The organism is Tropicibacter sp. Alg240-R139 (assembly GCF_900537075.1).
Classification (GTDB): domain Bacteria; phylum Pseudomonadota; class Alphaproteobacteria; order Rhodobacterales; family Rhodobacteraceae; genus Falsiruegeria.
Map to the genome: position 1 here is coordinate 1,422,299 of NZ_UNRA01000001.1, position 115,343 is coordinate 1,537,641.

The following is a 115,343-nucleotide window of genomic DNA, read 5'->3' on the forward strand; positions in this document are numbered from 1 at the left end:
AGAAGAGCGAATAGAAATAGACAAAGAGGCTCAGGAAGAACGTCGCCGCGCCTACCGTGACCTGTCCAACCGAGGCGACAAAGAACCGCGCAACCGCTTGCAGGATTGTACCCATCCGCTCGGTGATCTTTTGGCGGAGATCTTCGAGGTCAACCTCGAATGGCACCCAACTGGGCAAGGTGAAGGTCGTCGAATTGGCCGACAGGTCATTGGCAAAGAGGCTGACATTGTTGACCAAGGCACTGGCCTGGCTGATGGCCAAAACGATCAGCGCAAACAAAGGCGCGATCACCAGAAACATCAACGAAAGCAAAGTGATCAGGCTGCCGGTATTGCGACGTCCACCCAGAAAAGCCACGATCTTGCGGTTCATCGGCTGGGCCATGGCCCCTGTGATCGCGGCCAGCGCCAGTGGCACCATGAAGCCCAATGTCATCTGAAAAAAGGCGGACGTGATCAGCAAAGTGATCAGGATCAGAGCCAACCATCGCCAGTTTTCAGCAAGGTTCGGTTTTGACTGGATCATTTTCTGTCCTTCCCGCACCTTGAGCCAAGCTCGATAACGCACGGGAATAGTTGCATTTTATTCGCTCGCGATGCAACATCATAACAGAAGTCCAATACCTTTTTTCAAAACCGATTCCATATGGAGCACGTGATGTCCGAATTTGAAGACTGGGTGGCCGAGCTAAAACAGAAGCGTGACGAACTGAAGGTCAGACTTCACCTCGCAGGCAAAGATGCCGAAGACGAATGGGATAACCTGGTGTCCGACTGGGACAAATTCGTGCGTGAAACGCAGCTGGACAAATCCGCGGAAGAGGTGGGTGAGGCCGCCAAAGAGCTGGGCCTGCGCATGAAAATGGCCTTTGACCGCATGAAAGATGCCAAGGACTGATACCCGGCCATGACGCGCCCTTCAAAACCCTCTGTGGGATCAATCCGTCCACGCCTGTCCACATGTCGCGATATTGCGATCATCATGGGGCTTGTGGTGTGGGGGCTTTACATGGGATCGGGGTTCCTGATCCCGCTGACTCTGGCGCTGTTGGTCTATGTCCTGATCATCGCAGTTGCGGATCGAGTGGCCGGAGCGTTCGTGCCGGTGTGGTTGGCCAATCTGATTGGCATCGCCGTGGTGCTGACTGGCTTGTTTGCGGTGATGTTCGTTCTGGGCAATCAAGCCACGCAATTCGCCCGCGCCGTGCCAACTTATGAAAGCCAGTTCGACACGGCAGTGAACCGCATTGTCCTGCTTGTCGGCAACGACGTGACCAAGTTCATTCGTGACAATCTGATTGATATCGACATGTCGATCGTCGCGCGCAGCGCTTTTGGCGGTGCAACGTCCTTTCTCAACACCTTCTTGCTGATCTCGCTTTACGTTTCGTTCATGATGGCGGAACGGGTGATCTTTCGCGACAAGCTGCGTCTTGCTGCAAATGACGTGGAACTGGGGCGTGAACTGTCGTCGATGATGACGGCAATCTCGCACAGCCTGCAAGCCTATGTAGGGGTAAAAACCTTTGTCAGCGTGCTGACTTCGATGATCAGCTATGTGGTTTTTCGCTGGCTTGATCTGGAGTATGCCGAGACCTGGGCCGTGCTGACATTTGCGCTGAACTTTATCCCTTCGATCGGCTCGATCGTGGCGGTGGTTTTTCCTGCGTTGGTGTCACTGGTTCAGTTCGACACGATCACACCGTTTTTGATCATCGTACTCTTCTGCGGGTCCGTCCAATTCTTGATTGGCAACTTTCTGGATCCGGCCCTGCTTGGCCGCTCGCTAAATATGTCGACCTTCATGGTGATCATTGCGCTCACCTTCTGGAGCGCGGTTTGGGGGGTGATCGGTGCGTTCCTGAGTGTTCCGCTGACAGTCTGCATCCTGATCGTGTTCAGCCACATCCCTGCCCTCAGACCGGTCGCAATTCTCATGTCCAAGGACGGGGAATTACTGACCGCTTCGCCCAAACCATCGGAGTGACCCAATGGCCACCAAAGCCCAACTCGAGGCCGAACTGGCCACGCTCAAGTCCCAATTGGCAGCGTCAAAACCAGAACCAGTGCCCGAACCGGAGCCTGACGATACCGAAGAGCATTCCACCTTCTCCGCCCTGCTCAAAGAGCACGGCGTGGACACTCGCGATATTGACGCCCTGTGGGCACAGTTTTCAACCGAGTTGAGCGACCTGCCCGAAAAGAAACCGCTTTTGACGGCCGTCGCGGCCTTTGGTCTTGGGTTTGCCCTGGGCCGGATGTCCAAGTCATGAGGAGACCGAGACCATGAACCGGATCAGCCGCAACCTGACGATCCTTTTTCGCACCGAACGACTGATCGCACGGCGACAAATGGCCGTTTTGCGCACGCAAACCGGGCTGATCGCCTTTGCGGGGTTAGTGATGGGCATCGCCATCATCATGCTGAACGTCTCGATCTTTTATGCTCTCAGCGCCGCTATGGCTGCGCACTACGCCGCCCTGATCGTGGCCCTGGGCAATGCTTTGGTGGCACTTGCTCTGGTGGCCATCGCCAATCGGATGAGCGCCGATAAAGAGTTGGAGCCCGCCACCGAAGTGCGCGACATGGCCCTGGCCGAGATCGAGTCCGACCTGAACGAGGTGGCTGATGAGGCCCGCGAGTTGACCCGCAATGTCAGCCGAATGGCGCGCGATCCCCTGGGCACCGCCCTGCCCGCCTTAATCGGCCCGCTCCTGTCGTTGTTGCTGAAATCCAAGGACAAATAACTTTACCCCATTTTACCGGATCGGACATGTCATGAGTGCACGAGATCAGATTTTGGACCTGAAAACCCGCATGGGTCAGTCGATCATAGGCCAAGAGGACGTCATCGACCGCCTTTTGATCGGTTTACTGGCCAACGGAAACTTGCTGGTCGAGGGGTTGCCGGGCCTCGCCAAGACGCGCGCGATCAAAGCAATGGCCAAGAACCTGGACGCCCATTTCAGCCGCATCCAGTTCACGCCCGATCTTCTGCCCTCGGATGTGACCGGGACCGAGGTTTACACCCAAACCGATCAGGGCGGCACCTTCCGCTTTGATCCCGGCCCGATCTTTGCCAACATCGTTCTGGCGGATGAAATCAACCGCGCGCCGGCCAAGGTACAAGCCGCCCTCCTTGAGGCGATGGAAGAACGTCAGGTCACAGTGTCCGGCAAGACCCATAAGATGGAACCCCTGTTCACGGTGATGGCCACCCAAAACCCCATCGAACAAGAAGGCACCTATCCCCTGCCCGAGGCGCAGATGGACCGGTTCCTGATGCATGTGAACATCACCTATCCACCGGTCGAGGATGAGGTCGAAGTGATCCGCCTTGTCCGAAGCGAAGAGATTGCAGCCGCTGGTGGCAGCGACGGGGGCAAACCAAAACCCGCAGCCATTCCGCAAGATGCCGTGTTTCAGGCCCGTTCCGAAATCGGTCAGATCCACGTCTCGGACGCGATGGAACGGTACATGGCCGATCTGGTCTATGCCACGCGCACTCCTGCCGCGATCAGCCCCGATCTGGCCCACTGGATAGAGGTCGGTGCCAGCCCGCGCGCCTCGCTGGCGTTGGACAAATGCAGCCGTACCCATGCCTGGCTGAACGGGCGTGACTATGTAGACCCGCTCGATGTGCGCGCTATCGCCCATGACGTGTTCCGCCACCGCATTACCTTGAGTTTCGAGGCGCAGGGGGACGGCAAAACGCCAGATGACATCACCGACGAGATGTTGAAAACCGTCGCTCTGCCCTGAGAGTCGGACCATGGAGGCACATGAGACACCGGACCTGAGGGTTCACACCACCACCGATCAGCTGCGCAAGCTGGGGCCATTATCGCGCGGCATCTCCCTGCTGCCGCGCCAACCGGCACGGTCGATCCTGAACGGGCGTCACGCCTCGCGCCTGCGCGGGCGTGGTTTGAATTTCGAAGAACTACGCGATTATCTGCCTGGCGACGACATTCGCACCATCGATTGGAAGGTCACCGCCCGCACCGGCAGCCCCCATGTGCGCGTCTACACCGAAGAACGTGACCGACCCGCTCTGGTCATCGTGGATCAACGCATGACCATGTTCTTTGGTTCGGTCAAATACATGAAATCCGTGGTCGCGGCCGAGGCAGCCGCCATAGTGGCGCATCGCATCCTAGCCCAAGGTGACCGATTGGGCGGGCTGGTGCTGGCCCCGGGACGGATCGCAGAGCATCGTCCCGAGCGCCGCGCACGTTCGCTGAACCGAGTGCTGAATTCGGTCGCTTCGGCCAATCAGATGCTGAGCGCAGATCTGGACGACAGCGCCGAGCCCAGCCTGAACGCGGTATTGAAACAGGCCACGCGGGTGGCAAAGACCAACTTTTTGGTTACCGTATTTTCCGATTTTGCAGGCCTTGATGACAGCTCGGAACCGCTGTTGCGACGGCTGGCGCAAAACAATGACCTGATCCTGTTCAACGTGTCGGACCGTTCAGCCCAGGCGCTGCCATATGGATTGCGGCTTTCGATCTCGGATGGCACGTCGCAGGCAGAATTGGACACCAGCGACCCAAACATCCACGCACGGGTTCAAACTGCATTGCTAAATCGGCTTGAGACCCTGCGCCATTGGTCACGCCGCTATGGCATCCCGATGGTGGAACTTGGCACCGACCGCTCGGCTCTGTCGCAGATGCAAGCGCTCTTTGGTCTGCGGGGGGCAAGTCGATGAGCGAAACGCCTGAAACAACGTCGCTAATCGGGTTGCTGGATCAACTAGAGCCGGTCCCGGTTCCGACCGCTGTTCCGATGTATCCGCAAACCGTGGGTTGGCTGGTGCTGGCCGCTGTTGTGGTGGTCTTGCTAATCCTGCTGATCTGGCGCTGGCGTCTTCATCGACAAGCGACCGCGCATCGTCGGGCGGCCTTGGCCGAACTGTCACAAGCCGGGGATGACCGCGCCGCAATCGCCGAAATCCTGCGTCGCACTGCGTTGATCTCGTTTCCCCGCGCGCAAGTCGCCGGGTTGACCGGAGCCGATTGGGCCGCGTTCCTGGATCAGAACTATGGCGGCAGCGGCTTTGCCTCGGCGACCGGGCAAGCCTTGTTGCGCGCGCCCTACACCGGTTCGGCCCCAGACGCGCACGCCACGGATCTGGCGCGCGACTGGATAAAACACCACAAAGCGCAAGGGGGCCAATCATGACCCTGTCCCTTTCAGCCCCACTGTTGCTGCTCCTCTTGCCCCTGCCCCTGCTGGTCTGGTTCTTTGCCCCGCCGCACCGCCATCGCGTCCGCGCGACCCGCGTTCCGTTCTTTCGTGACCTGACCCAGGCCGCCGGGGTAAAAGCACATCAAGGCGCCCTGATCCTACGCCGAAGCACCTTGCAGATGATCGCGGCCTGTCTGGTTTGGGCTTTGCTTGTTCTGTCGTTGTCTGGTCCCGAAAAGCTGGGCGAGCCGATTGTGACGGACAACGCCGCCCGTGATACGGTGCTGGCGCTCGACATTTCGGGCTCGATGGATGAACGCGATTTCGTCGCCGAGGATGGCACCCGAAAACAGCGGCTTGAGGCGGTCACGGACGTCCTGCGCCCCTTCATCGCCGAACGCGACGGCGACCGCATGGCCCTGATCGTGTTCGGCACCCGCGCCTTTGTGCAGGCACCTTTCACGGACGACCTGCAAAGCCTCAACGGGTTTCTCGATCAGACTCAGGTCGGCATGGCCGGGCCAAACACTGCCCTAGGTGATGCCATCGGGCTGGCGATCCGCACCTTTCAGGGCAGCGAGATTGAAGAACGGTTGATGATCCTGCTCAGCGATGGCGGCGACACCTCGAGCACGATGACCCCAGTCAACGCCGCCACCATTGCCGCAGACGAAGGCGTAACGATCTACACCATCGGTGTAGGCGACCCCGAGGCAACGGGTGAGGCGCGGGTCGATCTGGGCATTCTCGAAGACATTGCCAAACGCACGGGCGGTGAGTTCTTCTATGCCGACGATCAAGAGGCCTTGAATTCGATCTACCAACGCATTGACGAACTGAATCCGCGCGCAGTTGAAACCACCAGTTATCGGCCCAAGACCAGCCTGGCCTTTGTCCCGCTGGCGCTGGCCTTGGTTATCGTGCTGCTGACAACAACTTTGCTGCATCTTGGCTCTCGCAGACGGGGCGCGCGCCATGTTTGACACGCTGTCGCTGTTTCATTTCCTGCGCCCGCTGTGGCTGGTCGCCGTGCCGCTGATCCTGCTTTTGTGGTACCTGGTGCGACGCCGACTGGATGGCCCGACCACCGAAACTGCGGGCCTTGCGCCCCATCTGGCCGAGGCGCTGAGCGTGGGCACGCGTGATCACCGCCGCCTGCATCCCATCGACGGCTTTGCCTGTGTTGGAGTCCTCTTGGCACTGGCCAGTGCGGGGCCGACGTGGAGCAAGCTGCCCAACCCGCTGATCGCAGACACTGCGCCGTTAGTGGTTGCGCTCAAAGTGACACCCAGCATGGAACAGACGGACCTAGCTCCCAGCCGGTTAGAACGCGCCCGGTTCAAGATCACCGATCTGATCACGTCGCGTGCAGGCGCGCGCACCGCCCTGGTCGCCTATGCCGGATCGGCCCACCGAGTCGCGCCGCTGACCGAAGACGCCAACATCTTACGCCCTTTGCTTGAAGGTCTGACACCCCAGGCCATGCCGGTTGACGGTGACAGCGCATCAAGCGCGTTGACCCTGGCACAAGGCGTTTTGACCGACGCCGAAACCCAAGGTGCGATCCTGTTCGTGCTGGATGACTTGGATCCTGCCGAGGCCAAGCTGTTTGAAACCGCCGAGCCCGACGGGACGCAATTGATCTTTCTGACCGCCCTACCGCCCGGCCAATCCCTGGCGCAACTGGACCGCATCCCCAATGCCACTGTGGTCCAGATGACAGCGGATGACGGCGATCTGGTGCAGCTCGACCGGGCGATCAGGTCGGCTTATGTCGCGGCCCTGGGACAGGATGACCGCCTGCAATGGCGTGATCGCGGGCGGCTGTTGACGATTCCGGCCGCCCTTTTGGTACTGCTCTGGTTCAGGCGCGGGTGGACCACGAGGTGGGCCATAGCTGTACTGCTCCTCCCCTTGATAAGCGCGCCGCATCAGGCACAAGCAGAAGGATGGCGGGATTGGTTTCTGACACCTGATCAACAGGGCCAGATCGCGATGAACCGCAAAGAGTATTCATCTGCCGGGAACCTGTTTCAAGACCGCTACCTTGCAGGGTACGCCAAATACAAGGCCGGGCAATACGCAGACGCGGCAAAGATCTTTGCCGCGCTGTCCACGCCCGAAGCCGCCTTTGCCGAGGGGATGGCCCGCATCCGCAATCGCGAGTACCGCCCTGCCATCGCCACCTTTGAACGCGCGTTGGAACTGCGCCCGGGCTGGCCCGAGGCCGAGCATAACCTGGCCCTGAGCAAAGAAATCCTGGAGTACATAGAAACCACCCGCGAGCAATCGGATACCGGCGAGGACAGCGGAATTGGCGCCGACGATGTGGTCTTTGACAACGACGTACAGCGCGGCGCGGACACAACCACGGAATTCGCGGACAAGAACGCCACGCCGCAGACGGCGGATCAGTGGATTTCAAGCATCGACACGGACATGACCAAATTTCTGCGCAGCCGGTTTTTGATTGAAAATCAGGAGGCTGGGAAATGAAACTCACGCTCCTGACCACCGCATGTCTTGGCCTTTTGTGCACTGCTGCCTATCCGCAGGGGGCGCTGTATCCCACACCCCGGAACGAGCAGAACCCGCCCGAGGCACAAGCGCAAACCACGCCCGAAGACCCCGCACCCGAACAATCCGCCGGCATCGGCCCCATCGTCGAGGTCGAACTGTCGGCACCCGACGTTATCGTCGGCCAGCCCATCCGATTGCAGATCAAGGTCCTGGTGCCCACGTACATGCCGCAACCGCCGATCTACCCGACAATCGAACTGCCTGATCTGATGGTTCGGCTTCCCGCTCGCGCCACAACGCCCACCAGCGAACGCCGGGACGGGGTCTCGCTCTCTGGCACGATCCGGACCTATCGGTTGTATCCACTGGCAGCAGGACCGTTCGAGATCCCGGAACAGGTGCTCAACCTGACTTATGCCAATCCCGAAACCAACGCGCCCACGACGACCGAGATCGCAATGCCTGCGCAGAGTTTCACCGCAACTGTGCCAGCTGCCGCGCAGGACCTGGACCCGCCGGTGATCGCCGCCGGGTTCACCTTGGAGCAGGAGGTCCAGGGCGAAACCAGCTTGGGCGTTGGCGACGCCATCACCCGGGTCGTGACCGCGCGCATTGAAGGAACGACGCCGGTACTGATCCCGCCGCTCGTGGCTGCCATCGTCGCCCCGGCCTTGCGCGCCTATCCCAAGGAACCGCGGGTCACATCCACCGAAGAGCGCGGCGTGTTGTCGGGCTCGCGAAATGAAACGGTAACCTATTTGGTGCAATCAGACGGCACCGCTGAATTGCCCGAGATCACAATCGAATGGTACGACACCACAACACAAGCTGTGCAAACCGCCACCGTCGAGGCGGTAAAACTGACCCTTGCACCGGCTCCGCTTCCACCGCCGGATTACCGCAAGCTTGCGTTGCGGGCTGCAACCGCCCTGATTGCGCTTTGGGCTTTCTGGCGGCTCATACGACGCCTATCCCCCAGAATACTCACCGCATGGGAGGCCGCCCGAGCCATTATCCGGGCGACCGAATACGCGGCCGCGCGACACGTGATCCGCTCTATTGCCGCCAAGGACTTGAACGCAACCTATACCACCGTCACAACGTGGTCGGCCCACGCTACAGCTTTGAACGCCTCTGATTGGTCAAACCTGGACAACGCCCTACTTTCCATCGGATCGAGCACATACAGCGAGCGCTCGAGAGGGGCACAAACAGATTGGCGGTTTCTCGCGCAAAGCTTCAACAAACTTAGAAAAACCAATCGGAACAAATATTTGACATTGAAAAATCAGAGAATCCTGCCAAACCTAAACACAGATCGCAATATTCCGATTTTTAGAAGTTCCCCGACGGTCGAACCGGTCGAACGATGATTATTCAAGATCAGCACGGCTCCGCGTCATCTGGTATTTTGTTCATTTGAGGAGACACACATGAACTTTTTTCGAAGTAGTTTATCCTACCTGTCTGCGGCATCAGCCGCGCTGGTGCTGACCGTCGGGTCGGCGCTGGCACAGGACGCCGAGAAACCCAACATCTTGGTGATCTGGGGCGATGATATCGGTCAATCGAACATTTCGGCCTACACCATGGGCGTAATGGGTTATCGCACCCCCAACATCGACCGCATCGCCCAAGAAGGCATGATCTTTACCGACTATTACGGTGAACAATCCTGTACTGCGGGCCGCTCGTCGTTCATTACTGGTCAGTCGGTGTTCCGAACTGGTTTGTCCAAGGTCGGTATGCCCGGCGCGCCCGAAGGCATGCAGGTCGAAGATCCAACCATCGCGGGCCTTCTCAAGGAGCAAGGCTATGCCACAGGCCAATTCGGTAAGAACCACCTGGGAGACCGGGATGAGATGCTGCCGACAAACCACGGATTTGATGAATTTTTCGGCAACCTTTACCACCTGAACGCCGAGGAAGAGCCGGAAAACGAGGACTATCCGCAGAACGCCGAGTTCCGTGAGCGTTTTGGTCCGCGCGGCGTCATCAGTTCCAAATCTGACGGCACCATCGAAGACACCGGCCCACTGACCAAGAAGCGGATGGAAACCGTGGATGATGAAACGTTGGCCGCTGCCATCGACTTTATCAAACGCAAAGAGGAACAAGGCGTTCCGTGGTTCGTCTGGTGGAACGGCACACGCATGCACTTCCGCACCCACGTCAAAGACGAAATGCGCGCACAGGCCAATGACATCGTCGGCGGCGTGGCAGATGAATACACTGCTGGCATGCTGGAACACGATATGCATGTGGGTCAGCTGCTGGACCTGCTCGACGAGCTTGGCATCGCAGACAAGACCTTTGTTCAGTATTCCACCGACAACGGTCCGCACATGAACACCTGGCCCGATGCGGCAATGACCCCTTTCCGTGGTGAAAAGAACACCAACTGGGAAGGTGGCTTTCGTGTGCCGGCAATGGTGCGGTGGCCCGGCAAGATCGATGCAGGCACTGTATCGAACGAGATCATGCACCACATGGACTGGCTGCCAACGTTTGTGGCGATGGCAGGAGTTTCCGACATCAAGGAACAGCTGAAAGCTGGCGGTGTCCAGGCCATCGGACGTGAATACAAGGTGCATCTGGATGGCTACAACACCCTGCCCTACCTGCTGGGTGAAGAAGAAAGCGCGCCTCGCGAAGAGATCTTTTATTTCTCGGATGACGGTGACCTGACCGCGTTGCGTTACAACGACTGGAAAGCGATCTTCCTGGAGCATCGTTACCCGCAGACCCTGCGCGCTTGGGCCGAGCCTTGGACTGAACTGCGTATCCCGTTGCTGTTCAACCTGCGCCGGGACCCCTATGAGCGTTCGAACATCACTTCGAACACTTATTGGGACTGGTACATTGATCGTGCCTACCTGCTGCTTCCGGCCGCGGACTACGTTGGCAACTTCCTGGCCACGTTCGAGGAGTTCCCGCCGCGTCAGAAACCCGGCAGCTTCACCATCGGCGATGCGTCCGAGATGATCCTGAAAAGTGTCGGTTCCAAGTAAGCGACACGATAAATACAAGGCCCCGGATTATTCCGGGGCCTTGTTTCGTTTTTTTTGATATTTGGGGATGTTCCTGTGTTCCGCTCTTTGACCTCTGCTCTCGCTCTTTTTGCCGCCACCACCGCATTGGCTGACCCGCTACCGTCCTGGTCTGCAACGGACACCAAATCCCAGATCCTCGCCTTTGTGGAAACCGTGACCAATCCGGCATCGGACGACTACGTGACACCAAGCGACCGGATTGCTGTCTTTGACAACGATGGCACGCTTTGGGGGGAACAGCCGGTCTATTTCCAATTCATCTTTGCCATCGACCGTTTGAAAACCATGTCCGAAGCCGACCCGAGCATTTTGAGCACCGATGTCCTGAAAGCCGCTGCTGCGGGCGACATGGAGACGGTTCTGGCCGGTGGGCACGACGCCCTGTTCGAAATCTTGGATGCCACCCACAGCGGCATGAACGTGGACGTCTTTCAACAAGAGGTGGCTGAATGGCTGGATGCCAAGCAGCATCCCGACACTGGTCTGCACTATGACCAGATGACTTATCAGCCCATGGTCGAGCTGTTGCGCTATTTGCGTGACGAAGGCTTCAAGACCTACATCGTCTCAGGCGGTGGCATCCATTTCATGCGCGTCTTTGCCGAAGAGGCGTATGGCATTCCGCCCGAACAGGTCCTGGGCACCTACACGAACACCGAATACGCCATTGTCGATGGTGAACCTGTGATCTCCAAAGCCCCTGGCATCGCCTTTGTTGACGATAAGGAAGGTAAACCCATCAACATCGAGCGTACGATCGGGCGGCGCCCGATCTTTGCTGGCGGCAACTCGGACGGCGATTTTGCCATGTTGGAATGGACCACAGCCGGGAAAGGCGCGCGCTTTGGCCTTCTCGTGCATCACACCGATGGCGACCGTGAATACGCCTATGACCGCGAAAGCCCCATAGGGCGGCTGGTCGACGGGCTGGACAAGGGGCCCGGCATGGGGTGGACTATCGTTGACATGAAACAGGATTGGCAGCGTATCTATACCGACCAGAACTGAGGCCGAAACAAGGGAGTAGACAAACATGTGGTCATTCATCGTGGCACTGAGTGTTCTGCTTCTTTTCATTGCCGCCGTATTGTGTGCCGTTCGGGCCGCCCAAACCGCCCGCACGCCTCAAGGGGCAGTGGGATGGGTGGTCTTCCTGCTGTCAGTTCCGTGGGCGGGGGTACCGCTTTATCTGTTTCTGGGTCACCACCGGTTCACGGGCTATCGCGTTGCGCGCCGTGAAAGTGAACGTGTGGTGCAAGGGATCAAAGCCTATTCAGAACATATTCGCCCTGCCCCCGAAACCCTGACGATGAACGTCAAACCGTTCGAGGCCATCGCCCATCTGCCGGTACTCAAGGGCAACGAGGCAGACTTGCTAGTCGACGGCGAGGCCACATTCAACGCCATTTTTAGTGCTATCGAGGCGGCGCAAGACTATGTCTTGATCCAATTCTACATCGTGCGGAACGATGATTTGGGGATGCGGCTGCAAGCCAAGTTGATCAAAGCCGCCAAGCGCGGGGTCAAAGTGCGCTTCATGACGGATGCGGTCGGCAGCTATCACCTACCCAATTCGTACTCCGTGGACATGCGTGCTGCAGGTATCGACGTGGTTGACCCCTCTGATCAACGGGGCCCCAAGTACCGGTTTCAGCTGAATTATCGTAACCATCGCAAAACAGTCGTCATCGACGGTATCGTCGGGTTCATCGGTGGGCACAACGTAGGCGACGAATACCTTGGGCTTGATGCCAAATTCGGTCGTTGGCGGGATACACACATTCGCATCTGCGGACCGATCGTTTCGCAGCTCCAACTGATCTTTGTCGAGGACTGGCATTGGGCAAGAGACGAGGATTTGCTGGATGATTTGAACTGGGCTGCGCCGGATGTCGAGGACAACGCCAACGCCCTCATTGTGGCCACGGGCCCTGGGGACACCACCGAAACAGGTTCGATGATGTTCTTTTCCGCGATAGCTGCCGCTCAAGAGCGGATCTGGCTTGCCTCGCCGTATTTCGTGCCCGACATCGACGTCATGACCGCCCTTACCAACGCTGCCATGCGCGGCGTCGACGTGCGCCTGTTGGTACCGGATGTGATCGACCACAAGATGCCCTGGCTCGCCGCCTTTGCCTATTTCGACGAGATCATGGCAGCAGGCGTCAAGGTCTACCGCTACACGGATGGTTTCATGCATCAAAAGGTCTTTGTCGTAGATCACGCGTTAGCCGCCGTAGGGACGACAAACCTCGACAACCGGTCTTTTCGCCTGAATTTCGAAGCGATGGCGCTGTTTTTCGACAAGGATATCGCCGCCGACGTGGATGAGATGTTGCAGGCGGATTTTGAAAACTCTTACGAGCTGGTAAAACCGATGGCGCTGCAACCGGCCTTTGTCCGCTATGGCGCACCACTGGCTCGGTTGGTGTCGCCGATCCTTTAAATCATGCCGTCGCGTTCGAACATGCGGGTCATCATTGCCACCAGATAAGCGGTGGACAATCCAAAGGCCAACAGGCCCGTCACCGATGCAAAGGCGGCAAAAATACGCAGATCAGGGCCCAACACGATGTCGCCATAGCCAAGCGTCGTGTAGGTCACGAGCGAGAAATAGATTGCCGAGTTCCAATCCGGCATCACATTCCCAAAGACCCAGGCCCCGGCCCAAATCCAGACCTGAATGGTATGCGCCAAGACAATAACACCAAGGGACACAGCAATCAGCGTCCCGGCACGGATCACAACCGAGTTTCGGGTCAACTTGATCGACAGTTTCTCTAGCCAAAGGTTGCACACAACAAGCAGCGCAATTTCCACGGCAAAACACACCCCCAAGGTTACACTGCCCCAAAAGATCTGCTCGGTTAACGTCACTGCGCCGCTCCTGTTGTCTGCACCTCTAGGTGTCGGAAATTTCACATCGGGTCAATCCGTTGCCCAGTGGGTGCGGCGGAAGGTTGCTATCTGTGCCTCATCGCTGGACTCTGCTTCGATCCGCGCCACAGTATAGGTAGGAAAGACACCAAGTTCGGGATCATCGACATGCTGCTGTCCATTGAAAACGTTGACAAAGCCTACCCCGGCGGGCGTCCTGTTCTGTCCGGTGTTACCCTTCAGCTGGATCGCAGCGAAACGTTGGCGCTGACCGGTGACAGTGGCAGCGGTAAAAGCACACTTTTGAACCTTGCGGCCGCGCTTGATCATTTTGATGCTGGTGAAATCACGCTGGATGGAACCCGGTATTCGGGCCTGAAGGATGCGGGCCGCGCGACGCTGAGACGAAGCCAGGTGGCGCTGGTATTTCAGGCCTTCAACCTGATCCCATCACTGAGTGTGGCCCAGAACCTGAGCTTTCACGCACGGCTGTCCGGGACGCTTGATGCAGCCTGGCAGGAGGTTTTGGCCGAACGGTTGGGCCTGACTGAACTGCTGGACCGGATGCCCGAGCAGTTGTCCGGCGGGCAACAACAACGTGTCGCCATCGGACGGGCCATGGCCCTGAAACCGCCGCTTCTTTTGGCGGATGAGCCGACGGGCAACCTGGACGAGATCGCAAGCATCGCAGTCATGAATCTGATGCTGGAGCTGGTCCGTGATGCCGGTTCAGCCCTGCTTCTGGTAACACATTCCCCCAGCATCGCTGCCCGCGCAGATCGTCAGGTGCATCTCAGCCAGGGGCAGATTGCATGACGCGCGCCATTGTGCAGGCCATCTGGTCCCACTGGCGCTGTCATCCTCTGCAACTTGCTACGCTTCTAAGCGGCATTGCGCTGGCCACTGCCCTCTGGTCTGCGGTGCAGGCGATCAACACCGAGGCGCGCGCAAACTATGCCAACGCGGCGCAGCAATTAGCCGCTGGATCGCTGGACCGGATCGTCGATCCGTTGGGGCCAATGAGTTTGGCCCAATACCGCACATTGCGCCGCGCCGGATGGCAGGTGGCCGCCGTTCGAGAAGGTCGCCTGACCGTGGCAGGTGGTCGCGTCGACCTCTTGGGAGTCGATTTGCTGAGCTACCCTTCGCTGCCTGCCATTACAGAGGTCTCGGACGTTCAAGGCATTGCGCCCATCGATGCATTGACTGCGCCGGGACGGCTGTTTGCCCGTGAAGTTTTGGCCAAGAGATTGCGGGCGACCCCCGACCTGCCCCCGGTGATCGAAAGCACTCAAGTGCCCGTTGGCACGGTTCTGACTGACATCGGCACAGCCGGTGCATTGCTGGGAGAACCTGAACAGATCAGCCATGTGGTCGTCTTGCCGAACCAACCCAAAGGCGCACCAGCACTGGATCAGGTCACGCCAGGCCTGCGGCGCATCTCGGCGCAAGGTGACGGCGCAATTGCCAGCCTGACCGACAGCTTTCACCTGAACCTGACCGCTTTTGGCCTGCTGTCGTTCGCCGTGGGATTGTTCATTGTGCATGGCACAGTGGGTCTGGCATTTGAACAGCGCCGCCCGATGATCCGCACCCTGCGTGCGCTTGGCGTGCCCATCCGGCAATTGCGTCGCCTGTTGCTTGTCGAATTGATGGTGCTTGCCTTGATCGGCGGCACCTTAGGTCTGATCTTGGGCCTTTATGTCGCCGGAGCCCTGTTGCCAGATGTCGCCGCCACACTTCGGGGGCTGTACGGGGCGCCGGTAGATGGGGTTTTGACGATCCGACCCGTTTGGGTTGCCTCTGGCCTAGGCATGGCGTTGATCGGAACGGCAGCCGCCAGCGGTCAGGCGTTCTGGAAACTCTCGCGGATGCCGCTCTTGTCGACGCCTGGTGCACGGGCCTGGTTCGAACAGACCCAAGGATCAGTGTCGCAGATGGCGATGTCAGGTCTGGGATTGATCGCGTTGGGCATGGTGACGGTATTGCTGGCTGACGGGCTGATCGCCGGGTTTGCCCTGCTGGCCGGTCTGTTGATGGGCGCGGCCCTGTGCCTGCCGCTCCTCTTGTCCCGCCTGCTGAACATTGGGGGGCGAACGGCAGGGTCGGCCCTGTCGGAATGGGTCTGGGCCGACATGAAAGCACAATTGCCGGGGTTGTCGCTGGCACTGATGGCGCTTCTGTTGGCGATGGCCGCCAACATCGGCGTCGGCACCATGGTATCCAGCTTTCGCCTGACTTTTACCGGGTGGCTGGACCAGCGCCTGACCTCTGAATTGTATGTTACCGCGCGCGACGACACCCAAGGCGGCGAGATCGAACTCTGGCTGAGCCAGCACAGCGACCGGGTGCTGCCGATCCGCGCGCTGGAGATGGAGCACAACGGCGCGCCGATCTTTGTCTATGGCGTCGTGGACGATCGGACCTATCGCACACACTGGCCGCTTCTGACCCCGGCCCAAGGCGTCTGGGGCCGCGTCATGCGGGGAGAGGCGATCCTGATTAACGAGCAGATGGCCCGGCGAAACAACCTCTGGCCCGGTGATTCCGTAACGCTGCCCCCGGACCTGACCTATCCAATTGCGGGCGTTTATTCCGACTATGGCAATCCCACGGCCCAGGCCATCCTGGCGATGGACGAGCTGCCCCGCTTTGGCCTGCCCGTACCCAACACGCGTTTTGGCATTCGCCTGCCGCCTGACCGCGTTGGCCCCGTGGCGCAAGAGCTGCGCGGCGCCTTTGACCTGCCGCCCGGTGCGCTGATTGATCAGGCCAACCTCAAGGCCCGCTCGATTGAGATCTTCGACAAGACCTTTGTCGTGACCGGCGCGCTCAACATCCTGACGCTTGGCGTGGCCGGGTTTGCCATCTTCACCAGCCTGCTGACGCTGTGGACCCAACGCCTTCCGCAACTGGCCCCGGTCTGGGCCATGGGTGTCACGCGCAGGCAATTGGCCGGGTTGGAGCTGTTGCGCAGTGTGATTTTAGCAGCGCTTACAACGCTGCTGGCTCTGCCTTTGGGACTCGCGTTGGCCTGGGTTTTGCTGGCCGTGATCAATGTCGAGGCCTTTGGCTGGCGCCTGCCCATGTTTGTCTTCCCGTTGGAATGGGCCAAACTGGGCGCACTGGCCCTGCTCACCGCATTGGTGGCCGGGCTGCTGCCGGCCCGGCGCCTGTTGCAGCTGCCACCCTCGGATCTGCTTAAGGTGTTTGCCCATGAACGTTAGGATGATCCTGCTTGTTCTACTGATGGTTCTGCCCGGAGTGACCAATGCACAGGGGTTTGCTGGTCTTGGCACTGATGCCGAGGGGTTTGCCGTGCCCAAGCAGGGCGCCCAATTGCAGTTCCCCCAGGACCACGGGCCCCACCCCGCGTTCCGGGTCGAGTGGTGGTATGTCACTGCCAATCTGACGGGCGCGGACGGGCGCGATTACGGCATCCAATGGACCCTGTTTCGCAGCGCCCTGCGCCCCTTTGACAGCAAAGGCTGGCAAAGTCCGCAGCTTTGGATGGGACACGCTGCGGTCACGACGCCCAAGGCGCATTTCTTCGACGAACGCTTTGCGCGCGGCGGCATTGGTCAGGCTGGCGTCACGGCGCAACCCTTTGAGGCCTGGATCGACGATTGGCAGATGGTCGGCCCCGATTTCGACACCCTCAACCTGCGCGCCAGTGGAGCCGAATTCACCTACGACCTGGACCTCATGGCAACCGGTCCGCTGGTGGCGCATGGCGACCGGGGCTATTCGGTCAAATCCGCTGCCGGTCAAGCCAGCTACTACTACTCGCAACCTGCCTATCAGGTCCGCGGCACATTGGACCTGCCAGAAGGTCCAATGCCGGTAACAGGCTGGGCTTGGCTGGATCGCGAATGGTCATCTCAACCCTTGTCCGAGGATCAATCCGGCTGGGACTGGTTTTCGCTCACCTTTGACAGCGGCGACCGTCTGATGGCGTTTCGACTGCGGGGTGAGAGCGATCTGTTCACGTCCGGTACTTGGATCACGCCCGACGGTCAGGCCACGCCCCTTGGCAATGGGCGCGTGACGGCCACGCCGACCGAATGGAATGAGGCACATGGGCGACGCGTGCCAATCAGTTGGCAGTTGCAGCTGCCCGACAAGGACCTGGATGTCCAGATTTCGGCCTTGAACCCGGCCGCCTGGATGGGAAGAACTTTTGCGTATTGGGAAGGCCCGGTACGCGTGACAGGATCACATCAGGGTAAAGGTTACCTGGAGATGACAGGCTATGACTAAGCCGACTTTGAACACCGCCTGGGCCCAGGCCTGGGCGATCTTGCAACAAGCCATCTCTGATGATCGCTCGCCATTGCGGTACATGACATTGGCCACTGTCGACAAAGGCAATGCCCCGCAGTTGAGAACCGTGGTTCTACGAGAAATGGATGCCGACAAAGCGACCCTTTGCATTTTCACCGATACACGCTCGCACAAGGTGGCGGAACTTGGCGAAAACGACGCGGTATCCTTGCACCTTTGGGCGCCTGATCATCTGTTTCAGCTGCGTCTGTCCGGCCATGCGCAAATCACCAGCGGCGAGCCAATAAAAAAGCTGTGGAGAACCGTGCCTGAACACATGCGCGAGGCTTATGGCCATGTCCCGTCCCCCGGAACCAAAATCACGGCATCTGACGCTTGGGATGTGTACCCGGACGTCAAAAACTTTGCCAAAATCACTGTATCCTTGTCTCATGTCGATATTGTTTGCCTGTCGCGCGGCGGTCACTGGCGCGCGGGATTCATCAAGGAAAACAACTGGAAAGGCGATTGGCTGACGCCTTGAGGCCAAAAAACCCATCAATTGACGCAAGGGGAGGTTGCAGACAACCGTTGCAACCCGCTCAAGGATTTGGATGATACACCCCATGAGGACCGGAAAGGTCCAATCGCCTGTGGCATCAGAATCGCAGGCTCAATAAATTGGGAGAGAATGATGAAACTCAAACATCTTCTGGTCGCCGCAAGTGCGACCGCTTTGATGGCGTCTGCCGTATCGGCAGAGACAATTCGATGGGCCCGCGCGGGTGACGCGCTGACATTGGACCCTCACGCACAGAACGAAGGTCCGACATCGGCCCTAGCGCATCAGATCATGGAACCGCTGGTCATGCGCGACATGACTGGCGCGATGGTGCCGGCTCTGGCCACCGAATGGGGCCCGTCCGAGGCCAACCCGAACGTCTGGGTGTTCAAGCTGCGCGAAGGAGTGACATTCCACGACGGTTCAGAATTCGACAGCGAAGACGTCGTCTTTTCGCTGAACCGCGCGATGACACCGGATTCCGATTACAAGGAACTGCTTGCTTCGGTCAAAGAGGTGCGCGCCACCGACAAATACACTGTTGAGATCGAGACCAACGGTCCGAATCCGATCATGCCCAACAACCTGACCAACATGTTCATGATGGACAAGACTTGGGCCGAGGCCAACGGCGCGGTCAAGGTGCAAGACTATGAAGGTGGCGAAGACACATTTGCAGCCAAGAACGCCATGGGCACCGGCCCCTACATGCTGGTCAGCCGCGAACCTGACGTGAAAACCGTCATGAAGATCAACGAGAACTATTGGGGCAAAGATGAGTTCCCGATGGCCGTGACCGAAATCGTCTATACCCCGATCCAGAACGCCGCGACCCGTGTCGCAGCGCTTTTGTCGGGTGAAGTTGATTTCATCCAGGACGTCCCGGTTCAGGATCTTGAACGTGTGGCTGGATCCGATGGTCTGGACGTGCGCACCGCACCGCAGAACCGCGTTATCTTCTTTGGCATGAACCAGGGCGATGCGGATCTGAAGAACGACAACGTCGACGGCAAGAACCCGCTGGCTGATGTCCGTGTCCGTCAGGCGATGTCCAAGGCGATCAACCGCGATGCGATCAAACAGGTTGTTATGCGTGGCCAGTCAGCGCCTGCCGGCATGATCTCGCCGCCGTTTGTGAACGGCTGGAACGCAGAAATGGACGGCTCGTCCTCGACCGACATCGAAGGCGCCAAGGCACTGATGGCCGAAGCAGGCTATGGCGACGGTTTCAGCATCCAGCTGGATTGCCCGAACGACCGCTACATCAACGACGAGGCGATCTGTCAGGCGGCTGTTGGCATGTTGGCGCAAATCGGTGTGACCGTGAACCTTGATGCCAAGCCCAAGGCTCAGCACTTCCCGTTGATCAACAACCTGGAAACCGACTTCTACATGCTGGGTTGGGGTGTTCCGACATACGATTCCGAATACATCTTCAACTTCCTGGCCCACACCAAGGGTGAGAAGTACGGTTCGTGGAACGGCACCCGCTTCGGCAACGCCGATCTGGACGCCAAGATCGTAGCCCTGGCATCGGAAACCAACCTGCCCAAGCGCAACGAGATGATCAACGAGATCTGGCAAGTCGTTCAGGATGAACAGCTGTACATCCCGATCCACCATCAGGTGCTGAACTGGGGCATGAATTCCAAGGTCGGCACCATCGTGGCTCCAGATGACACAGCCAAGTTCAAGTATTTCACCCTGAACTGATAAGTGATCTGAAAAACAAATGGCGGTACATCCTGTTCCGCCATTTGTTACATGAACATAAATCAAGGGCCCGCTGTATCATCGGCGGGCCCTTGTATTTTGGCTTCATTTTCAAAGCTTCTCCAGATCGCCCAACAACCAACCGCTTTTTAGCCAACCGTCCTCAGGTCCGTAGAGACGGAAGAGCAGGAAGTAACTTTCGGTGGTCGGTATCCAATTGCTTTCCAAGCCTTCAGGAGCCTCTGGGCCGAAATAAACGTCATACGAACCATCTTCGTTCACCTGCATTGTGTCCGCATTGCGCGAAGACAGCCCCACACGTTCTACGTTGCGAATGAAGCTCTTGGTCTCCATCGAGTAGACAATGACAGACCAAAAATCCTTGGCCGGCGTGTCAGCTGGCACGTTCAACTTGTAGGTCGCGCTGTGGTCGTACATATCGCCGTTGCTGTCGCGCAAACCCGTCAGGTAAAACGTGCCACCGCCCAGAAATTTGGGCAGATATGTTATCCAAAAATAACTGCCCCCTGCCCGGTCATCCACAAGAACTTCGGTCTCTGTTTCGTACGGAAATCCAGCTTTGGGCTGACCTTCGGCAAAATCCCACACCAGCCATTGGTTCTTTAGTTGCCCATCTTCACCGATCCAAAGAGGCACTGTCGCCAACCCAGGTTCAACAAAATACCGTTGCATTGCTGCATAGGCCAAAACCAACCCCTCGTTCATGGCTTTGATTTGGCGTTCGGTGGGTTCAAACGGCTTACCTTTTTCGATACCCAAGTCCTTGAGGAAATTCACCATGACCTTGTCTTGGGAACGGATCGGATTGCCCTGAACGTAGTCGTTCAAGTCCTGAAAATACGTGTGATTGTAGTAGGGCAGCGAGTCATAGGGCACCTCAGAGGCCTCGTGATAGGTATTGGGCGGAGGATTATCTGCCTCAGACAAATAGTAGATCCTGATCGTCTGCGCATATTCTGCGGCATCTGCATCGGTTGCGCCGTTGTACAGACGCGGCCGGAACGAAAACCCATATTCATAAGTGTCTGTTTCAAATGGAAGATAACCAGCAGTCACCAGATCGCCCAAAGACGTTTCGCCATCATAGCCGGGTGGAAGCATCACGTATTTTCCGCCCTCGCCCTTGTCATGCCCTTCCGGTCCAACATCGACAATCGGCACGTCCCAGGCATTCACGATGGTCCCGAAATAACTGACCTTGTCCGTGGCGGCCGGAACTTCGATCACAAGCGGGCCAGGTTGAGACGTCATCGACGCCCAAGCATAGGCGGTCACGTCATTTGCGGTCAGGAACCCGTGTTTTGAATCAAACGGTTTGTTCAGATAGACGATATCGTTGTAGTCCCCATCCAGATCTCGCCGGATGCCTTTTAGAAAGTCGATCATCCCGGCCGCTGGCATGCCCCATATCGCAGCCTGCGTCGCGCGCTGAACCATGATCGTGTATTCGATATCCTCGACTTGCGCAGATCGGGCTAAAATGTCTCCGGTGTCATTGAAACTTTGGGCCGTGGCCGCAGGGCTCGTTGCCGACAGGGCAGACATCGAAGCAAATAGAAGAAGTAGGGCTTTCATTGTCACTCACCTTTCAAGGTTGTCAAATCGACGCTCATGCAAATCCCGTTTTTGAAACCGGGGTGTGAAGCAAGAACAGGTCTGCGCAAATCCAATGTATGCTGGGCCTCTTGGGTGCGCCCAAGCTTCATCAGCGCGTTCACGTAGGTCAGTTCGATCAAGTCGCGTTGAGCGCGACTACCGCCAAACCGTTCAGTCTGAGCAAGTGCCGGGATCAGATGGTCGACAGCGCCCTGCCAATCCTGCCGCGCAATAGCACCCCAAGCCTGCGCCACTGGGCGCACAAGGTCACCGGCAAACCCGTTGGCTGTGTCCACAATATACGCCAGACGATCACCATTGCCCGCCATGGCATGCGCAAGAGCGGCATGCATATCTGCAAAGCTTTGCCCGGTTTCAGGAAAATATTGAGCGGCATAGTCGCTCATCTCGACCCATCGTTCAGGGGGAACTGCAACACCTACCAGTTCAGCCCTGTGCAGGATCGCGGCCGTATCCGTCAATGTATTAAGAGGCAGCCCTTGCGAACCACCAGGCCCTACCCCGGTGTCTACAAGTGCCCACATGTCGTCGATATCCCCGACAAGCAATGAATGCAAAGCAATGTGCCAGCTCAAATGTCCATGTAGCAGGCCGCGATTGTCATACCCTTTGATCCAGTCCTTGAGGTAGGCCAACCCTGCTTCTGCCTCTCCCATCTCGTACAATGTATGACCCTTGAAATGTGCGGCATTCGCGTTGCGGCTGTTTAGCGCCAACGACCGTTCCATCAACGCTTGCGCATCATCCAAACGTCCGGTTTCGCACAGCGAAACGGCATGAATGCCCATCATCCACCAATCCTCGCCATAATACGGCACGAGGGCTGTGGTGAAGGCCAACAGATCAGCCTCGCGCCCCACTTCACCAGAAAAACCGATCAGGCCGAATACGCTGGTGCATAGCTGCGCCACCATGGCATCGCGGGGATGGTCCAACACATGTGCTTTCACGGCAGCGCGACACCCTGCAGGATTGCCCTGAAACAACAGGTCAAATGTGTTCAGATGCGCGCGTTCCCGAGCCGTCGCCCCGTCTATATGAGATTTGGCTGCCGCAATGGACGTCTTGGCCGATGCCATATCACCTGCCATCATTTGCGCCCGTGCCAGCCCCACATGGCCAAGGGCAAATCCCGGGTCAGCTTCGATCGAGTTCGCAAAATGCCTGGAGGCGTCATAAGTTGCGGCCAGAAAACTGGCGACGCCTTGGTCATAATGGTCTCGGGCCTTGTCCGATCCGGTTGTTAAGTCGTTTTCGTAATGATCTTTGAACATGAATTTGCTCCAACCCATTGGGATCTTGCTATTCAGGCAGTCTGCGTGGCTTGCGAGTACAAAGCAACATTGTGCGGCTGTCGTTGCTTTTCTCGTCAAACGGGTCAAACTGTCTCAAGATGACACGAAAAGAATACTCAGGGAGATTGTCATGTTCCGCGCATTTGCCGTGGGGGCCATTACATTGGCCGCTGCCACCACATTACACGCCGAAGAATTTAAATGGGCCTCGACTACAGATCCCCAGACGCTTGATCCGCATGCGGTGAACTCGGCCCCGGTGCTGGGGTTTCTCAACAACGTCTACGAGGGTCTGGTCAGACGCGGCAAGGACATGCGCGTAGAACCGGCGCTGGCCAAAGCGTGGGAGCCGATTGGCGACGGCGAAGGCTGGCGGTTCACTCTGCGCGAGGGGGTGACGTTTCAGGACGGCAGCGCTTTTGACGCACAAGACGTGCTGTTTTCCTATCAGCGCGCCTCCAGCGAGGCGGCGGACACCCGCAGCTGGTTTGCGCCCATCTCGGATGTGAAAGTGGTTGATGATTACACCATCGATTTCCTGACCAACGCGGCCAACCCGTTGTTTCCATCCTCGATCGCCAACTGGATGATCATGGACAGTGACTGGGCCGAAGCAAACGAGGCCGCCCTGCCCGACAAAGACAACGGCAACTATGCGACGCTCAACGCCAATGGCACCGGCGCGTTCCAGGTGACTGCGCGCGAGCCAGGTCTGCGCACTGTTTTGGAACCGTTTGACGGCTGGTGGGGCGACGCCGAACACAACATCACCCGGGCTGAGTTTACGCCGATCCAGAATCCAGCTACCGCTGTTGCGGCCTTGCTGTCGGGTGACGTCGACATGATCAATCCGGTGCCAATCCAAGACGCTGAACGCCTGTCCACCTCTCCCGATGTGACGGTCATCAAGGGGATCGAGGCGCGCGTGATTATGCTGGGCTTTCCGCATGAGGCCGATGTGCTGAAATATGGCACCGATCAGGGCAAGCCAAACCCGTTCAAAGACACCCGCGTGCGCAAGGCCGTTGCACATGCCATCAGCGTTCCCGCCATCCTGCGCACCATCATGCGCGGCAACGCCGAAGCGGCCTCGCAATTGGTGAGCCCGGCAATGAACGGATATTCCCGTGTCTTATCCGAGCGTCCACCCTTTGACGTGACCAAAGCCAAAGACCTTTTGACAGAGGCCGGTTATCCAAACGGCTTTTCCTTTGGCCTGAAATGCCCCAACGACCGCTATTTGAACGACGAAGCCGTGTGTCAGGCCGTTGTCAGCATGTTGGCGCAGATCGGACTGACAGCGGAACTCGACGCCATGCCGGTACGCACCTACTGGCCCGAGCTGCGCGAAGACAACTATGACATGTATCTGCTCGGTTGGTCACCCGGCACCTTTGACGCCGAACATCCGATCCGCTTTCTGGCCACCACGCCGAACCCGGACAAAAAACTCGGCAGCTGGAACTTTGGCGGTTTTTCGAACCCGCGCGTGGACGAGTTGTTGCCGCAAATCCAGTCCGAGATCGACCCTGCGACTCGACAGGCCAAGTTGGATGAGGTGGTCAAGATCCTGCAGGATGAACAGGCCTATGTGACCTTGTATGTTCAACCCCTTGTCTGGGGCACTGGCAAGAACATCGAGCTGACACAGCGGCCCGACAACTTTTTCATCCTGCGGTGGGTCACCGTGAACTGAACCGCCTGATCAATTCACAGACCGGCCCTACACGGGCCGGTTTTTTACGCGGTGTCGAAAATACTCCATCGCGCGTGAATTTCCGTTGCTAAAAGTTCAACATGTGTGGATTGTGACCATTCAGAATTGATCTGGTTGAACTTGACGGCGGGGTATAACTTCTTGCGAATTATAAAAAATATAGGGCTTGCACTGGTGGCAATCCTCTTGCTCGCAGGCATCGGAGGGGCATTGATCGGGTATCTGATAAGCGCGCCCATTTCGCACAATGAAGAGACGCGCGCTGAACGAGCCGCACCATTTCAAGAAGGTAGATTTGTCAATTTTGAACCGCAAGCCGGCACGGAAATTACGCTTGCGGCGATTATCGAAGCCTTGTCCGATCATGAACGGACAAGCCCAACGGGTGAAATTCCCGTCGTCTCGATTGATCCAAGCCTGTTGGATGGACCGCCGGAAGATGGGTTGCGCATGGCTTGGCTGGGACACGCAGGTGTTCTTATCGAGATCGACGGAAAGCGCGTGCTGACCGATCCGGTTTTGTCAGACCGGGCGTCGCCGACATCGTATGTTGGCCCCAAACGCTTTCATCCTTCGCCCATCGACTTGCAAAAACTCAGAAACGTTGACGCAGTTGTCATATCGCACAATCACTATGATCATCTTGACCAAGCAACGATCCGCCATCTGTCCAAACAGGAAACACAGTTTTTTGTGCCGCTTGGCAATAAGGCGCAATTGCTGGCCTGGGATATTCCAGATGCGCAGATTACAGAATTGGACTGGTGGGAGGAGGCAACAGTTAATGGACTGAGAATTGTTTCAACCCCGTCGCGTCACTATTCCAACCGGGGAACGTTCGACTATAAAAAGACGCTTTGGTCTTCGTGGTCGATTGTTGGCCCGACCAACCGTGTTTTTGTAAGCGGTGACACGGGGTACGCCAAAGTCTTTTCAGAGATTGGAACACGTCTAGGCCCATTCGATGCGACTGTTATCAAAGTTGGCGCATACGGCCCTGGCGACGCCTGGCACGACATTCACATGACACCCGAACAGGCGGTTCAAGTTCATTTGGACGTGAAGGGAGGACATATGTTGCCTGTCCATTGGGGAACCTTCAACTTGGCTTACCACCCATGGGATGAACCAATCATCCGCACTCAGACCTCTGCCGCGCAGAAAAACATTGTCCTGGCGACGCCGAAAGTAGGAGAGTTCTTCGACGTTCATTTGGACAATGAGTTTCCGAACTGGTGGGAAGAGGTCGAGCAAGGCGTCAACACCGACGATTAGATGAGCATTTGCCAGCAGTTTTACTATTGGGGCGGGATTTATAGTTTCAAACTCCCTATCCCTTACGGACATAAAACATCCAACAGACAAAGGCCGGCGATGATCTGCCTTCTCTGACCCTGCGACAACTTGACCATCCTCTCACATCCTGCAAAGAGGGAACATCAAAGCGTTTCAACCTGTGAACCATTAGGCGTGATCCTGTCACGCATTATTCAAATGCCGCAACAGACGGCAGAGATCAGGTTCGAAACGCGCAAGGGGAAACATTATGCTCGCATACATCATCCGGCGGGTGTTCCAATCCGTCATCGTTTTGTTGGTGGTGGGGTTGGTCGCCTTTTCCATGTTCCGCTTTGTCGGTGATCCCATCGACAACATGCTGGGACAGGAACGCACCCAAGCCGACATCGACCGTCTGCGCACGGACCTGGGGCTCGATAAGCCCTTTCCTGTGCAGTATTTCAAATTCCTGCAAGGCGCCGTTCAGGGTAACTTTGGCGTGTCCTATCGTCAGGGCCGCCCAGTTTCGACCATCATTGCCGAGCGCGCGCCCGCGACTCTGGAATTGGCGATGGTGTCAGGTTTCCTGGCCATCTCCATTGGCATTGCCCTGGGCGTCTTCACCGCGATCCGCAGGAACGGGATAGCCGCCAATACGATCATGACGCTCAGTTTGATCGGGGTGTCACTGCCAACCTTCCTCATAGGAATCTTACTTATCTACGTGTTCTCGGTTGAACTGGACCTTTTACCCAGTTTCGGCAGGGGCGAAACGGTGCAGATCGGGGGGTGGTCTACCGGCTTTTTAACCGCATCTGGACTAAAGGCGTTGATCTTGCCGTCGATCACCCTGGGCCTTTACCAAATGACGCTGATCATGCGTCTGGTGCGCTCAGAAATGCTTGAGGTGCTGCGCGCCGATTATGTCCGTTTTGCCCGCGCGCGTGGATTGGGCGAACGCGCCATCAACTTCCGTCACGCGCTGAAGAACACGCTGGTGCCGGTGATCACGGTCACGGGCCTACAGCTCGGGTCGATCATCGCATTCGCGATCATCACCGAAACCGTGTTTCAATGGCCCGGAGTTGGCCTTCTCTTCATCAACGCGATCCAGTTTGTCGACATCCCTGTGATGGCCGCCTACCTGATGCTGATCTCCGTGATGTTCGTGGGCATCAACCTGATCGTTGACCTTCTTTACTTTGCCATCGACCCGCGCCTGCGCGTGGATGGGAGGACCGCATGAGCGATACAACCAAAGACCCCGCACCTGCGCGCCCGTCCCGGCTCGCTACATTCTGGGACAGCGATTTTGTCTGGTCCTTCCGTCATTCGCCGGTCGCGATGATTGCCTTGCTGGTGGTGGCGATTCTGCTGCTGGCGGCGCTGTTTGCTCCGTTGATTGCGCCGCATGATCCGTTCAATCCGGCAACGCTGAACTTGATGAACGGGTTCACCCCGCCGGGCGAACCCAACGCGTTCACGCAGGATACATTCTTGCTTGGCACCGATGATCAGGGCCGCGACGTGTTTTCGACCATCCTTTATGGTCTGCGTATTTCTCTGTTCGTCGGGATCTCTGCCGTCATGCTGGCGATGATCATCGGCGTGATCCTTGGGCTTGTGGCTGCCTATGTCGGCGGCTGGACCGAGACGCTGATCATGCGCGTTGCGGACGTGCAGCTGACCTTTCCGGCCATTCTGGTCGCCATGCTGATCTTTGGCGTCGCCAAGGGGATCACCCCGCCTGAGTATCGCAATGAAATGGCGATCTGGGTGCTGATCGTGGCAATTGCGCTGTCGGATTGGGTTCAGTTCGCGCGCGTCGTGCGTGGTGCCGCGCTGGTGGAGAAGAACAAGGAATACGTACAGGCCGCGCGCTTGATTGGCCGTGGCCCCATTCCGATCATGTTCCGCCACATGCTGCCGAACGTGCTGTCGCCGGTTCTGGTCATCTCGACCATCTCGCTGGCGTTGGCGATCATCGCCGAGGCCACGCTCAGCTTTCTGGGTGTGGGCGCGCCGCCGACGCAGCCGTCACTGGGCACGCTGATCCGCATCGGTCAGGGGTACCTGTTCTCGGGTGAATGGTGGATTCTGCTGTTCCCATCCATCACCCTGTTGGCCCTCGCCCTATCCATCAACCTGCTCGGAGACTGGCTCCGGGACGCATTGAATCCGAAGCTACGATGACCCTGCTTGATATCAACAAATTGACGGTCGAGTTTCCGACCCGTCGCAAGGTGTTCCGCGCTGTCGATGCAGCGTCGCTCACCGTCGAACCCGGACAGATCCATGGTTTGGTCGGGGAATCCGGGGCCGGCAAGTCCACCATCGGCGCTGCCGTTCTGGGCCTGCTGGAACGTCCCGGCCACATCACCGGGGGTGAGATCGTCTATAAGGGCGATACCATCAGCGGTCTGAACTCCGATGCGATGCGCAAGCTGCGCGGCAAGAAGATCTCGATGATTTTCCAGGATCCGCTGACCTCTCTCAACCCACTGTTCACGGTAAAGGAGCAACTGGTCGAGACCATTCAGGCGCATCATGACGTGTCAGATGCGCAGGCCGTGCAGCGCGCCCGCGATCTGATCGACCGCGTTGGAATTCCCGACCCTGACACGCGTTTGAACCAATACCCACACCAATTCTCGGGCGGTATGCGCCAGCGTGTGGTGATCGCGCTTGCGCTTTGTTCCGAGCCGGATGTGATCATCGCGGATGAACCCACGACCGCGTTGGACGTGTCGGTTCAAGCGCAGATCCTTGAGCTGATCAAGGAACTGGCGCGCGAACGTCAGGTGGGTGTCATTCTGGTTACGCATGACATGGGCGTGATTGCTGAAACCACGGATGTGGTGACGGTGATGTACGCCGGCGAAGTGGTCGAAAACGGACCCACTGAACAAGTCATGGGCCGCCCCGAGCATCCCTATACAAAATCGCTAATTGCCGCCGTGCCGCGTCCGACTCTCAAGCTGCACCGTTTTCCGCAGATCAGCTATGGCGGGCGCGAAACCCGCTTTGCGATCGAGGATCTGGCGCGCAACTGGCCCAAGGTGGAAAACGATCCGTCAAAGCCCCTGTATGAAATCAAGGGCATCACCAAGCGGTTCCTGCAAAAGCGCGGATTGCTGCCGTGGAGCCGTGAGTATTTCACGGCCGTGGATCAGGTCAGCTTTGACATCAAGCCTGGTGAAGTCTTTGGCGTTGTGGGCGAGTCCGGATCGGGTAAATCCACTGTCGCGCGGATGATCGCGGGGCTTTATCAGGTTGATGAAGGTGAGGTCATCTTTGATGGCAAAACCGTCAGCAACCTGAGCGACAAGGCTGTTCAAACGGCCTATCGCCAGGACATCCAGATGATCTTTCAGGACCCGTTTTCTTCACTCAACCCGCGCATGCGGGTCGATGAAATCGTGGCCGAGCCGATCCGGCATCACAAGTTGATCGAGGGCAACGCCATCCAGAAACGTGTGACCGATCTGCTTGATCAGGTGGGTCTGGGCGCGTCAGCAGCCTTGAAGTATCCGCACGAATTCTCGGGCGGTCAGCGTCAGCGCATTTCGATTGCTCGGGCCTTGGCGACGCAGCCGCGGTTCCTGATCTGTGACGAGCCGACCAGTGCGCTCGACGTGTCGATTCAGGCGCAGATCCTGAACATCCTCAAGGATTTGCAAGAGCACCTTGGTCTAACGATGCTGTTCATCAGCCACGACCTGCCGGTGGTGCGCCAGATGTGTGACCGTGTGGCCGTGATGAAGGCGGGCAAGATTGCCGAAATTCAGGACACTGAATCGCTCTTTGCCAATCCGCGAACGGAATATACGCGCGAGTTGCTAGATTTGATGCCAAAGCTGGACGACCTGTCGACGGAAAACCTCGAATAGTTCTGGTCGTTAGACAAAAAGAAAGCCCCACCCGACATCACATCGGGCGGGGCTTTTTCATGTCTTGGGGTCAGCGCACAACGTAGACCGAAACCTGCGAATGGCGCACGACGCGCGCGGCGTTTGGCCCAAGCAGATAATCCTTGAAATCCGGCTTGTGGGCACCGATCACGATCAAATCGCTGCCTGCCCCTTCGGCGGTCTTCAGGATTTCCTGATAGGCAGTGCCGGTGGCAACGACGTGGCGAATTTCTTCGTTCCGGTCCTCGCCCAGGGTGTCGATGCAGAGGCGTTGCAATTGCTCCCCCGCTTCATGAACGGCCTTCTCGTGGTGATCAGCCTCAAAGAACCCCGACACCCAGCTTTCGCCGAAATCAGGCAGAACCGTCACCACATCCAGTTTCGCCCCATCCATGTCCGCCAGTTTGGCGGCACGGGCCAGAACAGGCCCGTCGTGTTCACCGTTGCTGATGTCAATTGCACAAAGAATGGACTTGCTCATGCGGGTTCTCCTTCTTTGGCGGCCCGGCCGCGTTGAAGCATTGCAATCAACCCCAGCAGGAGCAGCGCCGGGATATAGATCAGCTCTTTGAACGGCTGATCCGTAGGCGCCTGGATCGAGGCGATCTGGACTGGATCATCGGCGTAGAAGTCAAAGGACTCCAGGTTTGACGCTACAGGTGAACCAAACGCAGGTTCGTCCAGTTTCATCACACCGTCCTCTTCCAGCAACAGTAGGCCAAATGCATCGACGCGGGCTGCGCCGTCCGCCTCCGGGCCAACCTTCAGCACCAAAGTTGTCTCCTTGGTATTGCCGGTGTCAAAATCCGGCCCGCTGACGACCATACGGATCTCTTTGCCTTCTTCGGAATCCCCAACCGCTTGCACAAACGCTGCCGGCTCGATGTTTTCGAACGCGGGCGAGATGCGGTTCATGAAGAAATCCGGTCGGAACAGCGCAAAGGCCACAAGGATCAGAGCGATGCTTTCATAGATGCGGCTCTTGGTCAGGAAGTAGCCCATCGTACCAGCGGTAAAGACCAGGATGGCGATGGTTGCGGCTATGGCCACAATTATCCCTTGAGTCCACGTCACATCAATCAACAACAAATCGGTGTTGAAGATGAAGACAAACGGCAGGGCCACGGTGCGAAGCGAGTAGAAAAAGGCGATGAAACCAGTCTTGATCGCGTCACCACCGGATACAGCGGCTGCCGCAAAACTCGCCAAGCCCACAGGGGGCGTCACATCCGCCATGATCCCAAAGTAGAACACAAACAGGTGCACGGCGATAAGTGGCACGATCAGCCCCGACTGCGCGCCTAGTTCCACAACCACACCAGCCATCAGCGAACTGACAACGATGTAGTTCGCCGTCGTTGGCAGGCCCATGCCCAGAACTAAGCTGAGCAGACCCACCATCACCAGCATCAAGATCAGGTTGCCACCTGACAGGAATTCGACCAGATCGGCCATCACCTGTCCTACACCAGTCAAAGTCACGGTGCCCACAATCACGCCCGCAGTGGCGGTGGCCAAGGCGATACCGATCATGTTGCGTGCGCCGTCGATCAGGCCCTGCCACAGGTCACCGACACCTTCCATAAAGGTCGCGCCCATGTTGGTCTGGCCGCGGAACATCGCTTTGAGCGGTTTCTGGGTCAGCAGGATCACAAACAGCAACGCGGTCGCCCAAAAGGCCGAAAGTCCCGGAGATTTCTGTTCGATCATCAGGAAGTAAACCAGAACGATGATCGGCAGCAGATAGTGCAGACCGGCCTTGTAGATCTCGGACACCACAGGCAGTTCAACCTCTTTGGCATTCGGATCATCCGGCACCAAATCATCAACACCCGACGCCAGCCAGAGCAGCGCCATGTAGGCCAGCACGATCAACGCAGACAGCACCAGCCCTGAGGCACCCGGCATCATCGAAATGACAAATTGCACAGGATACTGAACGCCATAACAAAGCCCGGCGAACCCAGCAAAGAACAGCGCCATGCCACCGATGGTACGTCCCATCGAAACAACCCGGTTGCCGAGCGTTGGCATGTTCCGTTTCACCGCTTCCAGGTGCACGATGTAGACCAGCGCGATGTAGGAAATCGCCGCAGGCAGGAAGGCGTGGGTGATCACCTCGACATAGGAAATGCCGACGTATTCCACCATCAGAAAGGCCGCCGCGCCCATGACAGGCGGCATGATCTGACCGTTGACTGACGACGCTACCTCGACCGAGCCAGCCTGTTCGCTAGAAAAACCCACCCGCTTCATCAGCGGAATGGTGAAGGTGCCGGTGGTGACAACGTTGGCAATCGACGAACCCGAGATCAGGCCGGTCGCAGCCGAACCCACAACGGCGGCTTTGGCCGGGCCACCTCGCAGGTGACCAAGTGCACCGAACGCCATCTTGATAAAGTAGTTCCCTGCCCCGGCCTTATCGAGCAATGCGCCAAACAGAACGAAGAGGAAGACGAATTTGGTCGAGACACCCAAGGCGATGCCAAACACACCCTCGGAAGTGATCCACATATGGCTCATCGCCTTTTTCAGGCTGGCGCCTTTCCATTGGATGACTTCTGGCACCCAACCGGATGAACCAAAGAACACATAGGCCAGGAAAATTGTCGCGATGATCGCCATTGCGGGGCCAAGCGCGCGGCGCGCCGCCTCAAACAACAGGATCAGGCCAAGCAGCGCAAACCACTTGTCCGTATTGTCGGCAAGCCCGCCGGAATCCACAATTTTTTGGTAGAAGATATAACCATACAGCGCGATCCCCGCCCCAACGATCCCCATGATCCAATCCTGGATCGGGATGTAGTTGCGCGGGCTGGATTTGAGCGCCGGATAGGCCGCAAACGCCAGAAACATGGCAAAGGCCAGATGGATCTGGCGTGAATTATTAACAACGCTACCGGGCAGGAGAAGGTTCGACACTGGCGAGGCCAGCACGACCTGGAACACGGACCAGATCACGGCCACAATGGCCAGGAACAGTCCCACATTGCCAGCCGGATCACGGGCGCCCGCATCAGATGATGCGACCAGATCCTGCAGTTCTTCTTCGGTAAGCGGACGATTGCTCTGAGTGTCAGAGGCCATAGATCATCTCCCTGTCCAACCACCTCGTGTCAGAACGACCTGACCGGGCAGTTTCTTTTTTGACCCGGTTGCCCCGGGTATGAAACGAGGCGCTCAATGGCGCCTCGCTCCTTAGACTTGGTGGATTATTCCATCCAGCCTTTTTCTTTGTAGTACTTCGCAGCACCGGGGTGCAGCGGAGCGGACAGGCCGTCCTTGATCATCTCTTCAGGCTTCAGGTTGCCGAACGCCGGGTGCAGCTTTTTGAAGGCATCAAAGTTCTCAAACACGCCAGATACCAGCGCATAAACCGCGTCGTCCGACACGTTGGCCGAGGTCACGAGCGTCGCGCCCACACCAAAGGTATGGGTGTCATCGGGGTTGCCGCGATAGGTGCCGCCCACGATGGTGGCCTTGCGATAGAACGAGTTTTCGTCAACCAGACGGTCGACGCCCGCACCATCAACGTTCACCAGAACTGAATCACAAGCAGTGGTCGCTTCCTGGATCGAACCAGACGGGTGACCAACTGTGTAAACCATCGCGTCGATCTGGTTGTCACATAGAGCTGCGGACTGCTCTGCCGCTTTCAGCTCGGTGGCCAGAGCGAAATCTTTCATGGTCCACTCTTTGGCGCCCATCACCACTTCCATGGTGCCGCGTTGGCCGGAACCGGGGTTGCCGATGTTCACGCGCTTGCCTTTGAGGTCGTCAAAGTTGGCGATGCCAGAATCTGCACGAGCAACAACGGTGAAGGGCTCAGGGTGGACCGAGAAGACGGCGCGCAGGTCTTCGAACTTGCCCGCGTCCTGGAATTTCGAGCTGCCGTTATAGGCGTGGAACTGCCAATCGGACTGTGCCACACCAAATTCCAGCTCGCCTTCGCGGATGGTGTTGATGTTGTAGACCGAACCACCGGTGGATTCGACCGAGCAGCGCACGCCGTGCTCTTTTCGGCCCTTGTTCACCAGACGGCAGATCGCGCCGCCAGTCGGATAGTACACGCCGGTCACGCCGCCGGTGCCGATGGTGATGAACTCTTCGGCGAAGGCTGCCGGAGCCATCATTGCACTCGCCGCAAGAGCAGTCAGGCTCAGCTTGCTGTAACGTTTCATTTAAGAACTCCCAAGTTTCTTTTTGTGGTCGGGAGGGTCCCTTAAAGACTTCCGATCCGATTGCATAAGCCCACAATTTCGTGTGAGCGCACTGCAACAGGTCAAAATATAAGAACTTTTTTCTCTCCCGATACAAACAGGGTTTCACCCGCGCCCGCGGCTTGTCAAGGCTCATTGAGAGACCGCGGGGATGGTCAGGTGCGGAATCCTCAAAATTGAAGACAAAACCTGAAATTTCCCCGCAGTCCCTGTGTGTCTGTCAAACTGTTTAATCCGACGCCTTTGCCCGGGCTTCCATTTCACGGATCAGCGTGCGCGCCTCGTCGCCTTCGGGAATCGGACGGCCACTGTCACGCCATTCCACGGCGGCCTTGAACCCCTCGGCCTGGGCGTAGCGGCGGAACCACAGACCTTCGGGATTGTGGCGCGCGATACCGTCAAACACGGTTGCCATCATCTGCGTTTGTTCCAACCCCATGGTGAGCATGACCTGGTTCACGACCATCTTGTGCATCGCCAAATGACCAGTCGGGACACCAGCGATCCGGCGGGCAAGTTTCATGGTCTCAGTCTCTAGCTGATCGACAGGCACCGAATAGTTAGCCAGCCCCCATTCGGCCGCTTGTTTGCCATTGATCAGGTTGCCAGTGAACATCATCTCTTTCGCCCGCGCCGAGCCCAGGCGGTAGGTCCACATCGCCGTCGTTGGACAGCCCCAAACGCGCGTGGGCATGTAGCCGATACGCGCATCATCGGCCATCAACAGCATGTCACAGCACAAGGCGATATCGCTGCCACCTGCCGCTGCCGCACCATGCACCTTGGCAATGGTGGGTTTGCGGCATTTCCACAGCGTCATGAAGTCTTCGGTGTTTTTCTTCATCACCGCATAATCGGCGATCGGATCCCAGGGATAGCTTTCCTGCTGACACGGGTGGTCGATGTCCTGTTCGGCATAAGCGGCCAGATCGTAGCCTCCGCAGAACCCCTTACCTGCGCCCTCGATCACAATGACATGCACCTGGTCACTGGCCTCGGCCCATTCCACGGCGGCGCGTATTTCGGCTGGCGTTTCATCACAAATCGCGTTCAATCGCTCGGGGCGGTTCAACAGCAGGCGTGCGATGCGTGGCTCATCCGGATCATGGTCAATTCGCAGGGTGGAAAATTCGGGCATCTCGTGTCTCCTCCGGGTGAATGCCCAGTCATGGTTTGACGCGCTGGACGGCACGTCAATGGGGATCATGGCGAAACGAACCGTACGACCCCACGTCACGCGCAAAGGCGGTTGTGCCACTCATGGGCGCCCTTGACCAAATTCGGTTCAGGACAGACTGTGCGTGCAGGATGAAATCGAGAGCACCAATGAGCGCCCCCCAAAGTGGAACAAGCCACTGCCTGTCTTGTTGGGTTTGACCTGCGCGCTAGCTTTGGGGCTTTTCTTTTGGGTGTCACTTGCGACTTCTGAAGGCATCGCCGAGCCCGACATACATTGCCCCACTGATGTTCTGTGCCAAACGGTGGGCAGCGACGCATGCTGCAAGAGACACGTCTGTGGCGGGGATGTTTCGGCTGTGCACTCGCACCAAACCGGCATCTCACCACCTCAAGTGATTGTGTGGGCAATCTCTCGCGCTGTGTTGAACGACATCCCGCCAGAATGTGATCCGCCGCCTCCTCGCCTGTTCTCGTGACCGAGCTATCCGCGCCTCTTGGCGTGCAAACGCAAATGTAAACGAGAAAACCCGATGCAACCTGCTAGATTAACAAAGGGCGCACCTTTTGCGCCCGCAAACGCCTTGTCTTTTGCCACCCACAGCAAGGGGGCTGGAACATGACAGAACATACCCCAAACGGCTTCACACGACGTGGTTTTTTGACGTCGAGTGCTATGGCGGCGCTGCTACCTGTAGGTGCGAACGCCTCAGTCCCCACTTTGACCGCTCGGTTAGGGCAAATCCGGTTGCTGCCAGATGAGTATCCCGAAACCCCCATCTGGGGGTTTGACGGTCAGGTACCCGGCCCCCTCATCCGACTGCCCCAAGGGCAGCGGATGACCCGCAAATTGCTCAACCAATTGCCCACCCCCACATCCGTACATTGGCACGGGGTGCGGGTGCCAAATGTCATGGATGGTGTCCCCGGCATGACACAGGATGCAGTCCAAACCGGGGGCGATTTCACCTACACTTTCACCCCACCTGATGCGGGAACATTTTGGTATCACTCGCATCATCAATCGAGCGAACAAGTGGCTCGCGGGCTCTATGGTGTCTTGATTGTGGACGAAACCGAGCCGCCGGACGTAGATCATGACCTGACTGTGGTTCTGGATGACTGGCGATTGACGCAAGAGGGCGCGATTTCTGACGACTTCGACCGGCCGCATGACTGGACCCACGCAGGACGTTTGGGAAACTTCATTCACGCCGTGACCTCACCGCAAGTAACCAGTGTTGCGAGAAACGCCCGCCTACGGTTGCGCCTGATCAACGTCGCCACCGATCGGATCATGGAGATCAGCCTGATCGGACTTGAGGGCAAGATCGTCGCCTTTGACGGGATGCCTCTTCTGAAACCCCAAAAGCCCGAGCGCCTGTTCCTGGGACCGGCACAGCGGGTCGATCTGATTGTCGATGTCACCGCGGATGAGGGCGAAGACGCCCTGATCGCCAGCCATGAGCGCGACGGCGTTTTTGCGATTGCGGAATTTTCTGTGTCCGGTTCAAACACGCGGCGCGGAATCATCCCCGCCCTGCCTGACAATCCGCACCACCGGTTGGCCTCGGTCACGGATGCCCGCAAGGTTCCGCTCAGGATGGAGGGAGGCGCCATGGGTGGCCTACGCGACGCCACTTTCAAGGGGCAACACCTGAGCATTCAGGAGATGGTGCAACTGGGTCAGGCTTGGGCCTTCAACGGCGTGGTCGGCATGCCGGACGACCCGCTGCTTTCGGCAAGCACGGGTGAAACATTGATGATTGAGATGGTCAACGACACCGCCTTTGCCCACGCCATGCACCTGCACGGGCAGCATTTCCAAGAGGTTCTGGACGACGGCAGCTTTGGCCCTTTGCGCGACACGCTGTTGATGGCGCGCGCTGAAACGCGCACCATCGCGTTCCGGGCCGACACGCCGGGCAAGTGGTTGTTGCATTGCCATATGCTGTCGCACGCCGCCGCGGGCATGAGAACCTGGTTACACGTGACCTGATACGGACGCGCAGGGCGATCTGCCCTGCGCGCTAAATCCCCAGTCGTTTTGAATAGAGGCGATCATAGTGCGGCTTCATCCGCCGATGCACCCGCCGCACCCGCTCGGGTGTATTCTCCAGATCCACATATTTGCGTTTCTGCGGTGTAAGCCCTGTCGACTTTGCCAAGTTTGCATGGAACGAGCCGCCATCCCACCAGCTGTGCGCTGACGGATCACCTCCGGGCTCCCAGCTCAACGCATCGGGCAGGAACGGAATATCCACCGCCTCGCAAAACATCCGCGTCAAGCGGTGAGGATCTTCGAGCAGGTCGTCGCTGTCGATCACCGGCGGCGCTGTACCGTTCAGGGCGGAGATCAGGTCAAAGAGCGCGCGTTGTTCGGGAAATCCGACCTCCAGCTCATCAAAATCTGGCCATTTGTTGAACATCGAGGTGATGGTTTTGGCCGGATCGCGGATCAAGAACGCATGTGTGAAATGCGACAGGAACTCGACGTCCCACATGTGGTTGATGTAATGAGGGAAATCCTTGATGAACACCGGGCTTTGGCCCGCCCGCGCCTGGATGTCGTCCCACACGGTTTCGAGCGTCAGACCAGGCGTGGTCTTTTCCCCCTCTTTGTAGCGCGGCCAAAGCGGGTCTTCACCCTGATACCAAGCCTCGCCAAAGGGTTCGTGCAGGCAATCCAGATCCCCGCGCTGGCGCATCATCCATTCAAATGCGGTCGAGGTGGACCGGGGCACCGCCCACAGGGCAACAATCTTGTGCATGATCACCCTTTCAGCGACGACAACAGGCGGCCTTGTTGTGTTTCGGGGGCTAGTCCCAGCGTTTTGAACACCCGCCAGTAGAGTGCAATGTCGTTGCCGACGATCGGCTTGCCCAACCGTTCTTCGAGGGCGGCGTCATAGTGCACCGGGCGTTGCGCAATCCCGTCTGAGGCGCGGCGATAATTGCTCATGCCATTGATCAGATAGGCATCCACCTCGGGCGCCTGTTCGGCGGTGTAATCGAACGATTTCCAGATCAGATCCTCGTCAAAACACCAAATACAGTCATCAACCTCTGCCTGCGAGGCGAACCAGCCCTGATCATAGAAATTCCCGGCCCAGACCACGTCAAAGCCCGCTTCGCGCAGGAACCCCACGGTGCCCTGATACCAGCTGGAGGGATGATAGCAGGCGTTCAACGCCACCTTTTCCACGTTCAGCTCGCGCAGCGCCTCGACCATGGCATAACCGGCCATATGGAACGGCGTCTCGTATTTATCCGACAACATCTCGCAATGCTGGCGGATGCCTTCGACCCCCAACCCGCTGGCATGCACCCAGTTCGAGCCCACCTGCCCGCAGACGTCCGCACCATTGTTGGCCATGCATTCCATGAACTCCTCAAGCAGACCAAAGTTCTTCCTTCGCTGATCCAACCGATGTTCATAGTCCGGCACATGCAGCATCCGCCCATGCACCCCAACGCTGCGCGGCGCCATGCGCAGGAAATCGGATGGCGCTGCGTCGAAATCATGGGGCGGGCAAGTAAACCCAACCTGTTGGGGGAACAGTTTGACCTTGGTGTCGCGCCACTTGGACGGTTTTTGATATTGGTTCATGAGGGGCTGCTTTGGGCTGTTGCATTCAGTTGCCTCGATGCTGTCGCAAAGCACTCGGCAAATCCATTGCTTTCACCGAACACCATCAATATCAATTTTGATATGACCAACCGGCGATACTCCCTCCCTTCGACCCCTGCTCTGATCGCGTTCGAAGCCGTGGCCCGACGCAGGGGGTTTGCGCGCGCGGCCGAAGAACTCAACACGTCGCAACCCGCGATCAGCCGACATATCAGGAACCTTGAAATCCGCTTTGGCATCCGGTTGTTCCATCGTGACGGGAACGACATCCGTCTGACCCCGGCAGGCGAGGGCTTCTATACATCGACCTTGCAGGCGCTGGATGGGTTGCAACAGGCAGTAGACACAGTGTCCAGGACAGCACCAGAAGTGACCTTGGCCAGCTCGCACGCGGTGTCGCATCTGTTATTGATGCCGCGCTACCGCGATCTGCGGCGCGCCTTGGGACAAGGGGTCGAACTGCGGTTTTTGACGGCAGAATATCACCTGATCGGCGCGGCCATCGAAACCGGTGCCGATATCGTCTTTGAATACGCCCGCACCCCACCCCACCGCGACCACGTGTTGATCTGTCGCGAAGAGGTTAAACCCGTCGGCACGCCCGAGGTAATCGCTCAGGCGGTCGCGGCCTTGGATGGGCAAGCCGAACCGCCGGGCGTGTTGGAGTTGCAGCAAAAGAACCTTGGCTGGACCACCTGGGCCAAGTGGAGAACGGCGCACCCGCAGGCCATGAACTGGACCGAATGTGATGCCCACGACAACTATGTCTACGTGCTGGAAATGGCCGCCTCGGGCGCGGGGCTGGCTTTGGGTTGGCGCGGATTTGTCGGCGGCTATCTGGAACGCGGAACGTTGGTCGGGCTGCCCGTTGACTGGTTTTCAACCGACGTCGGGATCTATGCCCGCCTGACCCGCAATGGAGAACGAAACGACAAAGCGCGGGCCTGCCTTGATGCGCTGAACACCCTGTCAGACACTTAAAAGCCGCAAGGGCATGCGCCCCTGCGGCTTTTACGTTGTCAGGGCCGCCCTAGCTGAGCGGCCCCGTTCATTTTATTCTGCGGCTTCTGCCACGCCCGCTTTTTCACGATGGCTGTCACGGTAAAGCGCTTTGGCCAAAGCCACGCACATCAGCCCCATGACCATGGTGAATGGCAACGCGCCAATGATCATGGCATTGCGCAACGCATCCATCGGATTGTTTTCGCCTGCCGCCAAGATCAACGCGCCGATCACAGCGGTCAAGATCAGCCCCCATACAATCTTGTGCTTGTTGCCAACCTCTTGGTCGCCACCCGACATGATCGTGTTCATCACCAGGATGCCCGAGTCTGCCGAAGTAACCAGGAAGGTCATGATAAGAACCACACACATGATGGTCAGACCGGACAGCAGCCCGCCGTCGATCATCTGGCTAAGTGTCACAAACAGCTTGGCGGTGTTGGACGCGCCGACAATTGCGCCATCTGCGCCACCGGTCAGTTCCAGATCAATGGCCGTGCCGCCCAGGATGGTCATCCAGGCAAAACAAACCATCGCCGGTGCGAACACGCAACCGATGATGAACTCACGCACAGTGCGACCCTTGGAGATACGTGCCAGGAACAGACCAACAAAGGGCGAGAACGCAATCCACCAGGCCCAGTAGAAGGTTGTCCAACCTGCCTGCCAGCCAAACTGACGTGCGGGTTCACCAGCAGCGTAGGCTGCGTTCAGGACATTTTCGGGCAGCGCAGCAGCGTCGCCTTCCAGACCGGATTTGAACCCTGCAAACGATCCCCAAGCATTGGTTGCGCCACCACGCAAGGCGTCGGCAAACGGGGCTGCTTCATTTGGCAAACCAGCCGCAAATTCAGCCGCCGACTGCGGACCAAAGGCACCAAAGCTAAGCGAGATGAAATGTAGCACATAGTCCACAAATGCGGTCGCATAAGTGGTCATCGCAAACGCGAACGATCCGAATACAACAAAGGTGAACAGCAGGATCAGCGACAGAACCAGGTTCAGGTTCGACAGGTATTTCACCCCACGGCCAACACCCGATACAGCCGATATGATCGATAGTCCCATGATGACCACAAGACCTGCCAGCAGGCCAACAGTGCCCGGTGCAGGCGCATCACCTGTCATATCCATCATCCAATCCATTCCGGTGATCGCATAGACCCCGTCAATGAACTGCGAGACGCCAAAACCGATGGTTACCGACACACCAAGAATGGTGGCCACAACGCCCAGGACGTCAACCACATGCCCCAGAAAGCCGTTCATCATCTTGCCGAACAACGGCGTCAAAGCGGTGCGGATGGTTAGCGGCATGTTGCGGGTATAGGCGTAGTACGCCAGCGACAGACCTGTCACCACGTAGATTGACCAAGCGTGGAAACCATAATGCAAGAATGTGTAACGATAGCCCGACTGCAACGAGCCTTCGGAATTAGGCGCAACCTCTTGCGCGATGACGACCGGGTTTGACCCCCAGAGGCCCAGAGGCTCGGCTGTGGCGAAAACCATCAGACCCACACCCAGACCGGCTCCAAACATCATCGAAAACCATGAAAAGTTCGAGAACTCGGGCGCTTCACCCGGTGTGCCCATGATTTTCTTACCGGTTCCTGGCAACAACGCTACCACAAACAGGAAAAAGGCAAACAGGCCCACAATCACGATGTAGAACCCGTTAAAAGTTTCCAAAAGGCGACCGTTCAGACTGCCAAGTACACCATTGGCGTTGGCAGGCCAGACAAGGGCCCAGATCACAAGTGCGACCATGATGGATTTACTGAGCAAAGCGATTTCAACGCTATGCCCCTCGTAGAACCCACCCGAAGATCGCTTGATCTCCAGATCGGTGAAGGGTTGCTTGATTGACATGTGTTTCCTCCCTGTTCGCACGTGTCCCTGGTTCGGATTGAGAGATTTATTTTGACTGCGACGCTCCGAACCGGACGTCGCGGTCTTGGACTTAGGTCAAGATGGCTTCGATTTTCTCCAAGGTCGCCACACTGACCGCTACACCGTTTGACTGCGCGGCCAGCCGCTTGGACCGGCGGCCATCACCGGGCAAATGTGCGCCGGACTGGTCCCTGATCACTTGAACGAGACCGGCAATACCGGTCGCAAAAGCGTCACCCGCGGTGGCCTGAGGGTCGATTGCAATAAACATCTGGCCCGTTTTCGGCGGTCCGCCCGCCGTTCCCGAGAATGGCGAAGCATTCACACCAAGGGTCGCGCCGGTCAGTGCGGCGGCTAAAACCTCGGTCAAAATCGCGACACCAACGCCCTTGTATCCCCCCGACGGCGCCATTGAACCCTTGAGGCCAACGTTGGGATCGGTTGTTGGGTTGCCTTCTGCATCCAGCGCCCAACCTACGGGGATCGCTTTGCCTTCACGCGCGTGTTTCATGACCTCGCTTTTGGCGATGGTGCTGGCGCTTTGGTCGATAAGAAGCGCGGGCTGGCCGTCAGTTCCGGGAACCGCTATCGAAAACGGATTGGTGCCAACAACCGGCTTTGATCCGCCTGATGGCGCGATGGATGCAGGCGCGTTGGTGAACCCAAGCCCTACAAGCCCTTCCTGTGCCAGACGCCAGGTGTGATAGCCCAGAACCCCGCAGTTATAGCTGTTGCGGATGGCAAGCGCGGCGATGCCCTGTTCACGCGCGGCAGGGATCAATGCGTCGAAACCTGCGTCGATTGCAGCATGGGCAAAACCAGTGGCCGCATCAACATTCACCACGCCCGGTTTTGGATTGTAGATAACTGGGGTCGCTGCGCCGTCCACTTTGCCGCACTGAACATGCTCGCAATAGATCGGGATATAGGCCAACCCATGGCTTGCCACCCCGTCAGCCTCAGTTGCCGCAGTGGCCACAGCCAAAGGGCGTGCGTTGGCCTCGGACGTGCCCGCAGCCACAAGGGCACGGAACGACAGGTCTTCAATTTCGGCGAGGGTAAGCGTACGTGTCTCGATCATGATACGGCCTTTTGTCAGTCGTTGTCGGAAAGTCCGGCACCGGCACCCAGAAGTCGGGATTCTTCGGTGGCGGGCGCATAGGTCTTGTGTGCAAAGCGGTTGAGCGTATCCCAATCAACCGCGTTTGGTCTCGCGCGGGTTTGGCGGGGCGATGAAGCAGGTAAAGTTCCGCTGATCTGGATCGTTACAGTTTCTGCAATCTCGGACCATTGCGATGGCATGGAGAGGATTTGACCGTCGGTCACAGCAACATCTCCGTCACACTCCACCGTAACTACAACCTCCAGCCGTCGTGCGGCCAGTGCAGCAAAGGGCACCAAGACAACCGGTGCAGCGACTTGGACCATTTCAATGGGCTGCTCATTCAGCAGATGCGCGCAGTCCGAAAGCAGACAGCCCGTGCGAAACGGGCACAGAACCCCCTTGGCGGCCCAAACGCCGTTGATTGCCGCAAGGGCCAATCGCGTCTCGCTCTCACTGGACAACAGCCGTGCAAGCTGTCCTACGCCATCAATGTCATGGGCACACAGCCAACGCGTGGCTTTTGCCGCATCTTCTGCCAAACCCCATGCATATCCTGCTCCGCGTGTTGCGCGTTTGGCGGTCGCTTCGACCTCATTCAGGGAATAGCTCATGCCGTGCCCTCCTGCGGATAGACCCAAAGATCTGCGGTCTCGGTCGTCAGATCCTCGGGGTATGGCGCGCCTGCGTACATGCAAATCCGCACCCAACGGTCCGAGCGCGGGTCAAAATGCGTGGCCCCAAAGAACGACAGCTTGGCCCGAAGCATATCTATCGGCAGGACCTGAGCGCTGATTGTGTTGTCGCGGATTTCCCCATACGGCGCCACGCGGCTCATCTGAGCGCGCCGGACCGTGTGGCGGTGTTCGGGATGGTCAAGCAGGAATTCGACCACTGTGCCTTGTCGCCCATTCAGTGCCCGATGGGTCAATGCTGCATCCCGCGCCGGAGCAAGGGGTTGCTCGTATTCGGCAATGGGTTCGTCAAAACGTTCCCCCATGCGCGGTTCCAGCTTTTCCTCGGACACATACCAGGCGCGCGCGCAGTTCTCGGGCGCGTCCCAGTCCAGATCCAATGCCCACCCAAAGCTTTCTTCGAGCAGCCCCCGCAAGTCTGCTAAATCCATCGACCCGTCGATGGCAAAAGCCGAACCGTTGCTGTCAGACATACAGGACGTCAACCCGTCGACAAGATTGGCATAAGGCTCCAGGATCAGTGAGGCGACCAACTCCTGTCCCTCTTCGCTTAACGCACCAGCAGCCCAGTTCATCAAACGATCCCAAGGGTAATCGTTGATCAGATCATCCGCCCCGACATGAGCGGTAAGCGTCGACAGATCGTCCTTTAAAGCCGCCAGATTCTTGACCTGGATCGGATGTTCCGACCGCCAACGATCAACCGAAACCTCGCTTCGGCGCAGCAACTTACGAAATCGTTGCACATCATCTTCGGTCGCCTCGGCCACGGACCGCACGCGCGCAATGGCCTCTTCACGCACCATGATCCAATTATTGAACAAAACAGGATGGTTGACGATGAAAGGGGCCATGCCCAGTCCGGTCGAATTACCAATCCCCAATCGTCTTGCAAGGCTGGGGTCCAACGGCACGGCATGATCGCCGCCCTTGGCACGGGCCATGTGTTGAACCAGATCGCGGACAAAAGTGCGGGTCAGGAACACCGACAGCATTTCAGCTTGAAAAGGGGCCTGAACTTCGGGTCGATCAGCGATCTTTTCGCGATCCGCCGCGCCAAACTTACCCGATCCGTAAACAGCTGTGGTCCGCATAAGATAGCCGACCATGTCGATCTGCTCGAAATCCGGCTGCAGTCCAGCCGCCAGACGATCCACCACATGCGCCCACAACCGCACCGAGCGGTTGGCGCGGGACAACGACAATTCGCTCTCGCTCACCCGGCCCGCTTCTTGAAGGGGAACGTTCTGCGACAGTCGTTCGATATCGTCTTCGCTCGGAATCCCATCAAACAGCGCAAAAGTCGCGTCCCAGGCTTCGGCAATTACCCGGTCCGAGCGCATCTCGGGCGGCAGGTCATGGGCAAAAGCCACAAGCGAATAGGTCCGCTCTGGTCCCTTTGCAGAATAAACCGCGCATCCCACCCCATTGTCATCGACCCGAAAAACCGGGCGCGCAAAGCTCCAGTTTTCTTGTGCCATACGGCGGGTCAGTTGCCGCATGAAGCTCAGGCGGCATTGATGCAGCGACCCCAGCCGCGACAGGCGCATCACTGTCGCTGGGTCCCGCCGGGGGATGGTCGTCTGCGCGGTTGTGTCCATCAGCGTTATCCTTGTGGTGTAAAGTTCTCGGCAAAAAACCGGTACCAGTTCCCGCCCATGATCCCGTCGATTTCATCCGCGCTCAGGCCGGTCGCGCGCAGCCCCTGCCGGATGTTGCCAAAGTGGCGGTTGTCTTCGAACCAGCCTGGCATTGGGGGAAACCCTGGATTGCTGGCCGATCCTTCGCCATAGTCGATTTCCTTGGTCCACCGACCAACCCGCATCCATTCCACGATACTGTCGGGTTGATCCTGACACAGATCAGTGCCGATCCCCAAATGTTCGGCCCCGTACTTTTCAGCCGTCCGCGCGATCATTTCGCAAAAGCTTTCGAGCGTGCAGTCCGATTTGTCCCTCAGGTGATGAGGGTATACCGAAAACCCAAACATCCCGCCGTTTTCCGTCACAGCGCGAATGACACTTTCGCGCTTATTGCGAAGCGCGGGCTGCCATTCATGCGGATTGGCGTGGGTGATGGCGATAGGACGTTCGGAAATCTCCGCCGCTTGAATCGTCGAGCGATCCGCCGAATGGCTCATGTCCACGACCAGACCCACACGGTTCATTTCCTTGATGACCTGCTTGCCCATCCGGGTGATGCCGGGGTCTTCATCCTCATAACAGCCCGTCGCGAGCAGCGATTGGTTGTTGTACGTCAGCTGCATGAAGCGCGCGCCGAGCGTATGCAGGATTTCCACCAGGCCGATGTCATCCTCGATTGGGCTTGGATTCTGGAAGCCGAAGAAGACAGCCGTGCGTCCGGTTTCGCGGGCTTTGTCGATGTCGCTGGCCCATTGGCCTTTCATGATCAGATCGGGGTATTGCTCGAACCAGCGGTTCCACTTTTCGAAATTCAGAACCGTTTCGCGAAAGTTCTCGTGGTACGAGATGGTGACGTGGATGGCGTCCACGCCACCTTCGCGCAATTGGCGAAAGATCTTTTCCGACCAGTTCACATATTGCAGGCCGTCGATCAGGTAGGCAGTCATTTCAGTCTTCCTTGCAGATCAAAACAGTCAGGTCGTGCCGGGCGGCACGGCGATCGGCACGCCCGGAAAATCATCCATCACACAGGACCAGCGCTTATGTAGGCGGTCTTGACGGTGGTATAGAACTCGGCTGCGGCCCTGCCCTGCTCGCGCGGGCCGTAAGAGCTGTCACCGCGCCCACCAAACGGCACGTGATAGTCGGTGCCCGCTGTCGGCAGGTTCACGGTCACAACACCAGTGCGCGCATTGCGGCGGAAGTGCGTGGCGCGGGCCAGCGATTTGGTCACGATGCCCGATGTCAGGCCAAAGTTGGTGTCATTAACGACGCTCAGCGCCTCGTCATAGCTGCCCACTTTGATGACGGACGTCAGCGGCGCAAACATCTCTTCGCGGTTGATGCGCATGTCATTGCTGGAATTCAGGAACACGCCCGGGGACATGTAGAACCCCTGATGCGGCATATCCAAACGCGTACCGCCACAAGCCAGCTCGGCGCCTTCGGACTTGCCCAAGTCAACGTAAGCCAAGTTTTCCTGCAACTGCTGTTCGCTGACGACCGGGCCCATCTGCACGCCCTCTTCCAGCGCATGACCCACTTTCATCGCCTGCGTGCCTGCGACCAGCTTTTCGACAAAAGCGTCGTGAATGCCCGCATGAACCACCAGGCGTGAAGAGGCCGTACATTTTTGACCTGTTCCGCCAAAGGCACCCCCCAAAGCCAGCGTCACCGCCAGATCAAGATCGGCGTCATCCATCACCGCCAGTGCGTTCTTGGATCCCATCTCCATCTGTACCTTGGTCAGATTCCGGATGGCGGCGGCGGCAATACCCTTGCCCACCGGAACTGATCCCGTAAACGAAATCGCGTTGACCTTGGGGCTTTCCACCAAGCGCTGACCGATGGAACGACCCGAGCCCATCACCAAGCTGAACAGACCCTTGGGAATATCCTGACGTTCGATGATCTCGGTCAGAGCCACAGCCGAGGCAGGCGTGATGTTGGCCGGTTTCCACACAACCGCGTTGCCATAACACAGCGCAGGCGCAATTTTCCAAGATGCCGTGGCCGTCGGGAAGTTCCACGGGCTGATGATCGCCACAACGCCAACGGCCTCTCGTCGAACGTCAACTTCGACACCCGGGCGGACACTGTCAGCGTTCTCACCCAGTTGGCGCAGGCATTCGGCAGCGTAGTAGGTAAAGAACTGCCCGGCGCGATACACTTCACCCTTGCCCTCGGCCAGAGGTTTGCCTTCTTCACGGCACAGCAATGTGCCCAGCTCTTCGGCCCGTTCCATCAGCTCGTTGCCGATGTTCATCAGCACCGCCTGTTTGCGCTCCATCCCGTAGGCGGCCCATTCAGCCTGCGCCACACGGGCCTGATCCAGCGTCGCGTCCAGTTGATCTGAACTGGCCTGCGTAAACATGCCCACAAGATCGGTCAGGTCCGAAGGGTTACGGTTTTCGATTTCGCTTTCGCCAGCCAGCCATTCGCCAGCAATCAGGTTCAGTTTGGTCACAATACGCCCCAGACAACAGATTTCGGTTTGGAACAGGATGGACTTTGGTGGCGACATCAGTCAAATTCAATTAACTCAAACCTATTTCAGATTCCTTGAACAAATGTCGATCAAACTCGAAACCTTGCGCACCTTTTGCACGGTGGCCCAAACTGGCAACCTGGCCGAGGCTGCCAACCGCCTGGGTCGGACACAATCTGCGGTCTCGATGACCCTAAAACAGTTCGAAGAGCATTTGGGGCGCAAGCTGTTTCAGGGCGAGCGCAAGGCGCAGTTGTCAACACTTGGAGAGCAAGTTTTCGAGCAGGCGCACAAACAGGTGCGCGCCTATGACGAAACCATCCAAGGCATCGAAGGCGCTGCTCAGTCGCGCCACGGGCAGATCCGCATCGCGTCGGTCCCCTCGGTGGCGGCGGTCGTATTTCCGGCTGTGACGGATCACATGACAAAACGCTTCCCCGGCGTGAAAATCGAGATGCGCGACACGCATACATCACAGGTTCTGGATGCATTGCTGAGCGGGCGCGCGGACATCGGCATTGCCTCTGGCCACCATCCGCTGAATGGGATCGAAGCCGTTCCACTCTTTCGCGACGCTTTTGGTCTCGTGGCATCCACAGACCACCCACTGGCCCAGGCCACGCAACCGCCGACGCTTGCCGATGTTGTCACCCCGATGTTCGTCAAAAACACGCTATGCGATCTGATCCAGACGCCCGCGTTTCTGGAAACCATCGAAAAGTCGGACGTCACCATTCAAAATACGCTCTCTTTGATTGCGATGGTTCAGACTGGCGACTGGGTGACCATACTGCCGCAAACCGTCACTCGGTTTTTACCAGATGACACAGTCTTTCGCCCCATCGCGGACCTATCAGATCAACGCGAGGTTTACCTGTATGTCCGCACGCGCACTGCCCATGCATCAATCACTCAGGGTTGCGCAGACTTCATCCGGTCACGGGATTGGAGCTGAAAGGCTGATGTCAGAGAATGACTCGTAGAGGCAGCTTCGAAAGTCGCGCCGCGGGACTCAAACCGCTTTCAACCGAATACATCGCGCTCAAAATCATAATATTTCACCCGACTGTGTTTGCATCACGGGTCAGCACGAACACCAAACGATACTACCCTTCTCGCAAATCCAGTTCATCTACCAAGTCTTCGTAGAAACGCGAGATTAAGTCTTGGGCTTCCTGATCGACGTTTTCTTCGCAGGCGTGTTCGCTCAACCAATCCAACAATGCCATGTAAGCCGTTCTGACTGGGGCAAAAACTTCCTTGAGCTCACTTTAGGAAAGGGTTGCTGCAAACACCAATGCAAACGATTGCTCCAGGTTGCTTGCTGCCGTCGCCAATTTGCGTCGATCCTCTGATTTCATCTCGCTTCCTCCGCCTCTCTCCTGCATCAGATGTCTCTCCGTCGCAGAGCTAGGCGACTCGCAATATCAAAAAGCTCACACAGTGCTGTGGAATAGTGATTGAAGCGTGGAAGATGGCGCACCCATCAGGATTCGAACCTGAGACCTCTGCCTTCGGAGGGCAGCGCTCTATCCAGCTGAGCTATGGGTGCCTAGGAACGGGCTATAAAAGATCACTTGCCCCTTCGCAATCGGAAAAGCCGAAAACAACCCGGCTTTTCCGTGGTCTTATGTCTACGCGAAAAGCTCGTGTGCAAGTTCCAGCGCGTCTGCCAGCGTGTCGACCTCATCCGTCGTGTTATAGAGGCCAAAGCTGGCGCGACATGTGGCCGTCACGCCCAGATGATCCATCAGCGGCCCGGCGCAATGGTGGCCTGCGCGCACCGCAACACCTTTTTTGTCCAGGATGGTAGAGACGTCGTGCGGGTGACCTGCACCGTCCAAGGTGAAGCTGAAGATTGCGGCCTTGTCGGGCGTGGTCCCCTGAACCTGCAGCCAGTTCAACCCTTGCAGCTTGGAGACTGCATAATCGCGCAAGCCAGCCTCATGGGCGGCAATGTTCTCCATCCCCAGCTCCATCATGTACTCAAGCGCCACGCCCAGACCGATGGTCTGCACGATGCCGGGGGTTCCGGCCTCAAACTTCATCGGTGGGACGTTGTAAGTGACCGCCTCTTTCGACACTTCGCGGATCATGTCGCCACCTCCGATGAAGGGACGCATTTCGGCCATGCGTTCGGCCTTGCAATAGATCGCGCCCGAGCCGGACGGACCATAGAGCTTGTGCCCGGTGATAGCGTAGAAATCACAGCCGATGTCTTGCACATCAACCGGCATGTGCACCGCGCCCTGGCTGCCGTCGACCAGCACCGGAACGCCTTTGGCATGCGCACCTTGGGTGATCGCTTTGACGTCCACAACCGTGCCCAGAACGTTGGAGCACTGGGTGACGGCGACCAGCTTGGTTCTGGGGCCAATGGCGTCGATCACCGCTTGCGAGTCCAACGCGCCTGTGCTGTCCACATCGACCCATTTCAGCACCACACCCTGACGTTCGCGCAGGAAATGCCATGGCACGATGTTGGCGTGATGCTCCATCACACTCAGCACGATCTCGTCACCGGGCTCCATCCGGGGCATCGCCCAGCCATAGGCGACCATGTTGATCCCTTCGGTCGTGCCCGAGTTCAGAACGATCTCGTCCTCAGACCCGGCATTCAGAAAGCGCGCAATGATGCCGCGCACGGCCTCGTATTTGTCTGTGGCGAGGTTCGACAGGTAATGCAGCCCGCGATGCACGTTGGCGTATTCCATCGAATAGGCCTGTGTGATCGCATCAATCACCACCTGTGGCTTTTGGGCAGAGGCCCCGTTGTCGAGATATGTCAACGGCTTACCGTTCACCTCGCGCGACAGGATCGGAAAATCGGCACGAATTTTTGTGACGTCATACATGAGGAATGGATCCCAGCTAGGCCCCACCGATGAGGGAGAGAAGAATGAAAAGCACCACCGCAATGGCAAAGACAGAGCCGACCAGCACGCCAGCCGCCTTCATCAGCGACCCAAGGCGGTGCGCCTGATCAATGAAGTGCAAGAAGATGAAGAGACCAACAAGCGACGCCCCCAACACCAACAGAAACGACAGAATCGGAATGGTCAGCATCAACACCAATGCAACGGCCTGCACGGTTACGCGCAAAAACTGCATCCAAACCATCAGAACCATGACATCGTTAAACGACCCCTGCCCGCCCAGCATCGCCCCCACACGGTGGATCGAGATGATGGTGGCCAGAACGCCGCCGCCGACAAAGCCAGCGTAAACCATAGGCGACTGGATGATTACTGGCATGCCCTCGGGGCCCGGCAGCAACATGTTGGACAACGAAAACAGCAGCGTGTTGAGAACAACGGCCAAAGCCAAGCCCAGCCACAGCACGTCACGGCGCAGGTTCTGCGCCAACAGGATCTGCGCTGCCTGAGATGGATTGGTGACAGACATCACTGCCAGATCCTTGAGGTTCAGAGCATTCATGCTCTTGCCCTTTCTGCTTGAAACAGCCCTGCGATCCAGAACCACGCAAAGACTGCAAACCACACAGCACCTACCAGTTGCAAGGACGGACCCGGGCCGATGAACCCCGCAACCAACCCGTGCAAAAGAACCAGCGGGCTGGCCGCCAGTAGCGCCCAGAACAGCGCCAGCCGCGCCCCGAACCAATCGCCCTTGCCACCAACCACCTTGGCCACGACATGAGAGGCCGCCGCGATGACATACATCAAAAGCGGCGCAATCAGGATCAACGCCATCAGGCTGCCCGCCATCATCTCGTTCAGGTCGCGCCCTTCCAGGTGCGCCTCACGCGATAAGCGTGGCAGTTGCGCGATGAACAGCACAACGCAGCTGGCCATGAGAATGGCCAGCGCGCGGTCTTCGCGCTGTCCCATATCCAGCAGGCGCCGTACAACGCGCCCAGGGCCACGATAGGTGGCCACGATGTCCGTTGTGACCGACATCAGCGGCGGCGCGACAGCCAGGATTCCAGACGGCTGACGATGTCCGCCGACAGATCCTCGTCTTCGATCTCTTCGACCGCTTCAGCAAGGAACGCCAGCGTCAGCAGATCTGTCGCCACCTCTTGCGGCACTCCGCGCGAGCGCAAATAGAACAGCGCCGTGTCGTCGATCGCACCAGAGGTCGAACCGTGCGAACAGGCCACATCATCGGCATAAATCTCAAGTTCCGGCTTAGCGAGGAACTGGCTGTCATCATCCAACAGCAGGGATTGGCTGATTTGATAGCCATCGGTTTTCTGCGCGCCCGCTTTGACCAGGATTTTGCCTTGAAACACACCAGTTGCACCGTTGCGCAGCACCTTTTTGAACACCTGACGGCTTTCGCAGTTCACCGCGTCATGAGTGATGAACACCGTGTCGTCGTGATGAAAATCGCCATCACCAACACAGGCCCCGGCCACATGGGCCACAGCGTCGTCACCCAAAATCTCGATCACCTGTTCGTTCCGGGTCAAAACACCGTTCACAGTCAGGGTGAAGGATTTGTAAACCGACTCGGACCCCAAACGGGTGAACATATGGGTCACTGCGCGGCGTTCATGATCGCGGCCTTGCGAGCGTACATGGTGCAACGTGCCGCCATCGGCAATGTCGATCTCCATACACTTGTTAAAGCGCGCGGCAGCGGGGCCGTTTTCCAGAATGGTTGCCTCGGCACCGCTTTCAACCCGCACGATATGATGCAGGAACGCGTCCGACGCCTCATCCTTGTGCACGTAGATCAAACTGATCGGCTTTGAAGGCTTGCCCGTCACATGAATCGCCACACCGTCAGCGGCAAAAGCAGTGTTCAGAGCCGCCAAAGGGCGCGGCACCGGGTCGTGGCCACGGGTTTCCAGAACGCCATACAGATCCTTGGCCCAATGAATATCCGTGCAGCAGATATCTTCGAGCCGTTCAATCTTCACCCCTTCAAGCGACAGATCGTCCGAGGCTTCGGCATCAAAGATACCATCAACAAAGACAATCTTAAGGCGGTCGATCTGGTCGAACATCAACGGTTCGTCGTTGTCGAACAGCGCCGCTTTGGTGCCTTCGGCCTGAACGAGGGTGTCGGGGCGCGTGTATTTCCAATACTCGTCCCGGCGATCCGGCAGACCCATCTCGCGAACGCGGGCAATCGCTGCCTCGCGTGCGGGTTTGGTGCAGCCCGCTGTTGGCAGCTCAAGCGTGGCAAGCCGCGCCTCGGTTGCGGTTTGTTTGATTTCGGGCAATGCCATTACTGCACCTCGGCCAAGATGTCGGCGTAACCGTTGTTTTCGACTTCCAGCGCCAGCTCGGGGCCACCGGTTTTGACAATGCGACCATCGGCCATGATGTGAACGACGTCAGGTTTGATGTGGTCCAGCAGACGCTGATAGTGCGTGATCACCAGGAAACCACGGCCCTCGTCACGCAGGGCGTTCACGCCCTCGGCCACAAGTTTCATAGCATCCACATCCAGGCCCGAATCCGTTTCGTCCAGGATGCACATCTTGGGTTCCAGCATCGCCATCTGCAGGATTTCGTTGCGCTTTTTCTCACCACCCGAGAAGCCCACATTCACCGGACGCTTGAGCATGTCGGCGTTGATCTTCAGCGACTTGGCGCGCTCGCGCACGATTTTCAGGAAGTCGGCCGCGCTCAGCTCCTCTTCACCGCGCGCCTTGCGCTGTGCGTTCACGGCCGTGCGCAGAAAGGTCATGTTGCCAACGCCGGGAATTTCAACCGGATATTGGAACGCCAGGAACAGACCGGCAGCCGCGCGCTCTTCGGGTTCCATGTCCAGCAGGTCATTGCCGTCAAGCGAGGCAGCACCATCAGTCACTTCGTATCCGTCACGGCCCGATAGAACGTAGGACAGCGTCGATTTGCCCGAGCCATTGGGGCCCATGATCGCATGCACCTTGCCAGAATCGACTTTCAGGTCGACGCCTTTCAGGATCTGCTTCTCTTCTTCTTCAAGTTTAACGTGCAAGTTTTTGATTTCGAGCATTTTTGCCTCGCTTTTCATCTCTGGCCCGCAGCGGTTGCGCGGGAGCTGTCAGGGGTGGCACGAAGATGTGCCGGAAAGGTTTCGATCAGATCGGCCCGGGCACGTTCGATGCCCTCGTCGTAGGTCAGACGGGTTCTATCCTTGAGCGCGGACAGAACGGCCGGAACCTCTTGTGGTTCGATCGGTGAAGTAAGCGGGCGCCCCACGGACGCCGCGTAATCGTGGTATTTCAGGTGCGACTGCTCGCCGGGACTGAGCCAGGTGCTAGGCACACCAAAGGCGTCTGCCACGATCAAACCATGCAGGCTGCTGGCGATCACATGGCGGCTGGACGCGATCCGGCGGCAGACCTCAAGCGCGTCATCTTTCGGATCAATCAGGTCCAGTGCGGGCTCGGACGCAGCCAGCGCCTTGATCGCAGGATCGTCGACCTGGCTGTGATGAGGTACCAGTGCAATGCGGTCCTGCGCAGCTGGTACGCGATCAAACAAGTCGGATACAAGCAAGCCCGGGTCCCCGAACTTGCGCGTATTCAGACCCAGCAAAGCGGCCGTCACTGGTCCGCGAACCAAAGCAATTTCGACATTGGGCAGAAAATCTTTGGGTACGGAATGCAAAAGCCCCGCGCCCCACACCACTGGTTTGGCGCTTCGTTCGACAGCCTGCGAGAAATTGCGTCTCATGATCTGCAACAAAGACCCTACCGCGACCAAATCACACCCCTTTGGTCCAGCATGTGTCACCGCACGTGCAGAGACCTTGGCGACCACCAGGGACGATAGAACATCACCAAAGTTTGGGACGGCCTTCCACCAAAACAGCTTGATCGGAGCCGAATGTTTCGCAGTGCTGTTCACGCTATTGATCCCTTAACCAGAACGCCCGACGGCAACAGCCCGGACCCAAGGCAAAGCCAGGTCCATGTGCCCCGTTCGGGTGTTGGTGATCAGGCATCCGTGCATCGTGAATCCCGGATTACGACTTGGCCGCGCCGACGAAATAGTTCTTGTTGGTGCGATAACGCTGCATCATATCCAGAACCTCGTAATTGACGTCTTTGACCCAGGCCAAAAAGGCCTCTTCATTCTCGTTGTCGACTTCGACCATCAACACCGGTCCGCTGCGGGCAACGGTCTTTCGCAGGCCATTGAGAACCTGGATTTCCATACCTTCAACATCAATCTTGATCAGGTCAGGTTCGACATCGGCAAGCACGTCGTCGCCAACGACAACTTCGATATCTCCTTCTCCGGCCATCATACGCGCCGCGCCCAGGTTTTTCTCCTGTTTGCGCATCGCATACCCGCCCTCGGACACATCAGACAGTCCGTAACCAATGTTGCTAAGGTCAAAGGCGGACGCCAGATTGTTGAACGCAACATTTGCCAGAAGCAGTCGATAGGCCAGCGGGTTCGGCTCGAACGGGACCACTTTGGCGGGGTTCAGGAAAAGCGACACAAACAGGCTGTGGTTGCCGACATTGGCACCAATGTCGACAAACACGCCGTCGTTGTCGGGAAAAATGGAACGGATCTTGTCCAATTCTTCCTGTTCGTAAAAGGTGCCGGCGCGGTGGTGGCGCTGAATGGGGTCGCGCAGTTTGTCGGTGGCAAACACAACATGTTTACCGTCGATCTGGCACGGAATAGTGTCCGTGCCCCAAAACACATAAGGATCACTGTTTTCGATAGCCGCCCGCGCCTCTTCCAAGTCGAAGTGGCGCTCGCGCTTTTGCGCCCGGATCGGCAGTTCTCCTGTGTCTGGTGTCATCCAACAGACCCCTCTAGCGAGATTGCCACAAGCTGCTGCGCTTCCATGGCGAATTCCATCGGCAATGCCTGAAGCACGTCCTTGCAAAAGCCGTTCACAACCAGCGCGACAGCCTCTTCTTCGTCCATGCCACGCGAACGACAATAGAACAGCTGATCGTCGTCCACTTTGGATGTCGTCGCCTCATGTTCAACGCGGGCCGAGTTGTTCTTGACCTCGATATACGGAACGGTATGCGCCCCGCATTTGTCGCCAATAAGCAGCGAGTCACACTGGGTGTAATTGCGCCCGTTCTTGGCCTTGGGGTGCATGCTGACCAGACCACGATACGTGTTCTGCGCTTTACCTGCGCTGATGCCTTTGGACACGATGCGCGACTTGGTGTCTTTGCCCAGATGGATCATTTTGGTTCCAGTGTCGGCCTGCTGCATGTTGTTGGCGATCGCGATGGAATAGAATTCGCCCTGGCTTTCGTTGCCACGCAGGATGCAGGACGGGTATTTCCAGGTCACGGCCGATCCGGTTTCGACCTGCGTCCACATCACCTTGGAGCGATCGCCCCGGCAATCGGCGCGCTTGGTCACGAAGTTATAGATGCCGCCCTTGCCGTTTTCATCACCGGGATACCAGTTCTGAACAGTGGAGTATTTCACCTCGGCGTCTTCTTCGATGATGATCTCGACGACAGCGGCGTGCAGCTGCGCGATGTCGCGTGCCGGAGCAGTACAGCCTTCCAAGTAGCTGACGTAGCTGCCTTTATCGGCGATGATCAGGGTGCGTTCGAACTGACCGGTGTTTTCCGCGTTGATACGGAAATAGGTCGACAGTTCCATCGGGCAGCGCACACCCGGCGGCACATAAACGAACGAGCCATCCGAGAAGACGGCCGAGTTCAGCGTCGCATAGAAGTTGTCCGAAACCGGTACGACCGAGCCCAAGTATTTCTTGACCAGTTCGGGGTGTTCCCTGATCGCCTCGGAGATCGAGCAGAAGATCACACCGGCTTTCTTCAGCTCCGCCTGGAAGGTTGTGCCGACAGAAACCGAGTCGAACACCGCATCCACCGCGACCTTGCGGCCCTCGGCGGGCATATTCTCGGCACCTTCGACGCCAGCCAAAATCATCTGCTCTTTCAGCGGGATGCCAAGTTTTTCGTATGTGGCCAGCAGCTTGGGGTCGACCTCGTCCAATGACTTGGGCTTGACCTCCATCGACTTGGGGCGGGCGTAATAATACTGATCCTGAAAGTCGATTTCCGGATAGTCGACCATCGCCCAGTCGGGCTCTTTTTTGGTCAGCCAGCGGTCATACGCCTCAAGCCGCCAGTTCAGCATCCACTCGGGTTCTTCGTTCTTTTCCGAGATCAGACGGACAATATCAGTGGTCAGCCCTTTGGGGGCATATTCCATCTCGATATCGGTTTCCCAACCGTATTTATAAGCGCCGCCGACCTCGCGAACCGCATCCACGGTTTCCTGATCAACGCCGTCTTTTACCTGTGTCTGGTCCAATGCGGCCATGACAAACCCTCCGTCAGATCACGCAGCACGCGCGTGATGCTTCTTTTCCTTTAGCAGCCACGCATCAGCAAAGCGCAGCACATCTTCTTCATTCGTCTCGGGCCCCAGCGACACGCGGATCGCGCTGCTTGCCGTGGCCTCGTCGTATCCCATCGCACTCAGCACTGTGCTGGCCTTGACCTTACCGCTCGAACAGGCAGAGCCTGCGCTGATGGCAAATCCGGCCAGGTCCATCTGCATCACCTGCGTTTCGCCCTTCCAGCCAGGTGTGGCGAAACACAACGTGTTGGGCAGGCGTTTCTGTCCATTCCCGACAAAAATAGTCTTGCTTGCCCCAGCCTCAAGAGCCTTTTCTAGAATATTTCTAAGTTCTGCAACCCGTTCCCATACGCCATTCGCCAAATCGCGGGCAGCTGCTTGGGCTGCGGCACCAAAACCGACCATTCCCAGCACGTTTTCGGTGCCCGAACGGCGTCCCATCTCTTGGCCACCGCCCTTGATCTGCGCGTGCAGGTCGGTTCCGCGCGGCATGACCACTGCACCGGTTCCCTTGGGGCCACCCAGTTTATGGGCAGACACCAAAGCCATCTGCGCACCCAGCCAGTTGAATGCGATCGGCAACTTGCCAAAGGCCTGCGTAGCATCCGTGACGGCCAGCCCCTGCGGTAGATCCTGCACAATCCCTGTCTCGGAATTGGCGAGTTGAAGAGTTGACGAAGTTGGATCAGCTATTTCAACGCATCCTGACTCGAAAACCTTCAAATCTTCATTAATCCAGGCCCTTACGGCGTCATGCTCAATAGACGATCCGCTCAAATTGCGCCCCATCAACGCCAGCGCGGCACCTTCAGTCGACCCAGAAGTGAACACGACATCCGCCCCGTCCGCACCAAAGGCCGTGGCAACTTGCGCGCGCGCTTTTTCGATCAAAGATTTGGCTGCACGCCCTTCGGCATGGACAGACGACGGGTTCCCGCAGACATCCATTGCCGCGATCATCGCCTCGCGCGCCTCAAACCGCAGCGGAGTCGTTGCGTTGTGATCCAGGTAAACGCGCGTCATGGATGCATCTTTTCTGGCATGGTTAAACCGCGCGTCCTCATTCTGCGTCGACAACGGAAAACAGGTTCGGGACCGCCGGACAGGGCGCAAGGTCGTTCTTGATCACGTCCGAAAGCCGGGTTTGATGCAGAAAGACATAGACGTGCGCACTTAACCCCTCCCACAAACGATTGGTGAGAGACTGCGCGCGGCTGCCCGATGAGCCACCCGAGGCACCTGCGCCTTTGTGCATGGCGTCCACGGTTTCATCAACAGCTGCGAGAATCTCAACCACGCGAATCTCGGATGGGGATCGTGCAAGGCGATAACCGCCCCCCGGCCCACGAACGGACGCCACCAGATCGGCCCGGCGAAGTTTGACAAAGAGCTGCTCGAGATACGGTAACGAAATATCCTGACGCTCAGAAATTTCGCCCAGTGTCACAAGCGTGTCGGCGGGTTGCAGCGCAATGTCAGCTAGCGCCACCATCGCGTACCGGCCCTTGGTCGATAGCTTCATTGTTCCACCCTTGTTTTCGGTCCATTGCGCGAAATCATTGACCTTATCGCCGCCAGTGCGTATCTCCGACTGACGACGCTGACCAAATGGCGCGTTTTCGTAGTTAGAACCATTCTAAGGTGCCCGAGCAAATCCGTCAAGATTGCTTCACGCACCGCCCGCAACAACAGGACCAACGCACACATGCCCGAGGTGATTTTTCCCGGACCCGAAGGCCGCCTGGAAGGCCGCTACCACCCGCAAAAGGAAAAAGACGCACCGATCGCCATCGTGTTGCATCCGCACCCACAGTTCGGCGGGACCATGAACAACAAGGTGGTGTATAACCTCCACTATGCGTTCTACAACATGGGCTTTACCGTGTTACGCTTTAATTTCCGCGGCGTGGGCCGCAGCCAGGGCGAATATGATCAGGGCATCGGCGAGCTAAGCGATGCAGCATCGGCGCTGGATTACCTGCAATCGATGAACAACAACTCCAAGCACTGCTGGGTTGCTGGATTCTCGTTCGGGGCCTGGATCGGTATGCAACTGCTGATGCGCCGCCCAGAAATCACAGGCTTTATCAGTGTATCGCCGCCTGCCAACATGTATGACTTCTCGTTCCTGGCACCCTGCCCCAGCTCGGGCCTGATCATCAACGGCTCGGCCGACCGTGTGGCCCCGCCCGCTGATACGGTGTCGCTGGTCAACAAGCTGCACGAGCAAAAAGGCATCACCATCACCCATGAAGAAGTCGAAGGCGCCGACCACTTCTTCCAGGATCCGCATATGGACACGCTGATGACGTCGACCACCGACTATGTGAAACGTCGCCTGACCGAGAACACCCGCTGATGGCCGGAACCATCGAAACCTTGGCCTCCAAACTGGCCGAGGACACGGTGAAGGTCATGGACCAAACTGGTGAAGACCGGCTTTATGTCGAGGTCGGCAATGCACTGGCCGCGGCATCGCAATCACTGGAAGAAGCCTATTTGACCGAAGTCCGCGTTCGACTTGCAGAACGCGTGGGACGCAAGTTCCTGATCAAAAAGGCGACTGAATTCAAGGCCGCCAAAGAGACAAAGCAATCGCAATGACGGACCGACTTTCAGCCCAGATCGCCTTTCTGAAAGAGGCCGATCGGCTGAAGCGGGTGGATCGATCAAACGTGTTGCTGGATCTGTCGCGCCCGGAAAACTCGGCCGAACACAGCTGGCATCTGGCGCTTTATGCACTGATCTTTGCCCCGATGGCTGGCAAAGGTGTTTGCGTGGATCGCGTTATCTGCATGCTCCTGCTACATGACTTGGTTGAAATCGACGTGGGCGATCACCCCATTCACAAAGCGGTTGATTGGGACGCGGTGGCCGAACGCGAACAACAGGCCGCGCGCAGGATTTTCGGGCTTTTGCCCGATGATCAGGCGGCAGAGTATCTGGCGCTTTGGACCGAGTTCGAAGGCGATAGCACGCCAGATGCGCAGTTCGCCAAGATGCTGGACCGGTCACAGCCGCTGTTCCAAGTGCTCTATGCGCCAGAGCCATTGCCCGATCACCTGCAGATCGTGCGCAACAATCTTTCTGCGGGTCGGGCTGCATATCTGCAACAGGCTTTCCCGGAAATCTACTTTCATGCCAAACTCTTGTTGGGCGAAGTTAATGACGTTGATACGGGCCTGATCCCTCAATGGGCAACCTTTCTCGCCGAAGCGGATCAACTCAAATCCATCTACCGCGCTTCGCGCTTGATCGACAAATCACGCTTTGAAAACTCGGCCGAACATTCTTGGCACATCATGCTCTATGCCATGGTGTTGGCTGATCAAGCCGGTGATGGCGTGCAGATCGACCGCGTTCTGCGGATGTTGCTGATCCACGATATTGTCGAAATCGACGCCGGCGATGCGCCCATTCATGGGCATTTCGATCACGCCGCCATGGCCGCCAAGGAACAGGCCGCATCCGAGCGGCTGTTTGGGCTGTTGCCACAAGACCAATACCAAGACCTGCACACGCTGTGGCATGAGTTTGAGGCCGCTCAATCCCCAGATGCGAAGTTCGCCAAATCGGTGGACCGGGTGCAGACACCAATTGCGAACCTGGAAAACGGCGGCGGCAGCTGGGTCGAATACAAGGTCACGCTGGAGCAGATCAACCAACGTGTCGGTGTGCCCGTCGAACGCGGCGCACCCGGCTTGTGGGCTTGGCTCCGCCCGCAACTCGTCGCGCATTTCGACAAGATGCAGACCGCCTAATCAGGGGGCCCTCACCCGCTTTCTGGCACATCGGGAATTAGAGCTGGTGCAACGCTGGTTGCCTCAAGAAAGTAGCTGACCGGAGCAAGATGGGTCTCGCCCGGTCGCACGCGTAACACGCCAGTGACCCAGACCGGATCAAGGTTAATATCCAGCCCCTCCGGGAAATCCACCGAAATGATCTGATCCGGCAAGGGTGGCGGCGGGTGCCGACAATCCTGCGGCGCGCGCGGGATCAAAAGGAATTCCTTTACGCCACTGAACGCCAATTCGAACGGATGGGCATAGCCCGCAATGGTGATGGTCTTGCCGTCCAACGAACTGTCACCCGACGTACACATAGCAATCCGATTTGCAGCCAATGTTGCCATCATGGTTTGTTGGGCACAATCGGGATGGGCCAGATATTGTTCCAGAAAAGCCTGACATTCGGCAGGTCTTTCCTTGCGCAGGTCTTTCCACGTCGATTGCAGTGGCTCGGCGTGCGGCGCGCCGTGCAGGACAAACAGGACCAGCACGGCTGTTGACAGCGCCTTAATTGTCGTTCTGACCATGGCTAACCGTAAGCGGGCTTTTATAGTCAGGCTCTGTCAGGCCATTCTTGCGCATCGAGATTCCTGTCAGACATTCCCGAATGACCCGGTTTGCGTTGAGCGCCGAGACGTAACTCGGGTCCATGAATGGGGCAAGTTCGACCACTTCGAACCCGACAACATTGGATTCCGCGCACAGGCGACGGACAATCGGGAAAACTTCGCGAGGGGTCAAACCGCCGGGTTCAGGCGTACCGGTACCAGGAACAAATGCTGGGTCAAATGTGTCCATGTCGAACGACACAAACATATACTCTGGTCCGTCATTGGCTTCGGCAATCACATCCTGCATCACCGCATCAAAGCCGCGCTGCTCGATTTCGGCCATCGTGTGATAACGGAACCCGTTTTCTCGCATCCATTCGAACGAGGATTCATCGGGATAGTATCCGCGCAAAGCAACCTGAATGAAGTTCTTGCCCTCAACCAGCCCCTCTTCGATCAGGCGATAGATTGGCATCCCGTGGTTGATCAGATGGCCCATACCATATTTTCCGGCGTCATAATGCGCGTCGAAATGCACCACTCCTACGTTGCCCTTGCCATAGACATCCGTCAACGCAGCCACATCCGGATACATAAGAGAGTGATCGCCGCCAACGATGAACGGGATCACGTTCCGCCCATCTTCGTGTTTCACTTCGGCCACCTGCTTCACAAACGAGCGAACAGCGTGAATGGTACGTTCCGTGCTCATGGCGTCGTTGGGCGCATTGCCATAGTCGACGACGACCATTTCTTCCAATGGATCGACCATGACATGCATATGCGGTTGCCGCGTCCCATAACCGAGATAGATCGAAGAGTTTCGCACCGCATTGGGGCCACGCGACGCGCCTCGACTGCCACCGCCCATATCGGTAAAGGCCCCCATGATCGCGACATCAACGTTCCCAGCCGCAAGATCCTCTGGCGTGAAGGCCAGCGGTTGATGCAGGAAAGTCGGTAATTGCATGAATCCTTGACCGAAAAAACGCGCAGGATTAACCAGCCCGGGTGTGCGCCCTTCGCGCTCCCCCTCGAAACTTGGTAGCGGAGTTCGCCAAGCATTGAGCGTCGGATCACCGGTGTCCAACGGGATCGTGGGTTGCTCACCCTCGCGCAAAGGTGCTGGGTTTCCTTCGTACTCGTGTCCGAAATACTGGGCGGCGCCTTGCGTTGCAGAGCCAACTGCAAACAGCAGAGCCAGAATAGGCAGTCTCATTTCGGTCTCCCTTCCGAAAGTGATCAATTCCCTTCATTGTGGGCCAAGTAGCCGATTTTTCATACAAAAACAGGGGCCATTTGGGCCCCTGTTTTCAGCATTCTATGATGGAAACGCCGAAGCTTTACACATTCAATAGTTCAGAGGTGTTTAGATCAAGCCGACGCGGCGCTCACGACCCAACCGACAGCAGCCAGAAGAGACGAGGCAAGAATAATCTTCTTTGCAAATGGAGTCATAACGCGAACCTTTCAAAACAAACACATAACGTTAACGAATATAGGCATTATACCTATTATTTCAAATCCGGGTACCCACCACCCGTAGATTTCAGCGTGTTTGTTCTTGAAATCGCACAAAAACCATGCGCTGCAAGTCCAGTTGCTCAAGAAATGGGATTCGTGATTAACACCCCCTTAAGCAGCCACTTTGCCTTCCCTCTCCCAAGCCAACCTTGGATGTGTCCAATGCCTCAGGCCTATATTTTCCTGCTGATCGCTGTAGTTGCCGAAACCATCGGAACCACTGCCCTGCAAGCCAGTCATCAATTCACCCGGCTCTGGCCATCCGTGATCGTGGTCATTGGGTACGGGCTGGCGTTTTACTTCATGTCGATCACCTTGCGGTTCATGCCGGTGGGTATCGTCTATGCGATGTGGTCCGGGCTAGGCATCGTGTTGATCGCCGTGATCGGTTATTTGGTCTTTGGCCAGCATCTGGATTGGCCTGCGGTTCTGGGGTTGGGCCTGATCATTTCTGGCATCCTGATCATCCATCTGTTTTCGAATTCCGCCAGCCATTAGGGCTTGCGTCTTTTTGCTGGTATATTGCGCTGCAGCACTGTATGCGCGCGGCAACTCTCCGTTCAAAGGCCTATTTCTCATGGACATGCGAAACATCGCAATCATTGCTCACGTTGACCACGGCAAAACGACCCTGGTTGACGAGCTGCTAAAACAATCCGGCGCATTCCGGGAAAATCAGGCCGTGGCCGAGCGTGCCATGGACAGCAACGACCTGGAGCGCGAGCGTGGCATCACCATCTTTGCCAAGCCTACCAGCGTTGAATGGAAAGGCGCGCGAATCAACATCGTCGACACCCCCGGCCACGCCGATTTCGGCGGCGAGGTCGAACGGATCCTGTCGATGGTGGACGGTGTTGTCCTGCTGGTCGACGCGGCCGAAGGCCCGATGCCCCAGACCAAATTCGTGACCTCCAAGGCGCTGGCTCTGGGTCTGCGCCCGATCGTGGTGCTGAACAAGGTCGACAAACCCGACGCCGAGCCCGACCGCGCGTTGGACGAGTGTTTTGACCTTTTCGCCTCACTGGATGCGGACGAAGATCAGCTGGACTTCCCGCATATGTATGCCTCTGGTCGTAATGGCTGGGCCGATGCCGAGCTGGACGGACCGCGTCAGGACCTGCACGCGTTGTTTAACCTGATCGTCAACCACGTGCCCGAGCCCAAGCAGATCAAACGCCAAGGCGAAGATTTCCGTATGCTGGCCACCACTCTGGGCAGCGACCCTTTTGTGGGCCGCATCCTGACCGGCCGCGTTGAATCCGGCACGCTCAAGGTTGGTGCCACCGTGCAGGCTCTGACCCGCATCGGTCAAAAGATCGAGCAATTCCGCGTCACCAAGATCCAAGCCTTCCGTGGTCTGGCTCAGCAGGACATCGAAGAGGCGCAAGCCGGTGATATCGTATCCATCGCGGGCATGTCCAAAGCCACTGTGGCCGACACCATCTGTGCCCTGGCCGTGGACGATCCGCTGGACGCACAGCCCATCGATCCGCCCACCATCACTGTGACTTTCGGCATCAACGACTCGCCCCTGGCGGGTCGCGACGGCAAAAAGGTACAATCGCGCGTCATCCGTGACCGCCTGATGAAAGAGGCGGAATCCAACGTTGCGATCAAGATCGCCGACACCCCTGGCGGCGAAGCGTTCGAGGTTTCCGGCCGCGGCGAACTCCAGATGGGTGTATTGATCGAAAACATGCGCCGCGAAGGGTTCGAACTGTCGATCTCGCGCCCGCAGGTGATCATGCGCGAAGAAGATGGCGTTCGCATGGAGCCGGTCGAAGAAGCCACGATCGACGTCGATGACGAATACTCGGGCGCAGTGATCGAAAAGCTGACCGGCGCGCGCAAAGGTGAGCTGGTCGAGATGAAGCCCGCAGGTGCTGGCAAAACTCGCATCATCGCCCATGTCCCGTCGCGCGGCCTGATCGGTTATCACGGTGAATTCCTGACCGATACACGCGGCACCGGCGTTCTGAACCGCGTGTTCCATGGTTGGACAGCGCACAAAGGGTCGATCCCAGGCCGTCGTGCTGGCGTTCTGATTTCAATGGAAAATGGCACTTCGGTTGCCTTTGCCCTGTGGAATCTCGAAGATCGGGGCAAGATGATGATCGGTGCTCAGGCTAACGTCTACACCGGCATGATCATTGGTGAACACTCGCGCAACAACGATCTGGAAGTGAACCCGCTCAAGGGTAAGAAACTGACCAACGTGCGGGCTTCGGGCACTGACGACGCCGTGCGTCTGACCACGCCGATGACTCTGTCGCTGGAAGAGGCGATTGCCTATATCAACGACGACGAACTGGTCGAAGTGACCCCAAATTCGGTGCGTTTGCGCAAACGCTATCTGGACCCGCACGAACGCAAGCGGATGTCCAAAGCGGCCAACTAAGCCGTTTCACAATCGTGATTGAAAAGGCGCCCCTTTGGGCGCCTTTTTTCTTAGGTGCATGGCCTTCCCTGCAAGGTTATTATTTTTCAAACACTTATGCGGGACAAAAACAAACTAACAACGCATATGACTTTTGTTTATACGGCCCAAAACCCGACATTCATCCAATGTCGGCACCGGCTCGAATACCTCTAGCTGAGCTCATGCAGCCCACAACGGGATGCACGACAACCAACAGTTATCGAGGCACGATCATGAGTTCTTTAAGTTTCAATCAACTGACCTTGACGCTGGCCGCCGCCGCATTTCTGGCCACATCACTGAGCGCTTTTGCGTCGGAACCACCCACTGTGGTTGATCCGACCTCGGGCGAAACCGTTTCGATCACCGACATCGACATTTCCAGCCTGAGCGAAGAAGACCGCCAGAACATCGGCGATCAACTGGCCGATCTTGGGATTGCCCCCCGTGGCGGTCGGGATCGAGGCGAAGCGCCCCGTGGCGGTGGCCGTGATGGTGGGCCGCGCGGCGGCGGCGAAGAGGGCGGCGCTGAAAGTGGCGGTGGTGAAGGTCGCGGCGGCGAAGGCCGTGGCGGTGAAGGACCCGGTGGAGCGGGCGTTGGTGGTGGTGCACCGGGAGGTGACGAGTAAGCCCGCTCTCTCAACGTGCGGCGCAGCGGATCACCTGCGCCGCACACATCACGTACCACTTTGCGAAATCTCCTTCGCGACGCATTTGAAACCCAATTTTTCAAGGCGTTGCCCCGAATGAGGGATTTCCTGACGTTTGCAAAGTGCTGTACGTTCGGCGGATGATACCAAAGGATTGCCACCAGTGCCGCGCCTGATCTCGACCGTTCTGCTGATGCTGATGCTCTTGCATCAACCAGCCGTGGCCCAGACTGTCGGCCAGACGCCCGACGTCGCCAAACCAATGGTGTCGCGGCTGCAGACTGAGGGTTATGCCGTGACCGAGATCAGCCGTACCTGGCTTGGACGCATCCTGATCACCGCCACCACCGAAGGGCACCTTCGCGAGATCGTGCTCAATCGAACCACCGGAGAGATCCTGCGCGATCGCCTGTTCCCCCTGCGCAGCTCTGATGTTTCGACTGAGACACCGCCGTCGCCCTCTGTTGGTACAGATCCGCAGCCTGACCCCGACACGGTCGGTGGTGACTCTGGTCCCGCCGGTCCCGGCGGGAGGGGTGGACCCGGCAGTTCGGGCGGTCCCGGTGGAACGGGCGGCCCGGGCGGCCAAGGTGGCCCTGGCGGATCTGGCGGACAGGGAGGCGGCGGTGCGTCGCAGAACTGAGATGAGCGTATTTCTCCTTCGCACGGGCAGGTGCGCGTGCTGAAACACCCTGCCTTGGTCTGGATCCTTGTAGCCGTGCAAACCCTGTGCGGCGCTTACTTTTTATGGGAAATCCTGGCTTCGATCCTGGGTTTGCCAACCCTGCCGCTGCGCTGGCAGATGCGCGAGCTGGTCGAAATCGGAGCCAGCCTTGGGCTGGTCCTGGGCGCGGCCTTGGGCATTCAATTGGCCCGCGTCGCCAGCCGTGAAATGAAACGTGCCGACAACGCGCGACGGCTGACGTCAGGCGAGTTCACCGCCGCCGTGGATGAGTATTTCGCTGCGCTTGATCTGACGGCTGCCGAAACCGAAGTGGCTTGGTTCCTGCTCAAAGGTCAGTCGATTGCCGACATTGCCCAACTCAGAAATACCCGCGAGGGCACGGTCAAGGCACAGTGCACCGCCATTTACCGAAAAGCGGGTGTCAGCGGTAAGTCGCAGCTCTTTTCGCTGATCGTCGAAGATGTCTTGTTGTAATGCCCCTTTCCCGCTCTGGCACGGGAAAGGGGGCTGCTCGATCCATTCCCGCATCAAGCGTCAGAAGCGGTCATGTCAACGAGCAGACGTCTTTGGATCTTGCCCGACGGCCCCTTGGGCAGATCATCCAGGATATGCACCCGGTCCGGCGCCTTGAAGGTGCCGACCTTGGACTTGCACAGCGCGCGCAGGCTTTCTTCGGTCTGGTCTGACCCGTCGCGCAGTTTGACCGCGGCCTCGACCAGTTCACCATAAGAGTCGCAGGGACGGGCAAATGCCGCGGCTTCGACCACGTCTGGGTGGGTATAAAGTGCCTCGTCAATCTCACGCGGGGCGATGTTTTCACCGCCTTTGATGATCAGTTCCTTGAGGCGACCCGTGACAAAGACATAGCCATCCTCGTCCTGCCGTCCCAGATCACCGGTGCGCAGCCATCCGTCGGGGGTGAACGTACCCTGTGTGGCATCAGGGTTGTTGAGGTATTCCAGCATAACGTTTGGGCCGCGCACCACCAGTTCCCCTTCAACGCCGGCCGCTACGGGTTTGAGATCGTTACCAAAGATGGCGACCTCGTTACCATAAGCACGCCCAGGCGATCCGATTTTGCGCACGCCCGGAGGCATGGGGTTCGACAGGATTTGCGCCGCCGTTTCAGTCAACCCCATGGTTTCGATAATCGGAACTTCAAACCGGGCCTCGAACGCGCGCTGAACGTCTGGCGCCAGGGCTGACGAGGCCGAGCGACCAAACCGCAGACGATCGCGTGTGGCTGTGTCTGGGTCACTGTCCGAGGCTAGAAGGTGTGAGATGATCGTGGGCACGACCGAAAACCATGTCGCCTCACCCTCGGCGCAGTGGCGCCAAAAGCGGGATGCCGAGAATTTCGAACACATCGCCAAAGATCCACCGGACACAAGCGCACCCATGACGGTCACGCACAGCCCGTTGATGTGATAGATCGGCAAGACGCAAAGGCCGCGATCCTCGGGTGTCAGCGCATGGGCCACGGCAGTGGTCCAGCCCCCCGCCAAAAGACTGGCCTGGGTATGGACCACACCCTTTGGCTTGCCTGTGGTACCCGAGGTGTACATCAGCAGCGCGTGACTGTCCGGTGTCACCTTGTGCAGCTTGCCCCCCTCTCCGTCGCCAAAACGCGACGGATCGAGAGGTTGTATGTTGCCGGGTGTGGTTCCCGCAAAAAGGTTGCTCTGCTCAGTTCCGACAAACGCAAACCGGGCGCCACTGTGATCCAGCGCATAAGTGATCGCCTCGTTCCCGGCGACCAGATTGATCATTGTGGCCCGAAACCCGCCATAGAGCACGCCAAACAACACCTCGACCGCGGTGCGCCCGTTGGGCATCATCAGCGCTACACTTTCGCCTGGCTGAATGCCGCGCGCGGTCAGATCCTGCGCGATGCGGCGCGCGGTCAGGCGCAGTTCGTACCACCGCAGCGCTGCTTCGCCTTCGGGGAAAACGAACCCATCGCCGCCGCTGTCGGCGCGGGCGTCGATCCAATCGCGGATCGTGCCCTTGGGAGGGTGGCTTGATGCGGTGCTCATTTGCCCGCCTCGGCCCAGTATGCCCCGAACACATCGTCCAGCGACGGTTCGCGTGACGGGATTTCGCGGATCACCTTGGTGGTCTGGATGAAATGTTTCCAATGCAGATTGTCGTCGATGGAATTGCCGCCCCAACTGCCACAGCCCATCGAAAGCGAGAACGGCATGCCGTTGGTAAACGATCCCCCCGTTGCAAAGGTATGCGCCTGATTGACGATAACACGGCAGGTGGGCATCGAGCGGCCAAGCTCGACAGCGCGTTTGTCCTGCGCCGTGTGAATACCAACCGAATGGCCAGCACCCTGATAGGTCAGAACAGACTTGGCCGTTTCAACCGCAGCCTCATAGTCACTGGCGCGATAGAGCGCCAGAACCCGGCTGAGTTTCTCGCCGCTCAAGGGGTGATCTGCGCCAATGCCATCGGTTTCAACGGCGATGAATTTCGTGTCGGCAGGCACCTGATCGGCCATGCCAAGCGCCTCCAGCATTTTGTCGGCGTCCTGCGCGATAACCTCGCGGTTCAAATGCCCATCGGGCCAGAGCCGGGCGATGATCGTATCGGCCTGGTCAGATTGCACCAAAGCGCCGCCAGCCTTGGCCATCTCGGCGACGAAGGCGTCATAGACAGCGTCGACCACGACAGCCGCGTTTTCTGATGAACAGGATGTTGCGTTGTCGAATGTCTTTGATGCGGTGATTTTCTCAGCCGCCGCCGCCAGATCGGCGGATTCGTCCACGATGGTAATCACGTTGCCCGCGCCCACAGCAACCGCAGGCGTTCCCGCAGTCTGAGCGCGGTGGACGTTGTTCTGACTGCCGGTGCAGATCACACGGTCGCAGGCCTCCATCAACGCTTGGGTCTTGGCCTTTGACCCCGGCGCGGGAACCATCTGCACCAGATCGCGGTCCAAGCCAATCTTGTCGAATTCGGAATGGATATAGTCGAGCAGCAATTCGCAGCTTGCCACCCCTTTAGGCGACGGCGCGACGATGATAGCGTTGCCGCCTTTCAATGCGTTGATGATGTTGTTGGCAGGCGTCGCCGCCGGGTTGGTCGAGGGCACAACAGCACCGACGACACCCACAGGGCGCACGATTTCTGTGACCCCAGTCGCCGGGTCATCGCTGATGACACCATGCGTTTTTACCTCTGCCAGATCGCGCAACAGGCCAAGTGTCTTGCGGTGATTCTTGGTTATCTTGTCGGGCACATTGCCCAGTCCGGTGGTTTTCACCGCCAGTTCGGCCAGTGTCCGGTTGCGGGTGGGTTCCATGATGGCCCAACCTGCTGCATGTGCGGCCCGGTCATAGCGCACCTGATCGGCGCCCGCCTCATAAGCCGTCTGCGCGGCTCGGGCACGAGCAACAATCGCATCAATAGCGGCTAGATCATCATGAGCATTCATAGGTCAAGGTCCTGTAAAAATCTAATGGAAAGGCGGCGGCGGCCTACGGCACATCCGCCGCCTCTCTCGGGGAGTTTGGGTTTAAAGGCCCGACAGCAGCTCTTTCAGAGTTGCTTCGCGTGCGGCCCACATTTCAATCACCTCGTCACGGTTCATGATGTGCATGGGCGAACCGCCAGCCTTCATCTTTTTGGCGACGCGGCTGTTTTCGAACATCGCTGGAACGGTCGCGGCAAGACGTTCGATCACCTCAGGCGGGGTGCCTTTGGGGACCATCACACCGCGGAAGTTCACCGACGAGTTGTCGACGTCCAGCCCCTGTTCCATCATCGTTGGAACGTCCGGCAGGAACGCGCTGCGCTCTAGGTCAGCGACGCCAAGGATTCTGACGTTACCCGCTTCTTGCGCGCGGAAGGCATCGGATAGGTTGTTTACACCGCCCATAACTTCACCCGCGATCACGGCCTTCATCGCAGCAGCACCGCCACCTTTGGTCGGGATATAGGCCATCTTGACGCCCGCTGCCTTTTCGATCTGCAGCGCTGCAATGTGGTGACCCACAAACAGGCCCGCGCCCGAGAAGGTCAGCTTGCCGGGGTTTTCCTTGGCAAAGGCCACGACATCATCCATCGAGTTGAACGGGCTGTCTGCTGCAACCACAAAGACCGCCGGGTCTGCACCCCAGTTGGCAATGGGTTCAAAGCTGTCGGTCGAATAGGACACGCCGCCCTTGATCGACTGAGCGATAAAGTGGGGTACGTTGTAGGCCCCCAGAGTGTAGCCATCGGAATCCGCCTGTGTGGCGAACCAGTTCCAACCAACGCGCCCACCGGCGCCCGGCTTGTTGATGATGGCGATCGGCATGCCAAGCGCATCCTCGTTCCCGGCGGTCATGGTCACGATCCGCGCTTGGAAGTCGGTGGCGCCACCCGCACCATAAGACACCATCATCATCAACGGACGATCCGGGTAATCCTGCGCCATGGCGCCACCCGTCAATCCCATCAGGGCTACAGCGGCCCCTGTAATCCAGTTTTTCATCATGAGTGTTTCCTCCCTTGGAACTCAGCCGCGTTTGTCGCGGTCAAAATAGAATTTCACGTGGTGTGTAGACTTTGAGCAGCATCGCAAAGAGCCCATACATTACGGCGATGAACCCTGCGGTGATCACCGCCCGTTTGATCCAGCTGCGTGCCTCGTTGTGGGGCGCTGGATCATAGAGCGAGAGCAGGATGAAGAAGGCCACGGTGGTGGCGGTGTAAAAGCCAAACGTTTTGGCGGCCCAGAAGATATAGACCAGTGCAACCACCAGACCGGGCAACAGGTTGACGATCATTGTGCGCGAGACCCCCGTCCCGACCCGGCTAAGCCCCATCAGGGCCTTGCCGAATGTCCAGCCCGCCAGCACCACAAAGACTGATGAGATCAGGCGCGGGAACAGGAAGGCCTCGGCGGGTTGTTGGGTGTAGCTGATCCAGGCGATCCAGCAACCAACGGCAAAGATGATGCCCGACGGGATGATGTGTTGTGTGCGGGTCATGATTGCACCTCGACTGTGTTTTGGATTTTGCGGGTGCGCAGTTCCATCCAGATCGAATAGGCGACAGAGGCTGCAACCACGACCATCAAGAGGATATTCAGCGGACCACCAAAGAAGTAGGGGCCCATACCATCGGTGGCGTTGGCAATCATCGAGCCTTGGATAAAGTTCGCCTCGGCTATCGGTCCCAGGATCAAGCCCAGCACCAGCGGAGCCGCCGAGAAACCGAACCGTTCAAGGAAAAACATCATCACACCCAGGCACGCCATGACATAGACATCTCCCATCGAGCTTTGGACCGAATAAGCTCCAAAGACCGACAGCCCCAGAACCACCGCGGCCATGACCGACTGCGGCACTTGTGCGACCCGTGCGGCCAGACCAGCGACGTAAAGGCCAAAGATGCACATTAGGATCTGCCCGATCAGCATCGAGTTGATGAATGTCCAAGCCACGTCCGGGTGATTGTCGAACAGATCCGTACCCGGGAAGATCCCGTGGATCAGCAGACCACCCAGCAGAACCGCAGCTGTTGGGCTGCCGGGGATCGACAGCGTCAGCAGCGGCACCAGCGAGGGGCCAACCATGGCGTTGTTGGCGGCCTCAGCCGCAATCACGCCTTCAGGGTGACCGGTGCCGAACTTGTCCTGGTCGGGGCTGAATTTTTTGGTCTGGTCATAGGCGACCAGGCCCGCGATCTGACCGCCCACACCGGGGATCAGACCGATGATCGAACCTGTGATGGTGCCGATGGTCAACGCCCGTGGATTGCGTATCAACTCTCCCGCTGCCGCACTGACCGAGTGTTTTTGAACCTCGATCACCTCGGCGCCTTGGGTCCTGCGACCCTTGGCGAACATGGTCAGCACCTGCGGAATCGCAAATAGACCGATCAAAGCAGCAATGATGTTGATCCCGCCCCCAAGCGAAGGGTGAAAAATAAACCGCTGCGCGCCCATGATGTCGTCGAACCCGATCGTGGCAAGCCACAGGCCGATACAGCCAGAGAGCAACCCTTTGACCACCGAGTCACTGTCGAGCGAGCCGATGACGGTGACGCCCAGAATAGCCAGCCAGAACAGATGTGACGGACCAAAGGCCAGCGCCCATTGGGCCAGCACCGGGGTCAGGAAGATCAGCAGCAGTACGCCAAAGACACCGCCAACTGCCGAGGCCAGGAATGATAGTTGCAGCGCCCGCGCGCCCTGCCCCTTCTTGGCCATCGTATGCCCATCAAGCGTTGTGGCGATGTTGGCCGGCGCGCCGGGGATTTTGAGCAAGATGGCACTCACAGCGCCCCCTGCAACGGTCGAAGTATAGGCCGCCCCCAGCAAGATCAGACCCTGCACCGCTTCAAGCTGAAAGGTGAAGGGGATCAACAGCGCCACCGCCATGGTGGGTGACAACCCGGGTGTAGCTCCAAGAATGAGGCCACCGATTGTTCCCCCCAGCAACAGGGCAAATGAGAGCGGCGAAAAGACATCGCCAAAGTAGTAGATAAATTCCATTCCGGGGCCTCCCAACCCGTTTGCCCGATGAGGGGCAAGTGGTCCGCGCTGCGGTCCATAGCTTTGTTGACAAACTAGGGTATGGGATGAAAATAGTATTGCAAATGTTTTCATAAAATAACTCAAATGGGGTTCTTTAACGTGGAAAAACAACCGCCTAAGGTGGATATAGTAGCTGTCGCAAAGGCTGCTAAGGTGTCACCCTCGACCGTGTCACGCAGCTTCAATCACCCCGATCTGGTCAATCTCGCGACTCGGAAAAAGATCGACCGCGCTGTTCGAAAACTGGGATACATACGCAACCGAGCAGCCCAGGCGATGCATGGCAAGCGGTCCGCAACAATTGGGCTGATCGTCCCCACCATCAATCACGCGATCTTTGCCGAAGTGATCCAGGCCTTTTCCGACGCGGTCGAAGCCGAAGGGTTCACCATCCTGATCGCATCGCACGGTTACGATCTTGAGGCCGAGTATGGCGTGCTGCGCAAATTGCTGGAACACCGCGTTGATGGCGTGGCCCTGATCGGGCTGGACCACCACGACGAGACCTTTCAGCTTCTCGAACAACAGGGCGTGCCCGCGATTGCGATCTGGAACTTTTCTGACAGCGCTCCCATCGCCTGCATTGGGGCCGACAATCAAAAGGCTGGCGCAATGGCCGCGCAGAATCTTCTGGATTTGGGGCACGGTAGAATTGGGACTATTTTTCCACCCACCCAAGGCAATGACCGCGCCGGAGACCGCTTGAAAGGCGCCATGCATACACTTGAACAAAATGGGATTTCTGTTCCCGATCCTTGGCAAAGCGAAGCGCCTTACAGCCTGCAACAGGCCAAGGCTGCGGCCTGTGAGATGCTGGAACACGGGCCCCACCCCACGGCGCTTTTGTGCGGCAATGATGTCATCGCTCAAGGCGCAATCTATGCGGCCTTGAAGCTTGGTCTGACTGTGCCCGACGATTTATCCGTAATCGGAATAGGCGACTTCAAAGGCTCGGAGGAGATGGAACCCGCACTGACCACGATCCGCATCCCGGCCCAAAGCATCGGTCAACTTGCAGGCGAAGAGATCGCCCGCGCCATTGCTGACTCCATGGCCCCGCCCACGCGGGTGGAATGTGAGGTCAAACTGGTAAGCCGCGCCACCACACGCAAAGTATAGGGGAATTCCCGACACCCATTGTCATCGGGCGAAAACCCGCTGTGCTACACACGCAAAACCTGCCAAAAATGGCTCATATGTTGTTTTTACATGATAATTCTTCTGATCCACTGGACCCTTGGTGCAGAATAAAGCATCTGGGTAGCATCTTTTTCTTTAGGAGATCATATGATGTCTCGAATCCTTGTTATTGCTGCTGTCGCGATCGTCGGTGGCGGCGCAGCCTATTATTTCATGAACCAACCTGAACCTACCCCGGCTGAGCGGCTGGAAAGCGCGGCCCAAGACGCGGGCGACGCGTTGACCGATGCAGCGGGTGCCGCCCGCGACGCCGCCGAAGATGCGGTCGCCTCGGCTACAGAACAAGCCTCGGATGTGGCACAGCAAGCCTCTGACGCGGCCACAAGTGCTGTCGAGCAGGCCACCGATGCCGCGACCGAAGCGGCGGATCAGGCAACCACGGCCGCAACCGATCTGGCCAATGCGGCCACGGATCAGGTTGCAAGCCTGACCAGCGACGGTCAGGAATGGATCCAAAGCATGCAGGACACCGGTATCCTGACCAAGGAGGGGTTCAACTATGACGCCCTGGTTCTGGCGGTTCAGGGCAGCTCTCTGTCGCAAGAAACCAAGGATTCCGTATTGAAGATCCTGGCCGACATCAAAGCCTCGCCAGAGACATTTGACGCCAAGATGCAAGAGCTCAAAGCGCTGTTTGCCGGTTGATCGGCCCGTGCCCCTGGCCCGTCAAAGGACTGGGGGCGCCGGCAACAAATTGAAAAATCTTTATTTTTGTATGAAAGCGGATATTCTGGTCCAGCACCTGCCAATTTTTCGTGCTGTGATTTGAGTTTCAAACTGCTCGTGCCCATCAGCACGAACTAATGACCGGATGCTGCCATGCTAAACAGACTTTACCGCATTTCCATTTGGCTTGTTATCATCAGTGCAATTGTCTTTGCGCTGTTCTGGATGGTTCTCGCCTCTTCGTTCTTCTCCGGATTTCGCAAGGACCTGGTCGGAGGCATCCTGTCAGATCAGATGGGACAGTCTGTCGTCATCAATGGAGACGTCCGACTGAATCCTGGTCCCGTGAGTGAAATCTATGTTTCGGGCGTAGAAATCCCCAGCGAGACTTTCCCGGATCAAAACTTGGCAGAGCTCAGTCTATTGGAATTGGAGCTGGATTTACTGCTACTGGCACAAGGGGTGGTGGAGTTTGACAACCTGATTGTTGATGGCCTGTCGGTGACACTTGTGCAGCTAGCAGATGGGAGCAAGACTTGGTCTGAGCGCGAAACTGCAAGCATCAATAACCGCGAAGAAACCCCCGAAGAAAAAGGGCGTGGTGGAATTCTGGAATTCCTGTCGGACAAGACGGTTTCTTTTTCTAACATCAGTCTCAAACGTGAGAACGAGAAAACCGGATTTACCTTCGACTTTCAGATCGACGTTCTTTCCTTGACCCAGAAACAGGGCGGTCAACTTAAGCTCGTGACTGGCAAGGGCGGTATGAACGGGCAATATTTTCAAATCGACGCCGAGTTTCCGCGAGGGGCCGACTTCACCACACGGGCCTCATTTGGCGATGTGAAACTAACGTTTGATGGCACCCCAATTCCATTGGAACAAGGCGGTGGCTACACGGCCGAACTGACGCTTGATACCGGATCTTTTGCCGACTTTCTTGAAGTGTTGAAATTGGACCCGGTGCTGGATGGAACGGGCACCTTTTCGGCTCAGATGCTCAACCAGGGTGGCAAGCTGAAGATCTCTGATACGCAAACCGTTATTGATCTGAGCGAAGGCCAGCGAATTGAAGCAAATGGGTCGATTGCGGACTTCATCACCGGCGATGACATCGACATAAATTTGTCGGCCCGCCTGCATCCCAAAGGTGCTCCACCCCCTGCTGCGCGTGAAATTGCCGATCTAAAACTTACGGCCGCTCGGGTCGAACTTGTAGGGGATCGCGGAGAGATTCAGTTGCGCGAGATGTACTTTGGAACAAACGCGTTCGAACAAGGACTGAACAACATTGGCCCCGTCTCGCTAGGTGAGTTCCAGCGCACCGCTGACGGCACCCTCAGCATTCGCGACATCTCGATCCAAGCCGGTCCGCTGGATGCGCCTTATTTAAAATCAAAAGGTGAAATCAACAATCTGCTCGAACTCAAAGATCTTGCGTTCATGGGCGATCTGATGGCGCCGGCGTCCTTGCTGTTGGGAGATTTGGGGCCGGATGTCGCAGAGAAATTTGGCCGTGTCAGCGCCAGTTTCGAAATAGACGATGAACCCGGAAATCTGCGTCTGGTCGAATTCAAGGCCCGCGCACATGACACCGAACTTTGGGCGCTTGATACCCATGCCCGCAGCGGTGACGTAAAGGACTTGGGTCAGGCCGAGCTTTATCTTGACCTCGACATTCCACAGACACGCGCGTTCCTGGCGGCTTTGAACCTCGAGCCTGTGGACGCTGGACCACTGGAGTTGCTGTTGGACGTGAAAGGTCAAGAAGAAGCGCTAAGCATGAACATGCAAGCAGCCGTCGACAGTTCGCGACTGGAAACGCAGTTGGATGTCAAACCCAACGACGGCGCCCCCTTTGTCCGAGGCGAAATCAGCAGCGAAAAATTGGACCTGAAAGACCTGCAACAGGGCGTGGCTGCGTTTGTCCAGTTGGACAAGTTGATCGAAGACGGTCCGGGTCAAGCGGATGTGGAACCTTTGGTCTTGCCAAAGGAAGAAGAGGGAGACGACGTGCAGCCTCTGGTTCTGCCTGAGGGTGAGAAGTTCGTGGATCTGGAACGACGGCTACGGGACACCGACCTTGAGATTTTGGTCAACATTGCTCAGATCGTGGGGCAACAGGGGATTTCCAAAGTTGAAAGCGCACTCACCCTCAAAGAAGGCAAGGCCGATCTAGGTCCGCTAGAGTTGAATTATGGTGGTGGGTATTTCCGCGCCAGTGCCGGTATGGACCTGTTGGGCGCGCCCGAACGGCTGACGGTGTCCGGGGCAACAAGTGGTTGGGATTTAGGCGAGATCCTGGATGCGGTTGGTCTTGGCATACAGGCCCACGGCACCTTGCGTGGGGATTTCAACATCAGCGGCAATCGAAAATCGCTCAAGACCTTCATCAACACTATGTCCGGTCGTGCAACGATTTCCATGCGGGACGGTGATGTCTCGACCAGTCTGATCGAGCTTGCGGGTTTGGGCATTTTCCCTTGGCTGGTCTCGGGTGAATTGCAGCAGGGCTATACCGATATTGTCTGTGCTGTTGCACCGTTGCGGATCAATGCGGGCAAGGTCACATCAGACGCCTTGGTGGTAGAGACCAAAAGCGTGCAACTGGTTGCAGCTGGCGGAGTTGACTGGCGCAATGATACCATCGCCCTGCGCGCCGAACCGCGCCCTGTGGGCCGCCCCTTGGCTCGCAGTGCGTGGCCGTTCTCGGTATCCGGCAAGCTGTCTGAACCAAAATTCAAGCTGCATGTGGGTGGCGTCCGCAGTCAAGAAGGTGGCAATCGTCAGGTTCAGGCCGAGCGCACACCGTGCAAGCCTGATCAGCAGCAATAGATCGACGTTTATGGTTCTTGTTTCGGCTGTTCGTCCTGGCAAGCGCGCACCGCCACAATAGCCTTTTGGCTGCCTTTCAGGTCGATTTCGACAGATTGCCCGCCCTTGCCGGTCACCGTGACCAAGCTGCGTTTACCGAACTCATCTACGAACTTTGGATTGTCAAAGAATGCATATCCACCAGGAATCCCGCCGCGGATGACCCCGAGGGCATCCCCAGCGAATTTCGCATCGCCAAAATCGAGTGTCAGAACACCCTCTTGTCCGTCTTCGATTTCGGTCCACTTGGCATTCAGCGCGGCGAAAAAACCACCCTGTCTGTCCGGCACAGCACCAACCTGCACCAGTGTGCCATCGTCAAACGCCTTTTGCATGAAACATCCATGCCCCACATCTGGATCAATCAGAACCTCCCAATCACCCGATGAACCCCAAGACAAAGCCCCACCCTGAGCCAGAGCGCCTGCGCAACTCAACACAGTGAAACAGGCGGTCGACAAAAATCTGTACATATCACCCTCTCAATAAAATCATCTCTATGAATGGATCATGGCACTCAATGACCTCAGGGCCAAGTCAAAGGCGCGGTTTGCGGCTTAAACCAACGACGTGCTCTGAATAATGACCTTCAGTCCCATTTTGGTCAGCCGATCGCGCTCGTCCTGCGAAAGTTCAACCGCATCCAGATACCCACCGCCTTGGGCTTTCATCAAAATATCCCCCCATCGCCAGTTAAAATCATGCAGAAAATGAGTGCGCTCCATCAGGCGAGCAGTGCCCTCGTAAGGGCCATCATACAGCCCGCACAATGAGAGTAAGGCATGCTGGTCTGGTTTCAGCTCGGTCTGAAGAAGCGACACATACATCAACACTTCTGCATTAATGGATTTTTCTCGTTCGGTCTTTTCATCTCCGCCCAACTCGTCTTCATCCAGCTCCATCTCAAGCTCGCAAACTCGTTGTTCCAATTGTTCCAAAAGACCTCGCACCCGCTTCACAAGCGGAGTCAAAACCCCGCCATAGAATGAAACCAGTTCAACAAGAAGCTGTTTTCGTTCGATTTCGTTCACCGACGCCCCCTCCAACAACACCCGAGAACAACAGATCCGCGCCAATGTCCCTGCCGCTTCCACCCCAGTGTTAACGTCTCCCAAAGCCGGAGCGCCTGCGGACTTGGGCGGAATTCCAAATATTTCACACCGCTCGATATCCGACTGCCTCCCAACGAAAGAGACATTCTGTTGAAAGCTTCGGAACTGATCCAACGCTTGGAAAAACCTCCGCTCAAAGTTCTCGGACCGAAAAATTCGAGTTTGCTGACGGGTCTGTTCGCGGGCCAGTTGAAGCTCCACATGCTGCAGTTTCAGTTCGTGCTGCTGCACGGCCAACGTATAGACCAGGCCCGCCAAGGCCAAGGCAGACATCAGCGCCTCAAACGCGCCAAATCGGTGCGGCCGCGAGGAAAAGAAGCTCAGAGAATCCGGCTTGGGGCTGTAAGCAAACAGAAACCAAATACCAATGGCCAAGATCGTAACTGCCAAACCGGTTAACGGATGCAGCCAGAAGGGGCGGTTATCTTGGTTTTTTGCTTCCACTGCTTTGTACAATTTCATTCCCTCGTCTTCTCGTCATTGCCTGTGTGAACAGAGAACCGCTATCAGGTCGCGCTCGATCGCCTGTACCTAAAGTACACCCGAATAATTCCTCTCTTAATTGAATGCACCATGCTCAAAAATGCTGACGACACAAGACACGGACTGAAGATTAGTGTCGTAAGATTATGAATTTATGTGAAAATACCATAAGCTCATTGAATACCTTGACCGAACCCCTCCGTTTCGATTATCGATAAAGAATGGCCCTAACGTTCAACTATACCGCGTCCTTTTTGATACCTGCTTAAGGCAGAAATCACCCATTTCATGTGGGAGGGCACAGGTGTGGCGGTCGGGTTTATACCCCTTCATTGTCGGCAGCAGATTACTGTGACACGTCAGGGTTCGAGTCCCTGCCTTCCCACCATTTTCGAACGGATGTCTGTCGCGTGGCAGCATCAAAATGACGGACATAAATATGAGTAAGAACGGTCGCTTTCTGAGCATGATTTTGCGCCACAAACCGCACGAAATCGGGCTGGAGCTGGATAAAAACGCATGGGCTAATGTGGACGAACTGTTGGCAAGATTGAATAAGGCTGGCCGCGCGATGACACGGACCGAGTTGGAAGAAGTCGTTAGCACCAGCGACAAAAAACGGTTCACCCTGTCCCCAGATGGTATGCGGATCCGGGCAGCTCAGGGACATTCCTTTCCCGTCGATCTGAGTCTTGAGGCCCAGACACCCCCGGCCACTCTGTTTCATGGAACAGCGCGCAAAAATCTGGATAGCATTTTTGCCACCGGGTTAGAGCCCAGGGGCCGGGACCAGGTGCACCTGTCCATTGACGTTGAAACAGCAACCCGCGTCGGCGCGCGTCACGGCAAACCGGTGGTTTTATTGGTGAGCAGCCATCGCATGTACCAAGACGGGTTTCTGTTTTATCAAGCGGACAACGGCGTGTGGCTCACCGACAAGGTGCCGGTGGGCTATGTTAGTTTCGGATCAGCAGATAATGCGTCGTGAGCCGGAACAGATTTCTAGGCCTTTGAATGCCCCTGTAGACGTCGCTCTGCGCTCCATCAATTAGGGCGCGACCAGAGCATCAGTCTCCTGTGGCATTTGGCTTATTGTTTTGCCACCGAGGATATGCAACATCAGCCGATCCAGTTCCTGTTACGCCAGTAAGGTGTGGATAACATCGCTATGGCCGGCGCTGATGACAGTCAGACTATGATCGCAGAAAGGCGTTGCTCGAACCGGATTGATTTCCTCGAAAATCGGGGATGAGGTTGGAAGACAGGACATTGCATCGGCTGCGGCCTGAACGGACACCTCCAAGACTGAAGTCATCTCGTCAAACAACGTCACCGCTGTGTTGGCTATAAGGATGCTTGTAACGCCCACTCGTTGCTTTTCGCGCCCGACATCTGTCCAGGAAATCGTAACGTATGCCGCGCAGGCAAGCGCACGGTTTTCAAATGCGTTTTGGCCCGCGCCTGCGCCTTCGCGTCCGTTGACCCATGACACAACTGCAATGACGCGGCCAGAATGTCACCATTGGTCCGGTGCTGATCCCTGCCCATTTTTCAAATGATATCATGAGGTTCGGGGTCTATGGAACCCGTGTTTCGCAATGCGCCTCCACCTTGCCCCATTCGAAGGACATATCCTCATCGGCTAAGCTTTCGTGGATCGAAAAAAACAAGATTGCGGGATTGGTTATCCGGTCGCGTTCGATAACCGTTGCCAGCATCGGTGCCTTGCACCTCGTGACTTTCTGTTGCGTCGTTTCAGCATGCGCCACGATTTCAACATCCGTTTTGTCGGATAGTCCCGCCATTTCAAGAAGATTCAGAATTTCCGACGCTTTCGAAACGCCCATATAAACCGCAACACGTGCCCCACAGGAAAGGTGCTGAATCCAGCCTGGTGGGGTAGAGTGATCTGCCTTATGTGCCGTGGTCAGTACCAGCGTGTCATTTCGGCCCCGCTCTGTCAGGAACCCGCCGATCGCTGCTGCGGCTGCACTGGCGGCTGTAACGCCGGGAACGATCTCGACGTCGATGCCGTGGGCGCAAAGCGCCTGAGCCTCTTCGGCGCCGCGTGCGAAAACACCGGGATCTCCAGATTTCAAACGCACCACCCGCTGCCCTTGTTTTGCAGCCGCAACAAGGAACGAATTGATCTTATCCTGAGGCCAACTGTGGCACCCCGGCGCTTTTCCAACGTACACAAGCCGAGCATCCCGGCGCGCCAACTGCAACAGTTCAGGATCGATCAACCGATCATAATAGATCACATCGGCCTCTTGTATCCGCCGAACTCCGCGAAGAGTGATAAGGTCACTAGATCCCGGACCAGCTCCGACAAGAGCAACCGGAGCGGATCGCACCCGTTTGGAGCTAGTTTCTTCAGTGCTCTTTGCTGGCGCGCGCGCAGCGTCGCGCTTGGTTCCGCGCTCATTTTCGTCCCACATCGACCGACTGGTGACCCAGGGCCACAGATTCTGCAACGAACGCAGGGACAAACTGTCCATGAGCAGATCTCGCAGTCGAACCATCGGTGCGCGCACATCTCCAAGGGCAGATCCTGGGCGCTTTTCAAGTTTGGTCTTCATTCGGTTTTGTCCTTGTCAGGCGGCCAGACGGATGTCTCTCGACGACCACAACGCCCGTGCGGTTTTGTGCGCCGTTTCGACGTCCTCTCCGCAGGTCATGAGCGCCAGAGCAGCTGTTCCGATTACACACTCGATGGCAAACGTGTCATGGATCGTTCCGTCCCAAATGGCCGCAGGTTCCACCGCGGCAAGATCAGGTTCATGCAGACGGCGGGTCGTTTGCATAAGGGGCTCAGCTACCGCTTCAAATCGCCCACCCTCACGCAGTCCCAACAGGGTCACGGCTTTCCCTGGATGACGCTCGAATTCTCCGCCGCCGCCTTTGATGACGGTGAGCGAAGGTTGTTTTAAAAGGGACGCAGCATCGCTTTGCAAATCGCGATAAGACGGATGGAAAACACCTTGCACCATTGCCGACGCGCCGGTTGGGTTAAGCATTCGCAGAACGGTATTAAGGCACGACCGCAGCCCCAGAACATCACGCAAGTTCAGCAATTCAAGAGCTGGAGCATGCAACGCGTCGGCTGGTACGTAAGCAATGCAATGACGCGACAACAGGAAATTAGCCGCGTCGGGCGATCGGGCCTCTGGGATACCCAGATCAGACAGCGCCAGGCGGACCGATGCAACTGGGTTCTGATGAGAATTCCAGCCGTGAAGCAGCACCGGATAACCCGCAGCCGCCACCAGTTTTGCCGCTAGCAAGAACATGGGTGCCCCGCGCGTTCGTCCGGCCGCATAACTTGGCCAATCCAACGCGACAGGCAGTCTGTTCCATTCCCCGGCCCCAATACGCAACGCATCCGTAAAACCGGCAATTTCCGGGGCGCTTTCACCGCGATACCGCATCAACATCAAAAGCGCCCCGACCGCTTCGGGGGCGGCTTCCCCATTCAAGATGACGTTCATCGCCTCACGGGCCTCATCGCGGGTCAACGCCCGAGATCGGCCAGGCCCCCGCCCGAGAATACGGATAAACTTGGCCAAGCTCATTCCGCTGCAACACGGTTTTCAGATGTGGCAATCAGGTTCGCCAGCTCCGGTTTGCAGGACCCACAGTTGGTGCCCGCGCACGTACGCTGTCCCAGTTCGGCAACCGTCTGCGCGCCCTTGGAAATTTCGGCACGTAACGTATTCACCCCTACATCAAAACAGGCACAGACTGTTGCGCCGGGGTCTGGAGCGTCCGCCCCGGCCTTGCCGGCCAAGGCGGTCAAAATGTCGGGTTCCCGGTTCAATAATCCCACTGCATGAGTGCGCGCAACGGCAACAGGCTGACGCGCCGCAAAGAACAAAGCCTTGATCACGCCCCGACTATGGAATGCGACACGCACGGTGCCCTCACTGCGATCCTCGAACAGCGCAGCTTGTGCCGTGGCTTGGCCAGTTAGCGCCCGGGCCAACGATTGCCAATCCGCGGGCAATTGCCCGTCCGCCAATTCGGCGCGCCACCCTCCTTTAGTCAACGCAATCGCACTATAAGCCAAGTCGGGTGCCATCTGCTCTGTCGATACAGCAAAGCCATACCAGGCCATGCGCGCGCGCTCTAGGTGCACTGGGGTGCTTTTGCTGGCGGGCTGACCTGAAACCGGATCTGCGACGGCGGCTACAATCGGGTTCACCCGCCCGGCCTTACAGCTTTGTGCGGTCCAATGCATTGGCACGAACACGGCACCTTTGCGTGCACTGGCAGAAATCAACACGCGCACAAGCGCCCTGCCCTGCGCGGTAGACAATTCCGCAAGATCGGCATCACGGAGCCCATGCGTCAACGCATCTTCGGGGTGTATTTCCACAAACGGCTCAGCCATATGTGCCGCCAAGCGGGCGCTGCGGCCTGTGCGGGTCATTGTGTGCCACTGGTCGCGTATGCGTCCGGTATTGAGCGTCAACCCGGTAGACGTTCTTGGCCGCGGCGGAACAACCGGGAACATCTTGGCCTTGCCATCAACGTGATAGAAGCATCCATCAGAAAAGACGCGCCCACCTGTGCCCCCAACTTCTGCCACCGGCCACCGTACAGGCGTCAAAGCGTCGTAGTCGGCATCACTGAGACCAGCAAGCCCGCTGATGTCAAAATCACGACCGAACTGCTTGGCCAGACCAGACAGCGACGCGTATTCACGGAAAATCTCGGCTTCGTTTTCGTAGTCGAAACCGACAAAACCCATGCGCCGGGCCACATCCGCGATGATGTCCCAATCGGCGCGCGCCTTGCCTGGTATGGGTAAAAAGGGTCGTTGGCGCGAAATCACCCGCTCAGAGTTGGTCACCGTACCGGATTTTTCACCCCAACCCGCGGCAGGTAACAGAACGTGGGCCAAATCGCAGGTATCAGTATGTTCGACAATATCGCTAACCACCACAAACGGCACATTGGCGACGGCTTGGGCCACACGGTCGGCATCTGGCATCGACACCACCGGGTTCGTCGACATCACCCACAACGCCTTGATCTTGCCCAAAGCGCAAGCATCGAACAGGTCGACGGCCTTCAGCCCGGCATGGTCACAGATTGTCGGGCTGTCCCACGCCGCCTGTACTGCGTTGCGTTGGTCGGAGTTTTCGATGTCCAGGTGGCAGGCCAACATATTGGCCAACCCGCCCACTTCGCGGCCTCCCATGGCGTTGGGTTGCCCCGTGATCGAAAAAGGCCCCATGCCGGGGCGTCCAATTCTGCCCGTCGCCAGGTGACAATTGAGGATCGCGTTGACCTTGTCCGTGCCACAGGACGATTGGTTCACACCTTGGGAATAAACGGTCACAACTTTCTCAGTTGTGGCAAACAGGCGATAGAACTCGGCCACATGCTCAGGCGCAATCCCAGCCTCTTGCGGGTTCGTTGCAAGCGCTGTTTCAAGCGCCGCATCAAACCCATTCACATGCGCCGCGACATAGCGCTGATTAACGCAGCCTTCATTTGCAAGATGCGCCAGAAGACCGTTGAACAGGGCCGTGTCCCCGTCGCTTTGCACAGGAAGATGGAGATCGGCGATGTCGCAAGTCGCGGTGCGGCGCGGGTCGATCACCACGATGCGCATCTGCGGGCGCCGCGCCTTTTCAGCCAACAAACGTTGAAAAAGGATCGGATGACACCACGCGAGGTTGCTGCCAACCAACACCACAAGATCGGCCTTTTCCCAATCTTCGTAAAGACCGGGCACCGTGTCCGTGCCAAAAGCCCGTTTGTGACCAGCCACCGAAGACGCCATGCAAAGCCTGGAATTGGTGTCGATATTAGCCGAGCCGATGTAGCCTTTCATCAGCTTGTTCGCGACATAGTAATCCTCAGTCAGCAATTGCCCTGAGACGTAGAACGCCACACTGTCGGGGCCATGCTCTGCAATGGCACCGCGGAACTTGTTTGCCACCAGATCCAGGGCATTGTCCCAACTGCTGTCCGCCCCATCGACGCGAGGATGCAACAGACGCCCTTCAAGACCAATGGTATCGCCAAGTGCCGAGCCCTTGGAGCAGAGTTTGCCGAAGTTCGACGGGTGGTCAGGATCGCCTTGAATCGTGCCGTCGGGGTTTGCTAAGACGCCACAACCCACTCCGCAATAGGGGCAAGTAGTGCAAATACGGCTCATGCCACGACCTTTGCTGCGCCCAAGACATCCCGGGTGATCAGGATGCGCCCACCACGCAGGTGCAGATCCCAGACTCGAATTTGGCCTTCGTCTGCACCCTGAGCATGCCCGGTGTGCAGGTCAAACACCCAGTTGTACATGGGATCAGTTACGCTGGTGCCGTGCTGAATTCCATTGGACAACGGCCCGGCCTTGCCTGGCAACCATTCGTCCACAGCGAAAACTTGGTCGAGGGCGGTGCGGAACACAGCAATCTCGCCTTCGGGCGTGCGCAAAACGCGCGCACCGCGTGGCGGGATATCTTTGACGCTGCCGATGTCAATGAATTGGCTCATAGTTGCTTCCTTTGTCATCGGGTCACTCTGCGGCCACAGGCAGATTGGTCAGATCTGCCAGCGGTTCGAATTCATGCGCGTCCTTGCCTTTGACGGCGCGTTCGGCCCAAGGATCGACCTGATAGAACTGCTGCGAATGTAGAAAGCGATCCGCGAGTGCCTTACGATTTTTTGCATCCTCGACGATCTGTTGCTTGACCCAATCCAGACCAACCTTGCGGATCCATTTGTAGGGGCGATGCAGATACTGCGCGCCCTCGCGGTAAAGCTGGTAGAACGCACAGGAATACTCCAACGCCTCTTCCTCGGTCGCGACCTGGGCCAAAAGCTGCGTTTCGAGCAGATCAAGACCCGCGGCACCGCCGACCAGGATCTGGTACCCACTGTCGACGCAAACGATCCCAAGGTCTTTGCAGGTCGCCTCGGCGCAGTTGCGCGGGCACCCCGTCACGGCGAGCTTGAATTTGTGCGGCGACCAGGCGCCCCACATGGCATCCTCAAGCTTGATCCCAAGGCCGGTGCTATCCTGGGTTCCGAACCGGCAATGCTCAGACCCGACACAGGTTTTAACCGTTCTCAACCCCTTGGCGTAGGCTTGACCCGAGATCATGCCCGCCTTCCCAAGATCATACCAGATCGCGGGAAGATCCTGTTTCTTGATCCCCAGCAGGTCGATCCGCTGACCTCCTGTGACCTTGACTGTTGGAACCTTGAATTTGTCGGCCACATCAGCGATGGCCCGCAACTCATCCGGGGTTGTGATCCCACCCAACATGCGGGGCACAACGGAATAGGTGCCATCCTTCTGGATATTGGCGTGCACACGTTCATTGATGAACCGGCTCTTGCCGTCATCCTCGTATTCGCCGGGCCAGGCGCAGACCATGTAATAATTCAACGCCGGGCGGCAAACATGGCACCCATCGGGCGTGGTCCAGTTCATGTCCTGCATTGCTTGCGGCATGGATTTCATTCCTCCCGCCACAATCAGCTTGCGCACCTCGTCATGGGACAGGTCCGTACATCTGCAGACGGTTTCTTTGGTCGGCATGGCGAACTCATCGCCAAGCGTGACCGACAGCAGTTGTTCGACCAAACCGCTGCATCCCCCGCAGGAAGAACCGGCCTTGGACGTCGCTTTGACTGCGTCCAAGGTGCGCGCCCCGTTCTGAATGGTGGTGATGATGTCTTGTTTGCATACGCCGTTGCAGCCGCAGATCTCTGCGTCATCCGGTAAGGCTGCAACGGCCGCCATAGGGTCCAGGGGGGTGCCCCCCTGAAAGGATGGGCCAAAAATCAGAGTGTCGCGCATCGCCGAAATGTCTTCGTCATCCTTAATAAGCCCGAAGAACCAGCTGCTGTCGGTCGTATCGCCATAAAAAACGGCGCCGATCAGCTTGTCGTTTTCGATGACCAGCCGCTTGTAGACACCCCGCGCAGGATCACGAAAAACGATGTCTTCGCGGGTCTCGCCATCGGCAAAATCGCCAGCCGAGAACAGATCACACCCCGTCACCTTAAGCTTGGTCGACACCTCCTTTTGGACAAAGGCGGCCTGATCGCCGATCAACGTCTTGGCAGCAACTTTGGCCTGATCGTAAAGCGGTGCCACCAGCCCAAAAACAGCCCCATCGTGTTCAACACATTCACCCACCGACAGAATGTTGGGGTCCGACGTCTGCATCTGGTCATCCACATGAATGCCTTTGCCAACGGCCAGACCTGCGGCCTGCGCAACTGCAGTGTTGGGGCGGATGCCAACGGCCATCACCAACAGATCACAGGGCAGTTCAGTTCCATCATCCAACAACAGGGCCCTGACATGACCGTCCTGGCCCAGGATTTCTTTGGAATTGGCTGCGCACATCACCATGATCCCACGATCGGTAAGCGCCTTACGCAGCAGATAACCCGCGGCCCCATCAAGCTGGCGTTCCATCAAATGGTCCATGATGTGCACCACGGTGACATCCACCCCGCGCGCTTTCAGCCCAGCCGCGGCCTCTAGCCCCAAAAGCCCGCCGCCGATGACCACCGCCCTTGCGCCAGGTTTTTCGCCCAGTCCAATCATGCGATCAGTGTCTTCCAGATCGCGATAGGCGATCACCCCTTCAAGGTCATGACCCGGCAATGGGATGATGAACGGGTTCGATCCGGTGGCGATCAGAAGCTTGTCATACGCAAGAACGTCGCCGGTTTCCGATGTGACGGTCTGTTCGATCCTGTTGATCTCGAACACTTTTTCACCAAACCGGCACGACACGCCCTTTTCCAGATACCACGCGTCGGAATGGGTTATGATGTCTTCATAGGTCTTTTCGCCGGACAGGACCGGAGACAACATCAAGCGATTGTAGTTTCCACGCGGCTCTGCATTGAACAGAGTGACGTTCCAGTTCTCGCCGTCCTGCTCCAAAAGCTCTTCAAGCGCTCGACCCGAAGCCATGCCTGCGCCGATGATGATTAGATTTTTCTTCATAGCTCTCACTCCGCAGCGATGCTTTTTGCCGCGTTGGCTTTAGGTTTGGGTTTGGGTTGTGCGCCGTGTTCGTATTCCTCGAGGAAATCAAGAACATCCTGCCGGTACGCATAGTAGTCAGGATGTTCGAGCAGCGCCTTTCTGCTACGTGGGCGCGGCAAGTCGACATCAACAATTTTGCCAATTGTGGCCTGCGGACCGTTGGTCATCATCACCACACGGTCGGCCAACAGGATCGCCTCGTCCACATCGTGGGTGACACAGATCGCCGTGACCTTGGTGCGATCCCAGACCTCCATCAACACCTCTTGCAGTTCCCACCGGGTGAGACTGTCAAGCATGCCGAAAGGCTCGTCCAAAAGCAGCAGCTTGGGCGAGAGCGCAAAAGCACGGGCAATGCCAACGCGCTGCTTCATGCCGTTGGACATCGAGCTCGCCTGCTTGTCCATGCTGTCAGCCAGGCCAACACGCTCGAGGTAGTAATCCACCACATCCTGACGTTCCTGGCGCGAGGCCTTCGGATAGACTTTGTCCACACCGATGGCCACGTTCTCGCGGGCTGACAACCAAGGGAACAGGTTAGGCGATTGGAACACCACAGCGCGCTCAGGGTCAGCGCCTTCAACATGACGACCATCCAAACGGATCCCCCCCTTGGAGATCGGGTTCAGGCCCGCCGCCATGGTGAGCACCGTGGATTTTCCGCAACCCGAATGCCCGATGAGCGAAATGAATTCACCGCGTTGCACCTTGAGGTCAAAATCCTCGACGACAGTGAGCGGCCCTTTGGGCGTTGGGTACACTTTATGCAACTGCGAGAAGTCGAGAAAGTTGTGCTCGATCATGCCTTTCTGCGCGTCTTTGACGGCCGTCGGAACACCGTGGATCGGGGTCACATCAGGCAGTTGGGTTACGCCTTCGGCCTTAGCATCAATCCCCACATCCATCAGATACTTGGTGATTTTTGCCCGTAGATGTTTGAACCCTTCGTGGTGGTTCATCTCCATCCGGTCACGAGGACGCGGGATCGAAACACGGAATTCATCGCCAAGCGTGCCATCCGGGTTCAGCGCGATAATGCGATCCGCGAGAATGATGGCCTCGTCCACGTCGTTGGTGATCAGAACACACGTTTTCTTGTCCTCGGTCCAAATCTGCTCGATCTCATCAGCCAGATTAGCCCGCGTCAGGGCATCAAGCGCCGAAAGAGGCTCGTCAAGCAACAAAACCTCAGGGTTCATCGCCAGCGCCCGCGCGACATTCACACGTTGGCGCATGCCACCGGACAGCTCAGCCGGGCGGCGGCCCATTGCGTGAGCAAGGCCAACCATTTTGATATAGTGATCGACCTTGGCAACCTTTTCAGCCTTGGGCATTTTGGGAAAGACACTGTCGAGGGCCAAGCGCACATTGCCGTTCACGGTCAGCCAGGGCATCAGCGAATAGCTTTGAAAAATCACACCACGCTCGGGGCCTGGGCCTGTGATCGGCTGTCCCTTGAAAGACACAGTGCCTTTGGTGGGGTTTTCAAGCCCCGCCATCAGGTTGATCAGAGTGGTCTTCCCACTGCCCGAGAAACCGAGGAGCACCAGGAATTCGCCCTCCTCTACGGTCAGATCGATGTTTTTCAGGACGTCAGTGCGGTTGGTGCCGTCACCAAAAGACTTTGAGACGTTGTCGAAGGTGAGAATGCTCATGTCAGGTCACCGGTTTGCTGAAAAGGTGAAAAGCGACTGGATGGCAAACATCAGGCGATCGAGCAGAAACCCGATGATGCCGATGGTAAAGACGGCCACCATGATCTTGGCCAGTGACTGTGACGAGCCATTTTGGAACTCGTCCCAGACAAATTTGCCAAGGCCCGGATTTTGTGCCAGCATTTCAGCGGCAATCAGCACCATCCAACCCACACCCAGTGATAGGCGCAGTCCGGTAAAGATCAGCGGCAACGCCGAGGGCAACACCAGCTTGGTGATCTTGGTCCAGGTGTTCATTTTCAGAACTTTCGACACTGAAATCAGGTCCTTGTCGATCGACGAGACCCCAAGCGAGGTGTTGATCAGGGTTGGCCAAAGCGAACACAACGTCACAGTGATGGCCGAGTTCATAAAGCTCTTTGAGAACAGGCCGTCATTGGTGACATAGACAGCGGAAACCACCATCGTCACAATGGGTAACCAGGCCAACGGGCTTACAGGTTTGAAAATCTGGATCAGCGGGTTCATTGCCGCATTTGCTGTTGGCGACAGACCTCCCAAGATTCCCAACGGTATGGCGAAAGCTGAACCGATCACAAACCCAAAGAACACCGTTTTGATCGACGTCCATATCTGGTCGTAATAGGTCGGCTTACCGGTATATGCGCGCTCTTTTACCTTGTCCTCTTTCCCTGAGGCGATCAGCTTGGCGTTGCGCACGTCCTGGCGCTCGTAAAATGCGGCTTCTTTCTCGCGTTCACGCAGGTGGTCTGCGTGCAGGTTTTCGACCTGTTCCCAAACCTGTACCGGGCCAGGGATGGCGCCCAGTGACGTCTGCACCGTCGGCGCGGCCGAAGCCCAGACAAACAGAAATGCGCCAATGGCCAGCATTGGTACGCCAAGCAGGCGCCAGATTTCTTTGACCTGCGCTTGGGGATTGTCGCCTGCAATAGCTTTCAGGACGGGCGTCAACCAGGACAGGCCCAAAACCTGAAACCAGGCATCGGCCTTGTTGATACGTGTGAAAAGCCTTTCCCTGCGGGCCTCTTTGGCCTCGGCCTGGCTCAATACTTCGGGATCAATGGCGGTCATGTGTGGTCCATTCAAATCTGTGAGACAGAACAATGTGGGATGGTGGGCGGGGCGATGCGTCAGCGAGCGCCGACCCGCCATCACATCAACCCTGTACTTCGTTTCCGACGACGGCTTGATCGCCCTTCAAACCGATGGGCAAGCTATCGAGATATGCGTTGGGGGTTCGACCGTCATAACGAATGCCGTCGATGATATCCTCGGCCGGGGTGGGCGTTTTGTAGCCATCCGAGGCAAAGTCAAACATGTCATCCGACGCATACCCGTCGTCGATCAGGCTCTTGGCGGCCGACAGGTAGATTTCCGGTTTGTAGACAGACTTGGCCACTTCGTCATACCAGGTATCGGACTTGGCCTCGGTGATTTGGCCCCAGCGGCGCATTTGGGTCAGATACCAGATTGCGTCCGAATAGTAGGGATAGGTCGCGTTGTAGCGGAAAAACACATTAAAATCTGGAACCGAGCGCTTGTCACCCTTTTCATATTCAAAGGTGCCGGTCATCGAGTTCGCGATGACGTCATAATCGGCTCCCACGTATTCAGATCGGCTAAGAATTTCCACCGCTTCCGGGCGATTGGCGTTGTCATTTTCATCCAGCCAGATCGCGGCGCGGATCAGTGCCTTAGTGATGGCAATGGTGGTGTTGGGGTTTTCCTGCTGGAACTCGGCCGACAGGCCAAAGACCTTTTCGGGGTTGTTCTTCCAGAGTTCATAGTCCGTGATCACGGGCACACCGATGCCCTTGAACACCGCTTGCTGGTTCCATGGTTCGCCTACGCAATAGCCATGGATTGTTCCCGCTTCCATCGTTGCAGGCATCTGCGGCGGTGGGGTCACAGACAACAGAACGTCCGCCCCAATGTGACCCGTTATGTCCTCTTCACTATAAAAACCTGGTTCCAGCCCACCTGCGGCAAGCCAATAGCGCAGCTCGTAGTTGTGCGTCGAAACCGGGAATACCATTCCCATGTTGAACGGTTTGCCCTGGTCTTTGTAATCTTCGACAACCGGTTTCAAGGAGGTGGCAGAAATCGGGTGGATCGGCCTACCTTCCGCATCATGTGGGATGTGCGGCTTCATCTGCTCCCAGATCTCGTTCGAGACAGTGATACCATTGCCGTTCAGGTCCATCGAAAACGGAGTAATGATATGCGCCTCGGTGCCGAACCCGATGGTGGCGGCGAGCGGCTGACCGGCCAGCATGTGGGCCCCATCCAACTGCCCGTCAATCACACCATCCAGCAGGACTTTCCAGTTCGCTTGCGCTTCCAGCGTGACAAACAATCCCTCGTCTTCGAAATAGCCCTTTTCATAGGCCACGGCGAGCGGTGCCATGTCGGTCAACTTAATGAAGCCAAATTTCAACTCGTCCTTTTCCACGTCCAGCAAATCCGCCCAGGCCGGGTTGCTGAGCGCGGTGCTTGCCGTAAGTGCAAAGAGTGCCAGTTTCCTCATGTGAACAGTCCTTAATCTTGCGTCGGGCGCCTGGCCCGTTGGCGAAAAAAAACGCCGCCCAGTTCCAAGGACACCCTCGGGAGGAGAGGGAGTGCCAGTGAACTGAGCGGCGTTGCTCTTTTAGATCCCCATCCGTGGGGAAGATGCTCAAAGCGTCTTTGCCTTGGCGTTGATTAGATACTAACCATTGCTGCTGCATCGCAGCATGGGTTTATGGCTACTTTTCTCAACTTTCCGGAATTTTTTCTGCGCCTGCATAATAATGAAGCACTATCTCGAGGCTGGGTCGAAAATCGCGCCGTCAAAAAAGCGATCTCGCTGCAGAATCAGCTCACCCCGCGTAGAAGCAACCGCCGTCGGATGGCTCAGCGCCCCTTCCTGCTTGTCCGAAGCGCCCGGAAGGTCGACGCCAATTTCCCCCAGATTATTGCGATAAAGATCGCTGCGGAAAACACCTCGCGCAATTTCGACAGCCAGCGAAAGATCAAGCCCATACCGGCGCGCCAGGTTGGTGCCGATCCATTGGGCCTGTGACCGCCAAGGAAAATTCGCGGCGCCAACATTGAAGTGTAAGAAACCTTGCACTTCAGTTCCCAGGGATCTTGCTTGTGCCAGAAGATGCCCCTTCATGGCGCGCTCGATTACATCGGCTGGCAGTCCCAGATACTCTTGCCGGGCCAGTATGTCGGTCGCAATGACACGATTGTCTGGATCATGCAGCCATCGCCCGGCATGAAACACGGCCCGCATAAGTGCGGCGACCTGGTTCGGGTTGTCCGACGTCCAATCCCGGCGTGCAGCCAGGACTTTTTCGGGGCTGAAGGCCCAAATCGCCCGGCCAGCGAGGATCAACTCCCCTGCCTCGGTATCGACCGCTCTTGATCCCCACGGTTCGCCCACACAAAACGCATCGATCTCACCGGACGTTAGCGCCTGCCCCATCATAGGCGGCGGAACCGAACTGATCTCGATTTGCAAGCCCCGCTTGCCGAGCCAATACTCAACAAGCTCGCGATGCATGGAAAACGGAAAAGGAACTCCGAACCGCAAAGGACCCTGCGCCGCTTTCTCCAAAGCAGCTGAAACGCCACCGGCATCTCCCAGATCACTCTCCCAGCCTTGCGCGCGCATGCGCTCTACCAGGGTGTTGCTCGCAGCGATCACATTGCCATTTACCGACAGCACCATCAGTGCGTCGACCTGAGCTTTGATCCCACCCAACCCCAGTGACATGGCGATCGGCATTGGCGACAGCATTTGTGCCGCCTCAAGATGTCCCATCACCAACATATCACGTAGGGCCGACCATGACGGTTGCTTCAAGAGCACAAGTGACACGCCTTCATTCGCGGCAAACCCAAGCTCATGCGCAATGATCAATGGCGCTGCATCGACCAGCGGGACAAAGCCGCAATGCATAACAGCGCCGCTCAACGCAGCAACTCCGATGCAGTCACCAAAGCCTGCGCCACATCAATGAGCCGCTTGCCTTGGTCCATCGCGGATTTGCGCAGCAAGCGATAAGCTTCGTCCTCCGACAAGCCTTTGGCCTGGATCAACAGCCCCTTCGCGCGATCAATTGTCTTACGTTCGGCAAGCGCCTTCTTTGCGGCGTCCAGTTCCGATTGCAGCTGCGCCATCATCCGAAACCGGGCAATCGCCGTTTCCAAAACGGGCCGGATGCGCTCGCCGGACAAGCCACCGACGACATATGCGCTTAGACCCGCCTGAACAGCCGCGGTGGACAGTTCCGGGTCACTCTCATCCACAAACATCGCCACTGGCCTTTGCCGGGCGCCAGTCGCTTCACTCAAGGCCTCAAGGCTGTCACGACGTGGATTGGCCAAATCAATCAACACCAAATCTGGCTTGATTTTCGCTAACGTTTGCGTCAGCGATACTTCATCTTCAATCACCGTAACATCTGCCCACCCTCCAGCGTGCAGAGCTTCGGTGACTTCCTGTGCGCGGGTTCGATTTTTTTCGATAACACATATGGATAAGGGGTTCGGCATAGGTGTCGCATACCAACGCGCGTTTGAAAGGCCATCCTACGTTCTGTGGAAACCCGTTCGCTGCCCGCAATAGGTTCATTTTGTGTCGCTGTTTCGCCGAAATGCACAGTCTGTAAGCGGTGTCGGTATGAGAGGCAGGAGGATTTCGAATGCCCTGACTTTGATGAGTACCATTCGCAACAGGGTCAATCAGCTGCTGGGCTGAATTTTTCGCACTTTCATGTAACCCTGCTGCGCGCAAGAACTGACAGCCGCCACAACTGCTGCAAATACACCCTGTCAACCGATGACAGTGCGAGATCTAGCGGTCATTGTTGCCGCAGTGTTCAATGTCCGCTTTCGTGACTGACATATCCAAGGTTCAACCGTCCAGGAATTCGAGTACGCTGCGTAGTTGGGTCTGCACCCGGACCGTAGTCGCTGAATTTGGCGTCGTTCTTGGACACATCTGCGGACACCTTTTAGCCGCGCCACGGTAGGGATAACGGCCTGGCGTTTGCTGCTATCCCCCACTGCTTTGCACGCTGCACCAATTCAAGCGTCAATCGCGCGCTCTGAAACGATCAGGCCTGTCCACACGACATCAATCATTTCGTCCCGTGTGACCCTATGATCAGCGTTCTTGACCAGCAGAAAAAGCAAATCGAATACCTGAGGTGCGACAGCGACCGGGGTATCAGCGCGTGTCAGGTGGCGATGCGTCGCGATAAGAACGTCAGCAAAAGAGCATTTCAGACACCAACGCCTTAACAGTGCGCGCACGAACGTACAAAACGCTACCGCGTCTTCTGGTCTGCGACTAACGCAGGTCTTTATAGCAACTACATCGCTTCGAGCGTGTGGGTTAGACCATTATTGATATGATCTTCGAGAAATTTCGTTGCTGTATCTGGGTCACGAGCAAGAGCAGCATCGAGCATACCTTGATGCTCGGCCGCAGCTGCTTCGCCGCGGAACGTAAACACCAACATCTGATATCGCAGATATTTGTCGTATATCTTGGAATGAAGCGACAACAGGTTTTGCGAATTGCACGCTCGGATGAGCGACAGGTGAAATTCCCAATCATAGCGCTTCCACGTTTCTTTTTCAGTCTCGTCGCCGGCCTGCATCAGAACTTCCATGCGGTGCAGCTTGTGATGGGCCGCGACGACATTGCCTTCCCATTCGGTGTCACCATTTGCGATGGACAGCCGCAGAGCATGGCGTTCTAGCAGAACCCGAAGGCTTGCGATTTCTCGCAGATCATCTTTGGACACGGGCGTCACGAAAAAGCCGCGCTGTTCTTGGGCGGCGACAAAACCGTCGCTGGCCAACCGGTTGAGGGTTTCGCGCAATGTCGACACGCTTGCAGAATAACGCTTTTTCAGGTCGTCCAGCTTCAGCTTCGAGCCGGGGGCAAGTGTCCCAAATATGATGTCGCGCTTGATGCGCTCGAACGTTGAAGAGCCAACTGTAGGTGGCTGTTTTGCCATATCGTACACCTGAATAAACAAGGAACCTCATTTGAAATAGCACCTCTGCAAAGATCGTACAATTCCACATTTCCTATGCTTAAGTAAAAAATATATGATATTATTGATTTGATCGATCCTCGCGAGTAGTCTCTCTGAAACGCGCGATTGATTCCCTGTTTGACAGAAAATCGATCCGATTTAGGGAGGCGACGATTGGTGTCATCCGGGCACAGAGACACAGCACCCCTTGCGGGACGAGGCTTGCGGTTTGCCATCGCAGGCATCGGCCTTGTGGGGCAGCGCCATGCAGAAGCCATCGTGCAGGTGCCTGACGTGTGTCTTTGCGCTATAGTCGACCCAAGCGATGCCGGAAAGGCCGCGGCGCAGCGGCTTGATGTGCCTTGGTATGATGATTTACCAAGCATGATTCACTCCGAACAACCGGACGGGATCATCCTGTCCACGCCAACAAAGCTGCATGTGGAACAGGGTGACGCCTGCCTGGCCGCCGGAATCCCGGTCTTGGTAGAAAAGCCGCTTGCGGACGACCTGAAGGCAGCAACCATATTTGTTGAACAGGCTGAAAAGGCGGATGTGGCACTATTGGTGGGCCATCATCGCCGCCACAATCCGCTTATCCGCAAAGCATATGAGTATATCCAAAACGGGAAAATCGGGGCCGTGCGCGCGGTGCAGGCGACATGCTGGTTCTACAAACCCGATGTGTACTTTGATGTGGCCCCCTGGCGAAAGCAGAAAGGGGCGGGACCGATCTCTGTCAATCTTGTGCACGACATAGACTTGATGCGGCATCTGTGCGGCGAAATCACAAGTGTCCAAGCCCAGGCTGCGCCGTCCCTGCGCGGGTATGAAAACGAAGATGTGGCGGCGGCTTTGCTGACCTTTGAAAATGGAGCGATCGGAACGATCAGCGTGTCAGACAGCATCGTTGCTCCGTGGAGCTGGGAGATGACAGCGCATGAGTATCCCATATACCCGACAACATCCCAAAGCGCTTATCAGATTGGCGGCAGCCACGGTGCCCTGTCCATCCCGGATCTGACACTGTGGACGCATGAAGAAAAACGGGATTGGTGGACACCCATTTCTGCCACATCCGTACTACGGGATACGTCTGACCCTTTGATCAATCAGATGGCTCATTTCGCCGCCGTTGTTCGTGGTGACGAGGCCCCATTGGTTTCGGGTCGCGAAGGGCTGCGCAGTTTGGCCGTGGTGGACGCAATCCAGAAATCCGCGAAATCCGGCGAACTGGTCCGCCTGGGGGATGGCCACACAGAAAATGACCCGACAAACGCCGTTGGTCGGGCGACGAACATGAAAGAAACAAAAGCGAAAATCGCAAATTAAGCACACGGCATGTGTCAAACTATCGTCTTGGGAGGACAAGAAAATGATCACCAAACTTACACGGCGTACGGCGCTTGCGTCAGTTGCGGCCTTTGGTCTTGCGGCCAGCGTCGCAACCACGGCGGCGGCCGATGGAATGACGTTCACGATGGCAACCTCTGGTTCGGAAACAGACCAGCGTTCTGCCGCGTTGGCTGACGTATTTGCACCGATGGTTGCAGGCTTTGCCGAGTACAAGCCCGGCTACAATGGGACAATGTTCGCCCAAGGTGCCGAATTAGAGGCCATCGCGCGCGGCAACCTGACAATGTCGATCACCTCGGCGCAAGAGCTGGCACAGTTCTTCCCTGAGTTCTCGATCTTCGCGACGGGCTATGTGCATCAGGACGCGGCGCATCAGGTGCGCGTGTTCAATGATCCGTTGATGGACCCGTTCAAGGCCAAGGTCGAAGACGAGTTGGGCGTCAAACTGCTGTCGGTGATGTATCTGGGCAAACGCCATGTGAACCTGCGTTTTTCGCGTGAAGAAAAAGACATCCAGACACCTGCGGATCTGGCAGGTGTAAATCTACGCATGCCAGGCACGGATGCATGGCAGTTCCTGGGCAGGGCGCTTGGTGCTTCCCCTACCCCGCTGGCCTTTACCGAAGTCTACACAGCCCTGTCCACCGGCGCGGTTGACGGGCAAGACAATCCGCTGCCCACCGTTGTCGACAAGAAGTTCTACGAGGTGACCAAGCAAATCGCGCTGACCTCTCACTTGGTTGACCTCAACTACATCGCCTTTTCGAAAGAAACCTGGGACGCACTTGCACCCGAGCATCAGTTGATCGTGCAACGTGCTGCAGATGCCGCCGCCGCCTATGGCCGCCTGAAGCAGTTGGATCAGGAAAACAGCCTTGCTGAGTTTGTCCGCAGCCAGGGCGTTGAAATCTACACCCCCGACCTGGCAGCGTTCCGCACCCACGTTCAGTCTCAATATGTGGGGTCTGAAGCGGCCGAAAGCTGGCCCGAGGGCGTTCTTGACCGCATCAACGCGCTTGGCGACTAAGCAAGATTAGCGAGAGGGTTAGATTGATGAATACATTGTTTGCCAGACTCTCTCGCTTTGCAGAATTCATCGCCGCCATGGCCTTGGCGGCGGTGTTTGTAACGTTTCTGATCCAGATCTTTTCCCGATACGCGGTCAAAATTGCCTGGCTCATGCCGATCCCGCCGATTTCCGATTGGATGGCGTCGCTAGAGCCTATCGGCTGGACTGTGAACCTGATTTCGCTGCTTTGGGTTTGGATTGTCTTCTTTGGCTGCGCTTTCATCGTCAGGCCGCGCGATCAGGTCACATTCGATGTGCTCTATCTGGCGACCCCGCGCAAAACCCAACGTGTTTTGGCACTGTTGTCTGCTGTGGGGTTGATCACTGCGATGCTTTATTCGTTCCCTGCGACGTGGGACGCGATTTTCGGCAACCGCTTGATGGATTTAAAGAAAATTCCAACGCTCAGAATGCCGATCACAGGCGACAAGATCGCGATCAAATGGCTGTTCGCGGCCTACATCCTTCTCATGGTTGCAACCATCGTCCGCTATGTGTGGCAGCTTTACTCTGTTGCCCGATACGGGCCGCCAGAGACCGAGCTTGAAGAGCTGTTGTCAGACACTGCAGACAAGGAGGATGCGTCATGAGCGTCGAACTTCTGCTTGGTCTGATTGCGCTGTTTGGCATGGCCGCAATTGGTACACCGGTCGCATTTTCGATACTGGTCGGGGTCATCGTCTATCTTGGCGTGGCGGGTCAGGATCTTGCCATTGCTGGTCAGACCATGGTGCAGCGTCTGTTTGACGGCTTCCTGTTGCTGGCAGTGCCGCTGTTCATCGTATCTGCCAACATCATGAATGCCGGATCAATTTCCGACAGGTTGTTGAATTTCTGCATTGCCGTCGTTGGGCGGTTCAGGGGCGGGATGGGGCACGTCAATGTCGTGGCGTCCCTGATCTTTTCAGGCATGTCCGGGTCCGCCGTGGCAGACGCCGCCGGTATCGGCAAGATCATCATCGAAATGATGGTCAAAAGCGGCAAATACACGCGCGGCTACGCAGCTGCGATCACGGCGGCGACCGCCACCATCGGCCCGATCATCCCCCCCTCTATCCCCATGGTGATCTACGCGCTTGTGTCCGGCGCATCGATCAAGGACCTGTTTCTGGGCGGGATCATTCCGGGCCTGCTCATGGGACTCGTGCTGATGGGGCTGAACGTGTTCATGTCCCACCGCCGCGGTTTTGGCCGCGAGGAACCAGTACCGCTGCGCGATCTGCCAAAGCTGACGGTGCAGGCCACGCCTGCCTTGTTGATGCCGTTCATTCTGCTGTTTTGTCTTTATAGCGGGATCACTACCCCAACAGAGGCCGCAGCTATTGCCGCGCTTTATGCGCTTATCATTGCGGCCGGGCTGTATCGTGCCATCAAGCTCAAAACGTTGTATCAGGTCTTTGTTGATAGCGCCCGCGCTGCCGCCTCTGTCGGTCTGGTCATCGGCGCGTCGATGATCCTGACGTACATCGTAGTGCAAGAGAACATCCCACAGGCGCTTTCGGCGACGCTGGATGGCGCAAACATCCACCCGCTTGTCTTTCTGCTGCTGATCAATGTGATGGTCCTGCTGTTGGGCTGCATTCTTGATGCGACGGTGATCATTCTGGTGATCGTGCCTTTGTTCATTCCAACCTGCCAAGCGCTTGGAATTGACCTTGTGCATTTCGGTGTTCTGATCGTGGTCAATTCCATGATCGGCTTGATCACACCGCCCTATGGCATCCTGCTGTTCGTTATCAATGCCGTCACGGGCATCCCGCTGAAAGAGATCATCGGAGAAATCTGGGCCTTTCTTGGCGTCTTGCTTCTCGCCTTGCTCGTCATGATCCTGGTGCCCGATATCGTTCTCTGGTTGCCACGATTGTTCGGATATCAGGGATGAGCGGGCGACTGAAAACATCCATTGCAACGGTCTCTATCTCGGGCAATTTACGAGAGAAACTGGCTGCGATCGCATCGGCTGGATTTGACGGCATCGAGATCTTCGAGGCCGACTTCATCGCGGATTACGGCAGCCCACGCGACGTGGGAAATCTGGTGCGCGATCATGGATTGGACGTCATGTTGTTCCAACCTTTTCGCGATTTTGAAACCTTGCCCGAACCCGCTCGTTCCAAAGCGTTTGACCGGGTCGAACGCAAGTTTGACGTGATGCAGGAGCTGGGGACCGATCTGGTGTTGATCTGCTCGTCTGTGCATCCCGCATCACTTGGCGGCATAGAGCGCGCTGCTAGTGACTTTCGCGAACTGGGTGAGCGGGCTGCAAAACGCGGGTTGCGTGTAGGGTACGAGGCGCTTGCTTGGGGCCGCCACATCAATGATCACCGCGATGCATGGGAGGTCGTCCGCCGTGCGGACCACCCCAACGTCGGCCTGATCGTCGACAGTTTTCACACGCTTGGCCGCAAGCTTGATCCCGATAGCATCCGGTCTGTTCCCGGCGACAAGATTTTCTTTGTCCAATTGGCGGATGCACCACAGATCGAAATGGATTTGCTGTATTGGTCTCGCCATTTCAGGAACATGCCCGGCGAGGGCGATTTGGACGTAACCCAGTTCATGCAGGCGGTCATGGCGACTGGGTACACAGGACCAATCAGTCTTGAGATTTTCAACGACCAGTTTCGCGGTGGCAACCCACGCACCATAGCCAAAGATGGTTACCGTTCGCTTGTGTCTTTAATGGATGACGTTAATCGTGCCGAACCGGGCTTGGGCTTCAATATGGCCTCGATACCGCCTCGCGTCGAAACTGAAGGTTTCGCCTATGTAGAATTCGCAACGCGCGGAAACGAGGCTGAAGCATTGCAAAACGATCTGGCGACTCTTGGCTTTGAAAAAGTGGGTCAGCACAACAGCAAAGCTGCCGGCCTTTGGCGGCAAGGCGACATCCGGATCGTAGTAAACGAAGAAACCACGGGTCACGCCGCAAGCAGTTGGAACACCCGAGGCACGTGCGTTTGTGATCTGGGCCTAAAGGTTGCCAATGCCAAATCGGCCGCAACCAGAGCCTCGGTCCTTGGTGCGGACGTGTTTTCCCAATCTGTTGATGCTGGCGACGCGGATATCCCTGCCGTGCGGGGGGTGTCGGGGACTGTTCTGCACTTCCTGGATGACAGTTCAGAGTTTGATCAGGTCTGGCAGAAGGAGTTTTCTGCTAAGGGAGCGCCGACAGGAGCCGGATTAACCCACATTGACCACATTGCTCAGACCATGAGCTACGATGACATGCTCAGTTGGTCACTGTTTTACACGACGTTGTTTGACATGACCAAGGCCCCCATGGTCGACGTTATCGATCCTGATGGTTTGGTGCGCAGTCAGGCCGTCGAAGCAACCAACGGTACCGTTAGGGTGACACTCAATGGAGCGGACAGTCACAGAACGCTGGCTGGAGCATTTCTGTCAGATAGTTTTGGGGCGTCGGTCCAGCACATCGCTTTCGCAACACGAGATATTTTTGAAACGCTTGAGACGCTTAAATCAAGGGGCTTCAAAACGCTACCGATCTCACCGAACTTTTATGAGGATATCGCTGCTCGCTTTGACTTGGCTGACGATCTGCTTGAGAAGATGCAAGCGCAAGGTGTTCTATATGACCAAGGCGACAGCGTTGGCTTTTTTCAAGCGTACTCGCTTTCGTTCAGTGGAAATGTGTTTGTTGAGATTGTTCAAAGGGCCCAAGGGTATTCGGGTTACGGCGCTCCCAACGCTCCATTCCGCATCGCAGCCCAAAAAGGAATATCTCGCGCAAAAGGAATACCCAAGGCTTAGTTGATTGCCGATTGATGCCCGGTATCGAAACATCTTTCTGCACCGTGACGGATACCCATCTTTTCAATGAAAGTACCTGTCCGTTTACGTCTGCATACATTTCTCGACACGGTGGACATTGCAAAATCTGCTGTCTGCGCATTGCTGACACAGTGGTCCGGTGCAGAAGAAATGAGCGCGTTCAGCCCGGTGGTTGGACTTCTGCATTCGGGAAAACTCGTTAAGTGTTTTTCAGTAGCAGCATCTTGTCACCTGCCTCTCACCCAATAACGTCCTTGGGGTGGGACTGTCACCTGCAATACTGCGCCGTTGGCAGTTGGGACCCCGCCGACCGCTGTCGCCAAGTGCTTTGCGATCAAGCGTTGATCAATCGTCATTTTAGCATCACATCGCTCGATATCTTCCCAAGTACGAAGTGTTCCACCCGTCAAAACAGCCATTAACACGCTCCGGTCCAAGTAAAAGTCACAAAGGTGTTGCCAAATCCACCCAACAATCAGGCCGTGCCAACCCTGACGACCATCTTGCCAAGGTTTCAGCCCTCAAGCAGCCATTGAACTCCTCGGGCGCACTTCGGTCGATGAAAGCCACATAACCCAACTCTTTGACTGCATGGACACATTTCTCTGCCCCTCCGGCAATGCCAACGGCGCGGCAACTCTTGCTCTTGGCGATCTGGCCCACGGTTGCCCCGACAGGACCCGTGTCAGCAGTGGCCGCATCGATTTCCCACTCTTTGGGTTCGCCTACTTGAAGCAGCCCGCATTAGAGCGAGGGCTTCAAACGCAAAACGCATCAATAAATCCATGCAAGTCACTGAAATAGAATGCAAATAATGAACCCCCCAAACCGGAAATTGCGTTTCGGCTTCGGGCAGCCGTGCGATGATTGCGCGGCATAGACAACCCTGTCCATATCCACCGTTTTCGAATTGTGCGATCAACGGCGTCGTGACGTTAAAATACGCACCAAAACTCATTGGGTAAGCCGGTAAGTATGCCCCAATCGCTGGGGTTAAATTCTATGCAATCAGATACTACTTCCCCCTGCGCCGCGTGCACGATCTTTGAGGATCATATCGCTGGCTTTTTCACCAATCATGATGGTCGGTGCGTTGGTGTTGCCTGACACGATGTCGGGCATGATCGAGGCGTCTGCCACACGAAGTCCGCTGATACCGTGCACGCGCAACCGGTCATCAACAACCGCAAGGCTGTCATTGCCCATACGGCAGGTGCTGGTCGGGTGATAGATCGTTTGACTGATGCTGCGCGCGCAATCCAGCAGCTCTTCGTCAGTCTGCGGATTGTTGGATGGAACATGCTCACGCACGATGAAGGGTGACAATGCCTTGGTGTCGGTCATGGCGCGGGCAAACTTGACCGCCCGAATAGCGCAGAGCTGATCAGCGGTGGCCGACAAGTAATTCGGCACGATTTTGGGATAATCTGCGGCGCGCGGGGATGCGATGTGGATGTGCCCCCGGCTTTCGGGGCGCAGCTGACACACCGATGACGTGATGCCCGAAAACGGATGCATCTCAATCCCAGGTTTGTCGGCACTGAGCGGTTGGAAGTGAAACTGGATGTCCGGTGTTTCCAGCCCTTCCATCGATTTGGCAAAAATACAGACCTGGCTGGCCCCCAGGCTCATTGGGCCTTTGCGGAACAGAACATAATTCAGGCCGATCCCCATTCTGGGTACAAAGCCGTTGATGGCATCATTTAGCGTCTGGGTGTTGACCTCATAGACAAGGCGAATTTGCAGATGGTCCTGTAGGCATTCACCGACGCCGGGTAATTCATGGCGCACATCAACGCCTGCCTTTTGCAAGACATCACCGCGCCCGATACCGGAAAGTTCAAGGATCTGGGGGGATCCGATCGCACCAGCGGACAGAATGACCTCGCCGCCGGGGTTCAAGTGCACGTCGTGGATTTGACCTTTGCTTGAGTAGCGCACGCCTGTCACACGCTTGGGGTCCTGCGGATCAAAGATCAGTGACTCTGTATGCGCATGAGTGATAACCTCAAGGTTGGGGCGCTTTTTGGCGGGGTTCAGGAACGCGCGCGCAGATGAACAGCGAAAACCTCCCTTGGCCGTTTGATGAAAATACCCGGCGCCTTCTTGTTCGGCGCCGTTGTAATCGTCGGTTCGAGGAACGCCCATTTCAACGGCCGCGTCGATAAACGCTTCGGAAATCTCGCTCTTGGCCCGGATCAGGGAAACAGCCAACCCACCGTCACCGCCGTGATGCTCGTCTTCCCCGTTTTCATGGGCCTCGGACCGTTTGAACAGCGGCAGGACATCGTCGTAACCCCAGCCGCGATTCCCCCTTTGTGCCCACCGGTCATAGTCTTCTTTCTGCCCTCGAACATAGAGCAAACCATTTATGGACGACGATCCGCCAAGCGTCTTGCCGCGCGGCCAATCCAGGCTGCGATTGTTTAGTCCCGGATCGGGCTCGGACTTGTAACACCAGTCGGTGTTTGGGTTGTGCAGGGTTTTGAAATAGCCCACCGGAACGTGAATCCAGGGGTTCACGTCACGGCCTCCGGCCTCCAGCAGAATCACCCGATTCGCCGGATTTTCGCTCAGCCGGTTGGCCAGAACACATCCGGCAGAACCGGCTCCAACAATCAGAAAATCAGCTGTTTTTGGTGACATAGTCGGATCCTCCGGCGGGTAAGTTTGACGGGGCTGCAGAATTCCCTTGCGTCACCAATCAATAGATGAGTAAAAATGAGACCACAAGTCTCAATAATTGACACTCAGGGAGGAGAACTAATGAGTATCGGAAATAAGCTGAGCCACCTATCGCGGCGCGACCTGTTCAAGGTCGCGGGGCAGTATGGGCTAAGCTCGACATTGTTGGCTGCAGGGTCGTTCGGGGGGGCTATGAGCTTGGCCAACCTGGGAAACGCGGCAGAATCGACTTATGAAAAGCGTTTCGCCAAGCCGGCCAAACACACGCTGAAATTCGGTGCAGCTGGGTTTAACCCTCAGAACCTGCTGATCGAACGTGCGGGAGCGTTGGAATTCGCACGCGATCTGGAAAGCCGCACCGACGGTGAGATCCGCGTTGAGTTCATCGGCAACAACCAGATTTGCGGTCAGGTGTCTTGTGTTGAGAAGACCCAGCAGGGGATTGTCGACATCTATGCAGCCTCCACTCAGAACTCGGCAGGTGGTGCGCCGTATCTGAACGTTCTGGATTACGCGTACATGTTCCGTAACCGCGCGGATCAGTATCACTTCCTCTATTCGCCCAAGTCGCAAGCACTGCTGCGTGAGCCGTATGAGCGTCGCCATGGTCTAAAATTCCTGTTCAGCCATGCGGAACTGCGCGGGATCCAGTTGGGTCTGTCGTGGGAGGACAAACCCACGGTGACCAGCGTCGAGCAGCTGTTTGGCACCAAGAACCGTGTCACGGGTACTCAGTTGGGGCGGATCGCTATGACGGCTCTGAACCTGAACCCGGTTCCGGTTGCATGGGAAGAAACACTGGATGGCCTGAAGCAGGGCCTGATTGATGGTGCGGAAACCTGGGCGTCGGCTGTGGCGTATGCCAACATGTCGCCGGTTGTGTCGCAGTCGGTTCACCTGAACTTCTTCTGCGGGACCGAGCACACAGCGATGTCAGCCGAGGTCTTTGACGGCCTGGGTGGCGAGCTGCAGGATGCGGTTATGGAATCCGCCTATTGGGCGCAAACCCATGTTCAGGCGGCGAACGAGGCGGCCCTGGTCAAAACGGTCGGCATGTCCGATCCGCAACTGCCGGACACCATCTTTGCCAAGAACAACGTGCGCAATGCCTTCCTGTCCAAGGAAGAGCTGCGCAAGGCCGAAGAGATGTGTTCGCCTGAATTCCAGCCCCAGCTTTGGGAGCAATGGCGCGAGCGGATCAACGGTTGGCAAGGTGGCGCTGACACCTATCAGGAGATTTACGACGAAGTACGTACAATCCCCGAGGACACGCTGCCCGAGAACGTCGAACCCCGTCGTTGGTGGAAATCTTAATCTACCACTAAGGTATTGGAGCTGGCCTCGGGTTTCGAGGCCAGCTCATTTGTCCGTAATTGTGGCAAATGCACGGCGACGGACGTATTTATGAAAATGGGAGGGGCACCAGATGTCAATCTGGGCGGATATGTCCACTATTGTCACGGCCACCGTGACAGGGGACATCAACTTCAAAGTCGTAAAGGCCTATCGCTCGGACGCAGCGTGGCTTGTATTTGGACCGCTGACCTTGATCGGCGCTGTTATCTTTTACTATCGCGAAAAGCTGGCCATGGGTTTGGAAGAGCGGTTGGGATATTCCGCAACGCGGTTCACTCATCCGATCATCGCCTTGATGCTGACCCTGGGTCTGGCAGCGGCGTTTCTGGATCCAATCGCCAATGTGCTGAACACCATTACCGGCGACAATCTGCGGCTGTTGGTCGTGATCATTCCGGTGCTGCTGATCCTACTAGAACGCACGCCCGAACGTACCATCGTCGTTTACTGTTATATCGTGATGGCGGTGATCATCTTTGTTGGCGTGATTCAGCGTTTTGTGTTTTCTGTTCAGGCCCCCTGGTCGACCACGATCCCGCCGCTGCTGTTCATGATTATGGCGTGGTACGGATGCACCTTTAACATCCGTCTGCGCACGCATCTGAGCTTTTCCGAGTTCCGCACCAAACTAGGCCGCAAAGGACAACTGTTCTGGCTAACGGCTGACAACATCTTGTGGTTGGTCTTTTGCATCATTGTCGTCACGACAACGGCCCGCGTCACAGTCAACACCTATGACAATTTCGCCATCGTTCTGGGCACAGATGACATCATGCGCTGGTGGTTCATCCTGACGATGCCGATGTGCTTTATCCTGCTGGCCACACGCGCCATCGAAAACATGATCGAAGATTTCGGTAAGTATCGCGGCGACGGTCCGATGATCGAGCAAGCCGTAATCGGGGGGGACACCTGATGACCGATGCAACCTGGATTACGATCATCTCGCTGAGCGTGACCTTTCTTTTCATGATGGGCACGCCGGTGCTGCTGATCATCTTTTACTGGGTCGTGGGGTGCAGCTTTGTGCTGGATCTGACGCTTGATAACACCGGTGCCGAGATGCTGAACGTCTTCAAGGACGGTTTTGCGCTGATGGCCATGCCTTTGTTCATCCTGACCGGGGACCTGATCAACAAGTCAGGCATCGCCAAAAGGCTATCGGACTTTGCCTATGCCTGCCTTGGCTGGCTGCGCGGTGGTTTGGCCATGGCCTCGCTGGGGGCTTGCGGTCTATTTGCTGCGATCTCGGGGTCGAACTCGGCCACCACGGCCACTATCGGTTCGATGCTTCACCCCGAGATGGTCAAAGGCGGATATGACGAACGCTTCTCGGCGGCCACTGCGGCTGCGGGTGGCACCGTCGGCATCATCATCCCGCCGTCGATCATCTTTATTGTCTACGGCTTCTTGATGAACCTGCCAATTTCGGACCTGTTCGTCGCCGGTATCTTACCCGGTACGCTTATGGTTGTCGGTATGCAATTGGCCTGCTGGATCATCTGCCGCATCAACGGCTGGGGTTATCTGATCCCTCTGCAATTGAACCGAGTGTTGAAAACCGCATTCGGTGCATGGCTGGGTTTCTTTGCCATTGGTCTGGTGCTCTGGGGCATCTACACCGGCAAGTTCTCTCCGACCGAGGCAGCTGGCGTGACCGTGGGCTTCTGCATCTTTGCGGGTCTGGTGAGCTATCCCGTCAACAAGATGATGGGCGCTGACAAAGACAAACAGATCTCGGACAAAAGCTTTGCCGAAATGTTCGCGGTTGAAGGCTTCACCCTGCCCGAAATCCCATCGATCGTCGTGCGTTCAGCCCAGATCAGCGGCATTCTTGCGCCCCTGATCGCGGTGTCCGTGGTGATGCAACAGATCATGTCCTTGTTGGGCGCGCAGCAGACCATCGGTGATTTCGTGACCTCGATGGGCGGATACCACGCGGTGCTCTTCACCTCGATGGCCATCGTGTTCTTCTCAGGTATGGTTCTGGAAAGCCTACCGGTGACGATCATTCTGGCCCCAATTCTGGCGCCAATCGCGGCCTCGGTCGGCATTGATCCGATCCACTTTTCGGTGATCTTCCTTGTGGGCGCATCCATCGGCTTCATCACGCCGCCCTATGGGTTGAACCTCTATGTGGCGTCGGGCGTGACCGGTGTTCCATATTTCCGTCTGCTTCGATATACCGTACCTTACTTGGCGGCCTTGATCTTTGTGTGGGTGCTTGTGTCGCTTGTACCGGATCTGGCACTAGTGCTGTTGCCGAACAGATAGAAATGAGACGCGATGCCTGAAGACGCGACATCTTCGAAAGAACATCAGATCCCGACCAACCTTCGGCTTCTGAGGATACTGGAAGAAGTTGCGCGCCTTGGAGTGTCAGTCAAACCGGCCGACCTGATCGACACGATCGGCCTGCCCAAACCTACGATCCATCGGCTTCTGCAGACCGCAGAAGCCGAAGGCTTTTTGCAACGTGACATGGATGGTCGTTCCTTTGGGCCCGGTGATCGCCTCCGCGCGCTGGCGGTCAACACGATGTCATCCGAGCGGATCCGTACAGCGCGATTGGCCATCATGAAGGCCGCAGCCGAAGAAATTGGGGAAACCATCAACCTGGCCACCCCCGACCGCGAAGGTATGACCTATCTCGACCGGGTCGAAACCAAATGGCCCCTGCGCATCCAGCTTCCGGTCGGAACCCAAGTTCCGTTTCACTGCACCGCCAGCGGCAAGATGTATTTGTCCTCATTGCGCCCGGCCACCCTGAACGGTGTTCTGTCGGCCAAACCTTTGGAAAAGCTGACCGAGCAAACTACGACCGATCCCGAATTGTTGCGCCAGGAATTGACCGAGACGCGCGAACGCGGATATTCGCAGGACAACGAAGAGTTCATGACAGGTATGGCGGCAATCGCTGTTCCGATCCTTGATCCGCAAAACAGGATGTTGGCGACTTTGTCAGTTCATGCTCCGGTCATGCGGTGCTCGCTGGAGCAAATTGTCGACTTCATCAGGCCGCTTCAGCAAGCAGCCGCGAAGCTGTCCGACTTGAACCAATCTGAATAAGTTTCAGGCGGCCTCACCTCCTCCTAAAAATGGTCTGCCCTTGTGAAGTTTTCACGAAACACGGCCGTTCGAGCTTTATGTCACGCGCAGGACTGTGCAAAGTTCGATATTGGCGAAGCGTCTTCGACACGTCCGCCAAAAAAGCGTCCCGTGGATCGAGCCCACACAGATCGTCCGTGACGTACTATTTGACTCCGTCGCGGCGCTGAAATCCATGTTTGACCAGCCTAAACGCTTCTGAAATGTCCGGTTCGTCCCCAACGGGAGCGATTTTTCTTAACGACAAATTGCGTGGAATGCGGCCTAAACCCCCATTTTCTTAGGAGGTCAATTTGGTGCCCAAGGAGAGATTCGAACTCTCACGCCCGTGAAGGCGGGGGATTTTGAATCCCCTGCGTCTACCATTCCGCCACTTGGGCCACTTCGCACTGAATTAGCGGTGTTGTTCGGGAAGGTCCAGAGGCAAAAAGCGGCAAACTGCAGGAAGTTCAAATCCCAACCGCTTGACCCCGTTGCCTGATCATGTTTTCCCGGCATTCAGATTAAGAGCAAGAGTTGATTACCATTATGCTGCAGCGCCTGTACAATAAGACGATTGCTCTGGCGGAACATCCGCATGCCTTGTGGGTGCTGGCCGGCGTGGCCTTTATCGAAAGCTCATTCTTTCCCATCCCGCCTGATGTCCTGATGATTCCGATGATTCTGGCGCGCCCCAACCGGGCGTTTCTGATCGCGACAGTTGCCTTGGTTGCTTCGGTTCTGGGCGGCATGCTGGGCTATGCGATCGGCGCGTTCTTTTATGAAAGCATCGGGCAGCCGATCCTGGCCGCAATGGGTAAGGCCGAGGCGATGGAAGCCTTCAACACCAAGTTCAATGATTTTGGGTTCTGGGCTGTTCTGACCGCTGGCGTCACGCCGTTTCCGTACAAGGTCATCACCATCATGTCGGGCTGGACTGCTATGCCGCTTGGCACCTTTATTGCCACCTCGATTCTGGCGCGTGCGCTGCGCTTCTTCATCGTGGCAGGCCTCTTGTGGGCTTTTGGCGCCCCGATCCGTGATTTCATCGAAAAACGGCTGGGACTGATGTTCACCCTGTTCATCCTCCTCCTTGTCGGAGGGTTTGCCGTGGTTAAATTCTTATGAGCTCACGTACATCCCTGATCCTGACCGCCACCGCCGGGTCGGCCGCCATGCTGCTTGGCGCATGGGGGTTTCAATACATCGGCGAAATGGCACCCTGCAAAATGTGTTACTGGCAGCGGTATCCGCATGCCGCTGCAATTGTGATCGGCATACTGGCGGTATTCCTGACGGGCCGCTGGCTGCCCCTGCTTGGCGGGTTTGCGGCGCTGGCAACGTCGGGCATCGGCCTCTATCACACCGGCGTTGAACGCGGCTGGTGGGAGGGACCGTCGACCTGCACATCCGGCCCCATCGGCGGGTTGACACCCGAACAGTTGATGGAACAGATCATGTCAGCCCCCCTGACCCGCTGCGACGAAGTCCCGTGGGAGCTGTTCACCCTGTCTATGGCCAGCTGGAATGCGTTGATTTCATTGGGGCTGGCGGCGATCTGGTTCGCTGCTGCCCGCGCGTCCCGCTAAGTCGATTTCTTGGTCGAGAGCAGCAGGTTGGTTTCGCTGCTCTGCACGCCCTCGAACATGCGGATTTTTGCGAGAGCATGATCCAACTCTTCCAGGGTTTCGGTGCCCAATTCAACAATCAGGTCCCATCGACCGTTGGTGGAATGGACCGCGCGTACCTCTTTCAAGCCTTGCAGCGCCCGGGTGATGCGGTTGGTTCCGCGCCCCTCGATCCCGATCAGCATGAGGCCGCGAACCGGATCACGCAGCACGTCCTCTTTCAGGACCACGGTAAAGCCCAACACATCGCCACGCTGAATCAGCCGTTCGATCCGCGCGCGGACAGTTGTACGGGACAGCTTGAGTTGCAGGGCCAGATCCGACAAGGAAGCCCGTGCATCATGGCGTAGGGCTGCAATCAGTCGTTCATCCGTTTTGTCCACACCAGATCTCCAATTTGACCATATTAACTTCGTTTTGATCAAAATTATCTCTGTAATTCAACCCAATTCGGACAGAAATTGGATGAAACACTGATTTTCGAGGTTTTTCATGAACGCCAAACATTGCATTTTGATCGGCGCTCCGGTCGACAGCGGCAAGCGTCGTGCGGGCTGCCTGATGGGGCCGGACGCCTATCGCACGGCAGGTCTGACAGAGGCGCTGAGCGATTTGGGTCACACGGTCGAGGATCTGGGCAATTTGACGCCCGCATCGCATCCAACCGAACCCGGTGGCACGCATCTGCACCAACCCAACAAGACCGTCGGTTGGACGCACCGCCTGATCCGCACCGCAGAAGAGACGATGCCGCGCGGCCTGCCGATCTTTCTGGGCGGGGACCACGCGCTCGCTCTGGGCAGTGTGGCGGGTGCGGCCAACCACGCCGCCAAGGAAGACCGCCCATTGTTCGTGCTTTGGCTGGATGCACACAGCGACTTTCATACGCCGGAAACCTCTGGTTCAGGCAATTTGCATGGCACGCCCTTGGGTTATGTCACTGGGCGTAGAGGGTTTGCCGGATTCCCGGTGATCACCAATCCGGTTCTACAGGAAAACATCTGCATCATTGGTCTGCGTTCGGTCGACAACGCCGAACGGGACGCGTTGCAAAACAGCCAGATCCGATTCCACGACATGCGAGAGATCGACGAAAGCGGTATCGCCAAACCCCTGGCTGCGTTCCTGGAAACGGTCGCCGAACAGAACGGCTTTCTTCATGTATCGCTGGATGTCGATTTCCTGGACCCCTCAATCGCACCGGCCGTAGGCACCACGGTTCCCGGCGGTGCGACTATCCGTGAGGGCCACCTGGTCATGGAAATGATCTGTGACAGCGGGCTGATGACGTCTTTGGATCTGGTGGAGTTGAATCCATTCCTGGACGAACGCGGTCGCACCGCGCAGGTCATGGTCGATCTGGCCGCCTCCTCGCTAGGGCGACGCGTCTTTGACCGCCCCACGCAGAGCTTTCCATGAACCTGCTGCAGGCACCACGATCGGTGGTCATGATCCGTCCTCATGCGTTCTGTTCGAATCCCGAAACTCAAGGCGACAACGCATTTCAAACGGCAACGCACGAGGATGTGTCGCAAATGGCCCGCGACGAGTTTGACACAGCTGTCCGCACCCTGCGCAACCACGGCGTAGATGTGAATGTGTTCGAGGACTTCGGAACCCGCCACACGCCTGACAGCGTCTTCCCGAACAATTGGTTTTCCACCCATGCGGGCGGCCATGTGGCCCTGTTCCCGATGTTCGCCAAGAACCGCCAACGCGAGCGGCGCTCGGATGTCATCGACATGCTCAAGCGTGATTTCCGCGTGTCGGACGTTATCGATTACAGTGGGTTGGAACACGATGGTCTTGCACTGGAGGGTACTGGTGCGATGGTACTGGATCACATTGGACGCATCGCTTTTGTCGCCAAATCCAACCGCGCCGATCCAGTGGTGCTGGAACGGTTCTGCACCCATTTCAACTATGAACCCATCGCCTTTGACGCCCAGGATACCTCGGGCCAGGCGATCTATCACACGAACGTTCTGATGGGCATCGGGACCGGCTTTGCGATGGTCGGTCTGGGCCTGATCCCAGACCGGGAGCGCAGGCAGACTGTCGTTGACCGGTTGGTCGAAACGGGCCGAGAGGTCATCGACCTGACGGCTGAACAAATCGAGAGTTTCGCGGGCAACGCAATCGAACTGACTGGCCATTCCCGCATTCTGGCCTTGTCATCGCGCGCGCTCGACGTCCTACGTCCCGATCAGATCAACATCATCGAACGCTCGGCCACCCCGGTTCCCCTGTCGATCCCAACACTCGAAAACGCCGGCGGCTCGGTCCGCTGCATGATCGCCGGCATCCACTTGACACGCCGCCCCGAAAGGAAAGCAGCATGACCCCTTCAGACAAGGCCCTCGTGCCCTTCGTATCCGTCGACCACATGATGCAGCTGATCCACCAGATCGGGCTGGAGCCAATGTTGCGTGGCATCGCAGACTATATCGAGGTCGATTTTCACCGCTGGGAGTTGTTCGACAAGACGCCCCGTGTGGCCAGCCATTCGACCGAAGGCGTGATAGAGTTGATGCCAACATCGGACGGCGAGGTTTATGGGTTCAAATACGTCAATGGCCACCCTAAGAACACCAGTGAGGGGTTGCAGACCGTAACAGCCTTTGGCCTTTTGGCGGATGTTGCAACGGGTTATCCGGTTCTCTTGAGTGAAATGACCATGCTGACCGCCCTGCGCACGGCGGCCACCTCGGCCATGGTGGCCAAACATCTGGCACCCAAAGGGTCGGACACGATGGCCATGATCGGCAACGGGGCACAGTCCGAATTTCAGACGCTGGCGATGAAAGCGATCTGCGGCCTGAAAAGCGTACGCCTATACGACACCGATCCCGCCGCCACTCGCAAATGCGCCACCAATCTGGCCGCACATGGTATCGATGTGGTGTCCTGCACCTCTCCCGAAGAGGCCATCCAAGGCGCGCAAATCCTGACCACTTGCACGGCGGACAAGCAATACGCCACCATCCTCACGGACAACATGGTCGGCTCGGGCGTGCACATCAATGCTATCGGCGGCGACTGCCCTGGCAAAACGGAACTCGCGCCGGGCATCCTGCAACGTTCGGACATCTTCGTCGAATACCCACCCCAAACACGGATTGAGGGCGAAATTCAGCAGTTGGACGGCGATCACCCCGTAATAGAATTCTGGCAGGTTGTCACTGGCCAGCATCAGGGCCGCACATCCGACCGCCAGATTACCCTGTTCGACAGCGTCGGATTTGCGATCGAAGACTTCAGCGCCTTGCGATACGTCCGCGATCAGCTGAAGCAAACAGGTCTCTACCACGCGCTAGACCTGCTTGCAGACCCCGATGACCCGCGAGACCTGTTTGGCATGCTGCAGCGCGCCGCGCCGAGCTGACCCGTCCCTGTTTCTTCTCGTTGAAAATACGGCGGAGGCAGTGCCCTCGTCCCGGATCAGGCGTCCAGTTCGGCGTCCCAATACAGAAAATCCATCCAACTGTCGTGCAGATGGTTGGGTGGAAACTTGCGACCGACATTGCGCAGCTCCTCGGCCTGCGGCTGACGCGGTGGCTTGCGCAGAGACATGCCAGCGCGACGCAGCGATTTGGACCCTTTGCGCAGGTTGCAAGGGCTGCAGGCCGCAACCACGTTTTCCCAACTCGTCACACCGCCAGAGGCCCGCGGCACCACGTGATCAAACGTCAGATCGCCTCGCGCACCACAGTATTGGCAGCAGAATTCGTCCCTCAAGAACAAATTAAAGCGCGTGAAGGCCACGCGCTTTCTGGGTTTGACAAAATCCTTCAGAACAACAACCGAGGGTATTCTGATTTCAGTCGACGGACTTCGCACAACTTCGTCATATTCGGCGACAATATCCACCCGGTCCAGCCAGGCGGCTTTAATCGCGTCCTGCCAGGGCCACAGTGACAGCGGATAATAGGACAATGGCCGATAGTCCGCGTTCAGGACCAGCGCGGGATGCTGTTTCAACGCGC

General features: G+C 57.2%; 102 protein-coding genes and 2 tRNA genes (2 of these 104 running past the window's edge). 52 read left to right on the forward strand and 52 right to left on the reverse strand.

The features are described 5' to 3' along the window. Positions 1–526, reverse strand: the 5' end (the start) of a protein-coding gene (locus tag G6R15_RS06870) for an AI-2E family transporter (RefSeq protein ID WP_164659040.1). Its footprint begins 563 nt before the window's first position; the window shows 526 of its 1,089 coding nt (coding positions 1–526); its start codon is at positions 524–526; the stop codon falls past the left edge of the window. Positions 527–658: 132 nt separating this feature from the next. Here G6R15_RS06870 and G6R15_RS06875 point away from each other — a divergent pair, with 132 nt between their 5' ends. The 13 genes from G6R15_RS06875 (at position 659) to cls (ending at position 13,213) form a co-directional block, all read left to right on the forward strand. Then, complete coding sequence (locus tag G6R15_RS06875; RefSeq protein WP_164659041.1) at positions 659–898, forward strand: hypothetical protein; 240 nt, start codon at positions 659–661, stop codon at positions 896–898. Between the two features lie 9 nt (positions 899–907). Further along, positions 908–1,987 (forward strand): AI-2E family transporter, encoded by a 1,080-nt coding sequence (locus G6R15_RS06880; protein ID WP_164659042.1) that lies wholly within the window; start codon positions 908–910, stop codon positions 1,985–1,987. A gap of 4 nt (positions 1,988–1,991) precedes the next feature. Then, positions 1,992–2,273, forward strand: coding sequence for a hypothetical protein (locus tag G6R15_RS06885; RefSeq protein WP_164659043.1), 282 nt, complete (start codon positions 1,992–1,994; stop codon positions 2,271–2,273). 13 nt (positions 2,274–2,286) lie between these two features. Next, positions 2,287–2,748, forward strand: coding sequence for a phage holin family protein (locus G6R15_RS06890; RefSeq protein WP_164659044.1), 462 nt, complete (start codon positions 2,287–2,289; stop codon positions 2,746–2,748). Between the two features lie 31 nt (positions 2,749–2,779). Then, positions 2,780–3,763: a MoxR family ATPase gene (locus G6R15_RS06895; protein WP_164659045.1), complete on the forward strand. Its 984-nt coding sequence runs from the start codon at positions 2,780–2,782 to the stop codon at positions 3,761–3,763. A gap of 10 nt (positions 3,764–3,773) precedes the next feature. Further along, on the forward strand, positions 3,774–4,715 hold the full coding sequence (locus G6R15_RS06900; protein WP_164659046.1) for a DUF58 domain-containing protein: 942 nt from the start codon (positions 3,774–3,776) through the stop codon (positions 4,713–4,715). Continuing rightward, positions 4,712–5,188 (forward strand): DUF4381 domain-containing protein, encoded by a 477-nt coding sequence (locus G6R15_RS06905; RefSeq protein ID WP_164659047.1) that lies wholly within the window; start codon positions 4,712–4,714, stop codon positions 5,186–5,188. Before G6R15_RS06900 ends, G6R15_RS06905 begins: the two co-directional genes overlap by 4 nt. Continuing rightward, positions 5,185–6,177: a VWA domain-containing protein gene (locus G6R15_RS06910; RefSeq protein WP_164659048.1), complete on the forward strand. Its 993-nt coding sequence runs from the start codon at positions 5,185–5,187 to the stop codon at positions 6,175–6,177. Before G6R15_RS06905 ends, G6R15_RS06910 begins: the two co-directional genes overlap by 4 nt. Then, entirely contained in the window at positions 6,170–7,690 is a 1,521-nt protein-coding gene (locus tag G6R15_RS06915) for a VWA domain-containing protein (protein WP_164659049.1), read from the forward strand. Before G6R15_RS06910 ends, G6R15_RS06915 begins: the two co-directional genes overlap by 8 nt. Continuing rightward, positions 7,687–9,087, forward strand: coding sequence for a BatD family protein (locus G6R15_RS06920; protein WP_164659050.1), 1,401 nt, complete (start codon positions 7,687–7,689; stop codon positions 9,085–9,087). Before G6R15_RS06915 ends, G6R15_RS06920 begins: the two co-directional genes overlap by 4 nt. A 60-nt stretch (positions 9,088–9,147) precedes the next feature. Continuing rightward, a complete protein-coding gene (locus G6R15_RS06925) occupies positions 9,148–10,725 on the forward strand; it encodes an arylsulfatase (protein WP_164659051.1) in 1,578 nt (525 codons plus the stop codon). An 87-nt stretch (positions 10,726–10,812) separates the two neighbouring features. After that, positions 10,813–11,775 (forward strand): HAD family phosphatase, encoded by a 963-nt coding sequence (locus tag G6R15_RS06930; protein WP_164659052.1) that lies wholly within the window; start codon positions 10,813–10,815, stop codon positions 11,773–11,775. A gap of 25 nt (positions 11,776–11,800) precedes the next feature. Next, positions 11,801–13,213: a cardiolipin synthase gene (gene cls, locus G6R15_RS06935; protein ID WP_164659053.1), complete on the forward strand. Its 1,413-nt coding sequence runs from the start codon at positions 11,801–11,803 to the stop codon at positions 13,211–13,213. On the opposite strand, the gene G6R15_RS06940 is transcribed toward cls, so the two are convergent. Beyond that, the gene (locus tag G6R15_RS06940; protein WP_164659054.1) at positions 13,210–13,644 is read right to left on the reverse strand and encodes a potassium channel family protein; all 435 of its coding nucleotides are present in this window, start codon (positions 13,642–13,644) and stop codon (positions 13,210–13,212) included. The genes cls and G6R15_RS06940 overlap by 4 nt on opposite strands. Before the next feature lie 168 nt (positions 13,645–13,812). On the opposite strand from G6R15_RS06940, the gene G6R15_RS06945 reads away from it, so the two are divergent. From G6R15_RS06945 to G6R15_RS06965, 5 genes are all read left to right on the forward strand, one after another. Beyond that, complete coding sequence (locus tag G6R15_RS06945) at positions 13,813–14,460, forward strand: ABC transporter ATP-binding protein (protein WP_164659055.1); 648 nt, start codon at positions 13,813–13,815, stop codon at positions 14,458–14,460. Further along, positions 14,457–16,871 (forward strand): FtsX-like permease family protein, encoded by a 2,415-nt coding sequence (locus tag G6R15_RS06950; protein ID WP_164659056.1) that lies wholly within the window; start codon positions 14,457–14,459, stop codon positions 16,869–16,871. Before G6R15_RS06945 ends, G6R15_RS06950 begins: the two co-directional genes overlap by 4 nt. Then, positions 16,861–17,904, forward strand: coding sequence for a lipocalin-like domain-containing protein (locus G6R15_RS06955; RefSeq protein WP_164659057.1), 1,044 nt, complete (start codon positions 16,861–16,863; stop codon positions 17,902–17,904). The genes G6R15_RS06950 and G6R15_RS06955 overlap by 11 nt, the downstream gene beginning before the upstream one ends. Then, positions 17,897–18,451, forward strand: a complete 555-nt coding sequence (locus tag G6R15_RS06960) for a pyridoxamine 5'-phosphate oxidase family protein (RefSeq protein WP_164659058.1) — start codon at positions 17,897–17,899, stop codon at positions 18,449–18,451. The genes G6R15_RS06955 and G6R15_RS06960 overlap by 8 nt, the downstream gene beginning before the upstream one ends. 150 nt (positions 18,452–18,601) lie before the next feature. After that, positions 18,602–20,182, forward strand: coding sequence for an ABC transporter substrate-binding protein (locus G6R15_RS06965; protein ID WP_164659059.1), 1,581 nt, complete (start codon positions 18,602–18,604; stop codon positions 20,180–20,182). Positions 20,183–20,293: 111 nt separating this feature from the next. Here the strand turns inward: G6R15_RS06965 and G6R15_RS06970 are convergent, their stop codons facing one another. Together G6R15_RS06970 and G6R15_RS06975 are read right to left on the reverse strand one after the other, a co-directional pair. Continuing rightward, positions 20,294–21,778, reverse strand: a complete 1,485-nt coding sequence (locus G6R15_RS06970; RefSeq protein WP_164659060.1) for a DUF1214 domain-containing protein — start codon at positions 21,776–21,778, stop codon at positions 20,294–20,296. Positions 21,779–21,780: 2 nt separating this feature from the next. Next, entirely contained in the window at positions 21,781–23,094 is a 1,314-nt protein-coding gene (locus G6R15_RS06975; protein WP_205520476.1) for a tetratricopeptide repeat protein, read from the reverse strand. A gap of 151 nt (positions 23,095–23,245) precedes the next feature. Here G6R15_RS06975 and G6R15_RS06980 point away from each other — a divergent pair, with 151 nt between their 5' ends. The 5 genes from G6R15_RS06980 to G6R15_RS07000 all read left to right on the forward strand — a co-directional run bounded on the left by G6R15_RS06980 (position 23,246) and on the right by G6R15_RS07000 (position 30,000). Continuing rightward, entirely contained in the window at positions 23,246–24,811 is a 1,566-nt protein-coding gene (locus G6R15_RS06980; protein WP_164659061.1) for an ABC transporter substrate-binding protein, read from the forward strand. A gap of 135 nt (positions 24,812–24,946) precedes the next feature. After that, on the forward strand, positions 24,947–26,107 hold the full coding sequence (locus G6R15_RS06985) for an MBL fold metallo-hydrolase (RefSeq protein WP_205520477.1): 1,161 nt from the start codon (positions 24,947–24,949) through the stop codon (positions 26,105–26,107). 271 nt (positions 26,108–26,378) lie between these two features. Continuing rightward, on the forward strand, positions 26,379–27,356 hold the full coding sequence (locus G6R15_RS06990) for an ABC transporter permease (protein WP_164659062.1): 978 nt from the start codon (positions 26,379–26,381) through the stop codon (positions 27,354–27,356). Next, positions 27,353–28,303, forward strand: a complete 951-nt coding sequence (locus tag G6R15_RS06995; RefSeq protein WP_164659063.1) for an ABC transporter permease — start codon at positions 27,353–27,355, stop codon at positions 28,301–28,303. Before G6R15_RS06990 ends, G6R15_RS06995 begins: the two co-directional genes overlap by 4 nt. Next, positions 28,300–30,000 (forward strand): ABC transporter ATP-binding protein, encoded by a 1,701-nt coding sequence (locus G6R15_RS07000; protein WP_164659064.1) that lies wholly within the window; start codon positions 28,300–28,302, stop codon positions 29,998–30,000. Before G6R15_RS06995 ends, G6R15_RS07000 begins: the two co-directional genes overlap by 4 nt. A gap of 70 nt (positions 30,001–30,070) precedes the next feature. On the opposite strand, the gene G6R15_RS07005 is transcribed toward G6R15_RS07000, so the two are convergent. The 4 genes from G6R15_RS07005 to G6R15_RS07020 form a co-directional block, all read right to left on the reverse strand. After that, the gene (locus G6R15_RS07005; RefSeq protein WP_164659065.1) at positions 30,071–30,502 is read right to left on the reverse strand and encodes a universal stress protein; all 432 of its coding nucleotides are present in this window, start codon (positions 30,500–30,502) and stop codon (positions 30,071–30,073) included. Next, positions 30,499–33,108: a TRAP transporter permease gene (locus G6R15_RS07010; RefSeq protein ID WP_164659066.1), complete on the reverse strand. Its 2,610-nt coding sequence runs from the start codon at positions 33,106–33,108 to the stop codon at positions 30,499–30,501. The genes G6R15_RS07005 and G6R15_RS07010 overlap by 4 nt, the downstream gene beginning before the upstream one ends. A gap of 125 nt (positions 33,109–33,233) precedes the next feature. Continuing rightward, positions 33,234–34,202, reverse strand: coding sequence for a TAXI family TRAP transporter solute-binding subunit (locus tag G6R15_RS07015; protein WP_164659067.1), 969 nt, complete (start codon positions 34,200–34,202; stop codon positions 33,234–33,236). A gap of 268 nt (positions 34,203–34,470) precedes the next feature. After that, positions 34,471–35,379: a crotonase/enoyl-CoA hydratase family protein gene (locus G6R15_RS07020; RefSeq protein ID WP_164659068.1), complete on the reverse strand. Its 909-nt coding sequence runs from the start codon at positions 35,377–35,379 to the stop codon at positions 34,471–34,473. 657 nt (positions 35,380–36,036) lie between these two features. Here G6R15_RS07020 and G6R15_RS07025 point away from each other — a divergent pair. Further along, positions 36,037–37,416, forward strand: coding sequence for a multicopper oxidase family protein (locus tag G6R15_RS07025; RefSeq protein ID WP_164659069.1), 1,380 nt, complete (start codon positions 36,037–36,039; stop codon positions 37,414–37,416). Positions 37,417–37,447: 31 nt separating this feature from the next. Here the strand turns inward: G6R15_RS07025 and G6R15_RS07030 are convergent, their stop codons facing one another. Together G6R15_RS07030 and G6R15_RS07035 are read right to left on the reverse strand one after the other, a co-directional pair. Next, positions 37,448–38,188: a sulfotransferase family protein gene (locus tag G6R15_RS07030; protein ID WP_164659070.1), complete on the reverse strand. Its 741-nt coding sequence runs from the start codon at positions 38,186–38,188 to the stop codon at positions 37,448–37,450. 2 nt (positions 38,189–38,190) lie between these two features. Next, on the reverse strand, positions 38,191–39,027 hold the full coding sequence (locus G6R15_RS07035; protein ID WP_164659071.1) for a hypothetical protein: 837 nt from the start codon (positions 39,025–39,027) through the stop codon (positions 38,191–38,193). Positions 39,028–39,129: 102 nt separating this feature from the next. Between G6R15_RS07035 and G6R15_RS23005 the strand changes: the two genes are divergently transcribed. Next, on the forward strand, positions 39,130–40,029 hold the full coding sequence (locus tag G6R15_RS23005) for a LysR family transcriptional regulator (protein ID WP_164659072.1): 900 nt from the start codon (positions 39,130–39,132) through the stop codon (positions 40,027–40,029). A 72-nt stretch (positions 40,030–40,101) separates the two neighbouring features. Here G6R15_RS23005 and G6R15_RS07045 read toward each other — a convergent pair whose 3' ends face one another. The 6 genes from G6R15_RS07045 to G6R15_RS07070 all read right to left on the reverse strand — a co-directional run bounded on the left by G6R15_RS07045 (position 40,102) and on the right by G6R15_RS07070 (position 47,907). Further along, on the reverse strand, positions 40,102–41,922 hold the full coding sequence (locus tag G6R15_RS07045) for a BCCT family transporter (RefSeq protein ID WP_164659073.1): 1,821 nt from the start codon (positions 41,920–41,922) through the stop codon (positions 40,102–40,104). Between the two features lie 91 nt (positions 41,923–42,013). Continuing rightward, complete coding sequence (locus G6R15_RS07050) at positions 42,014–43,024, reverse strand: Ldh family oxidoreductase (RefSeq protein WP_164659074.1); 1,011 nt, start codon at positions 43,022–43,024, stop codon at positions 42,014–42,016. Positions 43,025–43,038: 14 nt separating this feature from the next. Continuing rightward, on the reverse strand, positions 43,039–43,659 hold the full coding sequence (locus G6R15_RS07055) for a DUF3726 domain-containing protein (protein ID WP_164659075.1): 621 nt from the start codon (positions 43,657–43,659) through the stop codon (positions 43,039–43,041). Beyond that, positions 43,656–45,341, reverse strand: coding sequence for a hypothetical protein (locus tag G6R15_RS07060; RefSeq protein ID WP_164659076.1), 1,686 nt, complete (start codon positions 45,339–45,341; stop codon positions 43,656–43,658). The genes G6R15_RS07055 and G6R15_RS07060 overlap by 4 nt, the downstream gene beginning before the upstream one ends. Positions 45,342–45,346: 5 nt before the next feature. Next, the gene (locus tag G6R15_RS07065) at positions 45,347–46,330 is read right to left on the reverse strand and encodes a membrane dipeptidase (protein ID WP_164659077.1); all 984 of its coding nucleotides are present in this window, start codon (positions 46,328–46,330) and stop codon (positions 45,347–45,349) included. Positions 46,331–46,407: 77 nt separating this feature from the next. Then, positions 46,408–47,907 (reverse strand): aldehyde dehydrogenase family protein, encoded by a 1,500-nt coding sequence (locus tag G6R15_RS07070; RefSeq protein WP_240336677.1) that lies wholly within the window; start codon positions 47,905–47,907, stop codon positions 46,408–46,410. Positions 47,908–47,953: 46 nt separating this feature from the next. Between G6R15_RS07070 and G6R15_RS07075 the strand changes: the two genes are divergently transcribed. After that, positions 47,954–48,826 carry a LysR family transcriptional regulator gene (locus tag G6R15_RS07075; RefSeq protein ID WP_164659078.1) on the forward strand — a complete coding sequence of 291 codons (873 nt, stop codon included), beginning with the start codon at positions 47,954–47,956 and terminating at the stop codon, positions 48,824–48,826. 151 nt (positions 48,827–48,977) lie between these two features. On the opposite strand, the gene G6R15_RS23010 is transcribed toward G6R15_RS07075, so the two are convergent. The 12 genes from G6R15_RS23010 to G6R15_RS07130 all read right to left on the reverse strand — a co-directional run bounded on the left by G6R15_RS23010 (position 48,978) and on the right by G6R15_RS07130 (position 58,677). Then, on the reverse strand, positions 48,978–49,100 hold the full coding sequence (locus G6R15_RS23010; RefSeq protein ID WP_255456142.1) for a hypothetical protein: 123 nt from the start codon (positions 49,098–49,100) through the stop codon (positions 48,978–48,980). A 246-nt stretch (positions 49,101–49,346) separates the two neighbouring features. Then, positions 49,347–49,423: transfer RNA gene (locus tag G6R15_RS07080), tRNA-Arg, on the reverse strand. Between the two features lie 82 nt (positions 49,424–49,505). Then, positions 49,506–50,726, reverse strand: a complete 1,221-nt coding sequence (locus G6R15_RS07085; protein WP_164659079.1) for a cysteine desulfurase — start codon at positions 50,724–50,726, stop codon at positions 49,506–49,508. 16 nt (positions 50,727–50,742) lie between these two features. Beyond that, the gene (locus G6R15_RS07090) at positions 50,743–51,309 is read right to left on the reverse strand and encodes a YIP1 family protein (RefSeq protein ID WP_164659080.1); all 567 of its coding nucleotides are present in this window, start codon (positions 51,307–51,309) and stop codon (positions 50,743–50,745) included. After that, positions 51,306–51,791, reverse strand: a complete 486-nt coding sequence (locus G6R15_RS07095; protein ID WP_164659081.1) for a YIP1 family protein — start codon at positions 51,789–51,791, stop codon at positions 51,306–51,308. The genes G6R15_RS07090 and G6R15_RS07095 overlap by 4 nt, the downstream gene beginning before the upstream one ends. Next, entirely contained in the window at positions 51,791–53,071 is a 1,281-nt protein-coding gene (locus tag G6R15_RS07100; RefSeq protein ID WP_164659082.1) for a SufD family Fe-S cluster assembly protein, read from the reverse strand. The genes G6R15_RS07095 and G6R15_RS07100 overlap by 1 nt, the downstream gene beginning before the upstream one ends. After that, complete coding sequence (sufC, locus tag G6R15_RS07105) at positions 53,071–53,826, reverse strand: Fe-S cluster assembly ATPase SufC (RefSeq protein ID WP_164659083.1); 756 nt, start codon at positions 53,824–53,826, stop codon at positions 53,071–53,073. Before sufC ends, G6R15_RS07100 begins: the two co-directional genes overlap by 1 nt. Positions 53,827–53,840: 14 nt before the next feature. After that, complete coding sequence (locus G6R15_RS07110) at positions 53,841–54,683, reverse strand: polysaccharide pyruvyl transferase family protein (protein WP_164659084.1); 843 nt, start codon at positions 54,681–54,683, stop codon at positions 53,841–53,843. 118 nt (positions 54,684–54,801) lie between these two features. Beyond that, on the reverse strand, positions 54,802–55,596 hold the full coding sequence (locus tag G6R15_RS07115) for an FkbM family methyltransferase (protein WP_164659085.1): 795 nt from the start codon (positions 55,594–55,596) through the stop codon (positions 54,802–54,804). Beyond that, positions 55,593–57,116 carry a Fe-S cluster assembly protein SufB gene (sufB, locus tag G6R15_RS07120; RefSeq protein WP_164659086.1) on the reverse strand — a complete coding sequence of 508 codons (1,524 nt, stop codon included), beginning with the start codon at positions 57,114–57,116 and terminating at the stop codon, positions 55,593–55,595. The genes G6R15_RS07115 and sufB overlap by 4 nt, the downstream gene beginning before the upstream one ends. 18 nt (positions 57,117–57,134) lie before the next feature. Continuing rightward, positions 57,135–58,178 (reverse strand): cysteine desulfurase family protein, encoded by a 1,044-nt coding sequence (locus G6R15_RS07125; RefSeq protein ID WP_164659087.1) that lies wholly within the window; start codon positions 58,176–58,178, stop codon positions 57,135–57,137. A 37-nt stretch (positions 58,179–58,215) separates the two neighbouring features. Then, entirely contained in the window at positions 58,216–58,677 is a 462-nt protein-coding gene (locus G6R15_RS07130) for an Rrf2 family transcriptional regulator (protein ID WP_164659088.1), read from the reverse strand. A gap of 183 nt (positions 58,678–58,860) precedes the next feature. Between G6R15_RS07130 and G6R15_RS07135 the strand changes: the two genes are divergently transcribed. From G6R15_RS07135 to G6R15_RS07145, 3 genes are read left to right on the forward strand one after another with little or no spacing between them, the layout of a single operon-like run. Then, entirely contained in the window at positions 58,861–59,514 is a 654-nt protein-coding gene (locus G6R15_RS07135; RefSeq protein ID WP_164659089.1) for an alpha/beta hydrolase, read from the forward strand. Continuing rightward, complete coding sequence (locus G6R15_RS07140) at positions 59,514–59,759, forward strand: hypothetical protein (protein ID WP_164659090.1); 246 nt, start codon at positions 59,514–59,516, stop codon at positions 59,757–59,759. Before G6R15_RS07135 ends, G6R15_RS07140 begins: the two co-directional genes overlap by 1 nt. Beyond that, positions 59,756–60,916, forward strand: a complete 1,161-nt coding sequence (locus tag G6R15_RS07145) for an HD domain-containing protein (protein ID WP_164659091.1) — start codon at positions 59,756–59,758, stop codon at positions 60,914–60,916. Before G6R15_RS07140 ends, G6R15_RS07145 begins: the two co-directional genes overlap by 4 nt. A gap of 11 nt (positions 60,917–60,927) precedes the next feature. On the opposite strand, the gene G6R15_RS07150 is transcribed toward G6R15_RS07145, so the two are convergent. After that, positions 60,928–61,470 (reverse strand): DUF3299 domain-containing protein, encoded by a 543-nt coding sequence (locus G6R15_RS07150; protein ID WP_164659092.1) that lies wholly within the window; start codon positions 61,468–61,470, stop codon positions 60,928–60,930. Continuing rightward, positions 61,451–62,713 (reverse strand): agmatinase family protein, encoded by a 1,263-nt coding sequence (locus G6R15_RS07155; protein WP_164659093.1) that lies wholly within the window; start codon positions 62,711–62,713, stop codon positions 61,451–61,453. Before G6R15_RS07155 ends, G6R15_RS07150 begins: the two co-directional genes overlap by 20 nt. Before the next feature lie 467 nt (positions 62,714–63,180). On the opposite strand from G6R15_RS07155, the gene G6R15_RS07160 reads away from it, so the two are divergent. From G6R15_RS07160 to G6R15_RS07180, 5 genes are all read left to right on the forward strand, one after another. Next, on the forward strand, positions 63,181–63,516 hold the full coding sequence (locus G6R15_RS07160; protein WP_164659094.1) for a multidrug efflux SMR transporter: 336 nt from the start codon (positions 63,181–63,183) through the stop codon (positions 63,514–63,516). Between the two features lie 79 nt (positions 63,517–63,595). Further along, positions 63,596–65,416, forward strand: a complete 1,821-nt coding sequence (typA, locus tag G6R15_RS07165; RefSeq protein ID WP_164659095.1) for a translational GTPase TypA — start codon at positions 63,596–63,598, stop codon at positions 65,414–65,416. A gap of 254 nt (positions 65,417–65,670) precedes the next feature. After that, a complete protein-coding gene (locus G6R15_RS07170; RefSeq protein ID WP_164659096.1) occupies positions 65,671–66,066 on the forward strand; it encodes a hypothetical protein in 396 nt (131 codons plus the stop codon). Positions 66,067–66,250: 184 nt separating this feature from the next. Next, entirely contained in the window at positions 66,251–66,730 is a 480-nt protein-coding gene (locus G6R15_RS07175) for a hypothetical protein (RefSeq protein WP_164657742.1), read from the forward strand. Between the two features lie 36 nt (positions 66,731–66,766). Continuing rightward, on the forward strand, positions 66,767–67,246 hold the full coding sequence (locus G6R15_RS07180; RefSeq protein ID WP_164659097.1) for a helix-turn-helix transcriptional regulator: 480 nt from the start codon (positions 66,767–66,769) through the stop codon (positions 67,244–67,246). A 53-nt stretch (positions 67,247–67,299) separates the two neighbouring features. Here the strand turns inward: G6R15_RS07180 and G6R15_RS07185 are convergent, their stop codons facing one another. The 5 genes from G6R15_RS07185 to G6R15_RS07205 all read right to left on the reverse strand — a co-directional run bounded on the left by G6R15_RS07185 (position 67,300) and on the right by G6R15_RS07205 (position 73,262). Further along, positions 67,300–68,808 carry an AMP-binding protein gene (locus G6R15_RS07185; RefSeq protein ID WP_164659098.1) on the reverse strand — a complete coding sequence of 503 codons (1,509 nt, stop codon included), beginning with the start codon at positions 68,806–68,808 and terminating at the stop codon, positions 67,300–67,302. Beyond that, positions 68,805–70,214, reverse strand: coding sequence for an aldehyde dehydrogenase family protein (locus G6R15_RS07190; protein WP_164659099.1), 1,410 nt, complete (start codon positions 70,212–70,214; stop codon positions 68,805–68,807). Before G6R15_RS07190 ends, G6R15_RS07185 begins: the two co-directional genes overlap by 4 nt. Before the next feature lie 81 nt (positions 70,215–70,295). Next, complete coding sequence (locus tag G6R15_RS07195; RefSeq protein ID WP_164659285.1) at positions 70,296–71,255, reverse strand: tripartite tricarboxylate transporter substrate binding protein; 960 nt, start codon at positions 71,253–71,255, stop codon at positions 70,296–70,298. Between the two features lie 43 nt (positions 71,256–71,298). Further along, positions 71,299–71,754, reverse strand: coding sequence for a tripartite tricarboxylate transporter TctB family protein (locus tag G6R15_RS07200; protein WP_164659100.1), 456 nt, complete (start codon positions 71,752–71,754; stop codon positions 71,299–71,301). Continuing rightward, complete coding sequence (locus G6R15_RS07205; RefSeq protein ID WP_164659101.1) at positions 71,751–73,262, reverse strand: tripartite tricarboxylate transporter permease; 1,512 nt, start codon at positions 73,260–73,262, stop codon at positions 71,751–71,753. The genes G6R15_RS07200 and G6R15_RS07205 overlap by 4 nt, the downstream gene beginning before the upstream one ends. A gap of 126 nt (positions 73,263–73,388) precedes the next feature. Between G6R15_RS07205 and G6R15_RS07210 the strand changes: the two genes are divergently transcribed. The 3 genes from G6R15_RS07210 to G6R15_RS07220 all read left to right on the forward strand — a co-directional run bounded on the left by G6R15_RS07210 (position 73,389) and on the right by G6R15_RS07220 (position 78,005). Next, positions 73,389–74,423 (forward strand): LacI family DNA-binding transcriptional regulator, encoded by a 1,035-nt coding sequence (locus tag G6R15_RS07210; RefSeq protein ID WP_164659102.1) that lies wholly within the window; start codon positions 73,389–73,391, stop codon positions 74,421–74,423. A gap of 135 nt (positions 74,424–74,558) precedes the next feature. After that, positions 74,559–75,149 (forward strand): hypothetical protein, encoded by a 591-nt coding sequence (locus G6R15_RS07215; RefSeq protein ID WP_304940825.1) that lies wholly within the window; start codon positions 74,559–74,561, stop codon positions 75,147–75,149. A gap of 174 nt (positions 75,150–75,323) precedes the next feature. Next, positions 75,324–78,005: an AsmA family protein gene (locus G6R15_RS07220; RefSeq protein WP_164659104.1), complete on the forward strand. Its 2,682-nt coding sequence runs from the start codon at positions 75,324–75,326 to the stop codon at positions 78,003–78,005. A gap of 8 nt (positions 78,006–78,013) precedes the next feature. Here the strand turns inward: G6R15_RS07220 and G6R15_RS07225 are convergent, their stop codons facing one another. Next, entirely contained in the window at positions 78,014–78,517 is a 504-nt protein-coding gene (locus G6R15_RS07225; RefSeq protein WP_164659105.1) for a hypothetical protein, read from the reverse strand. 84 nt (positions 78,518–78,601) lie between these two features. Continuing rightward, complete coding sequence (locus G6R15_RS22715) at positions 78,602–79,414, reverse strand: hypothetical protein (protein ID WP_205520478.1); 813 nt, start codon at positions 79,412–79,414, stop codon at positions 78,602–78,604. Between the two features lie 664 nt (positions 79,415–80,078). On the opposite strand from G6R15_RS22715, the gene G6R15_RS07240 reads away from it, so the two are divergent. Next, positions 80,079–80,627 (forward strand): RNA 2'-phosphotransferase, encoded by a 549-nt coding sequence (locus G6R15_RS07240; RefSeq protein WP_164659108.1) that lies wholly within the window; start codon positions 80,079–80,081, stop codon positions 80,625–80,627. Between the two features lie 589 nt (positions 80,628–81,216). On the opposite strand, the gene cobA is transcribed toward G6R15_RS07240, so the two are convergent. From cobA to G6R15_RS07295, 11 genes are all read right to left on the reverse strand, one after another. Continuing rightward, positions 81,217–82,221, reverse strand: coding sequence for a uroporphyrinogen-III C-methyltransferase (gene cobA, locus G6R15_RS07245; RefSeq protein WP_164659109.1), 1,005 nt, complete (start codon positions 82,219–82,221; stop codon positions 81,217–81,219). 15 nt (positions 82,222–82,236) lie between these two features. After that, on the reverse strand, positions 82,237–83,214 hold the full coding sequence (locus G6R15_RS07250; RefSeq protein WP_164659110.1) for a glycosyl transferase family protein: 978 nt from the start codon (positions 83,212–83,214) through the stop codon (positions 82,237–82,239). Next, on the reverse strand, positions 83,211–85,811 hold the full coding sequence (locus G6R15_RS07255; RefSeq protein ID WP_164659111.1) for a nitrate reductase: 2,601 nt from the start codon (positions 85,809–85,811) through the stop codon (positions 83,211–83,213). The genes G6R15_RS07250 and G6R15_RS07255 overlap by 4 nt, the downstream gene beginning before the upstream one ends. Continuing rightward, a complete protein-coding gene (locus tag G6R15_RS07260) occupies positions 85,808–86,146 on the reverse strand; it encodes a nitrite reductase (NAD(P)H) small subunit (RefSeq protein ID WP_164659112.1) in 339 nt (112 codons plus the stop codon). The genes G6R15_RS07255 and G6R15_RS07260 overlap by 4 nt, the downstream gene beginning before the upstream one ends. Before the next feature lie 22 nt (positions 86,147–86,168). Then, complete coding sequence (gene nirB, locus G6R15_RS07265; RefSeq protein WP_164659113.1) at positions 86,169–88,625, reverse strand: nitrite reductase large subunit NirB; 2,457 nt, start codon at positions 88,623–88,625, stop codon at positions 86,169–86,171. A gap of 5 nt (positions 88,626–88,630) precedes the next feature. Next, entirely contained in the window at positions 88,631–90,322 is a 1,692-nt protein-coding gene (locus G6R15_RS07270; RefSeq protein WP_164659114.1) for an ABC transporter ATP-binding protein, read from the reverse strand. A gap of 6 nt (positions 90,323–90,328) precedes the next feature. Further along, on the reverse strand, positions 90,329–91,414 hold the full coding sequence (locus G6R15_RS07275; protein WP_164659115.1) for an ABC transporter permease: 1,086 nt from the start codon (positions 91,412–91,414) through the stop codon (positions 90,329–90,331). An 85-nt stretch (positions 91,415–91,499) separates the two neighbouring features. Next, a complete protein-coding gene (locus G6R15_RS07280; protein ID WP_164659116.1) occupies positions 91,500–92,870 on the reverse strand; it encodes a CmpA/NrtA family ABC transporter substrate-binding protein in 1,371 nt (456 codons plus the stop codon). 270 nt (positions 92,871–93,140) lie between these two features. Continuing rightward, positions 93,141–94,304, reverse strand: a complete 1,164-nt coding sequence (locus G6R15_RS07285) for a CmpA/NrtA family ABC transporter substrate-binding protein (protein WP_240336678.1) — start codon at positions 94,302–94,304, stop codon at positions 93,141–93,143. After that, on the reverse strand, positions 94,301–94,786 hold the full coding sequence (locus tag G6R15_RS07290) for an ANTAR domain-containing response regulator (RefSeq protein WP_306432341.1): 486 nt from the start codon (positions 94,784–94,786) through the stop codon (positions 94,301–94,303). The genes G6R15_RS07285 and G6R15_RS07290 overlap by 4 nt, the downstream gene beginning before the upstream one ends. A gap of 920 nt (positions 94,787–95,706) precedes the next feature. Next, the gene (locus tag G6R15_RS07295) at positions 95,707–96,360 is read right to left on the reverse strand and encodes a GntR family transcriptional regulator (RefSeq protein ID WP_164659118.1); all 654 of its coding nucleotides are present in this window, start codon (positions 96,358–96,360) and stop codon (positions 95,707–95,709) included. Positions 96,361–96,603: 243 nt separating this feature from the next. Here G6R15_RS07295 and G6R15_RS07300 point away from each other — a divergent pair, with 243 nt between their 5' ends. From G6R15_RS07300 to G6R15_RS07320, 5 genes are read left to right on the forward strand one after another with little or no spacing between them, the layout of a single operon-like run. Beyond that, positions 96,604–97,713, forward strand: a complete 1,110-nt coding sequence (locus G6R15_RS07300) for a Gfo/Idh/MocA family protein (RefSeq protein WP_164659119.1) — start codon at positions 96,604–96,606, stop codon at positions 97,711–97,713. A 43-nt stretch (positions 97,714–97,756) separates the two neighbouring features. Next, a complete protein-coding gene (dctP, locus tag G6R15_RS07305) occupies positions 97,757–98,764 on the forward strand; it encodes a TRAP transporter substrate-binding protein DctP (RefSeq protein ID WP_164659120.1) in 1,008 nt (335 codons plus the stop codon). 26 nt (positions 98,765–98,790) lie between these two features. Next, the gene (locus tag G6R15_RS07310; RefSeq protein ID WP_164659121.1) at positions 98,791–99,396 is read left to right on the forward strand and encodes a TRAP transporter small permease; all 606 of its coding nucleotides are present in this window, start codon (positions 98,791–98,793) and stop codon (positions 99,394–99,396) included. Beyond that, a complete protein-coding gene (locus G6R15_RS07315; protein ID WP_164659122.1) occupies positions 99,393–100,688 on the forward strand; it encodes a TRAP transporter large permease in 1,296 nt (431 codons plus the stop codon). Before G6R15_RS07310 ends, G6R15_RS07315 begins: the two co-directional genes overlap by 4 nt. Before the next feature lie 8 nt (positions 100,689–100,696). Beyond that, entirely contained in the window at positions 100,697–102,580 is a 1,884-nt protein-coding gene (locus tag G6R15_RS07320) for a bifunctional sugar phosphate isomerase/epimerase/4-hydroxyphenylpyruvate dioxygenase family protein (RefSeq protein WP_164659287.1), read from the forward strand. Positions 102,581–103,609: 1,029 nt separating this feature from the next. Here G6R15_RS07320 and G6R15_RS07325 read toward each other — a convergent pair. Continuing rightward, the gene (locus tag G6R15_RS07325; protein ID WP_164659123.1) at positions 103,610–105,247 is read right to left on the reverse strand and encodes a GMC family oxidoreductase; all 1,638 of its coding nucleotides are present in this window, start codon (positions 105,245–105,247) and stop codon (positions 103,610–103,612) included. A gap of 120 nt (positions 105,248–105,367) precedes the next feature. On the opposite strand from G6R15_RS07325, the gene G6R15_RS07330 reads away from it, so the two are divergent. The 4 genes from G6R15_RS07330 (at position 105,368) to G6R15_RS07345 (ending at position 109,711) form a co-directional block, all read left to right on the forward strand. Beyond that, positions 105,368–106,600 (forward strand): TRAP transporter substrate-binding protein, encoded by a 1,233-nt coding sequence (locus G6R15_RS07330; RefSeq protein ID WP_164659124.1) that lies wholly within the window; start codon positions 105,368–105,370, stop codon positions 106,598–106,600. Positions 106,601–106,712: 112 nt separating this feature from the next. Further along, positions 106,713–107,558 carry a TRAP transporter small permease gene (locus G6R15_RS07335; RefSeq protein ID WP_164659125.1) on the forward strand — a complete coding sequence of 282 codons (846 nt, stop codon included), beginning with the start codon at positions 106,713–106,715 and terminating at the stop codon, positions 107,556–107,558. Next, a complete protein-coding gene (locus G6R15_RS07340; protein ID WP_164659126.1) occupies positions 107,558–108,916 on the forward strand; it encodes a TRAP transporter large permease in 1,359 nt (452 codons plus the stop codon). Before G6R15_RS07335 ends, G6R15_RS07340 begins: the two co-directional genes overlap by 1 nt. A 12-nt stretch (positions 108,917–108,928) precedes the next feature. After that, positions 108,929–109,711 (forward strand): IclR family transcriptional regulator, encoded by a 783-nt coding sequence (locus G6R15_RS07345; RefSeq protein WP_164659127.1) that lies wholly within the window; start codon positions 108,929–108,931, stop codon positions 109,709–109,711. A gap of 333 nt (positions 109,712–110,044) precedes the next feature. Here G6R15_RS07345 and G6R15_RS07350 read toward each other — a convergent pair. Continuing rightward, positions 110,045–110,130 (reverse strand) — tRNA-Leu (locus tag G6R15_RS07350). A 148-nt stretch (positions 110,131–110,278) separates the two neighbouring features. Here G6R15_RS07350 and G6R15_RS07355 point away from each other — a divergent pair. Both G6R15_RS07355 and G6R15_RS07360 read left to right on the forward strand, forming a co-directional pair. Continuing rightward, positions 110,279–110,857 carry a YqaA family protein gene (locus G6R15_RS07355; RefSeq protein ID WP_164659128.1) on the forward strand — a complete coding sequence of 193 codons (579 nt, stop codon included), beginning with the start codon at positions 110,279–110,281 and terminating at the stop codon, positions 110,855–110,857. Next, positions 110,854–111,318 carry a disulfide bond formation protein B gene (locus tag G6R15_RS07360; protein WP_164659129.1) on the forward strand — a complete coding sequence of 155 codons (465 nt, stop codon included), beginning with the start codon at positions 110,854–110,856 and terminating at the stop codon, positions 111,316–111,318. Before G6R15_RS07355 ends, G6R15_RS07360 begins: the two co-directional genes overlap by 4 nt. On the opposite strand, the gene G6R15_RS07365 is transcribed toward G6R15_RS07360, so the two are convergent. Then, positions 111,315–111,740, reverse strand: coding sequence for an Lrp/AsnC family transcriptional regulator (locus G6R15_RS07365; RefSeq protein ID WP_164659130.1), 426 nt, complete (start codon positions 111,738–111,740; stop codon positions 111,315–111,317). The two genes, G6R15_RS07360 and G6R15_RS07365, sit on opposite strands and share 4 nt — an antisense overlap. Before the next feature lie 109 nt (positions 111,741–111,849). On the opposite strand from G6R15_RS07365, the gene rocF reads away from it, so the two are divergent. From rocF to G6R15_RS07380, 3 genes are read left to right on the forward strand one after another with little or no spacing between them, the layout of a single operon-like run. Next, positions 111,850–112,776 (forward strand): arginase, encoded by a 927-nt coding sequence (gene rocF / locus G6R15_RS07370; protein ID WP_164659131.1) that lies wholly within the window; start codon positions 111,850–111,852, stop codon positions 112,774–112,776. Beyond that, positions 112,773–113,699: a citrulline utilization hydrolase CtlX gene (gene ctlX / locus G6R15_RS07375; RefSeq protein WP_164659132.1), complete on the forward strand. Its 927-nt coding sequence runs from the start codon at positions 112,773–112,775 to the stop codon at positions 113,697–113,699. Before rocF ends, ctlX begins: the two co-directional genes overlap by 4 nt. After that, positions 113,696–114,742, forward strand: coding sequence for an ornithine cyclodeaminase (locus tag G6R15_RS07380; protein ID WP_164659133.1), 1,047 nt, complete (start codon positions 113,696–113,698; stop codon positions 114,740–114,742). Before ctlX ends, G6R15_RS07380 begins: the two co-directional genes overlap by 4 nt. Positions 114,743–114,798: 56 nt before the next feature. Here the strand turns inward: G6R15_RS07380 and G6R15_RS07385 are convergent, their stop codons facing one another. Beyond that, positions 114,799–115,343, reverse strand: partial view of an HNH endonuclease gene (locus G6R15_RS07385; protein WP_164659134.1) — the 3' portion only. It continues 40 nt past the right edge of the window; 545 of the gene's 585 nt are visible here — the last part of the coding sequence; its start codon lies off the right edge, out of view — the gene reads right to left on this strand; it ends in the stop codon at positions 114,799–114,801.

Excerpts from the sequence above, each read along its gene's own strand:
- G6R15_RS06875 (WP_164659041.1), top strand. The coding sequence starts at position 659 with ATGTCCGAATTTGAAGACTGGGTGGCCGAGCTAAAACAGAAGCGTGAC.
- G6R15_RS06880 (WP_164659042.1), top strand. The coding sequence starts at position 908 with ATGACGCGCCCTTCAAAACCCTCTGTGGGATCAATCCGTCCACGCCTG.
- G6R15_RS06885 (WP_164659043.1), top strand. The coding sequence starts at position 1,992 with ATGGCCACCAAAGCCCAACTCGAGGCCGAACTGGCCACGCTCAAGTCC.
- G6R15_RS06890 (WP_164659044.1), top strand. The coding sequence starts at position 2,287 with ATGAACCGGATCAGCCGCAACCTGACGATCCTTTTTCGCACCGAACGA.
- G6R15_RS06895 (WP_164659045.1), top strand. The coding sequence starts at position 2,780 with ATGAGTGCACGAGATCAGATTTTGGACCTGAAAACCCGCATGGGTCAG.
- G6R15_RS06900 (WP_164659046.1), top strand. The coding sequence starts at position 3,774 with ATGGAGGCACATGAGACACCGGACCTGAGGGTTCACACCACCACCGAT.
- G6R15_RS06905 (WP_164659047.1), top strand. The coding sequence starts at position 4,712 with ATGAGCGAAACGCCTGAAACAACGTCGCTAATCGGGTTGCTGGATCAA.
- G6R15_RS06910 (WP_164659048.1), top strand. The coding sequence starts at position 5,185 with ATGACCCTGTCCCTTTCAGCCCCACTGTTGCTGCTCCTCTTGCCCCTG.
- G6R15_RS06915 (WP_164659049.1), top strand. The coding sequence starts at position 6,170 with ATGTTTGACACGCTGTCGCTGTTTCATTTCCTGCGCCCGCTGTGGCTG.
- G6R15_RS06920 (WP_164659050.1), top strand. The coding sequence starts at position 7,687 with ATGAAACTCACGCTCCTGACCACCGCATGTCTTGGCCTTTTGTGCACT.
- G6R15_RS06925 (WP_164659051.1), top strand. The coding sequence starts at position 9,148 with ATGAACTTTTTTCGAAGTAGTTTATCCTACCTGTCTGCGGCATCAGCC.
- cls (WP_164659053.1), top strand. The coding sequence starts at position 11,801 with ATGTGGTCATTCATCGTGGCACTGAGTGTTCTGCTTCTTTTCATTGCC.
- G6R15_RS06945 (WP_164659055.1), top strand. The coding sequence starts at position 13,813 with ATGCTGCTGTCCATTGAAAACGTTGACAAAGCCTACCCCGGCGGGCGT.
- G6R15_RS06950 (WP_164659056.1), top strand. The coding sequence starts at position 14,457 with ATGACGCGCGCCATTGTGCAGGCCATCTGGTCCCACTGGCGCTGTCAT.
- G6R15_RS06955 (WP_164659057.1), top strand. The coding sequence starts at position 16,861 with ATGAACGTTAGGATGATCCTGCTTGTTCTACTGATGGTTCTGCCCGGA.
- G6R15_RS06960 (WP_164659058.1), top strand. The coding sequence starts at position 17,897 with ATGACTAAGCCGACTTTGAACACCGCCTGGGCCCAGGCCTGGGCGATC.
- G6R15_RS06965 (WP_164659059.1), top strand. The coding sequence starts at position 18,602 with ATGAAACTCAAACATCTTCTGGTCGCCGCAAGTGCGACCGCTTTGATG.
- G6R15_RS06970 (WP_164659060.1), bottom strand. The coding sequence starts at position 21,778 with ATGAAAGCCCTACTTCTTCTATTTGCTTCGATGTCTGCCCTGTCGGCA.
- G6R15_RS06975 (WP_205520476.1), bottom strand. The coding sequence starts at position 23,094 with ATGTTCAAAGATCATTACGAAAACGACTTAACAACCGGATCGGACAAG.
- G6R15_RS06980 (WP_164659061.1), top strand. The coding sequence starts at position 23,246 with ATGTTCCGCGCATTTGCCGTGGGGGCCATTACATTGGCCGCTGCCACC.
- G6R15_RS06990 (WP_164659062.1), top strand. The coding sequence starts at position 26,379 with ATGCTCGCATACATCATCCGGCGGGTGTTCCAATCCGTCATCGTTTTG.
- G6R15_RS06995 (WP_164659063.1), top strand. The coding sequence starts at position 27,353 with ATGAGCGATACAACCAAAGACCCCGCACCTGCGCGCCCGTCCCGGCTC.
- G6R15_RS07000 (WP_164659064.1), top strand. The coding sequence starts at position 28,300 with ATGACCCTGCTTGATATCAACAAATTGACGGTCGAGTTTCCGACCCGT.
- G6R15_RS07005 (WP_164659065.1), bottom strand. The coding sequence starts at position 30,502 with ATGAGCAAGTCCATTCTTTGTGCAATTGACATCAGCAACGGTGAACAC.
- G6R15_RS07010 (WP_164659066.1), bottom strand. The coding sequence starts at position 33,108 with ATGGCCTCTGACACTCAGAGCAATCGTCCGCTTACCGAAGAAGAACTG.
- G6R15_RS07015 (WP_164659067.1), bottom strand. The coding sequence starts at position 34,202 with ATGAAACGTTACAGCAAGCTGAGCCTGACTGCTCTTGCGGCGAGTGCA.
- G6R15_RS07020 (WP_164659068.1), bottom strand. The coding sequence starts at position 35,379 with ATGCCCGAATTTTCCACCCTGCGAATTGACCATGATCCGGATGAGCCA.
- G6R15_RS07025 (WP_164659069.1), top strand. The coding sequence starts at position 36,037 with ATGACAGAACATACCCCAAACGGCTTCACACGACGTGGTTTTTTGACG.
- G6R15_RS07030 (WP_164659070.1), bottom strand. The coding sequence starts at position 38,188 with ATGCACAAGATTGTTGCCCTGTGGGCGGTGCCCCGGTCCACCTCGACC.
- G6R15_RS07035 (WP_164659071.1), bottom strand. The coding sequence starts at position 39,027 with ATGAACCAATATCAAAAACCGTCCAAGTGGCGCGACACCAAGGTCAAA.
- G6R15_RS23005 (WP_164659072.1), top strand. The coding sequence starts at position 39,130 with ATGACCAACCGGCGATACTCCCTCCCTTCGACCCCTGCTCTGATCGCG.
- G6R15_RS07045 (WP_164659073.1), bottom strand. The coding sequence starts at position 41,922 with ATGTCAATCAAGCAACCCTTCACCGATCTGGAGATCAAGCGATCTTCG.
- G6R15_RS07050 (WP_164659074.1), bottom strand. The coding sequence starts at position 43,024 with ATGATCGAGACACGTACGCTTACCCTCGCCGAAATTGAAGACCTGTCG.
- G6R15_RS07055 (WP_164659075.1), bottom strand. The coding sequence starts at position 43,659 with ATGAGCTATTCCCTGAATGAGGTCGAAGCGACCGCCAAACGCGCAACA.
- G6R15_RS07060 (WP_164659076.1), bottom strand. The coding sequence starts at position 45,341 with ATGGACACAACCGCGCAGACGACCATCCCCCGGCGGGACCCAGCGACA.
- G6R15_RS07065 (WP_164659077.1), bottom strand. The coding sequence starts at position 46,330 with ATGACTGCCTACCTGATCGACGGCCTGCAATATGTGAACTGGTCGGAA.
- G6R15_RS07070 (WP_240336677.1), bottom strand. The coding sequence starts at position 47,907 with ATGTCGCCACCAAAGTCCATCCTGTTCCAAACCGAAATCTGTTGTCTG.
- G6R15_RS07075 (WP_164659078.1), top strand. The coding sequence starts at position 47,954 with ATGTCGATCAAACTCGAAACCTTGCGCACCTTTTGCACGGTGGCCCAA.
- G6R15_RS23010 (WP_255456142.1), bottom strand. The coding sequence starts at position 49,100 with ATGGCATTGTTGGATTGGTTGAGCGAACACGCCTGCGAAGAAAACGTC.
- G6R15_RS07085 (WP_164659079.1), bottom strand. The coding sequence starts at position 50,726 with ATGTATGACGTCACAAAAATTCGTGCCGATTTTCCGATCCTGTCGCGC.
- G6R15_RS07090 (WP_164659080.1), bottom strand. The coding sequence starts at position 51,309 with ATGAATGCTCTGAACCTCAAGGATCTGGCAGTGATGTCTGTCACCAAT.
- G6R15_RS07095 (WP_164659081.1), bottom strand. The coding sequence starts at position 51,791 with ATGTCGGTCACAACGGACATCGTGGCCACCTATCGTGGCCCTGGGCGC.
- G6R15_RS07100 (WP_164659082.1), bottom strand. The coding sequence starts at position 53,071 with ATGGCATTGCCCGAAATCAAACAAACCGCAACCGAGGCGCGGCTTGCC.
- sufC (WP_164659083.1), bottom strand. The coding sequence starts at position 53,826 with ATGCTCGAAATCAAAAACTTGCACGTTAAACTTGAAGAAGAAGAGAAG.
- G6R15_RS07115 (WP_164659085.1), bottom strand. The coding sequence starts at position 55,596 with ATGACACCAGACACAGGAGAACTGCCGATCCGGGCGCAAAAGCGCGAG.
- sufB (WP_164659086.1), bottom strand. The coding sequence starts at position 57,116 with ATGGCCGCATTGGACCAGACACAGGTAAAAGACGGCGTTGATCAGGAA.
- G6R15_RS07125 (WP_164659087.1), bottom strand. The coding sequence starts at position 58,178 with ATGACGCGCGTTTACCTGGATCACAACGCAACGACTCCGCTGCGGTTT.
- G6R15_RS07130 (WP_164659088.1), bottom strand. The coding sequence starts at position 58,677 with ATGAAGCTATCGACCAAGGGCCGGTACGCGATGGTGGCGCTAGCTGAC.
- G6R15_RS07135 (WP_164659089.1), top strand. The coding sequence starts at position 58,861 with ATGCCCGAGGTGATTTTTCCCGGACCCGAAGGCCGCCTGGAAGGCCGC.
- G6R15_RS07140 (WP_164659090.1), top strand. The coding sequence starts at position 59,514 with ATGGCCGGAACCATCGAAACCTTGGCCTCCAAACTGGCCGAGGACACG.
- G6R15_RS07145 (WP_164659091.1), top strand. The coding sequence starts at position 59,756 with ATGACGGACCGACTTTCAGCCCAGATCGCCTTTCTGAAAGAGGCCGAT.
- G6R15_RS07150 (WP_164659092.1), bottom strand. The coding sequence starts at position 61,470 with ATGGTCAGAACGACAATTAAGGCGCTGTCAACAGCCGTGCTGGTCCTG.
- G6R15_RS07155 (WP_164659093.1), bottom strand. The coding sequence starts at position 62,713 with ATGAGACTGCCTATTCTGGCTCTGCTGTTTGCAGTTGGCTCTGCAACG.
- G6R15_RS07160 (WP_164659094.1), top strand. The coding sequence starts at position 63,181 with ATGCCTCAGGCCTATATTTTCCTGCTGATCGCTGTAGTTGCCGAAACC.
- typA (WP_164659095.1), top strand. The coding sequence starts at position 63,596 with ATGGACATGCGAAACATCGCAATCATTGCTCACGTTGACCACGGCAAA.
- G6R15_RS07170 (WP_164659096.1), top strand. The coding sequence starts at position 65,671 with ATGAGTTCTTTAAGTTTCAATCAACTGACCTTGACGCTGGCCGCCGCC.
- G6R15_RS07185 (WP_164659098.1), bottom strand. The coding sequence starts at position 68,808 with ATGAGCACCGCATCAAGCCACCCTCCCAAGGGCACGATCCGCGATTGG.
- G6R15_RS07190 (WP_164659099.1), bottom strand. The coding sequence starts at position 70,214 with ATGAATGCTCATGATGATCTAGCCGCTATTGATGCGATTGTTGCTCGT.
- G6R15_RS07195 (WP_164659285.1), bottom strand. The coding sequence starts at position 71,255 with ATGAAAAACTGGATTACAGGGGCCGCTGTAGCCCTGATGGGATTGACG.
- G6R15_RS07200 (WP_164659100.1), bottom strand. The coding sequence starts at position 71,754 with ATGACCCGCACACAACACATCATCCCGTCGGGCATCATCTTTGCCGTT.
- G6R15_RS07205 (WP_164659101.1), bottom strand. The coding sequence starts at position 73,262 with ATGGAATTTATCTACTACTTTGGCGATGTCTTTTCGCCGCTCTCATTT.
- G6R15_RS07210 (WP_164659102.1), top strand. The coding sequence starts at position 73,389 with ATGGGGTTCTTTAACGTGGAAAAACAACCGCCTAAGGTGGATATAGTA.
- G6R15_RS07220 (WP_164659104.1), top strand. The coding sequence starts at position 75,324 with ATGCTAAACAGACTTTACCGCATTTCCATTTGGCTTGTTATCATCAGT.
- G6R15_RS07225 (WP_164659105.1), bottom strand. The coding sequence starts at position 78,517 with ATGTACAGATTTTTGTCGACCGCCTGTTTCACTGTGTTGAGTTGCGCA.
- G6R15_RS07240 (WP_164659108.1), top strand. The coding sequence starts at position 80,079 with ATGAGTAAGAACGGTCGCTTTCTGAGCATGATTTTGCGCCACAAACCG.
- cobA (WP_164659109.1), bottom strand. The coding sequence starts at position 82,221 with ATGAAGACCAAACTTGAAAAGCGCCCAGGATCTGCCCTTGGAGATGTG.
- G6R15_RS07250 (WP_164659110.1), bottom strand. The coding sequence starts at position 83,214 with ATGAGCTTGGCCAAGTTTATCCGTATTCTCGGGCGGGGGCCTGGCCGA.
- G6R15_RS07255 (WP_164659111.1), bottom strand. The coding sequence starts at position 85,811 with ATGAGCCGTATTTGCACTACTTGCCCCTATTGCGGAGTGGGTTGTGGC.
- G6R15_RS07260 (WP_164659112.1), bottom strand. The coding sequence starts at position 86,146 with ATGAGCCAATTCATTGACATCGGCAGCGTCAAAGATATCCCGCCACGC.
- nirB (WP_164659113.1), bottom strand. The coding sequence starts at position 88,625 with ATGAAGAAAAATCTAATCATCATCGGCGCAGGCATGGCTTCGGGTCGA.
- G6R15_RS07270 (WP_164659114.1), bottom strand. The coding sequence starts at position 90,322 with ATGAGCATTCTCACCTTCGACAACGTCTCAAAGTCTTTTGGTGACGGC.
- G6R15_RS07275 (WP_164659115.1), bottom strand. The coding sequence starts at position 91,414 with ATGACCGCCATTGATCCCGAAGTATTGAGCCAGGCCGAGGCCAAAGAG.
- G6R15_RS07280 (WP_164659116.1), bottom strand. The coding sequence starts at position 92,870 with ATGAGGAAACTGGCACTCTTTGCACTTACGGCAAGCACCGCGCTCAGC.
- G6R15_RS07295 (WP_164659118.1), bottom strand. The coding sequence starts at position 96,360 with ATGGCAAAACAGCCACCTACAGTTGGCTCTTCAACGTTCGAGCGCATC.
- dctP (WP_164659120.1), top strand. The coding sequence starts at position 97,757 with ATGATCACCAAACTTACACGGCGTACGGCGCTTGCGTCAGTTGCGGCC.
- G6R15_RS07310 (WP_164659121.1), top strand. The coding sequence starts at position 98,791 with ATGAATACATTGTTTGCCAGACTCTCTCGCTTTGCAGAATTCATCGCC.
- G6R15_RS07315 (WP_164659122.1), top strand. The coding sequence starts at position 99,393 with ATGAGCGTCGAACTTCTGCTTGGTCTGATTGCGCTGTTTGGCATGGCC.
- G6R15_RS07325 (WP_164659123.1), bottom strand. The coding sequence starts at position 105,247 with ATGTCACCAAAAACAGCTGATTTTCTGATTGTTGGAGCCGGTTCTGCC.
- G6R15_RS07330 (WP_164659124.1), top strand. The coding sequence starts at position 105,368 with ATGAGTATCGGAAATAAGCTGAGCCACCTATCGCGGCGCGACCTGTTC.
- G6R15_RS07335 (WP_164659125.1), top strand. The coding sequence starts at position 106,713 with ATGTCAATCTGGGCGGATATGTCCACTATTGTCACGGCCACCGTGACA.
- G6R15_RS07340 (WP_164659126.1), top strand. The coding sequence starts at position 107,558 with ATGACCGATGCAACCTGGATTACGATCATCTCGCTGAGCGTGACCTTT.
- G6R15_RS07345 (WP_164659127.1), top strand. The coding sequence starts at position 108,929 with ATGCCTGAAGACGCGACATCTTCGAAAGAACATCAGATCCCGACCAAC.
- G6R15_RS07355 (WP_164659128.1), top strand. The coding sequence starts at position 110,279 with ATGCTGCAGCGCCTGTACAATAAGACGATTGCTCTGGCGGAACATCCG.
- G6R15_RS07360 (WP_164659129.1), top strand. The coding sequence starts at position 110,854 with ATGAGCTCACGTACATCCCTGATCCTGACCGCCACCGCCGGGTCGGCC.
- rocF (WP_164659131.1), top strand. The coding sequence starts at position 111,850 with ATGAACGCCAAACATTGCATTTTGATCGGCGCTCCGGTCGACAGCGGC.
- ctlX (WP_164659132.1), top strand. The coding sequence starts at position 112,773 with ATGAACCTGCTGCAGGCACCACGATCGGTGGTCATGATCCGTCCTCAT.
- G6R15_RS07380 (WP_164659133.1), top strand. The coding sequence starts at position 113,696 with ATGACCCCTTCAGACAAGGCCCTCGTGCCCTTCGTATCCGTCGACCAC.